Source organism: Glutamicibacter sp. HZAU, assembly GCF_004100365.1.
GTDB classification, from domain to species: Bacteria; Actinomycetota; Actinomycetes; order Actinomycetales; family Micrococcaceae; genus Glutamicibacter; species Glutamicibacter nicotianae.
The window spans coordinates 171,851-286,741 of the sequence record NZ_SCKZ01000005.1; the positions used below are offsets into that span (position 1 = coordinate 171,851).

General features: G+C 63.3%; 109 protein-coding genes, 2 tRNA genes and 1 other RNA gene (2 of these 112 only partly in view). 34 read left to right on the top strand and 78 right to left on the bottom strand.

The window, feature by feature from the left end; translation table 11 throughout:
* From EKH49_RS09185 to argS, 17 genes are all read right to left on the bottom strand, one after another.
* A protein-coding gene (locus EKH49_RS09185) for a F0F1 ATP synthase subunit gamma (protein WP_066137623.1) crosses the window boundary here: on the bottom strand, positions 1-29 show its beginning. It extends 865 nt beyond the left edge of the window; 29 of the gene's 894 nt are visible here — the first part of the coding sequence; it begins with the start codon at positions 27-29; its stop codon lies beyond the left edge, outside the window.
* Positions 30-105: 76 nt separating this feature from the next.
* The gene (gene atpA / locus EKH49_RS09190) at positions 106-1,743 is read right to left on the bottom strand and encodes a F0F1 ATP synthase subunit alpha (RefSeq protein WP_128470602.1); all 1,638 of its coding nucleotides are present in this window, start codon (positions 1,741-1,743) and stop codon (positions 106-108) included.
* Positions 1,744-1,869: 126 nt separating this feature from the next.
* The gene (locus EKH49_RS09195) at positions 1,870-2,682 is read right to left on the bottom strand and encodes a F0F1 ATP synthase subunit delta (protein WP_128470603.1); all 813 of its coding nucleotides are present in this window, start codon (positions 2,680-2,682) and stop codon (positions 1,870-1,872) included.
* Complete coding sequence (locus EKH49_RS09200) at positions 2,682-3,236, bottom strand: F0F1 ATP synthase subunit B (RefSeq protein WP_038990457.1); 555 nt, start codon at positions 3,234-3,236, stop codon at positions 2,682-2,684. Before EKH49_RS09200 ends, EKH49_RS09195 begins: the two co-directional genes overlap by 1 nt.
* A gap of 80 nt (positions 3,237-3,316) precedes the next feature.
* Positions 3,317-3,529, bottom strand: a complete 213-nt coding sequence (locus EKH49_RS09205) for an ATP synthase subunit C (RefSeq protein ID WP_038990456.1) — start codon at positions 3,527-3,529, stop codon at positions 3,317-3,319.
* Between the two features lie 106 nt (positions 3,530-3,635).
* Positions 3,636-4,427: a F0F1 ATP synthase subunit A gene (atpB, locus tag EKH49_RS09210; RefSeq protein ID WP_083515384.1), complete on the bottom strand. Its 792-nt coding sequence runs from the start codon at positions 4,425-4,427 to the stop codon at positions 3,636-3,638.
* A 284-nt stretch (positions 4,428-4,711) separates the two neighbouring features.
* Positions 4,712-5,146 (bottom strand): hypothetical protein, encoded by a 435-nt coding sequence (locus EKH49_RS09215; RefSeq protein ID WP_128470604.1) that lies wholly within the window; start codon positions 5,144-5,146, stop codon positions 4,712-4,714.
* Positions 5,147-5,316: 170 nt separating this feature from the next.
* A complete protein-coding gene (locus EKH49_RS09220) occupies positions 5,317-6,438 on the bottom strand; it encodes an MraY family glycosyltransferase (RefSeq protein WP_128470605.1) in 1,122 nt (373 codons plus the stop codon).
* Positions 6,435-7,118, bottom strand: coding sequence for an L-threonylcarbamoyladenylate synthase (locus tag EKH49_RS09225; protein WP_128470606.1), 684 nt, complete (start codon positions 7,116-7,118; stop codon positions 6,435-6,437). The genes EKH49_RS09220 and EKH49_RS09225 overlap by 4 nt, the downstream gene beginning before the upstream one ends.
* Before the next feature lie 35 nt (positions 7,119-7,153).
* Positions 7,154-8,011 (bottom strand): peptide chain release factor N(5)-glutamine methyltransferase, encoded by an 858-nt coding sequence (gene prmC / locus EKH49_RS09230; protein WP_128470607.1) that lies wholly within the window; start codon positions 8,009-8,011, stop codon positions 7,154-7,156.
* Between the two features lie 7 nt (positions 8,012-8,018).
* Entirely contained in the window at positions 8,019-9,092 is a 1,074-nt protein-coding gene (prfA, locus tag EKH49_RS09235) for a peptide chain release factor 1 (protein WP_038990452.1), read from the bottom strand.
* Positions 9,093-9,280: 188 nt separating this feature from the next.
* Complete coding sequence (rho, locus tag EKH49_RS09240) at positions 9,281-11,512, bottom strand: transcription termination factor Rho (RefSeq protein ID WP_128470608.1); 2,232 nt, start codon at positions 11,510-11,512, stop codon at positions 9,281-9,283.
* Positions 11,513-11,846: 334 nt separating this feature from the next.
* Complete coding sequence (gene thrB / locus EKH49_RS09245; protein ID WP_128470609.1) at positions 11,847-12,779, bottom strand: homoserine kinase; 933 nt, start codon at positions 12,777-12,779, stop codon at positions 11,847-11,849.
* 129 nt (positions 12,780-12,908) lie between these two features.
* The gene (gene thrC / locus EKH49_RS09250) at positions 12,909-14,009 is read right to left on the bottom strand and encodes a threonine synthase (RefSeq protein WP_128470610.1); all 1,101 of its coding nucleotides are present in this window, start codon (positions 14,007-14,009) and stop codon (positions 12,909-12,911) included.
* Position 14,010: 1 nt separating this feature from the next.
* Positions 14,011-15,297 (bottom strand): homoserine dehydrogenase, encoded by a 1,287-nt coding sequence (locus tag EKH49_RS09255; protein ID WP_128470611.1) that lies wholly within the window; start codon positions 15,295-15,297, stop codon positions 14,011-14,013.
* Positions 15,298-16,719, bottom strand: coding sequence for a diaminopimelate decarboxylase (gene lysA / locus EKH49_RS09260; protein ID WP_128470612.1), 1,422 nt, complete (start codon positions 16,717-16,719; stop codon positions 15,298-15,300).
* Between the two features lie 6 nt (positions 16,720-16,725).
* Entirely contained in the window at positions 16,726-18,369 is a 1,644-nt protein-coding gene (gene argS, locus EKH49_RS09265) for an arginine--tRNA ligase (RefSeq protein ID WP_128470613.1), read from the bottom strand.
* 166 nt (positions 18,370-18,535) lie between these two features.
* Between argS and EKH49_RS09270 the strand changes: the two genes are divergently transcribed.
* The 3 genes from EKH49_RS09270 (at position 18,536) to EKH49_RS09280 (ending at position 19,805) form a co-directional block, all read left to right on the top strand.
* A tRNA-Arg gene (locus tag EKH49_RS09270) sits at positions 18,536-18,611 on the top strand.
* A 125-nt stretch (positions 18,612-18,736) separates the two neighbouring features.
* Positions 18,737-19,459, top strand: coding sequence for a VIT1/CCC1 transporter family protein (locus tag EKH49_RS09275; RefSeq protein WP_128470614.1), 723 nt, complete (start codon positions 18,737-18,739; stop codon positions 19,457-19,459).
* Positions 19,460-19,556: 97 nt separating this feature from the next.
* A complete protein-coding gene (locus EKH49_RS09280; protein WP_128470615.1) occupies positions 19,557-19,805 on the top strand; it encodes a hypothetical protein in 249 nt (82 codons plus the stop codon).
* A 292-nt stretch (positions 19,806-20,097) separates the two neighbouring features.
* Here EKH49_RS09280 and EKH49_RS09285 read toward each other — a convergent pair whose 3' ends face one another.
* The 3 genes from EKH49_RS09285 to EKH49_RS09295 form a co-directional block, all read right to left on the bottom strand.
* A complete protein-coding gene (locus EKH49_RS09285; RefSeq protein WP_038990443.1) occupies positions 20,098-20,889 on the bottom strand; it encodes an ABC transporter ATP-binding protein in 792 nt (263 codons plus the stop codon).
* Positions 20,882-21,802 carry an ABC transporter permease gene (locus EKH49_RS09290; RefSeq protein ID WP_128470616.1) on the bottom strand — a complete coding sequence of 307 codons (921 nt, stop codon included), beginning with the start codon at positions 21,800-21,802 and terminating at the stop codon, positions 20,882-20,884. The genes EKH49_RS09285 and EKH49_RS09290 overlap by 8 nt, the downstream gene beginning before the upstream one ends.
* A 100-nt stretch (positions 21,803-21,902) precedes the next feature.
* On the bottom strand, positions 21,903-22,898 hold the full coding sequence (locus tag EKH49_RS09295; RefSeq protein WP_128470617.1) for an ABC transporter substrate-binding protein: 996 nt from the start codon (positions 22,896-22,898) through the stop codon (positions 21,903-21,905).
* 409 nt (positions 22,899-23,307) lie between these two features.
* Here EKH49_RS09295 and hrpA point away from each other — a divergent pair, with 409 nt between their 5' ends.
* Positions 23,308-27,273 carry an ATP-dependent RNA helicase HrpA gene (gene hrpA, locus EKH49_RS09300; protein WP_128470618.1) on the top strand — a complete coding sequence of 1,322 codons (3,966 nt, stop codon included), beginning with the start codon at positions 23,308-23,310 and terminating at the stop codon, positions 27,271-27,273.
* Here hrpA and EKH49_RS09305 read toward each other — a convergent pair.
* The 4 genes from EKH49_RS09305 to EKH49_RS09320 all read right to left on the bottom strand — a co-directional run bounded on the left by EKH49_RS09305 (position 27,268) and on the right by EKH49_RS09320 (position 29,711).
* Entirely contained in the window at positions 27,268-27,618 is a 351-nt protein-coding gene (locus EKH49_RS09305; protein WP_128470619.1) for a hypothetical protein, read from the bottom strand. The genes hrpA and EKH49_RS09305 overlap by 6 nt on opposite strands.
* Positions 27,619-27,716: 98 nt before the next feature.
* The gene (locus EKH49_RS09310; RefSeq protein ID WP_128470620.1) at positions 27,717-28,145 is read right to left on the bottom strand and encodes an HIT family protein; all 429 of its coding nucleotides are present in this window, start codon (positions 28,143-28,145) and stop codon (positions 27,717-27,719) included.
* A 28-nt stretch (positions 28,146-28,173) separates the two neighbouring features.
* Positions 28,174-29,010: a sulfurtransferase gene (locus EKH49_RS09315; protein WP_128470621.1), complete on the bottom strand. Its 837-nt coding sequence runs from the start codon at positions 29,008-29,010 to the stop codon at positions 28,174-28,176.
* Complete coding sequence (locus EKH49_RS09320) at positions 29,007-29,711, bottom strand: MBL fold metallo-hydrolase (RefSeq protein WP_128470622.1); 705 nt, start codon at positions 29,709-29,711, stop codon at positions 29,007-29,009. The genes EKH49_RS09315 and EKH49_RS09320 overlap by 4 nt, the downstream gene beginning before the upstream one ends.
* 152 nt (positions 29,712-29,863) lie before the next feature.
* On the opposite strand from EKH49_RS09320, the gene EKH49_RS09325 reads away from it, so the two are divergent.
* Both EKH49_RS09325 and EKH49_RS09330 read left to right on the top strand, forming a co-directional pair.
* Entirely contained in the window at positions 29,864-30,283 is a 420-nt protein-coding gene (locus EKH49_RS09325) for a Fur family transcriptional regulator (protein WP_128470687.1), read from the top strand.
* Positions 30,284-30,362: 79 nt separating this feature from the next.
* Entirely contained in the window at positions 30,363-31,823 is a 1,461-nt protein-coding gene (locus EKH49_RS09330) for an HNH endonuclease (RefSeq protein WP_128470623.1), read from the top strand.
* Positions 31,824-31,851: 28 nt separating this feature from the next.
* Here the strand turns inward: EKH49_RS09330 and EKH49_RS09335 are convergent, their stop codons facing one another.
* From EKH49_RS09335 to EKH49_RS09355, 5 genes are all read right to left on the bottom strand, one after another.
* Positions 31,852-32,481, bottom strand: coding sequence for a maleylpyruvate isomerase family mycothiol-dependent enzyme (locus EKH49_RS09335; protein ID WP_128470624.1), 630 nt, complete (start codon positions 32,479-32,481; stop codon positions 31,852-31,854).
* A 78-nt stretch (positions 32,482-32,559) separates the two neighbouring features.
* Entirely contained in the window at positions 32,560-33,417 is an 858-nt protein-coding gene (locus EKH49_RS09340) for a metal ABC transporter permease (protein WP_128470625.1), read from the bottom strand.
* Positions 33,418-33,426: 9 nt separating this feature from the next.
* Positions 33,427-34,260 carry a metal ABC transporter ATP-binding protein gene (locus EKH49_RS09345; protein WP_128470626.1) on the bottom strand — a complete coding sequence of 278 codons (834 nt, stop codon included), beginning with the start codon at positions 34,258-34,260 and terminating at the stop codon, positions 33,427-33,429.
* A 130-nt stretch (positions 34,261-34,390) separates the two neighbouring features.
* Complete coding sequence (locus tag EKH49_RS09350; RefSeq protein WP_201739590.1) at positions 34,391-35,464, bottom strand: hemolysin family protein; 1,074 nt, start codon at positions 35,462-35,464, stop codon at positions 34,391-34,393.
* Positions 35,457-36,779: a hemolysin family protein gene (locus tag EKH49_RS09355; RefSeq protein WP_128470627.1), complete on the bottom strand. Its 1,323-nt coding sequence runs from the start codon at positions 36,777-36,779 to the stop codon at positions 35,457-35,459. Before EKH49_RS09355 ends, EKH49_RS09350 begins: the two co-directional genes overlap by 8 nt.
* Positions 36,780-37,208: 429 nt before the next feature.
* On the opposite strand from EKH49_RS09355, the gene EKH49_RS09360 reads away from it, so the two are divergent.
* The 3 genes from EKH49_RS09360 to EKH49_RS17170 all read left to right on the top strand — a co-directional run bounded on the left by EKH49_RS09360 (position 37,209) and on the right by EKH49_RS17170 (position 41,954).
* Positions 37,209-40,964 (top strand): multifunctional oxoglutarate decarboxylase/oxoglutarate dehydrogenase thiamine pyrophosphate-binding subunit/dihydrolipoyllysine-residue succinyltransferase subunit, encoded by a 3,756-nt coding sequence (locus tag EKH49_RS09360; RefSeq protein WP_128470628.1) that lies wholly within the window; start codon positions 37,209-37,211, stop codon positions 40,962-40,964.
* Positions 40,965-41,175: 211 nt separating this feature from the next.
* A complete protein-coding gene (locus EKH49_RS09365) occupies positions 41,176-41,781 on the top strand; it encodes a GDSL-type esterase/lipase family protein (protein ID WP_128470629.1) in 606 nt (201 codons plus the stop codon).
* A 98-nt stretch (positions 41,782-41,879) separates the two neighbouring features.
* Positions 41,880-41,954, top strand: coding sequence for a 50S ribosomal protein bL37 (locus EKH49_RS17170; protein ID WP_369299107.1), 75 nt, complete (start codon positions 41,880-41,882; stop codon positions 41,952-41,954).
* 86 nt (positions 41,955-42,040) lie between these two features.
* Here the strand turns inward: EKH49_RS17170 and rsrA are convergent, their stop codons facing one another.
* Positions 42,041-42,301 carry a mycothiol system anti-sigma-R factor gene (rsrA, locus tag EKH49_RS09370; RefSeq protein WP_128470630.1) on the bottom strand — a complete coding sequence of 87 codons (261 nt, stop codon included), beginning with the start codon at positions 42,299-42,301 and terminating at the stop codon, positions 42,041-42,043.
* 1 nt (position 42,302) lies between these two features.
* Positions 42,303-43,091, bottom strand: a complete 789-nt coding sequence (locus EKH49_RS09375) for a sigma-70 family RNA polymerase sigma factor (protein WP_066137582.1) — start codon at positions 43,089-43,091, stop codon at positions 42,303-42,305.
* Positions 43,092-43,252: 161 nt separating this feature from the next.
* Between EKH49_RS09375 and aroA the strand changes: the two genes are divergently transcribed.
* Genes aroA through crcB form a run of 7 tightly spaced genes read left to right on the top strand, consistent with a single transcriptional unit; the run spans position 43,253 to position 48,507 of the window.
* Entirely contained in the window at positions 43,253-44,569 is a 1,317-nt protein-coding gene (gene aroA, locus EKH49_RS09380; RefSeq protein WP_128470631.1) for a 3-phosphoshikimate 1-carboxyvinyltransferase, read from the top strand.
* Complete coding sequence (rsgA, locus tag EKH49_RS09385) at positions 44,569-45,660, top strand: ribosome small subunit-dependent GTPase A (RefSeq protein ID WP_442903504.1); 1,092 nt, start codon at positions 44,569-44,571, stop codon at positions 45,658-45,660. The genes aroA and rsgA overlap by 1 nt, the downstream gene beginning before the upstream one ends.
* 13 nt (positions 45,661-45,673) lie before the next feature.
* On the top strand, positions 45,674-46,480 hold the full coding sequence (locus EKH49_RS09390) for an inositol monophosphatase family protein (protein ID WP_128470632.1): 807 nt from the start codon (positions 45,674-45,676) through the stop codon (positions 46,478-46,480).
* Between the two features lie 14 nt (positions 46,481-46,494).
* A complete protein-coding gene (locus EKH49_RS09395; RefSeq protein WP_128470633.1) occupies positions 46,495-47,124 on the top strand; it encodes a metal-dependent transcriptional regulator in 630 nt (209 codons plus the stop codon).
* A gap of 50 nt (positions 47,125-47,174) precedes the next feature.
* The gene (locus tag EKH49_RS09400) at positions 47,175-47,669 is read left to right on the top strand and encodes a universal stress protein (RefSeq protein ID WP_161567494.1); all 495 of its coding nucleotides are present in this window, start codon (positions 47,175-47,177) and stop codon (positions 47,667-47,669) included.
* Positions 47,666-48,127: a fluoride efflux transporter FluC gene (locus tag EKH49_RS09405; RefSeq protein ID WP_128470635.1), complete on the top strand. Its 462-nt coding sequence runs from the start codon at positions 47,666-47,668 to the stop codon at positions 48,125-48,127. The genes EKH49_RS09400 and EKH49_RS09405 overlap by 4 nt, the downstream gene beginning before the upstream one ends.
* Positions 48,127-48,507 (top strand): fluoride efflux transporter CrcB, encoded by a 381-nt coding sequence (gene crcB / locus EKH49_RS09410; RefSeq protein WP_128470636.1) that lies wholly within the window; start codon positions 48,127-48,129, stop codon positions 48,505-48,507. The genes EKH49_RS09405 and crcB overlap by 1 nt, the downstream gene beginning before the upstream one ends.
* A gap of 47 nt (positions 48,508-48,554) precedes the next feature.
* Here the strand turns inward: crcB and EKH49_RS09415 are convergent, their stop codons facing one another.
* From EKH49_RS09415 to EKH49_RS09480, 14 genes are all read right to left on the bottom strand, one after another.
* Positions 48,555-49,028: a DUF2568 domain-containing protein gene (locus EKH49_RS09415; RefSeq protein WP_128470637.1), complete on the bottom strand. Its 474-nt coding sequence runs from the start codon at positions 49,026-49,028 to the stop codon at positions 48,555-48,557.
* Between the two features lie 173 nt (positions 49,029-49,201).
* Positions 49,202-49,570, bottom strand: a transfer-messenger RNA (tmRNA) gene (gene ssrA, locus EKH49_RS09420).
* Between the two features lie 113 nt (positions 49,571-49,683).
* Complete coding sequence (gene smpB / locus EKH49_RS09425) at positions 49,684-50,163, bottom strand: SsrA-binding protein SmpB (protein WP_073707668.1); 480 nt, start codon at positions 50,161-50,163, stop codon at positions 49,684-49,686.
* A gap of 54 nt (positions 50,164-50,217) precedes the next feature.
* Complete coding sequence (locus EKH49_RS09430) at positions 50,218-51,627, bottom strand: M23 family metallopeptidase (protein WP_236641104.1); 1,410 nt, start codon at positions 51,625-51,627, stop codon at positions 50,218-50,220.
* Between the two features lie 107 nt (positions 51,628-51,734).
* Positions 51,735-52,649 (bottom strand): permease-like cell division protein FtsX, encoded by a 915-nt coding sequence (gene ftsX, locus EKH49_RS09435; protein ID WP_128470639.1) that lies wholly within the window; start codon positions 52,647-52,649, stop codon positions 51,735-51,737.
* Positions 52,646-53,443, bottom strand: a complete 798-nt coding sequence (gene ftsE, locus EKH49_RS09440) for a cell division ATP-binding protein FtsE (protein WP_038990409.1) — start codon at positions 53,441-53,443, stop codon at positions 52,646-52,648. Before ftsE ends, ftsX begins: the two co-directional genes overlap by 4 nt.
* 280 nt (positions 53,444-53,723) lie before the next feature.
* Positions 53,724-54,839, bottom strand: a complete 1,116-nt coding sequence (gene prfB / locus EKH49_RS09445) for a peptide chain release factor 2 (RefSeq protein ID WP_038990407.1) — start codon at positions 54,837-54,839, stop codon at positions 53,724-53,726.
* A gap of 60 nt (positions 54,840-54,899) precedes the next feature.
* Positions 54,900-55,355 carry a hypothetical protein gene (locus tag EKH49_RS09450; protein WP_128470640.1) on the bottom strand — a complete coding sequence of 152 codons (456 nt, stop codon included), beginning with the start codon at positions 55,353-55,355 and terminating at the stop codon, positions 54,900-54,902.
* On the bottom strand, positions 55,348-55,794 hold the full coding sequence (locus EKH49_RS09455) for a hypothetical protein (protein ID WP_236641105.1): 447 nt from the start codon (positions 55,792-55,794) through the stop codon (positions 55,348-55,350). Before EKH49_RS09455 ends, EKH49_RS09450 begins: the two co-directional genes overlap by 8 nt.
* Positions 55,787-56,206, bottom strand: a complete 420-nt coding sequence (locus EKH49_RS09460) for a TadE family protein (protein WP_128470641.1) — start codon at positions 56,204-56,206, stop codon at positions 55,787-55,789. Before EKH49_RS09460 ends, EKH49_RS09455 begins: the two co-directional genes overlap by 8 nt.
* A 6-nt stretch (positions 56,207-56,212) precedes the next feature.
* Positions 56,213-56,410, bottom strand: a complete 198-nt coding sequence (locus tag EKH49_RS09465) for a hypothetical protein (protein ID WP_442903506.1) — start codon at positions 56,408-56,410, stop codon at positions 56,213-56,215.
* A gap of 99 nt (positions 56,411-56,509) precedes the next feature.
* Positions 56,510-57,451, bottom strand: a complete 942-nt coding sequence (locus EKH49_RS09470) for a type II secretion system F family protein (protein ID WP_128470642.1) — start codon at positions 57,449-57,451, stop codon at positions 56,510-56,512.
* Positions 57,448-58,254, bottom strand: a complete 807-nt coding sequence (locus EKH49_RS09475; protein ID WP_236641106.1) for a type II secretion system F family protein — start codon at positions 58,252-58,254, stop codon at positions 57,448-57,450. Before EKH49_RS09475 ends, EKH49_RS09470 begins: the two co-directional genes overlap by 4 nt.
* 47 nt (positions 58,255-58,301) lie before the next feature.
* Positions 58,302-59,522 carry a CpaF family protein gene (locus EKH49_RS09480; protein ID WP_128470644.1) on the bottom strand — a complete coding sequence of 407 codons (1,221 nt, stop codon included), beginning with the start codon at positions 59,520-59,522 and terminating at the stop codon, positions 58,302-58,304.
* Positions 59,523-59,771: 249 nt separating this feature from the next.
* On the opposite strand from EKH49_RS09480, the gene EKH49_RS09485 reads away from it, so the two are divergent.
* From EKH49_RS09485 to EKH49_RS09495, 3 genes are all read left to right on the top strand, one after another.
* Positions 59,772-63,605, top strand: coding sequence for an FHA domain-containing protein (locus tag EKH49_RS09485; protein ID WP_161567495.1), 3,834 nt, complete (start codon positions 59,772-59,774; stop codon positions 63,603-63,605).
* Positions 63,606-64,219: 614 nt separating this feature from the next.
* Entirely contained in the window at positions 64,220-64,468 is a 249-nt protein-coding gene (locus EKH49_RS09490) for a WhiB family transcriptional regulator (RefSeq protein ID WP_013348560.1), read from the top strand.
* Between the two features lie 202 nt (positions 64,469-64,670).
* A complete protein-coding gene (locus EKH49_RS09495; RefSeq protein WP_128470646.1) occupies positions 64,671-66,887 on the top strand; it encodes a Stk1 family PASTA domain-containing Ser/Thr kinase in 2,217 nt (738 codons plus the stop codon).
* Between the two features lie 72 nt (positions 66,888-66,959).
* Here EKH49_RS09495 and EKH49_RS09500 read toward each other — a convergent pair whose 3' ends face one another.
* Positions 66,960-68,354 (bottom strand): class II 3-deoxy-7-phosphoheptulonate synthase, encoded by a 1,395-nt coding sequence (locus EKH49_RS09500; protein ID WP_442903505.1) that lies wholly within the window; start codon positions 68,352-68,354, stop codon positions 66,960-66,962.
* 80 nt (positions 68,355-68,434) lie between these two features.
* Positions 68,435-69,106 (bottom strand): lysophospholipid acyltransferase family protein, encoded by a 672-nt coding sequence (locus EKH49_RS09505; protein ID WP_201739591.1) that lies wholly within the window; start codon positions 69,104-69,106, stop codon positions 68,435-68,437.
* A gap of 136 nt (positions 69,107-69,242) precedes the next feature.
* Between EKH49_RS09505 and EKH49_RS09510 the strand changes: the two genes are divergently transcribed.
* From EKH49_RS09510 to EKH49_RS09520, 3 genes are all read left to right on the top strand, one after another.
* On the top strand, positions 69,243-70,016 hold the full coding sequence (locus tag EKH49_RS09510; RefSeq protein WP_161567496.1) for an alpha/beta hydrolase: 774 nt from the start codon (positions 69,243-69,245) through the stop codon (positions 70,014-70,016).
* Positions 70,013-70,447, top strand: a complete 435-nt coding sequence (locus tag EKH49_RS09515) for a hypothetical protein (RefSeq protein ID WP_128470650.1) — start codon at positions 70,013-70,015, stop codon at positions 70,445-70,447. Before EKH49_RS09510 ends, EKH49_RS09515 begins: the two co-directional genes overlap by 4 nt.
* Positions 70,448-70,560: 113 nt before the next feature.
* Positions 70,561-72,372: an AMP-dependent synthetase/ligase gene (locus EKH49_RS09520; RefSeq protein WP_128470651.1), complete on the top strand. Its 1,812-nt coding sequence runs from the start codon at positions 70,561-70,563 to the stop codon at positions 72,370-72,372.
* Here EKH49_RS09520 and EKH49_RS09525 read toward each other — a convergent pair.
* Together EKH49_RS09525 and EKH49_RS09530 are read right to left on the bottom strand one after the other, a co-directional pair.
* Positions 72,345-72,887, bottom strand: coding sequence for a hypothetical protein (locus EKH49_RS09525; protein WP_038990352.1), 543 nt, complete (start codon positions 72,885-72,887; stop codon positions 72,345-72,347). The genes EKH49_RS09520 and EKH49_RS09525 overlap by 28 nt on opposite strands.
* Positions 72,888-72,987: 100 nt before the next feature.
* Positions 72,988-76,440 carry a pyruvate carboxylase gene (locus EKH49_RS09530; protein WP_128470652.1) on the bottom strand — a complete coding sequence of 1,151 codons (3,453 nt, stop codon included), beginning with the start codon at positions 76,438-76,440 and terminating at the stop codon, positions 72,988-72,990.
* A gap of 351 nt (positions 76,441-76,791) precedes the next feature.
* On the opposite strand from EKH49_RS09530, the gene EKH49_RS09535 reads away from it, so the two are divergent.
* Positions 76,792-77,607 carry a ParA family protein gene (locus EKH49_RS09535; protein ID WP_038990475.1) on the top strand — a complete coding sequence of 272 codons (816 nt, stop codon included), beginning with the start codon at positions 76,792-76,794 and terminating at the stop codon, positions 77,605-77,607.
* Positions 77,608-77,712: 105 nt separating this feature from the next.
* Here the strand turns inward: EKH49_RS09535 and EKH49_RS09540 are convergent, their stop codons facing one another.
* The 4 genes from EKH49_RS09540 to EKH49_RS09555 form a co-directional block, all read right to left on the bottom strand.
* Positions 77,713-78,306, bottom strand: coding sequence for a MerR family transcriptional regulator (locus tag EKH49_RS09540; RefSeq protein WP_128470653.1), 594 nt, complete (start codon positions 78,304-78,306; stop codon positions 77,713-77,715).
* A gap of 242 nt (positions 78,307-78,548) precedes the next feature.
* The gene (locus EKH49_RS09545) at positions 78,549-79,031 is read right to left on the bottom strand and encodes a bifunctional nuclease family protein (protein WP_038990348.1); all 483 of its coding nucleotides are present in this window, start codon (positions 79,029-79,031) and stop codon (positions 78,549-78,551) included.
* Between the two features lie 40 nt (positions 79,032-79,071).
* Positions 79,072-79,827: a transcriptional regulator FtsR gene (gene ftsR, locus EKH49_RS09550; protein ID WP_236641107.1), complete on the bottom strand. Its 756-nt coding sequence runs from the start codon at positions 79,825-79,827 to the stop codon at positions 79,072-79,074.
* 74 nt (positions 79,828-79,901) lie between these two features.
* Positions 79,902-80,354, bottom strand: a complete 453-nt coding sequence (locus EKH49_RS09555) for an FHA domain-containing protein (protein WP_038990347.1) — start codon at positions 80,352-80,354, stop codon at positions 79,902-79,904.
* A gap of 266 nt (positions 80,355-80,620) precedes the next feature.
* Here EKH49_RS09555 and EKH49_RS09560 point away from each other — a divergent pair, with 266 nt between their 5' ends.
* Entirely contained in the window at positions 80,621-80,983 is a 363-nt protein-coding gene (locus tag EKH49_RS09560; protein ID WP_128470654.1) for a DUF488 domain-containing protein, read from the top strand.
* A gap of 243 nt (positions 80,984-81,226) precedes the next feature.
* Here EKH49_RS09560 and EKH49_RS09565 read toward each other — a convergent pair whose 3' ends face one another.
* The 11 genes from EKH49_RS09565 to EKH49_RS09615 form a co-directional block, all read right to left on the bottom strand.
* The gene (locus EKH49_RS09565; RefSeq protein ID WP_128470655.1) at positions 81,227-83,116 is read right to left on the bottom strand and encodes an FAD-binding monooxygenase; all 1,890 of its coding nucleotides are present in this window, start codon (positions 83,114-83,116) and stop codon (positions 81,227-81,229) included.
* Between the two features lie 425 nt (positions 83,117-83,541).
* Positions 83,542-85,251, bottom strand: a complete 1,710-nt coding sequence (gene abc-f / locus EKH49_RS09570; protein WP_128470656.1) for a ribosomal protection-like ABC-F family protein — start codon at positions 85,249-85,251, stop codon at positions 83,542-83,544.
* A gap of 205 nt (positions 85,252-85,456) precedes the next feature.
* Positions 85,457-86,299, bottom strand: coding sequence for a PhzF family phenazine biosynthesis protein (locus tag EKH49_RS09575; RefSeq protein WP_128470657.1), 843 nt, complete (start codon positions 86,297-86,299; stop codon positions 85,457-85,459).
* Between the two features lie 99 nt (positions 86,300-86,398).
* Positions 86,399-86,475 (bottom strand) — tRNA-Pro (locus tag EKH49_RS09580).
* Between the two features lie 101 nt (positions 86,476-86,576).
* A complete protein-coding gene (gene der, locus EKH49_RS09585) occupies positions 86,577-88,109 on the bottom strand; it encodes a ribosome biogenesis GTPase Der (protein ID WP_121866508.1) in 1,533 nt (510 codons plus the stop codon).
* 65 nt (positions 88,110-88,174) lie between these two features.
* The gene (cmk, locus tag EKH49_RS09590; protein ID WP_442903507.1) at positions 88,175-88,885 is read right to left on the bottom strand and encodes a (d)CMP kinase; all 711 of its coding nucleotides are present in this window, start codon (positions 88,883-88,885) and stop codon (positions 88,175-88,177) included.
* Positions 88,852-89,952 carry a prephenate dehydrogenase gene (locus tag EKH49_RS09595; RefSeq protein ID WP_128470659.1) on the bottom strand — a complete coding sequence of 367 codons (1,101 nt, stop codon included), beginning with the start codon at positions 89,950-89,952 and terminating at the stop codon, positions 88,852-88,854. The genes cmk and EKH49_RS09595 overlap by 34 nt, the downstream gene beginning before the upstream one ends.
* A 3-nt stretch (positions 89,953-89,955) precedes the next feature.
* Positions 89,956-91,062 (bottom strand): pseudouridine synthase, encoded by a 1,107-nt coding sequence (locus EKH49_RS09600; protein WP_128470660.1) that lies wholly within the window; start codon positions 91,060-91,062, stop codon positions 89,956-89,958.
* 102 nt (positions 91,063-91,164) lie between these two features.
* Positions 91,165-91,755 (bottom strand): SMC-Scp complex subunit ScpB, encoded by a 591-nt coding sequence (scpB, locus tag EKH49_RS09605; protein WP_128470661.1) that lies wholly within the window; start codon positions 91,753-91,755, stop codon positions 91,165-91,167.
* Positions 91,748-92,650 (bottom strand): segregation and condensation protein A, encoded by a 903-nt coding sequence (locus tag EKH49_RS09610; RefSeq protein ID WP_128470662.1) that lies wholly within the window; start codon positions 92,648-92,650, stop codon positions 91,748-91,750. Before EKH49_RS09610 ends, scpB begins: the two co-directional genes overlap by 8 nt.
* The gene (locus EKH49_RS09615; protein WP_038990337.1) at positions 92,650-93,546 is read right to left on the bottom strand and encodes a ParA family protein; all 897 of its coding nucleotides are present in this window, start codon (positions 93,544-93,546) and stop codon (positions 92,650-92,652) included. The genes EKH49_RS09610 and EKH49_RS09615 overlap by 1 nt, the downstream gene beginning before the upstream one ends.
* 186 nt (positions 93,547-93,732) lie before the next feature.
* On the opposite strand from EKH49_RS09615, the gene EKH49_RS09620 reads away from it, so the two are divergent.
* Entirely contained in the window at positions 93,733-94,113 is a 381-nt protein-coding gene (locus EKH49_RS09620) for a hypothetical protein (protein ID WP_128470663.1), read from the top strand.
* 17 nt (positions 94,114-94,130) lie between these two features.
* On the opposite strand, the gene EKH49_RS16890 is transcribed toward EKH49_RS09620, so the two are convergent.
* Positions 94,131-94,331 (bottom strand): hypothetical protein, encoded by a 201-nt coding sequence (locus EKH49_RS16890; protein ID WP_236641111.1) that lies wholly within the window; start codon positions 94,329-94,331, stop codon positions 94,131-94,133.
* Here EKH49_RS16890 and EKH49_RS09625 point away from each other — a divergent pair.
* On the top strand, positions 94,243-94,581 hold the full coding sequence (locus EKH49_RS09625; protein WP_236641110.1) for a VOC family protein: 339 nt from the start codon (positions 94,243-94,245) through the stop codon (positions 94,579-94,581). The two genes, EKH49_RS16890 and EKH49_RS09625, sit on opposite strands and share 89 nt — an antisense overlap.
* 16 nt (positions 94,582-94,597) lie before the next feature.
* On the opposite strand, the gene EKH49_RS16705 is transcribed toward EKH49_RS09625, so the two are convergent.
* From EKH49_RS16705 to EKH49_RS09635, 3 genes are all read right to left on the bottom strand, one after another.
* Positions 94,598-94,867 (bottom strand): hypothetical protein, encoded by a 270-nt coding sequence (locus tag EKH49_RS16705; RefSeq protein WP_201739592.1) that lies wholly within the window; start codon positions 94,865-94,867, stop codon positions 94,598-94,600.
* On the bottom strand, positions 94,864-95,040 hold the full coding sequence (locus tag EKH49_RS16710; RefSeq protein WP_201739593.1) for a hypothetical protein: 177 nt from the start codon (positions 95,038-95,040) through the stop codon (positions 94,864-94,866). The genes EKH49_RS16705 and EKH49_RS16710 overlap by 4 nt, the downstream gene beginning before the upstream one ends.
* A 128-nt stretch (positions 95,041-95,168) precedes the next feature.
* Positions 95,169-96,467 (bottom strand): cation:dicarboxylate symporter family transporter, encoded by a 1,299-nt coding sequence (locus tag EKH49_RS09635; protein WP_128470665.1) that lies wholly within the window; start codon positions 96,465-96,467, stop codon positions 95,169-95,171.
* Between the two features lie 168 nt (positions 96,468-96,635).
* On the opposite strand from EKH49_RS09635, the gene EKH49_RS09640 reads away from it, so the two are divergent.
* Together EKH49_RS09640 and EKH49_RS09645 are read left to right on the top strand one after the other, a co-directional pair.
* Positions 96,636-98,357, top strand: a complete 1,722-nt coding sequence (locus EKH49_RS09640; RefSeq protein WP_128470666.1) for a sensor histidine kinase — start codon at positions 96,636-96,638, stop codon at positions 98,355-98,357.
* Positions 98,358-99,107 carry a response regulator gene (locus EKH49_RS09645; protein WP_236641109.1) on the top strand — a complete coding sequence of 250 codons (750 nt, stop codon included), beginning with the start codon at positions 98,358-98,360 and terminating at the stop codon, positions 99,105-99,107.
* A 12-nt stretch (positions 99,108-99,119) separates the two neighbouring features.
* Here EKH49_RS09645 and EKH49_RS09650 read toward each other — a convergent pair whose 3' ends face one another.
* Positions 99,120-101,036 carry an AMP-binding protein gene (locus EKH49_RS09650; RefSeq protein WP_128470667.1) on the bottom strand — a complete coding sequence of 639 codons (1,917 nt, stop codon included), beginning with the start codon at positions 101,034-101,036 and terminating at the stop codon, positions 99,120-99,122.
* 187 nt (positions 101,037-101,223) lie between these two features.
* On the opposite strand from EKH49_RS09650, the gene EKH49_RS09655 reads away from it, so the two are divergent.
* The 6 genes from EKH49_RS09655 (at position 101,224) to EKH49_RS09680 (ending at position 106,437) form a co-directional block, all read left to right on the top strand.
* Positions 101,224-101,877 carry a GntR family transcriptional regulator gene (locus tag EKH49_RS09655; protein WP_038990330.1) on the top strand — a complete coding sequence of 218 codons (654 nt, stop codon included), beginning with the start codon at positions 101,224-101,226 and terminating at the stop codon, positions 101,875-101,877.
* A complete protein-coding gene (locus EKH49_RS09660) occupies positions 101,874-103,391 on the top strand; it encodes an MmgE/PrpD family protein (RefSeq protein WP_128470668.1) in 1,518 nt (505 codons plus the stop codon). Before EKH49_RS09655 ends, EKH49_RS09660 begins: the two co-directional genes overlap by 4 nt.
* A gap of 1 nt (position 103,392) precedes the next feature.
* Positions 103,393-104,322: a methylisocitrate lyase gene (prpB, locus tag EKH49_RS09665; protein WP_128470669.1), complete on the top strand. Its 930-nt coding sequence runs from the start codon at positions 103,393-103,395 to the stop codon at positions 104,320-104,322.
* Between the two features lie 95 nt (positions 104,323-104,417).
* Positions 104,418-105,557, top strand: coding sequence for a bifunctional 2-methylcitrate synthase/citrate synthase (locus tag EKH49_RS09670; protein ID WP_128470670.1), 1,140 nt, complete (start codon positions 104,418-104,420; stop codon positions 105,555-105,557).
* A gap of 152 nt (positions 105,558-105,709) precedes the next feature.
* On the top strand, positions 105,710-106,207 hold the full coding sequence (locus tag EKH49_RS09675; protein ID WP_128470671.1) for a DUF2975 domain-containing protein: 498 nt from the start codon (positions 105,710-105,712) through the stop codon (positions 106,205-106,207).
* Positions 106,207-106,437 (top strand): helix-turn-helix domain-containing protein, encoded by a 231-nt coding sequence (locus EKH49_RS09680; RefSeq protein WP_128470672.1) that lies wholly within the window; start codon positions 106,207-106,209, stop codon positions 106,435-106,437. Before EKH49_RS09675 ends, EKH49_RS09680 begins: the two co-directional genes overlap by 1 nt.
* On the opposite strand, the gene EKH49_RS09685 is transcribed toward EKH49_RS09680, so the two are convergent.
* The 9 genes from EKH49_RS09685 to EKH49_RS09720 form a co-directional block, all read right to left on the bottom strand.
* Positions 106,434-106,937 carry an 8-oxo-dGTP diphosphatase gene (locus tag EKH49_RS09685; RefSeq protein ID WP_128470673.1) on the bottom strand — a complete coding sequence of 168 codons (504 nt, stop codon included), beginning with the start codon at positions 106,935-106,937 and terminating at the stop codon, positions 106,434-106,436. The genes EKH49_RS09680 and EKH49_RS09685 overlap by 4 nt on opposite strands.
* Positions 106,937-107,860 carry a site-specific tyrosine recombinase XerD gene (gene xerD, locus EKH49_RS09690; protein WP_128470674.1) on the bottom strand — a complete coding sequence of 308 codons (924 nt, stop codon included), beginning with the start codon at positions 107,858-107,860 and terminating at the stop codon, positions 106,937-106,939. Before xerD ends, EKH49_RS09685 begins: the two co-directional genes overlap by 1 nt.
* Positions 107,857-108,501: an NUDIX domain-containing protein gene (locus EKH49_RS09695; protein ID WP_128470675.1), complete on the bottom strand. Its 645-nt coding sequence runs from the start codon at positions 108,499-108,501 to the stop codon at positions 107,857-107,859. Before EKH49_RS09695 ends, xerD begins: the two co-directional genes overlap by 4 nt.
* Positions 108,502-108,617: 116 nt before the next feature.
* The gene (locus EKH49_RS09700) at positions 108,618-110,297 is read right to left on the bottom strand and encodes a CTP synthase (protein ID WP_038990321.1); all 1,680 of its coding nucleotides are present in this window, start codon (positions 110,295-110,297) and stop codon (positions 108,618-108,620) included.
* Between the two features lie 107 nt (positions 110,298-110,404).
* On the bottom strand, positions 110,405-112,159 hold the full coding sequence (gene recN, locus EKH49_RS09705; RefSeq protein ID WP_128470676.1) for a DNA repair protein RecN: 1,755 nt from the start codon (positions 112,157-112,159) through the stop codon (positions 110,405-110,407).
* Between the two features lie 117 nt (positions 112,160-112,276).
* Positions 112,277-113,302: an NAD kinase gene (locus EKH49_RS09710; RefSeq protein ID WP_128470677.1), complete on the bottom strand. Its 1,026-nt coding sequence runs from the start codon at positions 113,300-113,302 to the stop codon at positions 112,277-112,279.
* A 74-nt stretch (positions 113,303-113,376) separates the two neighbouring features.
* Entirely contained in the window at positions 113,377-114,165 is a 789-nt protein-coding gene (locus EKH49_RS09715; protein ID WP_128470678.1) for a TlyA family RNA methyltransferase, read from the bottom strand.
* The gene (locus EKH49_RS16560) at positions 114,162-114,335 is read right to left on the bottom strand and encodes a hypothetical protein (protein ID WP_161567497.1); all 174 of its coding nucleotides are present in this window, start codon (positions 114,333-114,335) and stop codon (positions 114,162-114,164) included. Before EKH49_RS16560 ends, EKH49_RS09715 begins: the two co-directional genes overlap by 4 nt.
* A gap of 2 nt (positions 114,336-114,337) precedes the next feature.
* Positions 114,338-114,891 carry the 3' portion of an HAD-IIA family hydrolase gene (locus tag EKH49_RS09720; RefSeq protein ID WP_128470679.1) on the bottom strand. It continues 454 nt past the right edge of the window, so only the last 554 of its 1,008 coding nucleotides appear in the window; its start codon lies beyond the right edge, outside the window — the gene reads right to left on this strand; its stop codon occupies positions 114,338-114,340.

Genomic DNA, 114,891 nt, shown 5'->3' on the forward strand with positions numbered 1-114,891 from the left:
TGGCGGTAGACCCGAATCTGGGCTCCCATGTGTGTCCTTTCCTTATCCCCTGCCTTGGGAGGGCGGCGCCGTTACCGGCGCCGCTCCCCCTTGGCAAGGAAAATGTCAGCGCTTCTGCTTGACGATCTGTTCCTGGTCAACGGACTCGGAATCGAGAGCGTCATGCTCTTCGTGTCCGGCTGCGACAAGCTTGTCGTCGCCTTCGCCGAAGAAGCCGGCCTTGAAGTCCGCAACAGCGGTCTTCATGGCTTCCAGAGTCTCGTTCTCCAGCTTGCCGGTCTGGCCAATCACGGTCAGCACATCGGTGCGGTGGCGCAGGTACTCGATGAACTCGCCCTCGAAGCGGCGTACATCCTCAACCGGGACATCGTCCAGGTAGCCGTTGGTTCCGGCCCAGATCGAAACGACCTGGTCCTCAACCGGGTACGGGGTGTACTGGCCCTGCTTGAGCAGTTCCATCAGGCGTGCGCCACGGGTCAGCTGCTGCTTGGAAGCGGCATCCAGGTCCGAAGCGAACATGGCGAATGCCTGCATGTCGCGGTACTGGGCCAGTTCCAGCTTCAAGGTACCGGAAACCTTCTTCATGGCCTTGACCTGTGCCGAACCGCCAACGCGGGATACCGAGATACCCACGTCGACAGCTGGACGCTGGTTGGCGTTGAAGAGGTCCGACTGCAAGAAGATCTGGCCGTCGGTGATCGAGATGACGTTGGTCGGAATGAACGCGCCCACGTCGTTGGCCTTGGTTTCGATGATTGGCAAGCCAGTCATCGAGCCTGCACCCAAGTCGTCCGACAGCTTGGCGCAACGCTCAAGCAGGCGGGAGTGCAGGTAGAAGACGTCGCCTGGGTAGGCTTCGCGTCCTGGCGGACGGCGCAGCAGCAGGGACACGGCACGGTAGGCTTCTGCCTGCTTCGACAGATCATCGAACACGATCAGAACGTGCTTGCCGCCGTACATCCAGTGCTGGCCGATGGCCGAGCCTGCGTAAGGAGCCAAGTACTTGAAGCCAGCTGGGTCCGATGCCGGGGAGGCCACGATGGTGGTGTACTCCAGGGCGCCCTGCTCTTCGAGCGTCTGGCGGACGGCAGCGATGGTCGATGCCTTCTGGCCGATTGCCACGTAGATGCAGCGGACCTGCTTGGTCTGATCGCCGGACTCCCAGTTGGCACGCTGGTTCAGGATGGTGTCAACCGCGATGGCGGTCTTGCCGGTCTGGCGGTCGCCAATGATCAGCTGGCGCTGGCCGCGGCCGATCGGGATCATGGCGTCGATGGCCTTCAGACCGGTCTGCATTGGCTCGTGCACGCTCTTGCGCTGGGTCACGCCTGGTGCCTGGAGCTCCAGGGCGCGGCGGCCCTCGGAAGCGATTGGGCCCAGGTTGTCCAGTGGCTCGCCCAATGGGTCGACCACGCGGCCCAGGTAGCCGTCGCCGACTGGAACCGAAAGGATCTCGCCGGTGCGCTCTACCTTCTGGCCAGCTTCGATGCCGGTGAAGTCACCAAGCACAACGACACCGATTTCGCGGGTATCGAGGTTCTGGGCCAAGCCCAGGGTGCCATCTTCGAACTTCAGCAACTCGTTGGCCATGACGGAAGGAAGGCCTTCCACTCTGGCGATGCCGTCGCTCGCGGCGACGACGCGTCCCACCTCGGTGCGCTCTGCCTTACCCGGTTCGAAGGAAGATGCGAACTCGTTTAGGGCATCGCGGACGTCGTTGGCATTGATGGTCAAATCGGCCATCTGCAGTCCCTGCTCTCCTAAATTGTGATCCGGCCCGGCGGGCCGAATCGAATGTGAATGAAGTCTGTTGTGGTCCTGGCAGCCAGGAACACCGGGCGAAGGATTGCTCCTCGCGCCCAATGAGTCCTAGCTGGCCAAGGCGCGGCGCAACTCGGCCACGCGTGATGCCACGGAAGCGTCGACAACTTCGTCGCCAACCTTGACTACCAGGCCACCAACCAGCGATGGGTCGGTAGTGGTGTTGAGCTTGAGCTGACGACCGTATAGCTTGTTCAGGCCGCTCTCCAGGCGCGAAAGCTGGGCTTCGGACAGTTCGATGGAGCTGGTCACCGAAGCGATCCAGCGCTGCTGGCGCTTGGCCACGAGCTCTACGAAACGTCCAACCAAGGCTGCCGGCTTCAAACCGCGGGGGTTCGAAACTGCCTGGGAGATCAAAACCTGCGAGGTCTGCGACGCGTTAGGCACGAGCTTCAGCGCGAGTGCGCGCTTAGCCTCGACTGGGGCCTGTGCATCATCCAACGCACGCTGCAGCTCGTGATTGCCACGAACTACCTCGATGAAGGAGAACAGATCCTGCTCCAGCTTGTTCAGCCCCGAAGCGCCGTCCTGCTGTTCCGCCACCGCGGCAACCGCGGTGACAGCCAGCGTTTCGAGCGCATCGCTAATGTCACGTTCCGAGCTCCAGCGGGTAGAAGCCAGCTGCGCAACGGTGTCCTCGGCGTCAGCCGAGACCTTTCCGCGCAGCAGCTGAGCCAAAAGGCCTGCCTTGTCGGCATTCCCACGGGCTGGGTCAGTCAATGCGCGGCGGAGACCGGCATTTGCATCCAGTACTTCCAGGACCGCGAACAGTTCCTTAGGCAGCTCAATAGATGCCAGTGCCAGCTTGGGTTCCAGGAACTCCAAAGCCTTTGCTAGTGACTCGCTCGATACACTTGCCATTAGTTCGATGCACCTGCGTTCTGCTGAGCTTCCAAATCGGTCAGGAACTTGTCAACCACGCGCTGGGCACGGGCATCGTCCTGCAGAGCTTCGTCAACAACCTTGCTTGCAAGCTCGGTAGCCAATGCGCCCACGTCGGTGCGGAGCGAAGCCAGTGCGGATACGCGCTCAGCCTCGATCTGGCGGTGCGACTGCTCGGTGATGCGAGCTGCCTCATCGGTTGCCTTGGTCTTCAGATCGGCGAGGATCTGAGCACCTTCGCTACGAGCTTCCTCACGGATGCGGTTTGCTTCGGTGCGTGCTTCCAGAAGCTGGGCCTTGTACAGTGCCAAGGTCTCCTCTGCTTCCTTCTGCGCTGCTTCAGCCTTCTCAAGGCCACCTTCGATCGCGGTGACGCGATCTTCATAGGACTGCTCGAACTTCGGAGCAATCACCTTGATGACGATGAACAGAAGGACCGCGAAACCAACACCCGTAACGAGAATTTCCCACGGGTTCGGCAACAGCGGGTTGACCGATTCGCTCGCAGCGAGGATGAAATCAGTGCTGTTCATTCTCACTATTCCTTATCTACTAGTTTCCGCTTTTGTGTACGCCTCGCGATAGTGGCGAGGCCACTACAGTTGCGAAAAGACTAGGCGCCTACGACGAAGGCGAAGACCAGGCCCAGGATGGCCAGTGCTTCAGCAAGTGCGAAGCCAAGCATGGCGATTGGCTGCAGGATGCGCTGAGCCTCTGGCTGACGAGCAACACCGTTGATGTAGGCAGCGAAGATCAAGCCAACGCCGATAGCCGAACCGATAGCAGCCAGGCCGTAGCCGATCATATTCAGGGAGCCGTGCAACATGTGATTATGTTCCTTTCAAGATACCGGGCTTTTGCCGGTAGGTTGTGAGGTATTCCTTGAGCGACTCAAGGAAGATCTTTATGGGTTGGAAGAAAGAAGTGTTGGCCTAGTGGGCGTCGGCTTCAATTGCACCTTGGAGGTAGATCGCGGTCAGCAGGGCGAAAACGAACGCCTGCAGGCACATGATCAGAAGTTCCAGGAAGTACATTGCGACCGATCCGATGATGACCAGCACGCCGAGGCCGTTCATGGCCAGGGAGTCCTGGACAACGATCAGGTGACGTGCACCGGACGCTGCCAGCATCACGATCATGTGACCGGCCAGCATCGTTGCCATCAAACGCAGCGAGTGCGTCAGCGGGCGAACGATGAAGTTAGAAATGATTTCCAACGGAACCATCAGCGGCATGATCCAGCCCGGAACACCGGACGGGACGACAGCCAGCTTGAAGTAGCGGATACCATGGTTCTTCAGGCCTACGGCAATCCAGGTGCCGTAGATGATGATAGCCATCGCGTAGGCAGAACCAGCGTGTGAGAACGATGGAAGCTGCAGGAACGGAATCGCGCCGAAGAGGTTGTTCAGCAGTACGAAGAAGAAGGTCGCGAACAGCAGAGGAATCCAAGGACGGAAGTTCTTCTCGCCGATGATGTCGCGGCCAATTCCGTTACGTACGAATGCGTAACCGGTTTCAGCGATGTACTGCATCTTGCCTGGAACCAATTTAGGGTTCTTGATGGCCGCGGTGAAGAACCAAGTGATGAGCACGATCGACAAAACGATCATGAGCATCTGCTTGCCGAAACCCGTGCCGTACTCCGCCATCCAAGGGAAGATATCTGGAAGGTGGGTATCGGAAACGGATGGCGGTACGAAGCCGCCTTCTTCTGAGGCCATTGGGAGCGCAAACGCGAACAACGCGCTGTCCTCTCTGCAGTAACGGTCACGGGCAAAAGGCGGTGACTGGCGGTAACTGCCTCTCACCGTGTGAAGAAAAGATCAAACGGGGATCCCATCACGGCCCATGCCAAAGCATCAACCCTGATGAAGGTCCATCTGCGGGTCTCCCCGCGGATGCATCTTGCATAAACCGCCCGCAGTTCAGCGGACGGCCAAAAATGACCCGAAGTAAGCTTATCAAACTCACAGCACCCCACCGACACAAAGTCGGGCGGAATACTCTATTCCTCGTTGTAGATAGCCAGGCGTGCCTTCATGAAGGCACGCACCTCGCCAACCTGCCAGGCAACAAGGGAGATAGCTGCTGCAAGAACGAATCCCTGGCGGTTGACCCATTCGGGCAACCCCAGGTTCAACAGCACGAAGGCGATGCCGAAAACCTTGATGACAAAGACGCCTAGGAATGCGGGCATGGCCCACGATCGGCGGATTCGCCCGGCAGCTTCGGCGATGAGGATGCCAATTGCGAAGAAGCCGATCACGATCCCGGCAGCCAGCGTGCCAGAAAGCGCGTAGGCGAGATCAGCTACCAGCCATGAAATCAGGAAAAATATGGCGGTAGCGATCGCCGAATACACCAGTGACAAGCCAAGAATCGGCAGCCAGATGGATTTCGGGGCTGACGAAGCACTGACGCGGGCAGAACCAGAATTCACGTCCGCAACCTTTCTTCGTCAACACCGAGGGACCATCGCGCACCCATCGATGCTGATGAAACTTGAAACTCCCGCCCGTTCCCGAAAAGAACAGGAGGAAGAAGATCCACATTGAATTCTACACGAGATAGAAACAGATTGCGCATGCATTACTTGGCTAATTAACCGGACTAGGCCTTGCCCATGCGCTTGCGCAGGGCATCGACCCGCTTGATCACCAGCGGACGCCAGGTCGCCACGGCTGCCACTAGGAACAACAGCAAGGCCATCGGCACCACCAGGATGACCGGGATGAAGGCGATGGACACCACTGAGACAGCAATCACGGCAGCCCAGAGGTACAGCAGGATCACCGACTGGCGCACCGAATGGCCCTGGGCCAGCATCCTGTGGTGGATGTGCTTGGCGTCCGGTGAAAAGGGTGAGCGTTTGTTGGCCAGCCGGCGGAAGACCGAGAGCACAAGGTCCAGGACTGGTAGGAACACGATGACCATCGGCAGCAGCATCGGCATGTAGGCAGGGATGTTGCGGAAGCGCCGCGCTTCCAGTCCCTGCACATCCCCGGTCACCGCGATGGCGGCCACCGAGAGGACCATGCCGATGGCCAGCACCCCGGTCTCCCCCATGAAGATATTCGCCGGGTTGAAGTTGTGCGGCAGGAAGCCCAGGCAGGCGCCGAGCAGCAGGGCGCAGAGCAGCGCCCCGATGTTAGCGTAGTCATCCGCGCTCACATGCGTGGCCAGCACGTAGGAATACACGAAGAAGGTCGCCGCGCCAATGGCGGCCAGGCCGGCGGCCAGGCCATCGAGCCCATCGGAGAAGTTGATCGCGTTCATGGTCAGCACGATCAGGAACACCGTCACCGCAATCTGCAGCCACGGCTCATCGATCTGCCACGAACCGACCGGCAGCGACTGGATGACGATTCCGTGGGTGGCGATCAGCCAGCCGATCAGGATCTGCCCGGCGAGCTTCAGCCACCACTTCAAGTCGTACATGTCATCGGCCAGGCCCATGAGCACGATGACGCCCAGCGCGTAGGCGATGCCGCGGATGGCTTCGTCATTGCCGAAGACCCCGCGGAAGAAATGGAAATTGCTCGCGAGCCATAATCCTGCGGCGAAGGCGGCGATGATTGCCAGCCCGCCGAACTTCACGATCGGCTTTTCATGCTGGTCGCGTTCGCGCACCAGCTGGTTCCCGGTAAAGCGCTGGCCGAGCGTGCGCACGATCGGCGTGAGCAGGAACGAGACCGTAAAGCTGAACGCTATGAGCAGGACATAAGTTCTCATGCGCCGGTTTCCGGTGCGTCCTGTCCCAAATCGAGAATTCCAGGGACAACCACGCGCAATTCCTCAATGGAAATTGCGCCCGAGCGGACTACCTGCAGGTGCGCGCCGGTGCAATCGATGATGGTCGATGGCAGGACTTCTTCGCCGGCCGCGCCGCGCGGACCGCCGTCGAGGTACACGTCCACCGACTCTCCCAGCTGGGCGATGGCCTGCTCGACATCCAGCGCCGCAGCGTTGCCGGTGCGGTTCGCCGAGGACACTGCCAGCGGGCCGGTCTGGCCCAGCAGTTCCAGGGCGGTGTCGTCGTTGGGCACGCGCAGCGCCACGGTGCCGCGGGTCTCCCCCAGATCCCAGGTCAGCGACGGCTGGGCGTGCAGGATCAGGGTCAGGCCGCCTGGCCAGAAGGCTTCGGCCAGCTTGCGGGCTTCCTCTGGGATGTCCCGGGCCAGCCCGTCCATGGTGGCGGTCTGGGCAATCAGCACCGGTGGCGGCATGGTGCGGCTGCGGCCCTTGGCCGCCAGCAGCATCGCTACGCCCTGGGCGCTGAAGGCATCGGCGCCGATCCCGTAGACGGTATCTGTGGGCAAGACGATGCAGCGCTTGTCCGCCAGTGCAGCCTTGGCTGCGGCGATGCCGTCAGCATGTTCCTGCTCGTTGCTTACCGAAAATGTTGTGCTCACGGGATCATTCTTTCATGCACTGGTGTGTCGTTGGGTTATTGGGGCGCGTAGCCGGATGTGGCGCGGGCGCGCCCGGTGAGGTCCTGGTGGCCGGCCACTTGCGTGAATCCTGCTTCGCGCAGCATCGCGGCCGCGCTCTCGCGCTGCACTTCGGCGTGTTCCATCACGTACCAGCCGCCGGGGCGAAGAAGCTTCAGGGCCTGGGCAGTGACGGCACGCGGGATCTGCAGCCCGTCCTCCCCCAGCCCGTACAACGCCATCTCCGGGTCGTGCTCGCGCACCTCGACCTCGCGCGGCACCGCATTCGGCGGGATGTACGGCGGATTGGAGATCACCAGGTCCATGGTGCCGTCCAGCTGGGCGGGCAGCTGCGTGGCGTCCTGGTGAAGCACGGTGACCCCGTGGGGTTCGCAGTTGGCCCGGGTATAGCCGATGGCATCCTCCGAGAGCTCAACTGCCCAGACGCGGGCCGCCGGCACCTCGCTGGCCAGGGCCGCGGCAATGGCGCCGGAACCCGAGCACAAGTCGATGCACCGAGGGCTACCGATCCCGTGGGCCGCCAGGAAATCAAGGCCCAGCTGCACCACGGTTTCGGTTTCCGGCCGCGGGGTGAAGACCCCCGGCCCGACCTCCAGTTCCAGGTAGCGGAAGTAGGCGACGCCGGTCAGGTGCTGCAGCGGGATGCGGGTGCGCCGGGCTGCCACCAGCTCGGTGAACTGCTCCCGGTGCGCCGGCTGAAGGCCGTCGCCGCGCAGCTCGCGCAGCTTCAGCTGCGCGCGGTCGATGCCCAGCACATGGCAGAGCAGCAGATCGGCGTCGACGCCGGGGCTTGGCACCCCGGCGTCGGCCAGCGCCGCAATCGCCTGGCGGCGTACGGCAGATAGTTCTTCCAAGGCGCAGTTACTCGCCCAGCGCAGCCAGGCGCTCTTCCTCGTCCATCTGGATGCAGGAGTCCACCACCGGCTGCAGGTCGCCGTCCATCACGGCGTCCAGGTTGTAGGCCTTGTACCCGGTGCGGTGATCCGCGATGCGGTTCTCCGGGTAGTTGTAGGTGCGGATGCGCTCGGAGCGGTCCATGGTGCGGATCTGGCTGGCGCGCTGCGCCGAGTTCTCGGCGTCGATCTGCTCCTGCTGGTGGGCCAGCAGGCGCGAGCGCAGCACGCGCATCGCCGCTTCGCGGTTCTGGATCTGCGACTTCTCGTTCTGCATGGCCACCACGATGCCGGTAGGCAGGTGGGTGATGCGCACCGCGGAGTCGGTGGTGTTCACCGACTGGCCGCCGGGGCCCGAGGAACGGTAGACGTCGATCTTCAAATCATTCTGGTGGATGTCGACTTCTTCGGGCTCGTCCACCTCGGGCAGCACCAGCACGCCGGCGGCCGAGGTGTGGATGCGGCCCTGGGATTCGGTGACCGGCACGCGCTGCACGCGGTGCACGCCGCCCTCGAACTTCAGCTGGGCGTAGACGCCTTCTGCCGGGTCGTTGGAGTTGCCCTTGATGGCCACCTGGGCGTCCTTGTAGCCGCCGAGGTCGGACTCGTTGTAGGAGATCATCTCGACCTTCCAGCCCTTGTGCTCGGCGAAGCGGGTGTACATGCGCAGCAGGTCGGCCGCGAACAGCGCCGCTTCGTCGCCGCCTTCACCGCCCTTGACTTCGAGGATCACGTTGCGGCCGTCGTTCTCGTCGCGCGGGATCAGCAGGCGGCGCAGCTTCTCCTCCAGCGCCGGCAGCTCGGCGGTCAGGGTTTCGACCTCTTCGGCGAAGTCCGGATCCTCGTCGGCCATTTCCTTGGCAGCTTCCAGGTCCTCGGTGGCGGTGTTCCACTTGTTGTAGGCTTCGACGATGCCGTTCAGCTGGGCCGAACGGCGGCCGAGCTTGCGGGCCAGCGCCTGGTCGGCGTACACCGCTGGATCCGAGAGCTGCGCCTGGATGGCTGCATGCTCTTCTAGTAGCGACTTGACGGACTCGAACATGGTGGTGTGCTTCCTTGTTGGCGTTTTCCGCGCAGTGCCGGCGCTTGCTGCGTTCCTGGGCACTGCTGGAATTCAATTCTAGACGCTGCGCCGGCGGTCACCGGCGAGCGAGGTGTCTCTACGCGCCGATGGCGTCCAGCCAGCTGCCGGGGTGGCAAGCTGGCTGGACGCCATGGCGGTGGATGGTGCTAATCCTTGTTTGGAGTGGTCTTGTTGACCAGCATCAGGAATTCCGCGTTGGACTGGGTCTCGCGGATCTTCCCGGTGAGCACCTCCAGTGCCTGCTGCGGATCGATGCCCGAGAGCATGCGGCGCAGGCGCCACATGATGCGCACCTCTTCGGCACTCATCAGCTGCTCTTCGCGGCGGGTCGAGGATGCGTTGACATCCACCGCAGGGAAGATGCGCTTCTCGGCCAGCTGGCGCGAGAGGCGAAGCTCCATGTTGCCGGTGCCCTTGAATTCCTCGAAGATGACCTCGTCCATCTTGGATCCGGTCTCCACCAGGGCGGTGGCCAGGATGGTCAGCGAGCCGCCGTTCTCGATGTTGCGGGCGGCACCGAAGAAGCGCTTCGGCGGGTACAGCGCCGCCGAGTCCACGCCGCCGGAGAGGATGCGGCCCGAGGCAGGGGCGGCCAGGTTGTAGGCGCGGCCCAGGCGGGTCATCGAGTCCAGCAGGACCACGACATCCATGCCCATTTCCACCAGGCGCTTGGCGCGCTCGATGGCCAGCTCGGCCACGGTGGTGTGGTCATCTGCCGGGCGGTCGAAGGTCGAGGCGATGACCTCGCCCTTGACGGTGCGCTGCATGTCGGTGACTTCTTCGGGACGCTCGTCGACCAGCACCATCATCAGGTGCACCTCTGGGTTGTTGGTCGTGATGGCGTTCGCGATGGACTGCAGGATCAGGGTCTTGCCGGCCTTCGGAGGCGAGACGATCAGGCCGCGCTGGCCCTTGCCGATCGGGGCGACCAGGTCGATGACGCGCGGGCCGACCAGCTTCGGGTCGGTTTCCAGGCGCAGGCGCTCGGTCGGGTACAGCGGCACGAGCTTGTTGAACTCGACGCGTTCCTTGTTGTCTTCCGGCTTCTTGCCGTTGACGGAAGTCAGCTGCACCAGGGCGTTGAACTTCTGGCGCGGGTTCGGGGTCTCGCCCTCGCGCGGCTGGCGGATGGCGCCGACGATCGCGTCGCCCTTGCGCAGGTTGTACTTCTTGACCTGTCCCAGGGTGACGTAGACGTCGTTCGGGCCGGGAAGGTAGCCGGAGGTGCGGACAAACGCGTAGTTCTCCAGCACGTCCAGGATACCGGCGATCGGCAGCACGACATCGTCTTCGCTCAGCTGCGGCTCGTCGTCGTCGCGGCGGTTGCGGCGGTTGCGGTTGTTCCGGTCGTTGCGGTCGTTGTTGCGCTCACGGCGGTTGTTCCGGTCATTGCGGTCATTGTTGCGCTCGCGGCGTTCACGGCGGTCATTGCGCTCGCTGCGCTCCGAACGCTCCTCGGTGTTCTCCGAGTCGTTCGAGTCGTTGTTGCGATCATTGCGATCGTTGTTGCGATCATTGCGATCGTTGTTGCGCTCACGGCGGTTGTTCCGGTCATTGCGATCGTTGTTGCGCTCGCGGCGCTCTTCGCGGCGGTCGGTGCGCTCTTCGGCGTTCTCCGAATCGGCGGCGTCATTGCGATCGTTGTTGCGCTCACGGCGGTTGCCACGCTCACGGCGGCTGCCGCGCTCGCGGCGCTCTTCGCGTGCTTCGCCGTTGTTCTCGGTGTTCTCTGCCGGAGCCTCAGCTGGTTCGGCGCCCTGTTCTGCAGGCTGCTCAGCTGGCTTGCTGCTGCGCGAGTTGCGGCGCTGGCGCGGGGCCTTGGCTTCCTCGGCTGGGGCCTGCTTCTCGGTCGACGGCTGCTTCTCGGCTGGTGCCTCGGCGCCTGCTTCCTTGGTTTCGGCAGCAGCGGCAACCTTGCCGGAGTCGGTCACGCGGCGCGAGGTGCGGCGTGCGCGAGCAGGCTTTTCCGCCGGTGCTTCGGCAGCTGCCGCGGATTCCGGTGCGGCGGCGGTATCGGTCTCGGCCTGCTCCTTGGCTGCGGCCTTCGGGGCGCGGCGTGCGCGGGCCTTGGTTTCCTTGGCCGGCTCGGCGGCGGCTTCTGCCTTGGCTGCAGGTGCTTCGGCCTTGGCCGACTTCGCTTCCTGTGCGGCCTTGGCTTCCTGCGCGGCCTTGGCGTCCTTGGCGGCAACGGAGCCACCGCGCTGGTGGTCGCCGATGGCCTTGACCAGATCAGCCTTGCGCATGCGCGACCCGCCGGTAATTCCCAGCTGGGAAGCCAACTGCTGCAGCTGGGTCATCTTCAAAGAGGCCAGACCGGCACTCTTATTTTCGGAAGTCTTGGTGTCCACGCCTTCGGTGAGGCTCGTGGTTTCGGTCACGAAAGTTCCTTCTGACTCGTAGGATGGGCCGCTTCAGGCAGGCCCACTATGCCGTAAATGATGTTCCGTAGCCGAAGATTTCGTGGCTACTTCACTTTCTCCCCGCAAGATAGCCCAGAATTCGGAGCAAAACTGCGGTGGATTAAAGAGACTGATATCGCCTGGGCACGAAGACGTACCTGGATGCGGGATATCAAAGGTGCTGCGAACTGCAGGGAAATCCGGAGCGGCTGGAGGGATGAAATGGGGTTCAAGAACCGAATTTATCCGCATCAACACTGGCCACAAATGATTCGGACCGGGCTACTGCCCAGCGATCCGGCCTGCCATGGTGTTACAGCACTTCTACTGTAACACCGTTAGAGGCAAGCTTGGGAACTTCAGCACGCCAAGACACTGGAGAACTCGCAGAAAATTCGTTGATCACCGCTTGCACGGCAGCTACCTGGTCCTCGCTGGATACCAGGGTCATCACCGTTGGGCCGGCACCGGAAACCACTGCGGCCAATCCGGCATCGCGCAGCTTGGCAATCAGTGCGGCGCTTTGCGGCATGGCCGCAGCCCGGTAATCCTGGTGCAGGTAGTCCTTGGTGCCGCCCAGCAGTTGGCTTGGGTCATTGCTCAAAGCGTGGATCAGCAAGGCGGCACTAGCGCTGTTCGCCGCGGCCACCGCATGCTCGATGTGCGAGGGCAGTGCACCACGGGCCACTTCGGTGGACAGCCCGTTGGAAGGGATGGCCAGCACCGCACGCAGATCCGGGTGCAATGGCACCTGCACGGAGCTGAAGCTGCCATCGGGATTCGTGGCAGAAATGCTCAAACCGCCAAAGACCGCGGGGGCCACATTATCCGGGTGGCCTTCCCACGCGGCCGCGGCCTGGAAGATTGATTCGGTTCCACGACGTGCCTCTGCTGGCAGCAGCGCGTCGGCCGCAGCATAGGCGGCAACGATCGCCGCGGCGGACGAGCCCATGCCCCGAGCATGCGGAATGCGGTTATGCGCCACCAGTTCCACGCCTACCGGGGCGAAGCCGGCGTCTTTCCAGTAGCGGTGCATTTCCTTGATGATCAGATGCGACTCATCGCGTGGCAGCTCATCGGCCCCATCACCGAAAATCTCGACGCGGCTGGAGTGCGCGGTGCCCACCTCAAGGCGGTCTCGGTATTCCAGGGCCAGGCCCAGCGAATCGAAGCCGGGACCGAGGTTGGCGGAGGTGGCCGGAGGGGAAACGATCAACTTCTGGCCCAGGGCGATCTGCTGCGTCATGGTTCCTTCAAAATTTCGGTGCGAGTGGTAACGGGTGCGCAACGGCCCGCCACGTTCAGCTTCCCCGATGGGGAGAACCGAAGGCGCGGCGGGCCGTTGGGCTGCCGGATCAATGCCGGCGGCGGAATGCTAGGCCAGGCCCAGGGCGCCTGCGACCTCGACCACGTCGAAGGCCACCTTCTTCGGCGCCACATCGGAGCCGTCGGCCTGCTTCAGCGCCCAGTCAGGATCCTTCAGGCCGTGGCCGGTTACGGTGATCACGATCTTCTTGCCGGTGGGCACGTTGCCGGCGGCGTGGTGCTTGAGCAGTCCGGCGACGCCGGCTGCCGAGGCGGGTTCCACGAACACGCCTTCGCGCGAGGAGAGCCAGCGGTGCGCGGCGAGAATTTCCTCATCGGTGACCGAGTCGATCTGCCCGCCGGATTCGTCGCGGGCCGCTTCGGCCTGCTCCCAGGAAGCAGGGTTGCCGATGCGGATCGCGGTGGCGATGGTGTCCGGTTCGGTGATCGGGTGCCCGGCGACGATCGGGGCGGCCCCGGCGGCCTGGAAGCCCCACATGATCGGGGTCTTGGTCGCTACCGGTTCCAGCACCTTGCCGGCCTGGTTGGTCCACGCCGTGGAGTACTCCTTATAGCCCTTCCAGTACGCGGTGATGTTGCCCGCGTTGCCTACCGGCAGCAGGTGGTAGTCCGGGGCGTCGCCCAGGAAGTCCACGACCTCGAAGGCGCCGGTCTTCTGGCCCTGGATGCGGGCCGGATTCACCGAGTTCACCAGGAACACCGGGTAGTTCTCGCTGAGCTTGCGCGCGACTTCCAGGCAGTTGTCGAAGTTGCCGTCGATCTGGATGATGTCGGCGCCGTGCGCGATCGCCTGGGACATCTTGCCCATGGAGATCTTGCCGTCCGGCACCAGCACCGCGCACTTCAGCCCGGCCTGGGTGGCGTAGGCGGCGGCCGAGGCGGAGGTGTTGCCGGTGGAGGCGCACACCACTGCCTTGGCGCCGGCGGCCACTGCTGCGGTCATCGCCATGGTCATGCCGCGGTCCTTGAAGGAACCGGTCGGGTTCATGCCCTCGACCTTCAGGTACACCTCGTTGCCGGTTTCCGCCGACAGCGCCGGGGCGTAGACCAGCGGGGTGCCGCCCTCGCCGAGCGTGATGACCTTGGTGTTTTCGTCGACTGGCAGGCGATCGGCGTATTCGCGGATCACTCCGCGCCACTGGTGAGCCACGTTAGTTTCCTTCAACTCGCATAACGGATAGTACACAGTGCACCGCGTCCAGCGCGGTGAGCGCCTCGACGGTGCTGGCCAGGGCAGCTTCGGTGCCCTGGTGGGTCAGGATGCGCAGCTGCGCGCCGGCCTCGGCGTCGACCTGCTGGCTCATCGACTCGATGGAGACCCCGTGCTCGCCGAAGACGGTGGCGATGGCCGCCAGCACGCCCGGCTGGTCCTTGACCGACAGGCCGATCCAGTAGCGGGTGTCGATGGCTTCGAAGTCCAGCATCCTCGGGGCCTGGCTGGCCGAGCCGTTGGGCAGCGGCGCTCCAGCGGCGATCTGCCGGGCCACGGCGACGACGTCACCCATCACCGCCGAGGCGGTCGGGTTCCCGCCCGCGCCGGCGCCGTAGAACATCAGGTCCCCGGCATTCTCGGCCTCGACGAACACCGCGTTGAACGCGCCGTGCACGGTGGCCAGCGGGTGGCTGCGGCGCACCAGCGCCGGGTAGACGCGCACCGAGATCCCGGCGTCTGCGCGTTCGGCGATGGCCAGCAGCTTGATCACGTAGCCGGCGGCGGACGCGGCGGCGACATCGGCGGCGGTGACCTCGGTGATGCCCTGGGTCCAGACCTGCTCCGAGGACACAGTGGTGTGGAAGGCCAGCGAGGCCAGGATGGCCGCCTTCGCGGCGGCGTCGTGCCCGCCCACGTCGGCGGTCGGATCGGCTTCGGCGTAGCCCAGCGCCTGGGCTTCGGCCAGCACGTCGTCGAAGGCGGCACCGGTGGTGTCCATCGCGTCGAGGATGAAGTTGGTGGTGCCGTTGACGATGCCCATCACCTTGGTGATGTGGTCGCCCGCCAGCGAGTCGGCGATCGGGCGCAGGATCGGGATGGCCCCGGCCACCGCCGCCTCGTAGCGCAGCTGCGCGCCGTGCTGCGCGGCCAGAGCGTTCAGCTCCGCGCCCTTGAGCGCGATCAGCGCCTTGTTGCCGGTGATGACGCTGGCGCCCTTGGACAGCGCGGCGGCGATGTATTCGCCGGCAGGCTCCATGCCGCCGAGCAGCTCGATGACCACATCGGCCTGGGCGATCAGCCCGGGAGCGTCGGTGGTGAAAAGCTCCTGGGGCAGCGCCGCATCGCGTTTGGCATCCAGGTTGCGCACGGCAATGCCGATCAGCTGCAGGCCAGCGCCCGAGCGGGCCGCCAGTTCATTCGCATCTTCCAGCAGGATCCGGGCCACCTGGGCCCCGACCGTGCCGCAACCCAGCAGGGCTACCTTCAGGTTCTTTTCGCCGCTCAATTAAACTCCCATGTCGCGGGCCAACAAGTCTGTTTCCGTTTCCCTGCGCACGATCAGACGGGCTTGGCCATCGCGTACAGCTGCCACCGCGGGACGGGTGAGGTAGTTGTAGTTGCTCGACAGCGCCCAGCAGTAGGCGCCGGTGGCCGGAACGGCGAGCAAATCGCCGGCCGCCACGTCCTCGGGCAGGTAAACGTCCTTCACGACTATGTCACCTGACTCGCAATGTTTCCCAACTACACGAGAAATAATTGCGTCGCTTTGCGTCATACGGCTGGCCAGCACGGCGGTGTATTGCGCGTCGTAGAGCACCGGACGCGGGTTGTCGCTCATCCCGCCGTCCACCGAAATGTAGCGGCGCGGATGCAGCGCCCCGGTTTCGTCTTCCACCTGGACGTCCTTGCGCACGCCGGCCTCGTAGAGGGTGAAGGTGGACGGGCCGGCGATGGCGCGGCCCGGCTCGATGGAGATGCGCGGGCAGTCCAGTTCCAGTTCGGCGCAGGTGGCCGAGACCACCTCGGCCATCTGGCCGGCCAGCTTCGCCGGGGTGGACGGGTGGTCCTCGGAGGTGTAGGCGATGCCGTAGCCGCCGCCCAGATCCAGCTCGGGCAGGGAAACGCCGTGGATCTCGCGGATCCGGGCCAGCAGGCCGAGCATGGTGCGCGCGACCATGGCGAAGCCCTCGGCCTCGAAGATCTGCGAACCGATGTGGGCGTGCAGGCCCAGCAGGTTGATGTTCTTCGCCTCGATCGCCTGGGCGACCGCGCGCAGCGCCGGCGAGCTGCCGGAGGCGTCGTCCAGGATGGACAGGCCGAACTTCTGGTCCTCATGCGCGGTGGCGATGGCCTCGTGGGTGGAGGCATGCACGCCGGGGGTGATGCGCAGCATGACCTGGGCGGTGATGCCCAGGGCGTCGGCGATGGAGATCACCCGGTCCAGCTCGTCCAGCGAGTCGATGACCAGGCGTCCCACTCCCATCTCGATGGCACGGGTGATCTCGGCTGCCGACTTGTTGTTCCCGTGCAGCGAGAGGTTGGCGGCCGGCACCTTGGCGGCGCCGGCCACTGCCAGCTCGCCGCCGGAGCAGGTGTCAAGGCGCAGGCCCTCGTCGGTCACCCAGCGGGCCACCTCGGTGCACAAGAACGCCTTGCCGGCGTAGTAGACGTCGACTCCCCCGCACAGCTCCTTGAACGCCTCATCGAAGGCGGTCTTGAATCCGCGCGCGCGGGCACGGAAGTCGTTCTCGTCGAGCACGAACAGCGGGGTGCCGAATTCGGCTGCCAGCGCGGAGACGGGAAGGCCCTGGATGGACAGTTCGCCGCCAACCTCGCGGGAAACCCCCGAAGCCCACTCGATCTGACGAAGCGCGTTGATGTTTTCCGGGAAGTGCAGCCATTGCGGGGCTAGCGGCGATACGGCCATAGGGTCTTACATCCTCTCTGGGGCGGAAACGCCCAGCAGTTCCAATCCATTTGCCAAGACGGTGGTGGCGGCGTCGTTCAGCCACAGGCGGGTGCCGTGCACCGGTGCGACTGCTTCGTCTTCGCCCATTGGGGTGATGCGGGTGGCGGCGTACCACGAGTGGTAGGCGCCGGCGACCTGCTCCAGGTAGCGGGCGATGCGGTGCGGTTCGCGGAATTCAGCGGCGCCGGCGACTACCGACGGGAACTGGCCGAGCACTGCCAGCAGCTCGTTCTCGGTGGCGTCGGTCAGCAGGGCTGCGTCGAAGTCATCGCGGGTCACGCCCTTGGCGGCGGCATTGCGGGCCGCGGCGCAGGAGCGCGCGTGGGCGTACTGCACGTAGAACACCGGGTTGTCGTTGGTGTTCTTCTTCAGCTGCTCCGGATCCAGCGCGATCGGCGAATCGGCCGGGAAGCGGGCCAGCGAGTAGCGCAGCGCGTCGGCTCCGATCCAGTTGATCAGATCGCGCAGCTCGATGATGTTGCCGGCGCGCTTGGACAGCTTGGCACCGTTGACCGAAATCAGCTGGCCGATCAGCACCTCGATGTTCTTTTCCTTGTCATCGCCGGCGCAGGCGGCAATGGCCTTCAGGCGGTTGACGTAGCCGTGGTGGTCGGCACCCAGCAGGTAGATCTTCTCTTCGAAGCCGCGGTCCTTCTTGGACAGGTAGTAGGCGGCGTCTGCGGCGAAGTAGGTAGGCTCGCCATTGGCGCGGATCAGCACGCGGTCCTTGTCATCGCCGAAGTCAGTGGTGCGCAGCCAGACTGCGCCCTCCTCATCGAAGATGTGGCCCTGTTCGCGCAGGCGTGCCACGGCGTCGGCGACCGCGCCGCCTTCATGCAGGGTGGTTTCGGAGAAGAACACGTCGAAGCTGACGCCGAAGTCGGCAAGGGTCTGCTTGATGTCCTCGAGCTGCGCCTTGTAGGCGGCCTCGCGCAGGGCCGGGATGGCCTGCTCCTCATCCAGCGTGCCCAGCTCGGGATTCTCGGCGAGAACGATATCGCCCAGTTCCTTGATGTATTCGCCGGGGTAGCCGCCCTCGGGCACCGGCAGGCCGTGGATGCGGTTGTAGACCGAGCGGGCGAACACGTTCATCTGGTTGCCGGCGTCGTTGATGTAGTACTCGGAAGTGACCTCGGCGCCCGAGGCGCGCAGTACGCGGGCGATGGCGTCGCCCAGCGCGGCCCAGCGGGTGTGGCCGATGTGCAGCGGTCCGGTGGGGTTCGCGGAAACGAATTCCATGTTGACCACGTGGCCGGCCAGGGCCTCGTTGTTGCCGTAGGCGGAACCTGCCTCGACGATGGCGCGGGCCAGCGAACCGGCGGCGGCGGCGTCCAGGGTGATGTTCAGGAAGCCGGGACCTGCGATGTCCACGGCGCCGACTCCTGGGACCGAAGCAAGCCGGGCAGCCAGGATCTGCGCGAAGTCGCGCGGGGCCATGCCGGCCTTCTTGCCCAACTGCAACGCGATGTTGGTGGCCCAGTCGCCGTGCTCACGGCTCTTCGGGCGGTCCACGCGGACAGTCTCTGGCACCTCGACTGAGATTTCACCGGCTGCTACGGCTTCGGTGAGGCATGCGGATATTGCTGCGGAGAGTTCTTCAGGAGTCACCGTTCAAGAATACCGGTAATTGCAGTGCTTCTTCAGCATTCATGACTCCCAGCGCCTGTGAGACTGGCCCAAGCCGGTGACTTTTGCAACACATCAGCACCGGGGTGGTTGAATTGCGCAGATCAACGCACGACCTGATAGTATTTTTCCTGTTGCCCGGCAACACGCCTCTGTAGCTCAGTGGATAGAGCGTCTGCCTCCGGAGCAGAAGGCCGAAGGTTCGATTCCTTTCAGGGGCACCAACAAAATAGCAGGTCCTGGTACATCCAGGGCCTGCTATTTTCTTATCCCTGAATCCCTTTTCAGTTCCTGCCATTTTTTAACCAAACGCTGGCATTGGTCGCGCACTTGGTGATTATGTTGGGGAATGACCGATTCTTTGAATTCGCATCCAGGCGAACCGCATGATCTGAACTTCGCCGAACGTCTCAACTGGCTGCGCGCCGGGGTGCTCGGAGCCAACGACGGCATTGTTTCGGTAGCCGCGACAGTTGTTGGCGTCGCCGGCGTCACCAACCACACCGCCCCGATCATCACTGCCGGAATGGCCGCGGTCATCGGCGGGGCCATCTCGATGGCACTGGGCGAGTATGTTTCGGTCAGCAGCCAACGAGACTCGCAGCGTGCCCTGGTAGAGAAGGAACGCCAAGAGCTGCGTGAAGATCCCGAAGCTGAGCTCACTGAGCTTGCCGGGATCTACCAGGCGAAGGGGCTGAGCAAGCACACCGCGATGCAGGTGGCTACCGAACTAACCGAACATGATGCGTTGGCGGCCCACTTGTCCGCCGAGTTGAATATCGACGAAGAAGAAGTCGTCAATCCTTGGCATGCTGCGTATGCTTCGGCGGTGGCGTTTATTGTTGGGGCCATCCTGCCCATGTTGGCCATCTTGTTACCGCCAGAAGAAATTCGCATTCCGGTGACCTTCGTTGCGGTACTTGCCGCGCTTGCCCTCACCGGGACGCTCAGCGCCTACATCGGCGGAAGCTCCAAGCACATTGCCGCACTTCGACTGGTGATAGGTGGTGCGCTGGCCTTAGCTGCGACGTTCATTATTGGTTCGCTACTTGGCTCCAGCGGGATCATTTAGTGCAATCGAATTTGCCGCTGTGCTCGGTGGCCGCACAGCCACGGCGCATCTGTATAGCGACGGGTATCTTCGATGACTCGCTGTGAAGTCTGATTCCATGGCGCGCATCGAAATCGCTCCACTTGATCTCGTCGTAGCCGTGTGCCAAGGCATTGATGTGTGTTTTGCCGGGCTGAAGCTGAGCACCGTTCCTCCGCCTTGGCAGGAGTACTCGGAAGACTACGATGCGGTGGACTCTTCGGGTTTTGAGTTCAAGCTACGGATCCTAGCCAATGATGTGACCCGTGAACTGGATGCAGGATTCAATAAAAATCTTGAGATCTGGAACGCTCAGGTCAAAGAGTAGGGGCAGCAACAGCCCGGCGGGCAGACTCCTGGCATGTACAGGGATTTTCGCAGCTGCCGGTCCTGCCATGTGCTCACTGACCGACATTCTCCAGTTTCCCCGAGGCTGCGCACGACATAGCTGGCCACACGCGCCAACTATTCATCGCCGCCATTTGGCCCAAGAACATGCCAAGAACCGGTGTTCGTGTCAGTCAGCTTAAAAGCCAGCTCGAGACCGACCTCTCCTAGGCTTTAACCACCACAGGCCCCGCACCCAATTAAGGGTACGGGGCCTGCGCGGTGGGCATCAGCTACTGGAGCATGGTCTTGTCATCGAGCTGCGCGCCCTTGATCTTGCTGAACTCGTCCAGCAAGTCCTGGACGGTCATCCTGGACTTCTCTTCCTGGTTCAAATCCAGGATGATCTGCCCGTCGTGCATCATGATCAGCCGGGTGCCCAGCTGCAATGCCTGCTCCATATTGTGCGTGACCATCAACGTGGTCAGCTGGTGGCGTTCGACAATTTCCTTGGTCAAGCGCGAGACCAGCGCCGCACGCTGCGGATCCAGGGCCGCGGTGTGCTCATCGAGCAGCAGGATCTTCGGCTTGGAGAAGGTGGCCATCAGCAGGCTCAGCGCCTGGCGCTGGCCTCCGGAGAGCAGGCCCACCTTCGTCTTCAGGCGCCCTTCCAGACCGAGCTCCAGGGACTTCAGCTCCTCGACGAACAGCTCGCGGCGCTTGGAGCCCACGCCCAGGCCAAGTCCGCGGAAACGGCCGCGGGCGTAGGCCAGCGCCATGTTCTCCTCGATGGACATGGTCGGCGCGGTGCCGGCCATCGGATCCTGGAACACCCGGCCGATGTACTTGGCGCGGGAGTAGTCGGCCATCTTGGTGACATTCTTGCCCGCAATGGACACCGAGCCGGTATCCGGCTGCAGCTTGCCGGCGACCATGTTCAGCACGGTGGACTTGCCGGCGCCGTTGGAGCCGATGACCGTGACGAATTCACCGTCCGAGAGGTTCAGGTTGATGTTGCGCAGCGCCTTGCGCTCGTTGACGGTTCCTGGGAAGAAGGTGCGGGACAGGTTCTTGATCTCAAGCATTGGTGCGAACCTCTTCCTTGGATTCGGTGACGGGCGCCGGGGTGCGCTTGAAGGACTTCACGATCTTCTGGAAGCCCTTCCACTTCGGCAGCAGCAGGGCAACGACCACGAGGACCGCGGAGATCAGCTTCATGTCGTTGACCTCCAATCCGGCCGACAGGGCCAGCTGGATGACCAGGCGGTAGATCACGGCGCCGAAGACCACCGCAATGGCGGCCAGCCAGATGAAGCGCTGGGTGAAAATCGCCTGGCCGACGATGACCGAGGCCAGGCCGATCAGGATCAGGCCGATACCCATGCCGATGTCGGCGAAGCCCTGGTACTGGGCGATGACCGCGCCGGAGAGCGCCACCAGGCCGTTGGACAGCGCCAGGCCCAGGATCTTCTGGTTGTCGGTGCTCACGCCGAAGGAGCGGATCATTTCCTGGTTGTCGCCGGTGGCGCGCATGGCCATGCCCAGTTCGGTGTGCAGGAACCAGACGATTGCCGCGACGAAGACCAGGCAGACGCCGAAGAGGATGGCCACCGAAGCGGCCGAGCCGAGGATGCCGGCGGCCCGCATCGGGCTGATCAGCGTTTCCTCGCCGAGCAAGGGGGTATTGGCCTTGCCCATGATGCGCAGGTTGACCGAGTACAGCGCGATCATGGTCAGGATGCCGGCGAGCAGCCCGTCGATCTTGCCCTTGGTATGCAGCAGGCCGGTAATGACACCGGCAACCATGCCGGCGAAGAAGGCCAGCACGGTGGCCAGCCAGGGATTCATCCCGTTCACGATGCCGACCGAGGCGACGGCGGCACCGGTGGTGAAGCTGCCGTCGACGGTCAGGTCGGGAAAGTCCAGGATGCGGAAGGTCAGGTACACCCCGAGCGCCATGATGGCGTAGATCAGGCCGAGTTCAACCGCTGTGATCATGTGTGGATCCTTGAGTTGTCAGTGTTTGCGAGTTATCACGACGAAAGGCGAGGCATCAGGTTATGCGCCTCGCCTTTCGTCGATAAGTTGTTGCCGGGGTTTAGTAGACCTCGACGGCTTCCGATTTCATCTCATCGGTGAATTCGATGCCTGCCTTCTTGGCGGCATCTTCGTTCAGGTAGAGGTCGACCTCGGAGATGGTCTCCACCGGCATGGTTGCCGGCTCGGCCTCGCCCTTGAGCAGCTTCACGGCCATGGCAGCGGTCTGCTCGCCGAGCTTCTCGTAGTTGATGCCGTAGGTTGCGGTCGCGCCGCGCTTGACGGACTCGCCGTCAGCCGAAATGACCGGAACCTTGTTCTTCTCGGCGACCTGCAGCAGGCCTTCCAGGGCGGAGACCACGGCATTGTCGGTCGGGACGTAGTACGCGTCGACATCCAGCGAGCTGGCTGCCTGCTGGACTTCGCTGGAAGCCGAGACGGCGGCTTCCTCAATGGTCAGGCCCAGGCCCTTGGCGGCTTCCTTGGCCATCTTCACCTGGACTGCGGAGTTCGCTTCGCCCGAGGAGTAGACGATGCCGACCTTCTTGGCATCCGGCACCAGGTCCTTGAGCAGCTGCAGCTGCTCATCGACCGGGTTCATGTCCGAGGTGCCGGTGACGTTTGCGCCCGGGGCTTCGTTGGAAGCAACCAGCTTGGCATCCACCGGGTCGGTCACAGCCGAGAAGAGCACCGGAATGTTGGTGATCGCCTGGGCGGCGGCCTGTGCCGATGGGGTGGCTACTGCCAGCACCAGGTCGATATCCGAATCGGCGGCCAGCTTGCCGGCGATCGAGGTGTTCGTGGCCTGGTCGGTTTCGGCGTTGTTCTCGTCGTAGCTGATCTTCTCGCCGGTGTAGCCGGCTTCTTCCATGCCTGCCTTGAAGCCGGTGACCACAGCATCCAGCGACGGGTGCGAGACGAACTGGGAGATGCCGATCTTGACGGGCTCGTCGCCGCCGCCGGCGGCACCCTGCTCGCCGCTGCCGCCGCAGGCGGTCAGGGCCAATGCGCCAGCTGCTGCGATCGCAGCGAATTTCATGGCGGTGAAGCTCTTCATTGAAGTTCCTTTCAAAGTTCCCTTGCGAGTGATTCCCACCGATAGCGCGGATGCCAGGTTATGAAGCGCAACTGGTGCGCAGCATGCGGGAACCGTCCAGGCATCGCGACGATGATTACCCACGATCTTACATGTGAACGACCTCACCTTGCCTACAATCAAGGTCGTTTCCTAGACGATTGCCTCTTGATACCGATTCTGATGGACACAAACGATCCACTTCTAGCCGGAATCTGGAAGTTTTGTATTTGGCGGCCCGAAGTTGTCGACAATTGCTTGGACAATCTGAAAATTTGACTCCTGGACCCCTGCTTGCCGACCGCCTGGGCTATTGCATTTCTGCTGCCCGGCCAGGCTCCGGCCCGGCGGCCACCACGAAAATGCGGGGCGTGAATAGAATGGGAACATCATGGCGCTCAGCATTACGTATCCCGAAGCACTGCCCGTCTCGGCCCGCCGCGAGGACATCCTCGACGCGGTGCGCGAAAACCAGGTAGTGGTCATCGCCGGCGAAACCGGTTCGGGCAAGACCACCCAGCTTCCCAAGATGCTCGTCGAACTCGGCCTGGCCGAGCAGGGCATGATCGGGCACACCCAGCCGCGCCGCCTGGCCGCGCGCACCGTGGCCGAGCGCATCGCCGAGGAGATGGGCACGACCATCGGCGAGGAAGTCGGCTTCCACGTGCGCTTCACCGGCGAGGTCTCGCGCAAGACCAAGCTGAAGGTGATGACCGACGGCATCCTGCTGGCCGAGATCCAGCGCGACAAGCTGCTGAAGAAGTACTCGGCGATCATCATCGACGAAGCCCACGAGCGCAGCCTGAACATCGACTTCCTGCTCGGCTACCTCAAGCAGATCATGCCCAAGCGCCCGGATTTGAAGATCATCATCACCTCCGCCACCATCGACCCGCAGCGCTTCGCCGCGCACTTCGGGAAGCAGGATGCCGACGGCGAACTGGTCCCCGCCCCGATCCTGGAGGTCTCCGGGCGCACCTTCCCGGTGGAGCTGCGCTACCGGCCGCTGCAGGCCGATCAGCCGATGGATGCCGACGAGGCGGCGGAGAACACGCTGGAGGAAGAGCGCGACCCGCTGGATGCGGTCACCGACGCGGTCAAGGAGCTGAGCGGCGAAGCTCCGGGCGACATCCTGATCTTCTTCTCCGGCGAGCGCGAGATCCGCGACGCGGCCGATGCGCTGCGCGCGCTGGTCGCCGCCAACAAGCGCCTGCCGCGCTATGAGGTGCTGCCGCTGTTCGCCCGGCTCTCGCTCGCCGAGCAGCACCGGGTGTTCCACCCCGGCGGCGCCCCGCGCATCATCCTGGCCACCAACGTGGCCGAGACCTCGCTGACCGTGCCGGGCATCAAGTACGTGATCGATACCGGCACCGCGCGCATTTCGCGCTACTCGCACCGCACCAAGGTGCAGCGCCTGCCCATCGAGCGGGTCTCGCAGGCCAGCGCCAACCAGCGTTCGGGCCGCTGCGGCCGCGTCTCCGAGGGCATCGCCATCCGGCTGTACTCCCAGGAGGACTACAACTCCCGCCCGGAGTTCACCGACCCGGAGATCCTGCGCACCAACCTGGCCAGCGTGATCCTGCAGATGATCTCCATGGGCGTGGTGGCCTCGGCCGCCGAGGTCGCCAGCTTCCCGTTCGTCCAGCCGCCGGCGGCCAAGGCGATCACCGATGGCGTGAACCTGCTGCGCGAGCTCGGGGCGCTGGGCCAGGACAAGTCGGCCAAGCTCACCGAGGTCGGCCGGAAGCTGGCGCAGCTGCCGCTGGATGTGCGCCTGGGCCGGATGATCGTCGAATCCGCGCAGCGCTCGGTCGCCAAGGAGGTGATGGTGCTCGCCGCCGGGCTGAGCATCCAGGACCCGCGCGAGCGGCCCAGCGAGGACACCGGGCAGCGCGAGCGCGCCACCGAGCTGCACAAGCGCTTCGCCGATAGCAAGTCGGACTTCATCGCGCTGCTGAATCTGTGGGCCTACCTGCAGGAGCAGCAGAAGGAGCTGTCCTCCTCGGCCTTCCGCCGGCTGTGCAAGGCCGAGTTCATCAACTACCTGCGCGTGCGCGAGTGGCAGGATTTGTTCACCCAGCTGCGCCAGCTGGCCAAGCCGCTGGGCATCACCGTGGCGACCGCTCCGATCGAGCCGGCGGCCAACGAGGACGAGGTGCACAAGTCGCTGCTCTCCGGCCTGCTCGGGCACATCGGGCTCTACGACGAGCGCAAGCGCGACTACCAGGGCGCGCGCGGCACCCGGTTCGCGATCTTCCCCGGCTCGGGCCTGTTCAAGAAGTCCCCCACCTGGGTGATGTCCGCCGAGCTGGTGGAGACCTCGCGGCTGTGGGCGCGCACCAACGCGGCCATCGACCCCGCCTGGGTCGAGGAGCTCGCCCCGCATTTGCTCAAGCGCACGCACTCGGAGCCGCACTGGTCCAAGCGCAACGGCTCGGTCATGGGCTACGAGAAGGTCACGCTCTTCGGGCTGCCGATCGTCCCCCGCCGGCAGTTCCACTATTGGCGAGTGGACAAGGACCTGGCCCGCGAGCTGTTCATCCGCCATGCGCTGGTTCAGGGCGACTGGCGCACCCACCACAAGTTCTTCGCGAAGAACCGGGCGCTGCTCGAGGAAGTCGAGGAGCTGGAAACCCGCATGCGCCGCCACGATCTGCGCATCTCGGACGAGGACCTGTTCGCGTTCTACGATGCCCGGGTGGGTGCCGAGGTGTACTCCGAGCGGCACTTCGACCGCTGGTGGAAGAAGGCCCGCGCCGCCGACCCGGCGCTGCTGGACTTCGACCCCGAGGCGCTGCTGGCCGAATCGGACGCGGTGGACGAGACCGCGTTCCCGACCACCTGGAAGCTCGGCGAGATCCACCTGCCGCTGTCCTACGAGTACAACCCGGCCGCGGCCGCCGGCGAGGGCGATGGCGTGTCCATCACCGTGCCGGTGGTGTTCCTCAACCAGCTCGATCCTGCGCGCTTCGCCTGGCTGATCCCGGGGTTGCGCCATGAGCTGCTCACCGCGCTGATCCGCTCGATGCCCAAGGCGATCCGCAAGAACTTCGTGCCCGCCCCGGATGTTGCCGGCAAGGCGCTGGCGATGCTGGAGGCCGACTTCGATCCGGACACCGACGACCTGGCCGAGTCGCTGGCCCTGGTGCTGCGCCGGCTGCGCGGCATCGTCGTCGACCCCTCGTCGTTCGATTTCGCCGCGCTGCCCGCGCACCTGCGCTTCGGCTTCACGATTACCGACGACTCGGGCAAGGTGCTCGGGCGCGGGGACGATCTGGCCGCGCTGCAGTACAAGTTCGCCGCCGCCAACCGCGCCGCGCTGGCCAGCGGGGTCAACTCCCCCGGCGCGGCCGCGCCGGGCGCAGCCGGCAAGCCGGGAACCCCGGCAGCGCTGGCCTCCTCCTCGAAGCGGAAGCCGAAGGGCGCCAAGGCCACCGGATCGGCGGCCACCGGGGCCTGGGACCAGCGCGGGCTGGATCACTGGCCGCAGCTGGAATCCGCCGGCGAGACCCTGGGCGATACGCTGCCGCAGAAGGTGACCACCACCGTGATGGGCCAGCAGATCACCGCATACCCGGGCCTGCTGGATACCGGGGACAAGGTGGACCTGACGGTCTTCCGCACCCAGGCCGAACGCGACGCGGCGCACCGCACCGGCGTGATCCGGCTGCTGATGCTGCGCCTGCCGCCGGCGGCGAAGTTCGTGATCTCGCACCTGAAGAACGCCGAGAAGCTGGTGTTCACGCAGAACCCGCACGGCTCCATCGAGAAGCTGATCGCCGACTGCACCATGGCCGCGGTGGACCAGCTGGTGCCCGAACGGCTGCCGATGAACCGCGCCGAATTCGAGGCGCTGTTCGAAACCGTGCGCGCCGAGCAGATCGATACGGTCTTCACCATCACCGCGATCGTGGCCAAGGTGTTCGGCTCCTCCACGCGCATCGCCAAGGATCTGAAGAACACCAAGTCGCTGGCGATGTTCGCGGCGGTGAGCGATATCCGCTCGCAATTGGAGCAGCTGATCTACCCGGGCTTCATCGCCGCTACCGGCGCGCCGCACCTGATGCGCCTGCCACGCTACCTGCAGGGCATCGAACTGCGCTTGGAGAAGTTGCGCGGCGGTGCGGTCACCCGCGATGGGCAGGCTTTGGCGATCATCCAGAAGCTGGAGGACGAATACGATGCCGCGCTGGACAAGGTGCCCGAGGGCGCCCGCGTGCCGGCCGGTTTGGCCCAGGTGAAGTGGATGCTGGAGGAAATGCGCATCTCGCTGTTCGCCCAGGAGCTGGGCACCGCCTACACGGTCAGCGAGAAGCGCATCCGCAAGGCGATCAAGGATTCGCTGGCGCAGCTATAGCGGCCAGGACAGGATCCCGACATGCACGGCGGTGCCGCCGAGCACGCTGGGCACCGCGTTGGACTTCAGCAGGTGCAGCCCCACGGTGGCCGCCAGCAGGGACAGCGGAACACTGCGGTACGCCTTGAATGCTTCGATCGCCAGCACGGCGAATAGTGCGGTCACCGCGAATTCGAGCCCCTTGATGGATTCGGGGATCAGTGAGCCCAGCAGCGCCCCAGCCAGCACGCTGGTGGTCCAGCTTGCATGGAGCAGGCCCTGGATGGCCGTGATCCGCGTCGAGGAATAGCCGTTACGCTCTGCCTGCAGGGTCAGCGCGTAGGCCTCATCGGTCAGCGCGAACATGCTGTAGATCTTTGCGCCCTTGCCCCTGACGCGGTGCAGCCTCCCATATGACCATGCGCAAGGTCCGCGGCTAGGCCGTCACAAGGCTGGAGGCCGGCTCAGGCCTCGGGCACGAACTGGCCGTGGCCGTCCTCGCGCAGCCCCTCGCGCAGCGCCCGGGCGTTGTTCTCCATGGCCTGCGGATCCGGGTTGTCGGCCGCCCGGGACAAATCGAAGTCGGCCAGCGAATTGGTCGGCCAGACATGCACATGCAGGTGCGGCACCTCGAAGCCGGCGATCATCAGCCCTGCGCGCTGCGCGGAGAACACGCGCTTCTGGGTGCGCCCGATCTTGGTGGCCACCAGCGTCAGGTGCGCCATCAGCTCGTCGGGCGCGTCGGTGAACTCGTCGATTTCCGCGCGCGGAACCACCAGGGTGTGCCCGTCGGACAGCGGCCCGATGGACAGGAACGCCACGCATTGCTCGTCCTTCCAGACGAAGCGGCCGGGAATTTCCCCGTTGATGATCTTGGTGAACAGCGTGCTCATTGCTGCCTTTCTCGTTGTTTGCTGAATTCTAGTGGCGGTGCTGCTCGTCGCTCGTGGCGACGGGCGCATCCGGGTAGGAGCAGTATTCCGACCAGCTGCCCGGGAACAGCGCCAGCTCGATCCCGGCGGTGGATGCGGCCAGCACCTGGTGCGAAGCGGTGATCCCGGAACCGCAGTAGGCGGCCGAACCCGGCCGGTCGGCGCCCAGCTTCGCGAAGCTGGCCTGCAGCGCGTCGGGCGCGTGGAAACGCATCTGCGCGTCCAGATTGTCGGTGGTGGGGCGGTTGCGCGCGCCGGGGATATGCCCGGCCACCGGATCAACTGGTTCCTCGATGCCCAGGTAGCGTGCGGTGGCCCGCGAGTCGATCAGCGTGCCGGCCACCTGGCCCAGCTCGTCGTACTCCACCACCGGCATCCGGCCCCAGGACAGCGACACGCTGCCCGGCTCGGCCTGCTCGTAGCCCAGCGCCAGCTGCCCGCCGGCGTCGGTCCAGGCACCCAGTCCCCCATCGAGCACCTGCACGCGCTCGAACCCGGCATGGCGCAGCAACCACCAGGCGCGGGCGGCGGCCAGCGCGCCGGCGTCGTCGTAGACCACGACCTCGCTGCCGTCATCGATTCCCCAGCGGCGGGCGGCCGCTTCGAAATCCGCCGGCAAGGGCAGCGGGTGGCGGCCGGTGTGCTCGCCCGGGGTCCCGGAGAGCTCCTTTTCCAGGTCGACGAACACGGCGCCGGGAATATGCCCGGCCGCGTAGTTCTGCGCGCCGTCATCGCGCCCGAGCACCCACCGCACATCCAGCAGCACCGGGTTCTGGCCCGCGTCCAGGATTTCGCGCAGCCGCGCGGCGCTGATCAACGGGTTCATTCGCTGTGTCCTCCCAGCAGCTCATCGAGTTCGTGTTCGATTCCGGGTTCCGGGCGCAGGTAGCTGCATCCCGCGCGCTGGGCGATCGCGCCGAGCTGGCGGTCGAACAGGCCCAGCCCGTTGCCGTTGAGCAGCCCATCGTGGATCGGGATCCAGCACAGCGCATCCACCGCCACCGCGAAGTCGGCCGCCTCGGCCATCTTGCCCCACGGGGCCATCACCGGCAGCAGCAGCACATCGGGCTTGGCCCCGATGGGAACCTGGTAGCTGTCGCCCGGGTGGAAGATTTCCCGCTGGCCGACCGCCCGGTCCCCCAGCAGGTAGCCCACATTGGCCACCAGCGGGATCGAATGGTGGATCGTGGCGTGGGTGCCGCCGAAAGTGCGGATGCGGATGCCGCCGACGATGAAGTCGGCCCCGGCCCGCACCGTGACCACCTGGGATCCGCTGGCCGGCGGCAGCTGGCCGCGCAGCGACTGCGCGAGCGCTTCGGGCGCGTAGAGCTCTAGGACGGGGTTCGCTTCCAGCGCGGCGGCGATGGCCGGCTGGTCTGCATGATCGGCATGCTCATGGGTGATCAGCACGGCGTTGATGCCGGCGAATGCGTCGTCGAGCTGCGAGAACCCGCCCGGATCCAGCAGGACCTTGCCGTCGATCGTGCCTACTTCCACGCAGGAATGGCCCCTAAGTTTGATGCGCATATCCTTAGCGTAGGCTCAGCGCCCCGCCCATGCCAGAGCCAGACACGCATTGAGCCGCAAAGTTGGCTAAAATTGAGGGAAACCGCAGGTGATTGGCCCAGTTTGCTGGCTGGTCGCCGGTCCGCAACAACGTCAAGGAATGGTGCACGTCGATGTCCCAGCCAGAAACCCGGGTCACCAAGCAGCGCCTGGCAGTCACCGAGGCGCTGAGCGAGGTCGATGATTTCGCCACCGCACAGCAGCTGCACCGCTGGCTGCAGGATTCCGAGAAGAAGGTTTCGCTGGCCACCGTGTACCGCCTGCTGCAGTCCATGGCCGACGACGGCCTGGTCGACGTGCTGCGCAGCGGGGATGGCGAAGCCCGTTTCCGCCGGTGCGTCACCGAGGTCCACCACCATCACCTGGTCTGCCGCTCCTGCTCCAAGACCGTCGAGGTACTCGCCCCGGCCGTCGAGCGCTGGGCCGCCCGCGTCGCGGCGGAGCACGACTTCTCCGATCCCGAGCACACCGTGGAGATCTACGGCCTCTGCGCCGACTGCCGAGCCGAGACCGGCACCAGCTCCGCCAAGTAGCCGCTTCCAGACCCGGGGTTCGTTATCCCCGCAAAAAATATTCGAAGACATTTTCGAATAACGGGCGTATACTTATAGCATGTCCGAAGCAAAGGCGCACGGAAACGGCCTCGCACTCACCGCGGATCAGCCGGATCTCGAATCCCACCTGATCCAGCTGCAGAACGATCTGTCATGGCTCCAAGACCATGGCAGCAAAGCCGAATGCGCCCAGGCCATCGAATCCATCGAGGGCGTCATCTCTTCCCTGCGCTATGGCCAAGCTGGCCTGGCTCATCAGCTGGAGAAGGAAGTGCTGCGCGAGAATGAAGAGCGCGGCACCAATATCGATGACCAGGTCCGCGGAGCAGCCAGCCGGGTCGCCATCGCCCGCAAGCGGCCCCAAAACGGTTCCAGGAACTACTTGGTCAACTGCCGCATCCTCTTCGAAGACACGCCAAATATTGCCGCCGCATTTTCCCGAGGTGAATTCAACGAAGCGCAGATCCAGGCAATGCTCACTCCGCTGCAGGATGTCCGGCCGCTGCGCCGCACCGAATTCGATGAGATTTTCGGGCAGAATCCAGACATGTTCGAATCCATGGGGCCTAAGCGCATCAAGGAGACGGTCACCAACTTCACCGTCAAATACACCTCGGATCGCGAAGACAAGAAGCTCAAGGACGCCAACGCCCAGCGTTATGTCCGCTTCCGCAAGGACCGCGAAGAAGGATGCGTTTTCCTGCAAGCCCGCCTGCCCATTGTGGGCGGCACCGGTTTGCAGAAGACCCTGCGGGACCAATCGTTCAGGATCAAGTGCAAGGGCGACCCACGCACGCGCACCCAGATCGAGGCCGACCTGCTGGCCCGCTACATGTTCTTCGATGAAAACAACGAACAGACGATCAACGTCCAGCTGGGGCTGATCATGACCGACAAGGCATTGTTCATGGGCGATCGGGAACCGGCCTATTTGGAAGGCTACGGCTTCATCCCCGCCCAGACAGCCCGGGAACTGATCGGCGGCCACCAAATCCCCAATGAGCTGACCTTCGAGGAAATGGAAGCCAAGCTCACCCCGGAAAATATTGAGCGGATCGAGGTAATGACCGAGATTACCCGCCTGTACACCGCACCAGGGGACCAGGAACTGATCACGATGGATTCCAAAGCCCGGATCTTCCCGCAAAAGCTCAAGAAGTTCATCAGGATCCGAGACCGGCACTGCCGAACCCCCTTCTGCGACGGGCTGGTCGAGGAAACAGACCACGTCACCCAATTTGCCCGTGGCGGAACGACCAGCGTTTCGAACTCATCGGGCCGTTGCGCCATCTGCAATAAGGCAAAGCAAGCCACCGGCTGGTACGAATACACCGCATTCAATGATCATCATTCAATGCTGATCTGCCCGGGCTCGGCAATGTCCTATCGCTCTACCGCGCCACCGGCAACTGGGTACGTGCATAAGCCCTTCCCGCAATTGATGTGCGATTCGAAGTGGTTCACGCACTTCAAGGAACGGCTCAGCCAACCCGATGGTCCAGATTTCACGCAAACATAGATGGCAGCGCGTGCTCCGTCGCGCTATTTCAGCGCACGAAGGCCATTCCCGGGCCAGACAACCCTCTGGCATGCTTGCCGCGGCCGGAGAGCAGCATCAGCAACTCAAGACGGGTGCCTGCGATCTGCGGGCCAATGCCCCAAATAAAAGTTTCGTCCTGGCTGCATAACTGCACCTTGCGTGCCAGTTCCTTGGCACCGCCAAGGCCCTGAGGGGTGGCGGCCTGGTACTTGATTGCCAATTCCAGCGATCTTGCGGGATAGTCCCGTTTCAAGCCCACGGCACGGCGGATATCCTCGCCGTGCGCGATTTCCTCGACCAATCGGCTGGCTACCGGACCGGGCGGAGCATCGCGCAAACCAGCTACCTTCACAAGCTTCTGCAATGTGCCATCGGGAGTTGCGGATTTTTCGGCCGCCACTCCCTGATCGTTCTGGCGGTCGAAGTTGAATCCAGCCTTGGCCATCGCGATCAGCAGCCGGAAGAACGTCGCACGTGCGTTATCCACCAAATGGGCGGCCACGTCATGGACACTCCACCCGCGGCAGAGCGAAGGCGCGTCCCATTGAACTGCGTCCAGTGTTTCCAGGTCTTCGATCAGGGCAAGGCGTTCGGCATGGACCAATGGCCAGATTTCATTCGCAGGGATTTTGCTCATGCTCCAGCTTGTGAGCACTGGCGCCAGCGAGTCAAGCGAACCCGACGCTAGTCGACGAGAGCTCGCTAAATGCAATTCCTAGACTTGGTGCCGGCGCGGGGAACGCACCGCTTCGATTCCACGGCAGATCACATAGATCAGGAATGAAATCGTCGTGACATACGGGCTGATCGGCAAGGATCCAGCCAATGCCAGGAGGATGCCGCCCACGACAGCCAGTTCTGCGAACACGATGGAGAGCACGACGGTAGCAACCGGGTTGGAGGTCACGCGCATGGCGGCGGCGGCCGGGGTGATCAGCAACGCAAGCACCAGCAAAGCGCCAACCACCTGGATCGTCACCGCCACGGCCAACGCCAGAATCATCATGAAGACAATGGACAGGCCCGAGGTGCGCACGCCGCGGGCATTGGCAACCACCGGATCCACCGAAGCGAAGGTCAAGGGGCGCCAGACAAGCAGCAGCGCGATGACCACTACTGCCGAAAGGAGCAGCATTCCGTTCAGCTGCACATCATCCACGGCCACGATCTGGCCGGTCAGCAAGCCGAACTTGTTCGCGCTTCGCCCCTCATACAGCGACAGGAAAAGGATGCCCAGGCCAAGTCCGAAAGGCATCAGCACGCCGGTAATGGAGTTACGATCCCGGGCCCGGGTTCCGAGGATGCCGAGGATCAGGGCCGCGATCATGGAACCGAAGACTGAACCGGTCACCACGTCAGCGCCGATGAGCAAAGCGAACGCCGCACCGGCGAAGGACAGCTCCGCGATGCCGTGCACGGCGAAAGCCATATCGCGCATCATGATGAAAATGCCGATCAGGCCGCCGACGATGCCCAGGGCAGCGCCGGCGATCAGGGAATTGGTCACCAGGGGAAGCAGCAGCCCATAGTCCTGGAAATTGAAAGCCTTCTCCAGAAGATCCGAAAAGTTCATATCCTGCTCCTACTTTCCGGTTTTGAGATCGATGTCTTCAATATGGTCATGCCCGTCGGCGGGCAAGGCCCGTGTGCCGTCGCCGGAGACCACCACGATGCGGCCGTTGACCCGAAGCACCGCGACCGGAGCGCCGTAAAGCTCGGTGAGCACGGAGGACTGCATGACTTCGTCCACGCTGCCCAGGTGGAAGCGCCCTTCGGCCAGGTAAAGCACACGGTCCACGTACGGCAGGATCGGGTTGATCTCGTGCGTCACGAAGACGACTGCGCTGCCGCGCTCCACGGCCTGGCGGTGAATCACTTCGCTGATCGCCTGCTGGTGATTCAGGTCAAGCGACAGCAAGGGCTCATCGCACAGCAGGACCCGAGGGTCGCTGGCCAATGCCTGGGCGGCGCGCAAGCGCTGCTGTTCGCCTCCGGAGAGATCGGATACCGCGCGGTTGGCGTAGCCGCTGGCGCCAACGAGCTCCAGCAGTTCGTCGACCTTGTTGCGCACAGCCCGGCGGCCCATGCGGATCCCGGGCTTGGCGCCATCCACCCCCAGCGCCACCAGGTCGCGGGCGCGCAACGGAACGTTGTCCCCGAAGGGGCGCTGCTGCGGAATCAAGCCGACGGCAGCCGATCCCCTGCGCACCGGTTCCCCCGCGATAGAGACGCGGCCGTGATTCAGCGCGGTGGTGCCGAGCATCGTGTTGATGAAGCTGGTCTTGCCCGAGCCGTTGGGCCCCAGAACTGCAAGGAACTCCCCCGCCGCGATGGACAGGTCGAGTTGTTCCCAGAGCACACGCGAGCCGTAGGCAAGGCGCGCGTCTTCGAATCTGACGATGGGGGTGTGAGTCATTGACTGCTTTCTGGATTGCGCTGGCTGCGGGTGGGCCGGCAACGAAAAACTGCGGCACCCGCAATGGGTGCCGCAGTCAATCCTACCAGTTGCGAGTCATTCGCAATATGAGTTCAGGCGTGAGCTTGCGCTATTTCGCCTGCTTTTCGCTGCGAGGCGGGATAACGCGCTTTCGGGTGGTATCGGTGATCTCGCCAACCAGCACCTCGATGATGTCTTCCAGGAAGACCACGCCGAGGGTTGCGCCGGACTCGTCGACGACTGCAGAAAGGTGGTTGCCTTCCTGCCGCATCGCTTCGAGCGCTGCCTCGATTTCGGTGTCCTGCTCCAACCGGCCCAGCGGGTGCAATGGCAAGTCGAGCAGCGGCTGCGTGGAGTGCGCATCATCGATGAGCATCACGTCCTTGACATGCCAGTAGCCCACCGGAACGTCGTTCTTGGTGATCACCATGCGCGAGAATCCGGTCTTGCCGACCTTCTTCTCGAATTCGCGTGCGGTGGTCTGCCCGTACTCGAGGGTGAAAAGGTCATCCAGCGGAACCATGCAGCTGCGTGCGGTCACCGAGGAGAATTCCAGCGCCTTGGTCAACCGTGCGGCGTCGTCCTCATCCAGTGCGCCTTCCTCGGAGGAAGTATCGATGATCGAGCGGACTTCGGCGGCAGTGTAGGAGCTGGCCACCTCATCCTTCGGCTCGATGCCAAAGGCGTGCAGCACGAGGTTCGCCAGGCCATTGAGCGACGCGGTGATCGGCTTGAGCACCTTGGACAGGCCAACCAGCGGCATGGCCAGCAGCAGCACGGCCTTGTCGGCAATGGACACCGAAATGTTCTTCGGCACCATTTCGCCGAAGGTCACGTGCAGGAAGGTCACCAGGATCAAGGCGATCAGGAAGGCGACGGAGTCCGCGGCGGATTCGGCCATGCCGATCTTCATCAGCGGCTCGGCCAGCAGGTGGTGGATTGCCGGCTCGGAGATATTCAGGATCAGCAGCGAGCAAACGGTAATGCCCAGCTGGCATACCGCGAGCATGATCGATACATGCTCCATGGCGTACAGCGCGACCTTCGCCCGCTTGTTGCCTTCGTCGGCCAGCGGTTCGATCTGCGAACGGCGTGCGCTCATCACCGCGAATTCACCGGCGACGAAGAACGCGTTGCCGGCCAGCAGCACAACCAGCCAGATCAGGCCCATGAAGTCATTCATTGCCTTCCGCCTTCGCTGTGGTTGCTGGTTCGAATCGGACCTGGGCAATGCGGCGGCCGTCTAGCTCGGTCACGGTAAAGGTGCCATGCTCGGTCACGACCTGGTCGTTGAGCTCGGCCAAGCGGCCCAGTTCGGCGAGCATGAAACCGCCGATGGTCTCGTACGCCGATTCCTCCGGGATCACGTCGCCATCGAAGTTCTCGTTGATTTGGTCCGGGCGGTACATGCCCGGGAACAGCCAGTTGCCATCGGGCTGGGTGACTGCTTCTTCTTCGTCCTCGTCGTGCTCATCGGACACTTCGCCGACTATTTCCTCGACCAGGTCTTCAAGGGTGACCAGCCCGGCGGTTCCGCCGTACTCGTCCATCACGATTGCAACCTGATATTCGGCGGCGCGCAGCTGCTCGAGCAGCACGTCCAGGTGGATTGTTTCCGGCACGTACAGCGCATCGCGGGCGAACTCGCCGACCTGCAGCGCAGCGCGGCGTTCACGGGGCACCGAGACAATTGCCTTGACATGGCAGATGCCCTGGATTTCGTCGGTGGATCCGGTGGTGACCGGGAATCGCGAGAAGCCGGTGTCGGCGCTGACTTCGATCAGCTCGGACAGGGCCGCCTCGGAATCGATGGTGGACATCGAGGTGCGCGGGGTCATCACGTCGGCAGCGGTGCGCTCGGAGAATTCAATGGTGGATTCCACGAAGCGCGCGGTCTGCACATCCAGGGTGCCCAGCTTGGCCGAACGGCGCACCAGCGACGCCAATTCCTGCGAGGAACGGGCCGCGGAGATTTCCTCCTTGGCTTCCAGCCCGAAGAACTTGCGCAGGACCATGTTGGAAAAGCCGTTGAGCACGATGATCGCCGGCTTGAAGATGGCGGTGAAGACCAGCTGCGGGCGGGCCAGCAGCTTGCCGACCGCCATGGCCTTGGCGATCGCCATGTTCTTCGGGACCAGCTCGCCGATGAGCATCGACAGCAAGGTGGCAACGACCATCGAGACGACAACCGCGATGGCCAGCGAGCTTGCGGCGGGAATGCCCAATTTTTCCATCAACGGCTCGAGCAGCGCGCTCATCGCCGGTTCAAGCACATAGCCGGTCAGCAAAGTGGTCAGCGTGATGCCCAGCTGGCAGCTGGAGAGCTGGGTGGAGAGGGAGGTCAAGCACTGCAGCAGCGGCTTGGAGCCGCGCTCGCCATTGTTGACGGCGTTCTGGACGGTGCTTTTATCCAGTGCGACCAAGGAGAATTCCACGGCCACGAAGAAGCCGGTGCCGAGAATCAGCAGCAGGCCGATGAGTATTGAGAGCCATTCCATAGGTGCTTACCGCCGCCTATGCGCTGGCGTGCAAAGTTCAGTTTCAGTGCCGATCTGGCGGCAACTAGAAGGCTCCAAACGGGAGGCGGAACTTCCTGAACATGGACTGTTGTGGCCGGCACTGCGCCCGTGGGCGGCACACCGGCTTGGAGAGTGAGATTCCATAGTGCGCATCAGTCTATCGAACGAAGTGCCGTTGCGCACGACTTCGACACATGCTCGTTCAGCGGTGCCGCGGATACGCTGAACGGCATGTTATACGCGACACTTTCGTGACATTAGATACGTGCCGTGGCCAAGTGGGAGAAAAAGTCACTAGACTGGTGCGCAGGTCTAGAAATCTTGTGGGCCGCAGTGGTCGTATCACGTCCTCGAAAGACCACCGGCTCAAGCTAGAACAACGTAGAAATCAGGGAAGAGGCGTTGCACGTGCCAGAGCAAGCACACCACCGGCTGACTGAAGAGTTTGGTGGAAACGAGTGGCTAGTAGACGAGCTGTTCGAACAGTATCTCGTCGACAAGAACTCGGTAGATAAGAAATGGTGGGATATTTTCGAATCTCTCGCCGCCGAAAAGAAGGAACCCGCAGCACCGGCAGCGCAGCCGGCACCAGCAGCGGCAGCCGCGGCAGCACCAGCTGCCAACGGGCAGGGCGCGCCACGCGCCGCCGCCCAGGCCCGTGCCACCGAACCAGCGCCGGCTGCCAAGGCAGCACCAGCTCCGGCCGCTGAAGCCAAGAAGGCTGAGCCAGCTCCGAAGACTGCCCCGATCCCGGCACAGGCCCCGAAGGCCACGCCGTCCACCGAACTTTACGGCGAGGAGAAGCGCACCCCGCTGCGCGGGCCGATGAAGGCCATCGCAACCAACATGGATGCCTCGCTCACCGTTCCTACCGCCACCACCGTGCGTGCCGTGCCGGCCAAGGTGATGATCGACAACCGCATTGTCATCAACAACCACCTCAAGCGCGCCCGCGGCGGCAAGATCTCCTTCACCCACCTGATCGGCTTCGCCGTGATCCGTGCGCTGAAGCAGATCCCGTCGATGAACGTCACCTACGACGTGATCGACAAGAAGCCGACCGCGATCCAGCCGGCCCACGTGAACTTCGGCATCGCCATCGACATGCCGAAGCCGGATGGCACCCGCATGCTGGCCGTGCCGAACATCAAGGCCGCCGAGACCCTGAGCTTCAACGAATTCTGGGCCACCTACGAAGATCTGATCAAGCGCGCCCGCGGCAACAAGCTGACCGCTGACGACTACGCCGGCACCACCGTGTCGCTGACCAACCCAGGCGGCATCGGCACCGTTCACTCGGTACCGCGTCTGTCCAAGGGCCAGGCCGCGATCATCGGCGTCGGCGCACTGGAATACCCAGCAGAGTACCGCGGCTCCTCGGAGAAGACCGTGGCTGCCTTGGGCATCGGCAAGCACATCACCCTGACCTCCACCTACGACCACCGCGTCATCCAGGGTGCAGGTTCGGGCGAGTTCCTGAAGCTGGTCGAGTCGCTGCTGCTGGGCGAGCAGGGCTTCTACGACGAGATCTTCGAGCAGCTGCGCATCCCTTACGAGCCGGTTCGCTGGGCCGTCGACAACCAGGTCGACATCGACCTGCAGGTCAACAAGGTCGCCCGCATCCAGCACCTGATCAACTCCTACCGCGTGCGCGGCCACCTGATGGCCGACACCAACCCGCTGGAATACGTCCAGCGCAAGCACCCGGACCTGGATATCAAGTCCTACGGCCTGACCCTGTGGGACTTGGACCGCGAATGGCTGGCCGGCGGCCTGGGCGGCAAGGACCGCGCGCTGCTGCGCGACATCCTCGGCGTGCTGCGCGATGCCTACTGCCGCACCATCGGCACCGAGTACATGCACCTGCAGAACCCGGAAGAGCGCGAATGGTTCCAGGCGAAGCTGGAATCCGGCTACGCCAAGCCAAGCCGCGAAGAGCAGCTGCGCATCCTGAGCAAGCTGAACTCCGCCGAGGCCTTCGAGACCTTCCTGCAGACCAAGTTCGTCGGCCAGAAGCGCTTCTCGCTGGAAGGCGGCGAATCGCTGATTCCGCTGCTCGATGCGATCATCTCCGACGCCGCCGACGAGCAGCTGGACGAGGTTGCGATCGGCATGGCCCACCGCGGCCGCCTGAACGTGCTGACCAACATCGCCGGCAAGACCTACGCACAGGTCTTCCGCGAATTCGAAGGCACCGCCACCCCGGGCTCGGTCCAGGGCTCGGGCGATGTGAAGTACCACCTGGGCACCGAGGGCTCGTACACCTCGGATGCCGGCAACCAGACCAAGATCTACCTGGCTGCCAACCCGTCGCACCTGGAAGCGGTCGATCCGGTGCTCGAGGGCATCACCCGCGCCAAGCTGGACCGGCTGGAGCAGAAGAACACCGTGCTGCCGATCCTGGTCCACGGCGACGCCGCCTTCGCAGGCCAGGGCGTGGTTTCCGAGGTGCTGGCAATGAGCCAGCTGCCGGGCTACAAGACCGGCGGCACCGTGCACGTGATCGTGAACAACCAGATCGGCTTCACCACCGCACCGAGCTCCTCGCGCTCCTCGGTCTACGCCACCGACGTGGCCCGCACCGTGCAGGCCCCGATCTTCCACGTCAACGGGGATGACCCGGAGGCAGTGGTGCACGTGGGCCAGCTGGCCTTCGAGTACCGCCAGAAGTTCGGCAAGGACGTCGTCATCGACCTGGTGTGCTACCGCCGCCGCGGCCACAACGAGGGTGACGACCCGTCGATGACCCAGCCGATCATGTACAACCTGATCGAAGCCAAGCGCTCCACCCGCAAGCTGTACACCGAGGCCCTGGTCGGCCGCGGCGACATCACGCAGGAAGAAGCCGAGAACGTATTGGCCGAGTACAAGGAGAACCTGGAGCGCATCTTCGCCGAGACGCATGCCGCCCAGACCTCCCCGATCCCGATCATCGCCCCGGGCTCGACCATCAACGACCTGGAGAAGCCATTCGCGCAGGCCGCCGACGAGAACACCGTCGACGGCGCCCGCGGCTCGGCCATCTCCGAGCAGACCCTGGCCAAGATCGGCGCCGCCCACCTGGACATCCCAGAAGGCTTCACCATGCACACCAAGCTGAAGTCGCTGCTGGAGCGCCGCGAGAAGATGTCCCGCGAAGGCGGCATCGACTGGGGCTTCGCAGAGCTGGCAGCCCTGGGCAGCTTGACCATGGAAGGCGTGCCGGTCCGCCTGGCAGGCCAGGACTCGCGCCGCGGCACCTTCGTGCAGCGCCACGCAGTCTTCCACGACCGCGAGAACGACAACGAGTGGTACCCGCTGAAGGGCCTGTCCGAGGACCAGGCTCCGCTGTGGATCTACGACTCGCTGCTCTCCGAATACGCCGCCCTTGGCTTCGAGTACGGCTACTCGGTTGAGCGCCCGGACGCGCTGGTCATGTGGGAAGCCCAGTTCGGCGACTTCGTCAACGGCGCGCAGACCGTGATCGACGAGTTCATCTCCTCCGCCGAGCAGAAGTGGTCGCAGTCCTCCTCGCTGGTCATGCTGCTGCCGCACGGCTACGAAGGCCAGGGCCCGGACCACTCCTCGGCCCGCATCGAGCGCTTCCTGCAGCTGTGCGCGGAGAACAACATGGTCGTGGCCCAGCCGTCCACCGGCGCCAACCACTTCCACCTGCTGCGCCGCCAGGCCTACGCCCGTCCGCGCAAGCCGCTGATCGTCTTCACCCCGAAGCAGCTGCTTCGCCTGAAGGCAGCCGCCAGCGCCGTGGAGGACTTCACCACCGGCGGCTTCCGCGAGGTCATCGGCGATGCGTCGATCACCGATGCGAACGCCGTGGACAAGGTGCTGCTGTGCTCGGGCCGCGTGTACTACGACCTGCTGGCAGCCCGCACCAAGGCGAACGACAGCAAGACCGCACTGGTGCGCGTCGAGCAGCTCTACCCGGCTCCGGCCGAGCAGATCGCCGCCGAGCTGGCCAAGTACCCGAACGCCGAGGTTTCGTGGGTCCAGGACGAGCCTGCGAACCAAGGCCCATGGCCGTTCTTCGGCCTCTACGTGGTGCCGCAGCTGGATCGCAAGATCAAGCTGGTTTCGCGCCCGGCATCGGCTGCCACCTCGGCCGGTACCGCCAAGCGCCACGAAGCAGAAAACGCAGTGCTGATCCAGCAGGCTTTCGCCCGCTAACCAGCATCGGCTGAACGCTGCTGGCCAACTGTGCCGGCGAACCGACCGGGGGGTGACCCCGGAGGTTCGCCGGCACAGCGCTTTAACCCCGGCACCGGATTCTCGCAGGGAATTGTGGGGTTTAACCACTGGCCACCTCCCCCGATGCCGGCGATCCGACTGCTAAGGTGGGGATCGATTCATCTTTTTGAGCCAACGAAAGGTCGCCCAGTTGGAGTTACGCACAATCCGCATTACCGCAATCGGAGATGAGCTACTGGCCGGGCATGGCGACCCGCGAGGCCTGGGCTGGTTCGGCCGGGTCATGGCCCGCACCCAGGATCCGGCGCTGCGCCTGCAGTCCTTCGTGCTGGCCGCACCGGCCGAGGGATCCGAGTCGCTGGCCGAGCGCTGGCTGGGCGAAGCCTCCCGCCGCTTCAGCGACCAGTACGAGAACCGCCTGGTCATCGCGCTGTCCGACCGCGACGTCGACCTGGACGTCACCACCGCGCGCAGCCGGCTGAACCTGGCCAACATCCTGGATTCGGCCTCGCAGATGAACATCAAGGCACTGCTGGTCGGCCCGGCCCCCGGCTTGGACGATGCGCGCAACCAGCGGGTGGCGGAGCTGAACCGGGTGTACTCGGATGTGGCGCTGCGCCGCAATCACCACTACGTCGATACCTTCACCCCGCTGCGTGCCCATGCCCAGTGGCGTGCGGACCTGAACGCCTCCGGCGGCGTGCCCGGCCAGGCCGGGTACGGCCTGATGGCCTGGCTAGTGCTGCACCGCGGCTGGTATTCCTGGCTGGAGCTGCCCGAGCCGGGCGATAGCTGAGCCGGTCCGGTCCGTTAGGAAAATGGGCCGGAAGTGTGAAAGACTATGAGCCGGCCCGAATTTTCGGGAAGTACTATTGATCCCTCTAAGGAGTCACCATGTCGAAGCGCGCTCGTAAGCGTCGCGATCGCAAGCGTGGCGGTGCCAACCACGGCAAGCGCCCAAACAGCTAAGCGAAGCGAATATGAAAAGAACCCCGTACCCTTCGAGATCTTCTCGAAAGATGCGGGGTTTCTCTTTGCCTGCTGCGGGCGCCGGGCTAGTGCCCCGACTCCACGCGGATCTGCGAAATCCGCGCAATGATGCTGGCCTTCAGGGTCTGCGGGGCGTGCTCCTGGCAGCTGCGGCGCACCACCGAGCGGATGATGCACTCCAGATCATACTGCTCGGTGCATTCCGGGCAGCCGTCCAGGTGCGACTTGACCTCCTTGAGGTCATCGAGCGTCAGCGCGCCGTCAAGGTACTCGTAGATGCGGACGATGCGGTCATCGGCGCAATCACCCAATGAATTGCAATCCATCCTATTTCGCTCCTCGTTCGGCCTTGGCGGCGCTCTTGCTCTGGGTGCCGGTGGCGATCCCGCGATCCGCGGCGTAATCCGCCAGCAATTCCCTCAAATTCTTTCGTCCACGATGCAATCTGGACATCACGGTGCCGATCGGCACGCCCAGGATCTCGCTGGCTTCCTTGTAGCTGAAGCCCTCGACATCCACGAAGTACACGGCCATGCGGAAATCCTCGCCGATCGACTGCAGCGCGGCCTTCACATCCGAATCCGGAAGATGGTCCAGCGCTTCGGCTTCGGCCGAACGCAAGCCGGTCGGCGAATGCTCCATGGCCTGAGCCATCTGCCAATCCTCGACCGTGTCGGTGGAGGTGCGCAGCGGTTCGCGCTGGCGCTTGCGGTACAGGTTGATGTACGTATTGGTCAGGATCCGGTACAGCCACGCCTTGAGGTTGGTGCCAGGCTTGTACTGGTGGAACGCGGAATAAGCCTTGGTGTAGGCCTCCTGCACCAGATCCTCGGCATCCGACGGGTTGCGCGCCATACGCAGGGCAGCCGAATAGAGCTGGTCCACGTACTGCATCGCGTCACGCTCGAAGCGTTCGCGGCGCTGCTGTTCGGACTCAGAGGCCACATCGGGCAAATTCTCGTCCACGCTCTCGTTGTTCATCACTGCCGAGTCTACGCGTTCAACCGGCTTTATGCGCGCGCCAGCACGGGCGAAGGCCGGGCGCGGGGCCTCGGCCAGCGCGCAGGCGGTGCCGCCGGCACTTGAAGTGTCCTGTCGTATCGTCACACTAGGCATAACCAACCGGGCGCAAACCTTATTCCCGCACCGATCTCGGCTAGGATTAAGCAGTGGGCGCACAGTGCTTCAAGCGCTGCTCGCGGCCCCCGAAGTGAAGCATCGAGCCGAAGGATCTACCAATCAGCACCGCAAGCGCCCCCGGCAACCGACCCAACCAGCTGCACGAGGCAGAAGAGAACTGGTGGGCGGCGCCCTTCGCCGCCACCGGCCTGGATGCCACCGTGCAGGTGCCCGCGTCGAAGTCGCTGACCAACCGGTATCTAATCCTTGCGGCCCTGGCCTCCTCCCCCTCCACCATCCACAACACGCTGATCAGCCGCGACACCGAGCTGATGCTGCGCGCCCTGGCCGAGTTCGGGGCAGGCATCGAGCGCATCGGGCAGGCCGATGGCTCCACCACCGTGGTCATCACCCCGGGCCAGCTGGCCGCCGGCCCGCTGTCCATCGACTGCGGCCTGGCCGGCACGGTGATGCGCTTCGTGCCCCCGCTGGCCGCCGTCGCCGGCGCCACGGTGGCCTTCGACGGCGACGAGGCGGCCCGCGTGCGCCCGATGGCCCCGGTGCTCGACGCGCTAGCGGACCTCGGCGCCCGCATCGACTATGCCGGCGCCGCCGGCATGCTGCCCTTCACCATCGACGCCAGCGCCATGAAGCAGGACGCCGAAGTGGTCATCGACGCCTCAGGCAGCTCGCAGTTCATCTCCGCGCTGCTGCTGGTCGGCCAGGCCCTGCCCGGCGGGCTGGCGCTGCGCGCCGCGCCGGGGCCGATCGCCTCCCCGGACCACATCGCGATGACGGTGCAGACCCTGCGCGAGCTCGGCGTGGACGTGCAGGTCGATGCCGATGCGCGCGGCTGGCGCATCGCACCGGGGCAGCTGAAGGGCTTCACCGTCACCGTCGAGCCCGACCTGTCCAACGCCGGCCCGTTCCTGGCCGCCGCGCTGGCCACCGCCGGCACCGTGCGCGTGCCCTTCTGGCCCGCGAAGACCACCCAGGTGGGCGGCAAGTGGGTCGAGATCCTGACCGCCATGGGCGCTCAGGCCGAGCTCGGCGAGGACGGCGTGCTTTGCGTGCGCGGCACCGGAACAATCCGCGGGATCGACTACGCCGACGCCTCCGAGCTGGCCCCGACCCTGGCCGCCCTGTGCGTGCTGGCCGATGCGCCGAGCACGCTGAGCGGCATCGGGCACCTGCGCGGGCATGAAACCGATCGGCTGGCCGCGCTGGAAGCCGAATTGTCGAAGGTCGGCGCGCGTGTCACCGCGACCGCCGACGCGCTGCAGATCGTCCCAGGGCCGCTGCGGGCAGCGGATATCGAGTCCTACGAGGATCACCGCATGGCCACCGCCGGCGCCCTGCTGGGCCTGGCCATCGACGGGGTGCGCGTGCAGAACATCGCCACCACCGCGAAGACCATGCCCGACTTCCCGCAGTTGTGGAGCGCCATGGCCGCTACCGCAAAGGGCCAGGGCTGATGCGCTACTCCGACTACGACGAGTCCTCGGTGCGCGTGCGCCCGAACAAGAAGGGCAGCCGTCCGCGCACCAAGGACCGACCGGCCCACGAGCAGGCCGTGATCGGCCGCATCATCACCGTGGACCGCGGCCGCTACACCGCGATCGTCGACGAGGACACCGCCACCGAGCGCATCGTCATCGCCGCCCGCGCCCGCGAGCTGCGCCGCCAGGCGATCGTGCCAGGGGACCTGGTGGGACTGGTCGGCGACACCTCCGGCAAGCCCGACACCCTGGCCCGGCTGGTGCGCATCGAACAGCGCAGCACCCTGCTGCGCCGCAGCGCCGATGACACCGACGCCACCGAGCGCGTGGTCGTGGCCAATGTGGACAAGCTGGTCATCGTCGTCGCCGCCGCGAACCCCGAGCCGCGCACCGGCTTCGTGGACCGCGCGCTGGTCGCCGCCTACGACGCCGGCATCCAGCCGGTGCTCTGCGTGACCAAGGCCGATGTGAAGGACCCGGCCGAGTTCCTCACCCACTACGAGGGGCTGGACTTCCCCGTGGTCATCTCCCGCACCACCGCGGCCGAGGCCTCGGGCATCGACGCCCGCAGCGCCGACGGCTCCAGCGCCCGGCTGGATGCCGGTGCCCTGGCCGAACTTGAACAGATCCTCTCGGGCTGCGTCTCAGTGGTCCTGGGCCACTCCGGGGTGGGCAAGTCCACCCTGGTCAACGCCCTGACCGGGTCGACCCGCGCCACCGGGCACGTCAACGCGGTCACCGGCCGCGGACGGCACACCTCCTCGAACGCGCTGGCCCTGCGCCTGGGCGACACCCCTGGCTCCTGGCTGATCGACACCCCGGGCATCCGCTCCTTCGGGCTGGGGCTGGTGGATCCGGACAATATCCTGGCCGCCTTCGAGGACCTGGCCGAGATCGCCACCGGCTGCCCGCGCGGCTGCACCCATGCGGCCGGCGAGGCCGGCTGCGCGCTGGAAGCCTGGGCCGCCGAGTCCGAAGGCAGCCAGGCGGCCAACCGCCTGGCCTCCTACCGCCGGCTGGTCACCACCGAGGAAACCACGCACGAAAAGGAGCTCGGCGCGCAGTAGCCGCCGCATAACCATGGCTGAATACACCCTGCAGCAAGATCTCGACTTCGCCCTGGCATTGGCCGACAAGGTCGACGCCTTCACCCTGGCCCGCTACGGCTCCAACGACCTGGTGGTCGAATCCAAGCCGGACATGACTCCGGTCTCCGATGCCGATCGCGGCGCCGAGCAGCTGATCCTGGCCGAACTGGCAGCCCACCGCCCCGGCGACTCGGTGCTCGGCGAGGAGTTCGGCGTGCACGGGGACTCGGCCCGGCGCTGGGTCATCGACCCGATCGACGGGACGAAGAACTTCGTGCGCCGCGTGCCGGTGTGGGCCACGCTGATCGCGCTGCTCATCGACGACGAGCCGGTGCTCGGCGTCATCTCCGCTCCGGCGATGACCCGCCGCTGGCATGCGGCCACCGGCCTGGGCGCCTACGTCAGCGAACCGGGCACCGTCCCCGGGGCCACCGCCACCCGCCGCCTCGCCGTCTCCTCGGTCAGCGCGCTGGAAGACTCCTCGCTGTCCTACGCCTCGCTGAACGGCTGGAAGGACGCCGGCAAGCTCGACGGCCTGCTGGAGCTGCTGGGCGCCGCCTGGCGCACCCGCGGCTACGGGGATTTCCTCTCCTACGCGCTGGTGGCCGAAGGCGCGGTCGATGCCGCCTTCGAACCCGAGCTGGAACTCTACGACATGGCCGCGCTGGTGCCGGTGGTGCGCGAGGCCGGGGGCCGCTTCACCTCGGTGGCCGGGGCGGAAGGCTGCCATGGCGGCAACGCGCTGGCCAGCAACGGCAAGCTGCACGAGGCAATCCTGCCCTACCTGAACCGCAGCTAGGCGCCGGGACGATCATGGCACCTGCACGCCGCGGACCGGCCGGCCTGACCACCAGCGAAGAGGACTACCTCAAGGCGCTGTACGCGCTCACCGAATGGGAAGACGCCGAAGTCGGCACCGGTGCGCTGGCCGACCAGCTGGGCCTGTCCCCCGCCTCGGCCACCGCCATGGTGCAAAAGCTCGCCTCCAAGTCGCTGGTCCACCATGTGCCGCGCGGGGCGATTACGCTCAGCGAGACCGGGCGGCGCGAGGCGCTGCGCATGGTACGCCGCCACCGGCTGCTGGAGACCTTCCTGCGCGACGAGCTGGGCTACGGCTGGGACGAGGTCCACGACGAGGCTGAGGCCCTGGAGCACACCGTCACCGACCGGTTCATCAACGCCCTGGACGCCCGGCTGGGCCACCCGCGCCATGACCCGCACGGCGATGCGATCCCCAGCGCCGACGGGGTGCTGCCGGTTTCTGCCGCGATCCGGCTGGACCGCTTTACCGGAAGCAGAGCGGTCATCGACCGGATCAGCGACGAGGACCCGCAGTTCCTGCGCCGTGCCGCCGCCCAGGGCCTGGTGCCCGGAGCGGGGATCGAGATGCCGCATCAGCTGGATTTCATCGAGGCCTCGCTGATCTGGGTGCGCAAGGCCTAGCTGCGGGCTGTGCGAGAATGAAGAACAGCCCAAGACCCCAGGGAGGCCGGATGGAGCAGCGACCGATCATTCTCGGCGTACCCGACCGGTTCGATCCCCACGTGCTGGCCACTGCCGCGCAATTGGCTGGCGCACTGGGCACCGGGCTGCTATGCGTGCATGTCGATGCCACCGGCTACCCGCTCGAAGAACTGCCCGACGGCACCGTACGCAGCGCACCGCTGGATCCCGAATCCGGTGAGGAAGCCATCGTCCGCTTCCCGCAGGAGCTGCTGCTCCAGCTCGAGGCCCAGCTTGCGGGCACGGAAGTCCACTGGCAGGCGCACGCCACCGCTGGCGGGCCAGGGCAGCAGCTGGCGCGGCTTGCCGTGCGGCATGATGCGGCGCTGATCGTGCTCGGAGTCCGCCAGCGATCCATGGCCAACGTCATCCGCGAGCTGCTCAACGGCTCCGTGGCGTTGCATCTGACGCACCGCCAGCGCCATCCGGTGCTTCTGGTCCCGCCACTCCCCGCCCGCCGAGCAGAACAGATCCAGAGTTCATGACCCCTCCGCCATCGCGCAGCGCGCAGAACACCGTGCCGCCTTCTTCCCTGGCCCCGGGTTCCCTGCTGCTGGTGTTCCTTGGCGGCGCCGCCGGGACAGCCGTCCGGCAAGGACTGGGCCTGCTGCTGCCTTCCGCTGGCGGTTTCCCGATCGCGATTTTCGCCGCCAACATGCTGGGAGCCTTCCTACTCGGCCTGCTGCTGGAGGCGCTGTCGCACGGCGGCGGCAGCGAGGGACGGCACCGCCGGCTGCGCTTGCTGCTGGGCACCGGTTTCATGGGCGGCTTCACCACCTACAGTGCGCTGGCCACCGACAGCATGCTGCTGTTCTCATCCAGTGCGGTGCTCCCGGCGCTGGCCTATGCTCTGCCCACGGTGATCTGCGGCGCTTTGGCTACCTGGTGCGGCATTGCCCTCGCGGCGAGGCGTGCGGCCCGAACAGCGGGAGGAGCCCGGTAGTGCTCTCCCCCGGCTTGTTTTTCACGGTTGCGCTCTGCGGCGGCTTTGGCGCCTGCCTGCGTTTCGTGCTTGATGCCCTGATCAGGCGGTGGCTTCCCGCCCCTCTGCCTTGGGGGACGATCCTGGTCAACCTCTCAGGCTCCTTCGCCCTTGGCGTGCTGACCGGGCTGCTGGCCCAGCAGCTGCTGTCCGCGCAATGGCTGGCGGCCATTGGTACGGGACTGCTCGGCGGCTACACGACGTTTTCCACGGCCAGCTTCGAAACGGTCCGGCTGCTGCAGTCAGGCCGCATCGCGGCGAGCCTGGCCAACGCCCTGGGCACGCTGGTTGGAGCCGTGCTTGCCGCGTGGCTCGGCTTCCAGCTGGCTGGGCTCTTCTAGCCGGAAACGGCACATGCCAAGCCGGAAGGCTTGGCATGTGCCGTTCGCTAGCGTGCTGCGCGGCGTCCCTTGGGTGCGCCCGTCCGGGCCCGGTTGGGAAGGTCCTTCGGCGGCCGCTTGGTGCGATCGTGCGGAACTACGTACCCTCCGGTGGCGATGACCAATATGGCGCTGATACCGGTCAACGAGAGCATCGCAATCGCCCAGATCTGGGACTGGTCATAGAAGGAATGGTCGACGCTCAGCCAAAGCACGTAGGCGCCGATGAGGTAGATGATATGGATCAAGAGCAGGCGCATCCGCAGCCGCAGCTTGATGACTGCCTTCGGTGAGAAGAAGATCGACCACAGGATCAGCAGCGGAATGACCACGACGAGGATTGCTGGAATGGTCGGCCAGGGGATGAAGGCGATAGCTGCGAGTGCCGCCGCGAACAGCAGCCCGACTTCCAAGAGGAAAGCCACTGCGGCATAGGTTGCTGAGAGGAAAGGCGATACCCGCTGGGAACTTTTTTTACCCATCGACTTCAATCTCACTCCGTTTCTGCACGCGGCATTTCAAAGCCTTCGACTTTCATCTCAAGTCTATGTGCAAATTCTCCATCCCGCGAACAGGCTCGCGATGCGGCGGCTGACTTCAAGGCAAACAAAAAGCTCCGGATCCAAGCTTGTGGGCTTGGATCCGGAGCCGGAAATTGTGGAGATGGGGAGAATTGAACTCCCGTCCGATGTGGTGTTGCCAGGTCTTCTCCGGGCGCAGTTTGCTGTGGATTTTCTCTGCCCCAACCATCACGCAAACAAGTGGTTGATCCGGGCACAGTTGCCTGAATGTGTACCCAGCAGCGGCAACAACTGCTGAATACATTGGCTATCTAAATGACGTTAGGAACAGGGGCGATAGCGTCCCCTGGCTAACGGACTGTCTGGCTGCTTAGGCAGCGAGAGCGAAGTCAGTGCGCTTTGATTCGGCACTTATTGGTTTGCAAAGAGCGTTTACGAGATAACTTTGCGTCCTCGGCCCGCTTCATCTGTCGCGACTCACACCGTCGAAACCGATCATCCCCGTATTTTGTTGTCAGTCCCGGTTTCCCGGGTGCAACCACACCCTAGGGCGTGTTCATCAATCATAGCGCATCACGCCGGGTTGCCCCAATGCGAAATGCGCCACAACCTCTGCTTACGCGTTGCCGCGGTTGCGTTCGCGCATGGCACGCAATGCTTCGCGGTTATCCTGCTTTTCGCGCAGGGCCTGCCGCTTGTCGTACTCGCGCTTACCGCGGGCGACACCGATTTCCAGCTTCGCCCGACCCGATTTGAAGTACAAGCTCAGCGGTACGACAGTCAGGCCGGCTTCGCCGATCTTGCGCTCGATCTTGAGCAGTTCCTGGCGGTGCAGCAAGAGCTTTCGCCGACGACGAGCCGCATGATTGGTCCACGATCCGTTTAGGTACTCGGGAATGTAGACATTCTCGATGTACAGCTCACCGCGGTAGAACTGGCCGAAACCGTCAACGAGCGAAGCTTTGCCTTCGCGCAGCGACTTCACTTCGGTACCGGTGAGCACCATGCCAGCTTCGAAGGTGTCGAGGATTTCAAAATCGTGGCGCGCCTTGCGGTTGCTCGCGATGACTCGATCTTCTTGGTTCTTCTTAGCCACGTTACTCCTTGCATGTCGCGGGCGGATTCCCGCGCACAGACTACAAGTCTAGCGCTAGAGAAGTCCCAATGGGTTCACATGTGATCCATTGATGATCGTTTCGAAGTGCAGATGGCAGCCAGTCGAATTGCCGGTGGTGCCAACGTAGCCGATGACCTGGCCCTGCTTCACATGCTGGCCGACACTGACCGCGATGCGGGACATATGGTGGTAGTTGGTGGCCAGGGCCTTGCCCTTGATGACTCCATGCGAAATGGTGACCTTGTTGCCCGAGGATCCACCCCACCCGGCCATCCAGACTTCGCCGGATGCTGCCGCCGTGATGGGCGAGCCGCACTGGCCGCCGAAGCCCCAGTCGATACCCGCGTGCACATAGCCGCCGCGGCCACCGTAATCGATGGTTCCGGCTGGCGTTGGGCGCCATCCGAAGGTCGAGGTCAAACGGTTGCTGGTGGTCGGCTTAATCAATCCCCAGCTGCTTGGCTCGGCGTAGTCCGAAGACTTCGGCTGGGATTTCGGTGCAACGTAGGGCTTCTTCTTGTAGGTTCTTTTCTCCGCTCGGGCTTCGGCAGCCTTGCGCTCCTGCGCAGCCTCGTAGGCGGCCTTTTCCTCAGCGATGCGCTTTCGCTCGGCCGCTGCTTCGCGACGCGCCTTTTCTTCTGCCTTGCGCTTGCGCTCGGCGGCTTCCCGGATCAGGCGCTCCTGGCGTTCCTTGATCTGCTGATTGACCGCAGCGTATTCCTTCTGCTGCGATTCCAGCTTCGCCTGGATGCGTGGCTTCTGCGCTTCGAGTTCGGCGCTGAGCGCTTCGGTGCTGGCTACCAGTGCATCCAGCTCGTTCTTGGCGTTCTGCGCAGCATCTCGCGCTGCCTGCTCCTGCGCCAAAGCTTCCTCTGCCTGGGCTTTCAGCGAGGAGATTTCCTTCTCCACGGCAACCAGGCGAAGCTTGTTGCTTTCGTTATTGGCCTGTTCCTGGGCCAAATCGTTGTATGCGGCATTCTGGGATTCCATGGCACGATTGGCCATGTCCAGGCCGTCGGCCATCTTGGTTGCCGAATCCATGTTGAGGATCATGTCCAGCCCGCCCGAGACACCGCCGCGCTTATAGGCTTCCGCGGCGATCTGCGCCATCGCGTCCTCCGCTTCGGACAGCTTCGCAGCGTTTTCTTCGATCTGCTGGGCCACTTCATCACGAGTCGCCTGCGCGCTGATCAAGCGGTTATTCAGATCGGAGAGGGTGGCCTGGGCATTGGCTACGCGGCTTTGCGCGTCAGCCAATGCCTGCTGGGCAATGGGTACCTGCGCCTGCTGGTCACGCAATTTCTTGTCGGTTTCCTGGATGTCGGCATCCAGGAATTCCATGTCGGTCTCGAGGTTTTCGATGTTCTTCTCGACCTGAGCTTTCTTGTCGTCCAGCTCGTCAGCGACCACAAGGCCTGCTGGCAGAGTGAGCGCAAGAGCCATAGCTCCACCGATAGAGGCGCGTAAGAATTTACGTCGCACGGCGTTCGACAGCATAAAGCTCCTTTAAGAAATTGCGTACTTCAGTTCAAGCCTAGATAACGTTTCGGCTAAACCTTCAGGTAACGCTTCAACGTTACCACTGATGAAATTGTGGCCAAAACGATACCAATAATCAAGAGTATCGGAGCAACTAGCCATATTTCGGTGGTAGAGATGAACGCTACACCGACGTTTTCGTTGGCCAACTTGTCCTCAACGAGGAACTTCAGCAGCAACCACAGGGTGCCCGAAGCCAGCAGGCCGCCAATCAGCGACGCGATCACGCCTTCGATGATGAATGGCAATTGAATCGTTGCTTTCGAAGCGCCGACCAGCCGCATGATGGTTGTTTCGAGCCGCCGGTGCATGGCCGAGAGCTGAATGGTCGTCCCGGTAAGCAGCACCGCGCAAACAATCATCACGATTGCCACGACGGCGGCGGCAGCGGAAGCCACGCGCACCAACTGGAATACCTTTTCAAGCAGTTCGCGTTGGTCGATTACCGAGTCAACGCCTTCAACGGTGGAGAACGCTTCGTTGATCACCGGATACTTTTCCGGATCAACGAGTGCGACGCGGAAGGATTCGGGAAGTTGTTCTGCAGTGACCTGGTCGACCAACGCGGAGTTCTCGTATTGGTCAAGGAAGTTCTCGTACGCCTGTTCCTTGGATTCGTAGGCGAATTCCTTGATGTATGGGGCGAGCTGCTCGGACTTGAGCATCTCCTCGATGTTCTGCCGCTGTTCCTCGGTGACCGCACTGCCGGCACAGTTCGGCGAGGTGCTCGTGTCATCGCAGAGGTACACCGCGACTTCCATGCGGTCGTACCAGTAGCCCTTCATCTGGTTGATCTGGAGCTGAAGCAATACCGAAGCGCCAACGAAGGTCAACGATACGAAGGTCACCAGCACCACGGAAACAACCATGACGACGTTTTGCCGCAGGCCCTTCGCCGCTTCGCGGAGAATAAATCCTAGTCTCACTGGTCCTCGTCTTTCTTATCCTCGGCAACCTGCGATTCTTCGTCGTACTCCACGGCCGAATCGCCGACGAGCAGTTCACGCGAGCCGTCCTGGTTCACCACAGTGGTCATCGGCGTGTACTGGCCATCAATTTCATCGCGGATGACTCGTCCGCGTTTCAGTTCAATAACGCGGTGGCGGTATTCGCTCACCAGCTCGTGCGCGTGCGTAGCCATCAGGACGGTCGTGCCGTTCTGGTTGATGCGATTGAGCACGTTCATCACTTCGATGCTGTTCTTGCGGTCAAGGTTGCCAGTAGGCTCATCGGCCAGCAGGATCGACGGCCTGTTCACAATGGCGCGGGCAATGCCAACGCGTTGCTGCTCGCCACCGGAAAGCTCGGTTGGCTTGCGGCGTGCTTTGTCTTCGAGGCCGACCATTTTCAATGCGTCCGGCACTCGCTCGCGGATCTGGGCACGGGAGGCACCGATGACTTCCATGGCGAACGCGACGTTGTCGAAGACCGTACGCTCACGCAAGAGGCGGAAGTCCTGGAAAACGAACCCAATGTCGCGGCGCAGCTTGGGCACACGACGGCTCGGTATGCGGTTGAGGTTCTGTCCGGCTACGTAGACGGATCCGTCGGTGGAGCGCTTTTCGCGCAGCACCAAGCTGAGGAAGGTCGACTTACCCGAACCGGATTCACCAACCAGGAAGGCGAATTCGCCACGGTCTATCTCGATGCTTACCTCGTCCAAAGCCGCATTCTGCTGCTTCGGCTCGTAAACCATCGAGACGTTTTCGAATTTAATCATGTCTTCAATCGCTAGTCTTCGTCGGGGCGCGACCCACGAACACCAATCTCGAGATCAAACGTCTATTGATGCGCCAGTCTTCCAAACACTATCGGTGCAAGGTTGCGAACCAGCCGAAATATAAGGCGTGTTGCAAGATTCATGCCGTACGTCCAGCTAACGCGAAGTGCGCAGCTTCGGCATGACTAGCTGTAATTGGCGCAGCAGGATCCGCAACGGTGATGATGCTTACACCCTGCATGACAGAAGCGTCCACCGCGGTCAGTGTCAGCGAGACCGCCTACTTGCTTGGTCGGCGTTGTCCTGCACGCCAGCGGATGCCTGCATCGATGAAATCGTCGATTTCACCGTCAAGCACCGCCTGGGTGTTGCCCACTTCATGTTCGGTTCGCAGGTCCTTGACCATTTGATACGGGTTGAGCACGTAGGAGCGCATTTGGTCACCCCAAGATGCCTTCACATCGCCGGCGAGTTCCTTCTTCTGCGCGTCCTCCTGCTCCTTCTTCAAGAGCAGCAAGCGCGACTGCAGAACTCGAAGCGCGGCAGCACGGTTCTGGATCTGCGATTTCTCGTTCTGCATCGAGACGACGACGCCGGTAGGAATATGCGTCATGCGTACCGCCGAGTCGGTGGTGTTGACGCTCTGGCCGCCAGGCCCCGAGGAGCGGAACACGTCCACGCGGATTTCAGATTCCGGGATTTCGATAGTGTCGGTCTGCTCAATCAGCGGCACAACTTCCACGGCCGCAAACGATGTCTGGCGACGACCCTGATTATCGAATGGCGAGATGCGCACCAGGCGGTGGGTACCGGCTTCTACGGAGAGCGTGCCGAAGGCATACGGGGCATCAATTTCAAAGGTTGCCGATTTGAGGCCGGCTTCTTCGGCGTACGACGTGTCCATGACAGTGGCCTTGTATCCACGGCGTTCAGCCCAACGCAGGTACATGCGCAGGAGCATCTCCGCGAAGTCCGCGGCATCAACACCGCCAGCACCGGAGCGAATCGTGACAACCGCACCTCGGGCATCGAATTCGCCGTTGAGGAGGGTAACTATCTCGAGTTCAGCGAGGGCCTTCTGGATGCTGGTGAGCTCCTTGTCCGCTTCATCCAGCGTATCGTCGTCTTCTTCGAGCTCGGCAAGCTCAACCAGGACTTCCAAATCATCGATTCGCGTCTGCAGCCGAGTCAGCCGTTCCAGCTCGGACTGGCGATGGGATAGCTTGCTGGTGACGATTTGAGCAGCGGCCGGATCATCCCAGAGGTTGGGAGCGCCCGCTTCTTCCGAGAGGACTGCGATGTCAGCTTTGATCTGCTCGACATCGCTCACGTCTTCAATTGCGGAGAATGTAGAACGCAGTGAGCGGATTTCAGCGGAGAAGTCAGTTTTTGCCATGGTCTTCTAAGACTACGTCATTTGGCCACTGTTCATTGAGTCCGGCGGCCAACGTGGTGATTACCTGCTCAATACGGTTCGAGCGGATGATTCGACTGATATCGGCACTCCACCGGGAACAAGCCACCCTACTATCGGCGGTTGCACCGAACCGCTCAACTGGAGATTCGCACCTTGGCCATCGGGCATGATCTGGACCCGGCCGATTCGCAGATTCTCGACCCGGCCGGCCGCACCAACATCTGAAAGGTACTGCTGCACTGCTTGCTGCACGCGTTGCTGGTCCAGCTGGATCCTTGGGTTGCCGTTGTCCGCAAGGAACTCGAATTCGTCTACGGCAGCAACGACCGCTCCGTCGGCAATTGACAACAGCTGACGCGCTTTGAGGTTGACGGCGCTGGCTGCCAGCACCACGGAGATGGTCAGCAATGTGATGGCGCACAGGCCGATTGCCAGCACCAAGGATTGCCCATCTTCATTCCGCAGATTCCGGACAGCACGCTGCGGCCTAGCCAAATCGATCAGTCCTTTGCGACGCGGAGGAATCCACGGTGAATGCGGACGCCTCGACCCATTCGGATACGAAAGGCAGCGGGACATCCAAGGCTACGGTCACGGTGACGACACTGCCCGGGCTCAAGCATTCCATTTCGCAACGAATTGAAGTGCGGGCGTTGCGATACCCAAAATTGTGCATGGTTCTTCGCACAACAGCGTGTGCATCGTTCCTCGCCTGCACAGGGTCTTCTGCGGCGGCAAAGACCTTGGCGGCATGATCGGCAGCACCAACCACGGCATAGCTGCCTCCTTGAAGCTGGCCGGCGGCCAGTATCAAGTACACCAGGGGAATCAGCAAGACGGTTGAAGCAAAAACGAATTCCACTACCGCACTTCCACGATCTTCATCCCGAATTCTGCGATGCATGGCGGTAGCCAGATTCTTGGCCCTACCCATAACGCACCGCCTCTCCTTCCACGTGCAAGTCCCACCCATTGGGCAAGAGCCCGATCAATGGCACTCGGGTGCTGACCGATACGGTAACCAACTGGCTGTCCCCTACTGGAGTGGTGCTCACGGCAATGTCACGGGCGAATCCACCATGCAAGCTTTCGGTGATCAATGTCCGGGTTCTGCCTTGGGCATCGGCCGCTGAACGATTGGCCAGTGCACCGTAGTGGGCGCCGTTGGAAGCCGCGTCAATCAGCGTATTGCGCACATGCAGAACCAGCGCGAGTTGGACAAGCGTCATTGCGATCACCACAAGCAACGTTGTCACCATGACAAATTCCGCTACAGCAGACCCGCGCTCGCTGCGCGTGGACTCCGACGAACTCGGAGATCCAGATAACCGCGCGCCGGAGCTCATGAACGGTTATCCCAATCCGGAAACTCGATCGATGGCCTGGTTGAACAGGTCCTGCAGCCTAGGTCCTGCGATGGCCAGCAACGCGGCGACCAGCAAAGCAGACATGAGCGTGATCATGACCCACCCCGGAACGTCGCCTCTGCTATCCCTGAGTTTCGGAGAAAGCTTATGAATGAGTAGTTCACCGGCTGCGATGATCTGCATTGCCAGTTTGAGCATCATTTGTTGTACGTGGTTCATGACAGCCCTTCCAACGTGCTAAAAGAATTCAAAGTGAGAGGTTCAAGATTTTCTATGCACCGTTCAGTAGCTCATCTCCAATAACGCTAGGCCGGGGAATACGGCAAAAACGATCGTGAGCGGCAGAATGCCGAATACCACCGGGATAAGCATGGAAATTTCACGTTTTCCGGCAACTTCCATAAGTTCGCGTTTCGACGCATCGCGAACATCCTGTGCCTGGTCTCTGAGCACCTGTGCCAAGGGCGTGCCCCGCTCTGTGGCGACAACGATCGCATCGACAAAGCGCGTCATCGCCCCGACTTGCATCCGGTCAGACATATTCTGCATAGCTTGGACCATCGGCGTACCTGCGTGAATGTCGTTCAAGGTCTTCGTGAATTCCTCGCCGATCACTCCATGGCAGATTCGAGAGATTCTCTCGATTGCTCCCGTTGTGGATTCGCCCGCGCCGACAGTTAGCGCCAGCACCTCGGCCACGGTGGGGAATTGAGTCAATATTTTTCTAGACCGCCGGTGGATCTGTTCGCCAAGCCACCAACCACGCAATGCGTAGCCCGAAATTCCGAAACCCATGACAACCAGCACTGACAAGAACAAAGAAACTTGATACTGGACGGCAGCAAGAGCCATGAATGCAGAACCTGCTACCAAACCTGCCAAAGCATAAACAATTTCCTGGGACCGATAGTCAACGAGGCTCATGTCCAATCCTGCAGCGTTCAGGCGCTTTCGGAGCGTACCGGCAGAAGGACTGTGCAAGCTAGCCAGCTTCTTGATTTGCTGCAGCATGGGGGCAGCTAGCTGGCCCAAAGCCGAGTGCCCGGAGTCCGAGTGCCAGGAGTCTTCAAGCATGCGCGAGCTTCGAACGCCAACACGGACGTGCGGCGCAATACGATCAGCGAAGGCCATTCTGCGCCAGCCCGGCAGGTTCACGAAGACCAGCCATAGTCCCAGACCAAGTCCCAAACCGCAAAGCGCCGCCCATGACGTATAGCTGCTCATGCCAGCACTCGTTCTTCTACTGGCAAGGTACCGAGCCGGAGCATGATTCGATAGCAGACGAACGAAACCACCACGCCGAGGCCGAGCACGATCACTCCCCCGAATGTCATATACGCATCTTTCGCAGCTTCCTGGGTGCCCAGGACCAGCAGCAAGATCCACGGCGCCGCAACGGCCAGACGTGCTGCTGAAACAATCCAAGATTGCCTGGCCGCGAGTTCTCCTCGTGTTCTCACGTCATCTCGCAGGAATGCCGACAACGTTGTGAGCGTATGGCCCAAGTCGGTGCCTCCGACCTCACGGGTGATGCGCAGTGTCGTGAGAATTTTGTCAGCTACCGGATCTGCCAATCGTTCGCCCAGCTGGTCCAATGCCACGGAGAAGTTCGCGGTGGCTCGATAGTCCAAGGCGAAGTCCCGGAATAGAGGCCGCAATACGTCCGGTCCCACAACTGCCAACTGGCTCAAGGCTTCAGGAAGCGAGAGACCTGCCCGGATGGCGCTTCGCAAGTGGTCAACCACTTCGGGCCATTGCTCTTGCAACGCCGCGTGGCGTTTAGCCGCCTGATGGCGCAGATAGACCCATGGTGCAAATGACCCAAAGAGGCAAAACACGACGGCGAAGAGCCACGACGCGGTGAGTCCCAAGGTCACCAACGCGAAAGTCAGCCCGCAGACCACGCAAATTGCGATGAATTTTGCCGGCGCCAGATTGCTCATGCCCGCATGGAGCAATGCGTTCTTGATCGCCGAGCTGCGTTTAGGCGATTTCTCCCACGGGGCAAACAGCAACCAGTCGACCATGAGGGCAATGCCCAGCCCGCCGAGGAAAGCAAAGAAAGCAACCACCGCTACACCGCCATCAATTCGGCAATATTGATGCCAGCTACATCGAACTTTTCATGCGACCAATCAGCGCCCCTGGCCGGTTGCAGGCGATCGGCCTGGCGTTCGAAAAGCGTCGAGGACTCAATTTGCCCCTCCTCCACGCGATTGCGCACACTGAGAATTTCGTTGACGTAGCGATGGCCCTGGGGGCTTCGTACGCAATGGACAACTAGGTCAATGCATGCGGCTACCGTCTTGATGGTGAAGTCGCTGGTGATGTTCGGTCCTGCAAGCAGGGGCAAGGTGCAAATTTTCGTGATCGCGTCACGGGCAGAATTCGCATGCAAGGTGCACAGCCCCGCGATTCCCGAGTTCAACGCAATCAGCATATCCAAGGACTCTGCTTCGCGAACCTCGCCGACAATGATGCGTTCAGGGCGCATGCGCAGAGCTTCCTTGACCAATCGGCGCATGGTGATTTCGCCAGTTCCTTCAAGATTGGCGAGACGAGTTTGCATCGCAACGACATCCCGTAGCGAGAGATTGAGCTCGAAAATTTCCTCGATGGTGATGATTCGTTCCCTGCGGCCGATCGCTGATGCCAAGCAGTTGAGCATTGTGGTTTTGCCGGCCTGGGTAGGTCCAGTCACGATGACATTAAGACCTGCGCCGATGGCGGTGGAAAGGAACCTCGCCGCTTGCTCGCTCAATGATCCAAGCTCGACCAGGTCTTCAAGCTTTCCTGCGCGTGCTATGAACTTGCGAATGTTGATGGCCCAATGCTCATGGGTGATATCCGGAATCACGACGTGCAGACGAGACCCATCGGGCAACTGGCAGTCGACAAATGGTTGGGAAAGATCCAGGCGCCTGCCAGAGGACTTGAGCATCCGTTCTACCAGGGCTGCAATTTCGGCCGATTCCATGCGGATGTGGGTCAGTTCGCTTTGGCCGCCCCTGGCGCAAAAAATTTGATGCGGCGAATTGACCCAAATTTCCTCGACAGAAGGATCATCCAGCAGGGGTTGCAACGGCCCAAAACCGGACACGTTGTCGAAAACTGAACGTTGGGCGGCCTCTAGCGATCCAAGTGAAGGCACAGCTCCAAGCAATGCGCGTTCGTCGTAGTCTCTGATGACTTCGTCTATTAAGGCCCGGATCATCGCTGGCTGCTTGGCTGGGTCCAATCCGCGACGCCGGACCAGCTCCCGTACTTCGTCTTCGACAATGGACAGCGCATCCACCACTGGCTCCTTTGGCTTTCCTGTTGGAGAATCCCGAAGTCGGGGACCATCGGCGAGCGCGTCGTCGGTGCAGCATACCTATTCGTATGACAAGGGATGCTATCTGCAGCGGCGACCGCTTTCAAGAGGTTGCTGCAGTTGTGGATAGTTCTTAATTCTTTCTCCACAAAGGGATTTATATTTCCCGATGCCGACCAAATTGCTGGTTTTGATGGGAAAGGCTACTTTCCATCACCTTCTGGAGGGCTCATGGTCCGCTATGAATTGCTTCTGGTTTCCCGAAAATTCCAGCATCCGAGACAATTCGAACTTGTCATGTCCGGGCGAATCTCGGGCGAGCAGCTCGCCGCGCTCCTGCAGCGGAACTTCCCGGACCATCGATGGTTTGCGGGAGCAACGCGGATAGAAGAATTGGAGACTCTGTCTGCTGCCGATCGCCTCGTGCTCCATGAACTGCCCCAGCCCGCTCTCGTCTCAGGCGCCGCTGCTTCGCGCCTCAAGCTGCTAGTGCTTCGCGGCCCCGACGCTGGTGCCTGGATTCCGCTCACGAAGGGAGAGCATGCCATCGGCCGAACTGCCCCGCTCTGGTTGGAAGATCCGCTGGTTTCCAGGAATCATGCGAAGGTCATCGTGACAGCACAGGGCTTGCACATGCACGCGTGTGCCGAGCAAGAAATTGCCATGCCAGATGGAAGCCACCGCCAGTCCGTCGAGCTGGAGCAGGGATCACGCTTCCGGCTAGGCAACACCGAATTCGCCGTAGGCGATCCATTAGCTGCCGACTCCGGTCATCTGGTCTCCTCCGAACAGTTGGAAATCCAGGCACCTTCAAAGCCCGAACTGTCCCGATTGATTGCATTGGCCTTAGCCGCATTTGTTCCGATCATTTCCGGCGTCTTGCTTGCCGTGGTTACCGGTTCAATGCTCTTCCTGGTCTTGAGCGGCGTTTCTGCCCTGATGGGGCTGGTACCTGCGGGTCAGCTGGTGGTGGAACGGCGTCGGTGGAAAAGCGAAATGCAAGAGCAGCGGGCGTCCGCGATCGCCGCAAGAACGAGATACTCACCGGACCTTGGCGAAACGTTCGTAGCTGGACTGGATGCTTCGTCTTTGGGCCTGTCCTGTAACCGGATACCACCCTTGGTTTGGGGCGAGGGCCTGTGGTCTCCCCAAGAATTCTCTCGTCCTTCTCCCACGGGCGTGCGCAAGATATTTCGAGGCCTCAGAAAGACGAAGACGGATGCGCCCTGGTTTGGTCCGGTGTTCTTCCCAAGCACCCCGGGCGTCTGGCAATTGAAGACTGTGCAAGGGCAAAGTGCGGGATCGATTCTCGCCGCAGTTCTTGCGCGTTACCTCCCGGCTATACATGCCGGCCAGCTACGGCTGGTAATCGATCCCAGTATTCGCTGTCTTCCTGCGTCATTGCTCTTGATGAACAACGTCTGCATGTCCCATCTGTCCGATTCCGATGAATCGCGCTTCCTCAGGAAAGAGGCAGCCGGTCTGGCCACGCTGTACGTCACTGCCCAATCACCGCAGCCCATATCCGGCACACTGGTGCTGGGCATTTCACCGGTACTGTCCGAGTCTGTGGAGAATTGGATTGTTCCAAGCCCCGTCTGTGCGCATTTGCCCGACGAACGGCTAGTTCTTCAGAGCCTGGGCACGCTGAGCCTCGCTCGGTTCGACAAGATGGTTCAGCAATATGTGCAGCTGCCGAAGAAAGCAGCAACAGAGAATCCAGACTCAAGGCCGTCTGACTCCCGGTGCCTACGTGCACTTCTGGGTCTGGATGACCAGCAAGAGGACGTGTTCCTCGACCTTCACGAGGACGGTCCGCACGTACTGGTATGCGGCACGACTGGCTCGGGCAAGTCAGAAGCGCTCCGGCGAATCATCGCAGATTTTTCTTGCAACTATTCGCCGGCTCAGCTCGCTCTCGTGCTCATTGATTTCAAGGGTGGAGCTGGGCTCGGTGTTTATGCAGGCTTGCCCCACGTCCAGCTCTTCGCAAGCGACCTTGATGAAGCCGCGGCCCAGCGTACGTTAGAGCAATTGGAGCATGAAGTGCATCGGCGCGAAGAGCTTTTGGCGGATCACGGTTGCAGCGACATTGCCGAATATCAAGATCTCGCTGAACCAGGCCCAGTCCTGCCTCGCTTGGTAGTCGTCATTGACGAATTCCGCGTCTTCATCGAAACCCTGCCTCAAGCCAGCGCCAGAATTGATCGCTTGGCTGCGGTAGGCCGGGCTCTCGGTATCCACCTGATTCTCAGTACGCAACGACCGGCTGGCGCCTTGACCGGGCAAACCAAGGCGAACTTGAACACGACAATCGCCTTGAGGGTCAACGACCCAGGCGAATCGATCGAACTGGTTGGCTCCGTCCAAGCATCCAAATTCCTCTTCCCTGGCCAGGCGATCATCAAGAGTGCTTCCAAGCCAACTCGGTGCCTGCAATTCCATCTGGCCATCGAGCCACCTCTGCACGGCGAATTATTCGAGCGGAATCGCCAAGATCTCACCTTGCTTCCCCTGTGCCAATTCGAGAAGAGCGTTGCATCAGCAACCGGAGATCCATTGCGCGACCATGCCGCCGAGCTTTCTTCACGATGGTCAGGTACGGAGCTGCCGGCATCCGGTTTTGCCCCGGCGTTGCCATTGCCATCAGAACCATGGCCTTCGCCGCCGACTTGGGAGGGGAAGGAGCGCGGGGCTATCTGCTGCGGTATTGCAGATAACCTGCATCTGGCCCGGCTCGAGCCGCTGGTCCTCGACCCTGCCCGTTCACGATCAACGTTGATCTGCGGCCTGCCTGAAGCCGGTGCACGCACGCTATTTGCTTCCCTGGCCGATTCGACAAGAAAAATATTGTGCTTCGGTCCATCACCAGTTCCGGATGCCGCCAAGAACCTCAAAGTTGTCACCGGTGAAGATCCCTACGCCTTCTTCGAAGCTGTCGACTTCGTGGAATCCATGCCGAAGGATCCGGGATTGATCATTCTTGTACATTCACTCACCCAGTTGCAGTCCAACATCCACCCCCAGCATTTTCAACGCTTGGATGAAGCACTCGGTACGCTATTGCGTTTCGGCGGGCCTGAATCGCCAATGGTTCTTTGTTCAGTCGACCGGGACCAGAATGCCTTGAAGTCCACTGGTCTTTGCACCGAGCAATGGTTTTTCCCATTCAACGCCACCGAGTCGTTGAAGATGATCTGGCCCAAGATTCCGGCCTGTTCTCCGCTGCCTGGCCGCGGAGTCAAACTACGTTCCGGGCAACCGCCGCAAGTTTTCCAACTCACCCACGCACATTCGGCTGGCGTCGCCGATAGCGTCTGGCCGGTCCGGCCAACGGCCAGAGAGATCTTTGCAGGATCTGCGCTGCGCCCGGAAACTTTTCTGGGATTCTCGCCCTTTGATGGTGAAGCCGTGCCTCGACCAGCAGGGCAACTAGCCATTGTGCTCTGTCCCGATACGCTACAGCGCCGGCAGTTGAGCGATGTGCTCGCTTGGCGCTGGAAGGCCATGCATATTTGCGGCTTGTCGGACTTGGATCGGTTCGTCCGGGCTCTCGATGACGCCTCATCCGGGGACCGGCAGGAATTGCTCTGCGTGTACTTGGAAACCACCAGCGATTCGCGCCTGCCGCCGATCATTGAGGCACTGAAGTCCAGTGGGATCGGTGTCGTGCTATTCGTTCCACCGTCCAACAGGATCGCCTACGACTTGGGAATGAGCGTCAACGGGCTAGATGATCGCCAGGTGATTGTTGTCGAAGCCCATCATCCGCAGGATCTTCAACCGATGAACTGGCCGCCGATCCACCCGGAGATTGACCAAGGGTTCAAGGATTATTGGGCTGCCATCATCTCTAAACGAGGCAACCCTCGTGTGATTCACATTCCGTACGAATTATCTGGCGGGCTTTCAGCGATTCGGCCGGTCTCCGAGGAAAGTGGTCGTCTTCGGGGCGAAGAGCATCACCACAGTAGTTCCCGCGATCACAATGGACAGGACCGCCGCGGCCGTCACCATCGGGATGTCGGAGCTCAGGAACGAAACGGAGAGGATGAGCTGGAATAGTTGCCAAACGATGATCGGAGCACGAGTGAACGCTTTTCCCTTGAAGAAGTTAATGGCAACCGAGCCGTGCCAAACAGCAAGCAGCAAGCAAAGAGCCAGCATGAATAGCTGCCCGCCCATGTTGACTGTTCCATTGGCATCCAGGTTCAGCATGTAGCTGATGGCGTACGCCAGGGTGGCCAGTGCTTCAATCAGGACCAGCGCGGCAACCACGAAAACACTGGTTGGGCGGGACGAGGTTGTATTTTCGTTGCTCACATCAACAATTTTCGTTGACCTTCTACAGGAACTCAAACCGCAACAATTGACTTTCGATGTTGTTCGCGCCACACCACCGATAACTAGCGGATCCAGGTGCCAAATGCCATGTGAGAAAGCCCTCAGGCTTTCAGCAACTTTTCACTTCCGTGACTCTTGTTTACTTCCGCGTTACATGAAAACCTTATGTGGTTGGTTAAACGAAGTGCCCGAATGGACTTCACCGACCTTTCGAAACGCCAGAAGTTAACCACTAGGCAACCAGGAATTCATTTCACTCCTAGGTCGTTGTTGCCTGTGTGTTGATTGCCGTTGGCGTTTCAGACCCTCTCAGATTTCAAGGAGCATCAATAAGCATGGATTGGCGTAGCCGCGCGGCGTGTCTGGAAAAGGACCCGGAACTGTTTTTCCCAGTGGGAAACACCGGTCCGGCCCTGTTGCAGATCGAAGAGGCCAAGAGCGTCTGCCGTCGATGTGAAGTAACCGAAACCTGCCTGCAGTGGGCCATTGAGTCCGGCCAGGACGCAGGGGTATGGGGCGGCATGAGCGAAGATGAGCGCCGTGCCTTGAAGCGTCGCGCAGCACGAGCTCGCCGCGCTTCCTAATTGAGCTGCGCTCGAGGTAATTCTCGCAACCCGAGACGCTATACGAAATCCGCCAGCGGTCAACACCACTGGCGGATTTCGAGTTTAAACGGCAAATTGTCAGCTCACATAGGTACATTAAAGGTAGTATTCATGTTCGAAAGGATCCGTTAGTGACTCTGGCCCGCTTCGCGCGCACCGTTCAGGCAGGTGCGTCCGCAAAATGAGCCCGGCCCTGACCGACCCGAACCTGGGCAAGACGCTGGATGGCCGCTACCGGCTCGACCATCTGCTCGCCCTGGGTGGCATGTCGCGGATCTACCGCAGCATGGACAAGCGCCTGCACCGAGCCGTTGTCGTGAAGATCTTGAATGACAACTTCGCCAGCGAGTCCACGGTTCGTGAACGATTCGAATCTGAAGCTGTCATCGCCGCGAATATAACCCATCCGAATGTGGTCTCCATCCGAGATCACAACGTGAGCGACAATTTGGTGTACCTCGTGATGGAATATGTTCGCGGGCGCAATCTCGAACAGGTCATAGAGGAACGCGGGCGTTTTACACCGCGCCAGGCCCTCAGCGTCCTTGAGCAGATTTGCCGCGGCCTCAGCGCCGCGCACAGCGAGGGCATCATCCACCGGGACATGAAACCGGCCAACGTGCTGTTCTCCGATACCGGTGAAGTCAAAGTCACCGACTTCGGCTTGGCCCGTGCTGCGAGCGCCCATACCCAGTCGGCGACGCTCGTGGCAACGCTGTCCCATGTTTCTCCTGAACTGGTTTCAGGCGCGCCAGCCGATTCGCGCAGCGACATCTATGCCCTGGGCATCATGATCTATCAGATGCTGACTGGGCAATTGCCGTACACCGAAACCAATGCAGCCGCATTGATGAAACATCATCTGGACTCCCCCATGCCCCCGCCCTCGGACCTGGTTCCCGGGTTGGCCGAAGATCTCGATGAACTTGTTCGATGGTGCACCGAGAAGGATCCGGAAAAGCGTCCGCAGGATGCCTCCTTGCTGCTGGAGGAGATCATCCAGATCCGCTCCACGCTCAGCGATGCGCAATTGGATGTCGGTGCCGAGGACCTCGGCGGGATCGAAGATCTCGCGCCGCAAGCATTCGCCCAGATGCCTACGACGCTGCAGCAGCGCCTTGATGCGATGCAACGCGAGCGCGAGGAAGAACGTGAACAGCTGTGGCTGGAGCGGAATGCTGCACAGCAAGAGGCCGGCTACGAACTAGATGATGCTCCAGCCGATACTGATCGGACGACGGTCATAGCCGCGGCCGATGCCACCGAAGTCCTGGACCTTCGCGATGCGCAAGCCACCTTGGCCCAGCCTCGTGCGGCTGATCCCGGCTCGGATCCTGGAATTGCCGCGACGTCGGTGTACACCCGTCGCGATGAGTTGGGCGCAACCGAAGAACCTGGCGAAGCCAATGAATCACCGCTATCGGTCCGTGGCCAGAAGCGTGCGCAGAAGCAAGCGGCAAGGAAGTGGCGCAAGGAAGCCCAGGTGCCAACCCACCGTTTGCGCCAGCCGCGCACCGGAACGCAAAAGTTCGTCATTACCCTGATGTGGATCCTCGTCGTCGCTCTGGTGGCCGGCGCAGGATGGTTCTTCGGCCGCGGCCCCGGAACAATTATCCGCATCCCGTCATTGACCGGCATGCTCCAGTCGCAGGCAATCGCGCAGATGGACGGCCAAGGCGTTCCCGTTCGCATAGGCACCGCCTACGACGATGAGATTGCCATCGGCCGGGTGGTGGATTCGCAACCTGGAACCGGCGAAAACATCATGAAGTTCCAGGGAATCGACCTGATCGTTTCACAAGGCCCGGAGCTTTTTGCGGTTCCGGATGTTGCTGGGAATCCCCTTGAGCAGGCCACCACGGCCCTGGCCGAGGTCGGCTTCGAGGACGTTAAGACCACCGAAGCCTACTCGGAATCGGTCAAGGAGGGCGAAGTCATCAGTTCCTCGCCGGCCGCCGGTGAGAAATTGCCGAGGAAGAACATCATCACCCTTGCCATTTCCAAGGGACATGCTCCGGTCAGCGTTCCTTCGGTCATCGGCCTTGGCAAGGAGGCGGCCAAGGAGAAGCTTGAGGCGGTTGGCCTGGAACTTGAGGCGGGTAGAGCCGTCCATTCCTCGACGGTCGAAAAAGACCTCATCGCGCTCCAGGATCCAACTCAGGGGACCATCCCATATGGCAGCACCGTGACGGTAAATCTTTCGCAGGGACCAGAGTACGTCCAGATCCCGTCCGTGATTGGCATGGGCGTGGAAGAAGCCGTCGCGACGCTGGAATCCGCCGGTTTTACCGTCAAGACCCATGATGTTTTTGGCGGTTTCGGCCAAACCGTGCGCATGCAATCTCCGCTGCACCAGCAAGCTGTGCGCGGCAGCGAGATCAGCATCTACGCTTTCTAGGGCCGTTGGCGCTTCCAGTTCATAAAAAATAATCCGGTTCCCGCTTGGGGAACCGGATTACTTTTCTAGCTGCTAGCGATTGCGGCTGCGGCTCTGCAGTGCCGAGGAGACCAGGAAGGCCATTTCCAGGGACTGGCGGTGGTTCAGTCGCGGGTCGCACAGCGACTCATACAGCGAATCGAAGTCTTCTTCGCGGATCGGATCCGCGCCGCCGAGGCACTCAGCCACATCGTCGCCGGTCATCTCCACATGCAGACCGCCCGGGAAGGTGCCCAGCGAGTCGTGCACCTCGAAGAAGCCGCGGACTTCGTCCATGACATCATCGAAGTTGCGGGTCTTGTAGCCGTTCTGGCTGGTGACCGTGTTGCCGTGCATCGGGTCGGTAACCCACAGCACCTGTGCTCCTGATGCAGTGACCTTCTCCACCAGGTTCGGCAGCTTCTCGCGGATGTTCTTCGCACCCATGCGGGTGATGAAGGTCAGTCGGCCCGGCTCGCGGTTCGGATCGAGCTTGTCGATCAGCGCCAAGACATCTTCTGGATCCGTGGTTGGGCCCAGCTTCACCCCGATTGGGTTGCGCACGCGCGAAAGGAAATCAACGTGGGCGTGGTCCAGCTGGCGGGTGCGTTCGCCGATCCACAGGAAGTGGCCCGAGGTCGCGTACGGCAGGCCGGTGCGGGAGTCGGTACGGGTCAGCGCACGCTCGTAGTCCAGCAGCAAGGCTTCGTGGGAAGCGAAGAACTCGGTGCGCTTGAGCGCTTCGAAGTCTGCTCCGCAGGCATCCATGAAGCGGATGGCCGAGTCGATTTCCCCGGCCAGCTGCTCGTAGGCGGAGTGCGCCGGATTGGCCATGAAGCCGCTGTTCCAAGAGTGCACGCTGCGCAGGTCGGCGAATCCGCCCTGGGTGAAGGCGCGAATCAGGTTCAACGTGGCAGATGAGGTGTTGTAGGCCTGCACCATGCGCTTTGGATCGTGGGCACGGGACTCCGGCGTGAAATCGAAGCCGTTGACGATGTCGCCGCGGAATGCCGGCAAAGTTACACCATCTCGGGTTTCGTCATTCGAGGAGCGCGGCTTGGCGAACTGGCCAGCCATGCGCCCCATCTTGATGACCGGCATCGAGGCGCCATAGGTCAGCACGACGGCCATCTGCAAGATGGTGCGCACACGCGAGGAAATCTTGTCTGCGGTCGCGTCGGCAAAGGTTTCGGCGCAGTCGCCTCCCTGCAGCAAGAAGGCCTTGCCTTGGGCCGCCGCGGCCAGGCGTTCACGCAATACGTCGACTTCGCCGGCAAATACCAGTGGCGGACGCGAACCCAATTCCTTGATGGAGGACTGATAGTCCTTGTGCTCACGCCAGGTCGGCTGCTGGGCAATTGGCAGTTCACGCCACAAATCTAGTTGCGGATCGGTGGCGGGGCCGGCTACAGAAGAGCCGGGCAATGGGGTTCGGTTTTCTTCGCTCACCTTGCCCATTCTACGTGGCGTCGGCTCAAAGCACCGCGACGAATGTAACAACGAGCCGTAACACTGCCACTGATGCGCTGCTACTTCTCCGCTTTGCGCGGTGCGTAGATATCCACGTAGCTCTGGCCTGAGAGGACATTGATCGCCTTGCGGATTTCGTCGGCGCAGGCACGGAGCGTTTCGGGGTTCGATGGCTGGCCGCCCAGGTGCTCGAAGGTCAGCGGCTTGCCGATCTTGATGCCGACCTTTCCCGGATGCGGCAGGCTCTGGCCGATGGGCTGCACCTTGTCGGTACCGATCATCGCAATCGGTATCACCGGTGCGCCGGTCTCCAAGGCGAGCTTGGCGACACCGAGCTTGGCCCGGTACAACCGGCCATCCGGAGAACGCGTCCCTTCGGGATAGATGCCCAGCACCTGTCCCTGCTCCAGCGCCTTCTTGGCGCTGGCCAGCGAGGCCGCCGATTTCTGCCCGCCTGACCGGTCCATGGGCAGCTGGTTGATGTTGCGGAAGAACCACGCGGTGATCCGGCCTTTGATGCCGGTGCCATTGAAGTACTCGTCCTTGGCCAGGAAGATGACGGTGCGGTCCAGCGCAGCGGGGAGGAACACCGAGTCGCACACCGACAAGTGATTCGAAGCCAGGATTGCCGCGCCGGTTTCCGGCACATTGCCGATGCCCTGGATCTTGACGCGGAAGAAAATTCGGATAAGTGGCCGGACAGCGAAACGCTTGAGGAAGTCGTACAGCACGGCGGGAAAAGTCCTTCTTCTAGTTGACCAGCTACGCGGGAAGAGAAACCGCGACCTTGCTGGTCGAAGCGCACTCCGCACCATTCAATTGTGCACTACGCTCGGAGGTGTAGGCAGAATTCGGGAGGGTACCAAGATGAAAATTGATGAAGGCAATACTCCGCTCAATGAACCCGTGCGCTCCAACGCAGTGCTCTTGATCCATGGTTTTACCGGCTCCCCCGTCGCCATGCGGCCTTGGGCGGATTCCCTGGAGCTGGCCGGGTTCGACACTGACGTCCCGCTTTTGCCAGGCCACGGCACACAGTGGCAGGACATGGTCGGCCGAGGGTACGACCAGTGGATCCATGCCACCGAAGAAGCGTTCGACGAGCTCGCCAGGACCCACCAACAGGTATTCGTCGCCGGGCTATCGATGGGCGGCGCGCTGGCCCTGCACCTGGCGACCCGGCGCAACGTGGCTGGTGTGTCGCTGGTCAACCCGGGACTGGTCGTGGACTCCCGCTTGGCACCCTATACCCGTTGGCTCAAGCATGCCGTGCGCACTGTCGCCCCGATCAGCAATGACATTGCCAAGCGCGGCGTCGATGAAGGGGCCTACCCGCGCACCCCGGTAGCAGCAGTAGCCGAACTCCACGCGCTCTTTACCCAAACCCGCCGCCGCCTGGAATTGGTCAGCGCCCCGGTGCAGCTCTTCCGGTCCACCGTTGACAACGTGGTTTCGGAGCAATCGGTGCGCGAACTGGTCGCGGGCTTGAACCCGGGCACCTTGGCCGAGCACCATATGCTCCTGCACTCCAAGCATGTGGCCACGCTGGATTACGATGCCGAGCAGATCTTCCATGAATCGGCCCGCTTCTTCGCGCAGCTGGCCGCCAAGGAGCAGAAGCGGAAGGAGAAACACGCATGAATCAAGATGATGCCCATCCTTCGAACCAGCAAGACCCCCAATGGGATCAGCTGGTCGAGAATTTCCGCCAGCTCGATACCACGGCACCACGCGAACCCAGCGCCGAAGAGCGCAAGGCGCAGCTGGAGAAGCTGTTCAACACCGGACCTGCCGCGGTTCGCGGTCCACGCGACTACGAAAACGACGACACCGGCGAGGAGTTCGTTCCAGAAGCACCCGCCGCACTGGGTTCGGGCGATCCGATGCTGAATCTCGCCTGGGCTGGCGCGGCTGGCGGCCCGCTGGGGTTGCTGCTGTGCGTGCTGTTTTTCCGCTCGGCTCCGGCGTTCATTTATTTCGGTTTGGGAATCATTGCCCTGCTCGGAGTCGCATACTTGCTGAAACGTCTTCCCACTGAACGCGATCCGGGAGATGATGGGGCGCAAGTCTAGAAAACGGCTTTGAGCACGAACCACCGTAGGTTACTCTATAGTAATAAACATGTGATGCGGATTACCCGCAATTGCTAATGGGGTCACACGAAGTTTCAGGAGTTGAAGACCAGATGCGCGAATACAGCTCGCCAATTCGCATTCATTCGCCAGAGCAGTCGAACATTACCGATCTGCTACTGCGCCACGCGAATTCAGCGGCGAACCCGGCCTTGTTCTCCAAGCCGGGAGCCGACGGAACATGGAATGATGTCACTGCCTCGCAGTTCGCTGCCGATGCCCGGGCCATCGCGAAGGGCTTCATCGCCAACGGCATCGAGGCCGGCGACCGGATCGCCCTGATGGCCAAGACCCGATACGAGTGGACACTGGTCGACTTCGCCATCTGGTTCGCCGGTTGCATCACCGTTCCCATCTACGAAACTTCCTCCCCCAGCCAGGTTGCCTGGATCGTTTCGGATTCCGGCGCCAAGGCCGTGGTTGTCGAGGCCGCCGCCCAAGAAGCGGTCGTGCGCCGCGCCGCCCATCAGGAGCAGCTCGATTCCCTGGATCATGTCTGGCAGTTCGACGGCGGGCTGGACCAGCTCTCCGAAGATGGCAAGAACGTCGATGACCAGCTGCTCGAAACCCGCCGGGCAGGCGCATCCCTGGAAGATGTCGCCACAATCATCTACACCTCCGGCACGACCGGCCGCCCCAAGGGCTGCGAGCTGACCCACGGCAACTTCGTGGAGCTGGCAGAGAATGCGGTGGCTGCCTTGCCCGGTGCCGTCTACCCGGGCGCGTCAACCATCATGTTCCTGCCGCTGGCCCACGTATTCGCCCGTTTCATCTCTGTGGTCAACGTGGCTGCCGGCTGCCGCACCGGGCATACCCCGGACGTCAAGCACCTGCTCGAGGACCTGCAGTCCTTCAAGCCGAATTTCATCCTCGCCGTGCCGCGCGTCTTCGAGAAGGTCTACAACTCGGCCATGCTCAAGGCCGAGGACGGCGGCAAGGGCAAGATCTTCCACGCCGGCGTCAGCGTCGCGGTGGCGTATTCCAAGGCCACGCAGCAGGGCAAGGTTCCGCTGGCGCTGAATCTGAAGCACAAGCTCTTCGACGCCCTGCTCTACAAGAAGCTGCGCACCGCCATGGGCGGCAACATCCGCCATGCCGTCTCCGGAGGCGGCCCGCTGGGCGAACGCCTGGGCCATTTCTTCAACGGGATGGGCGTGACCATTCTGGAAGGCTACGGACTGACCGAAACCACCGCGCCGATTTCGGTCAATACGCTTGACCGCATCAAGATCGGCACCGTCGGCAAGCCGCTGCCGGGCAACGCCGTGCGCATTGCCGCTGACGGCGAGATCCTCGCCAAGGGCATCTGCGTGATGCGCGGCTACCGCAACCGCCCGGAACTCCAGGACGAGACCTTCACCGATGGCTGGTTCCACACCGGGGATATTGGCGAGCTCGACGCCGATGGATTCTTGAAGATCACCGGCCGCAAGAAGGAAATCATCGTGACCGCTGGCGGCAAGAACGTGGTTCCTGCCCTGCTCGAGGACCAGATCCGCGCCGACGCGCTGGTATCCCAATGCGTCGTCATCGGCGAGGGCCGGCCGTTCATTGCGGCCCTGGTGACCCTGGACCAGGAAGCCCTGCCAGGCTGGCTGGGCCGCCACCAGATGGACAAGGACCTGTCGCTGGAGGAGCTGTCGACCCACCCGAAGGTGCTCGAAACCGTGCAGGCGGTAATCGACAAGGCCAATGTTTCGGTCTCCAAGGCAGAAGCAATCAAGTCCTTCCGCATCGTGCCCGCTGACTTCACCGAGGAAACCGGCCATCTGACTCCCTCTATGAAGATCAAGCGTGCGGTAGTGCTCAAGGACTACGAAGCAGTGATCGATCAGATCTATTCGGCCCCCAAGCCCACTGCATAATCCAGCACAGCATGAGCCAGCTCCCACGATTCGCGAGCTGAAGCGGCCCAAGGCAACTTGAGGCCGCTTTGCTGTGTCCGGGCATAGTAGCTGCGCGGCAGGACCACGCGGCTGAACGCCGGGGCGGGATGGTTCTGGTGCTCGTGGCCGAGCACCGCGTAGATCAGGTTCGCGGCAAGCTCCTTGCGGCCGTTGGCCAGCAGCCATTCCACCAGTTCCATCAACCGGTCTTCGGATTCGGCGCTGGTATCCCCCACCGCCACCAGCACGTTCACACCGGTGAATTTGCCTTCCCTCACCGATTGCACGCGTTGCGGCCCGGCCGTGGCTACCGTGGCCTGGCACTCCAGCTCGCCGAATTGCTCGGCCAAGTGCTCGGCAATTTCGCAAAATGGCAGATGCGTGTCGAGGGTGAAGACCAGTACCGAGATGGGCAGGATCCTGGATCCCAGCTCGGCAACTTGTTGCTTCAGCTCCTCGGGCGCAGCCCCGGGCTTCGTCTTGTGTGCGCGCATCCCTGCTCCTTCAGCTAGTTGGTTCGCACGATCATTTGCGGCAGAGCGCAGGGGCCCGCAACCGTGGTCGCGAGCCCCTGCGCTCCGGGTACGGCGGGTGCTATTTCGGTTCGATGACCAGCAGCAGATCACCGCCCTGCACCTGGCTGGTGCCGTTCAGGGTTACCTGGCTGACCACGCCGCCGGTGTTGGCGGTGATGCCTGCCTCCATCTTCATGGCTTCGATGGTGGCTACCGACTGGCCGGCCTCGACCAAGTCGCCGACCTTGACGTTGACCGTCACGGCTCCGGCGAATGGTGCGGCGACATGGCCCTTGTCGTTAGGGTCGGCCTTCGGCGCGGACTTCACGGTGGATTCCACCGATTCATCGCGGACCCTGACCTGGCGGGACTGGCCGTTGAGGTTGACCACGACGGTGCGCAGGCCCTTCTCGTCAGCTTCCGACACCGATACCAGCCGGACGAGCAGTCGGACGCCGGTGCCCAGCGAGATGACATGCTCGATGCCTGGAACCAGGCCGTAGAGGTAGTCGCGGGTGTGCAGCACGGACAAATCGCCGTAGTTCTCCACCGACTTCTCGAAGTCGCGGGTTGGGCCTGCGAAGAGCAGCCGGTTCAGGGTGCCGCGGATCGTCTCCGAATCCGACTTCAGCGCCGCCGCGTCTTCCGCCGAGAGGTCCTCGATACGGGCCTTGACGTTGCGTCCCTGCAGCGCCTTCGTGCGGAATGGCTCTGGCCATCCGCCTGGAGGGTTGCCCAGCTCGCCCGAGAGGAACTGGATGACCGAATCCGGGATGTCGTAGTTCTGCGGGTTCGCTTCGAAGTCCGCGGCGGGCACGCCGGAGCCGACCAGCTGCAGGGCCAGGTCGCCGACGACCTTGGATGACGGGGTAACCTTCACCACGTTGCCGAGCATGTCGTTGACCGATGCGTACATCGACTCGATGGCTTCGAAACGCTCGCCCAGGCCCAGCGCGATGGCCTGCTGGCGCAGGTTCGAAAGCTGGCCACCTGGAATCTCATGCTGGTAGACACGGCCGGTCGGCGCCGGCAGTCCGGATTCGAATGGCTTGTACATCGCGCGCACTGCTTCCCAGTACGGTTCCAGCGACGCCACGGCATCCAGCGACAGGCCCGGATCGCGCTCGGAGAATTCCAGCGCCGCAACCAGTGCGGACGCCGAAGGCTGCGAGGTGGTGCCCGCCATGGCCGCGCTGGCCACGTCCACGGCGTCCACGCCGGCATCGATGGCAGCCATCAGGGTTGCCAGCTGGCCGCCGGAGGTGTCGTGGGTGTGCAGGTGCACCGGCAGGTCGAAGCGTTCGCGCAGCGCGGTCACCAGCTTGGTGGCAGCGGCCGGGCGCAGCAGGCCTGCCATGTCCTTGATCGCGATGATGTGCGCGCCGGCGTCGACGATCTGCTGGGCCAGGTCCAGGTAGTAGTCCAGGGTGTACAGCTTCTCTTCGGCATCCAGCAGGTTGCCGGTGTAGCAAAGGGCCACTTCGGCGACCGCGGTGCCGGTTTCGCGCACTGCCTTGATGGCCGGGGCCATCTGCGAGACATCGTTCAGCGCATCGAAGATGCGGAAGATGTCGATGCCGGCGGAGGCTGCTTCCTTCACGAACGCGTCGGTCACCTCGGTCGGGTACGGGGTGTAGCCCACGGTATTGCGCCCGCGCAGCAGCATCTGCAGCGGGATGTTCGGCAGCTCGGCGCGCAGCAGCTCCAGGCGCTTCCATGGATCCTCGCCCAGGAATCGCAGGGACACATCGTAGGTGGCACCGCCCCAGACCTCCATGGAGAACAGCTGCGGCACATTGTGCGCGTAGGCCGGAGCGGCGGCGAGCAGGTCGCGGGTACGCACGCGGGTGGCCAGCAGCGACTGGTGCGCGTCGCGGAAGGTGGTATCGGTGATCCCCACTGCCGTCGAGTCGCGCAGCGCCTTGGCAAAGCCCTCGGGGCCCAGCTCCAGCAGCTTCTGGCGCCAGCCATCAACCGGTGCGGCGGACTTCGATGGGCCGTCGAATGGCGAACGCTCCGGCTCGTCGGACTTGTCGCCCGGGAACGCGGGAAGCTTCTTGCGCGGGTCGATGCCCTCGACGCGGCTGCCATTGGGCTGGTTCACCGTGACATGGGCCAGGTAGTTCAGCGCCTTGGTGCCGCGGTCCTGGGACTCGTTGCCGGTGAGCAGATCCGGACGGGAATCGATGAAGTCGGTAGCGACATCACCGGCCAGGAACTGCGGGTCGCTGAGCACATTCTGGATGAACGGGATGTTGGTGGCCACGCCGCGCACGCGGAACTCGGCCAGCGCACGGCGGGCGCGGGCCACGGCGGTGGCGTAGTCGCGGCCGCGGCAGGTGAGCTTGACCAGCATCGAGTCGAAGTGCGGCGAGACCTCCGCGCCGGTGTAGATCGTGCCGCCATCCAGGCGCACGCCCGAGCCGCCGGCCGAACGGTACACCGTAATGGTTCCGACATCCGGACGGAAGCCGTTGGCCGGATCTTCGGTGGTGATGCGCGACTGCAGTGCCCAGCCACGCACCTGGACTGCGTCCTGGCTGATGCCCAGGTCCTTCAGCGATTCGCCGGAGGCGATGCGCATCTGCGACTGGACCAGGTCGATGTCGGTGACTTCTTCGGTCACCGTGTGCTCCACCTGGATGCGCGGGTTCATCTCGATGAAGACGTGCTGGCCGGCGCGCTCGCCCACGGTATCGACGAGGAATTCGACGGTACCGGCATTCTGGTAGCCCAGGGTCTGGGCAAACTTCACGGCGTCGCGGAACAGCGCCTGGCGGATCGACTCGTCCAGGTTCGGTGCCGGAGCGATCTCGACAACCTTCTGGTGGCGGCGCTGCAGCGAGCAGTCGCGCTCATGCAGGTGGACGATGTTGCCCTGCTCGTCGGCGAGGATCTGCACCTCGATGTGGCGCGGACGCAGCACTGCCTGCTCCAGGAAGACGGTTGGGTCGCCGAAGGCGGTGCCGGCTTCGCGCATGGCCGCGCCCATCAGTTCCGGCAGGTCTTCGCGCTTGTCGACGCGGCGCATGCCGCGCCCGCCGCCGCCGGCTACTGCCTTGACGAAGATCGGGAAGCCGATGCGATCGGCCTCGGCGATCAGGTAGTCGACGTCATCGCTTGGCTCGGAGGATTCCAGTACAGGAATGCCTGCTTCGCGGGCTGCTTTCAGTGCCGCGACCTTGTTGCCGGCCAGTTCAAGCACGTCCGCCTTTGGACCGATGAACTTGATGCCTTCTGCTTCGGCAGCGCGGGCGAGGTCGGGGTTCTCCGAGAGGAATCCGTAGCCCGGGTAAATTGCGTCCGCGCCGGCTTCTTTGGCAACGCGGATAATCTCGTCGATATCCAGGTAGGCGCGGACCGGATGGCCCTCTTCGCCGATCTGGTAGGCCTCTGCGGCCTTCTGGCGGTGGATCGAATTGCGATCTTCATGTGGGTAGACAGCAACGGTCTTTGCGCCCAGCTCGTAGCCGGCACGGAAGGCACGAATTGCAATCTCACCGCGGTTGGCGACCAAGATCTTTTCAAACATAGTGTCCCTACATCGAATCATTACACGCTGGCACAACGGCACCCTCGGGACTGTTTCCGTCAGGTGCTTGCCCGCCGCACCAGCGTGTCGGGTCTCGAAAAGCGGCAAGCATTTGCCACTTCTGTGAAATACCCTACACGGGGAATCTCCAGAACGTCCAAACATTTCATCTTGTGGTCAGACCACATGAAATAATTGGAGCTGTGAAGTTTTAATCACTAACTTGTGCCTAATGGCAAAAACTCACGTTGCAAAGTCGGAGAATCGCCGGTCGGCACACTATGATGATGAGAGACTAAAAATTCGGTGGGACGTTTAAACTAACGAACAGTGAAAGGCGTGGTCTGGTCCGTGCACGTAGTGAGCATCAGCAGCCTCAAGGGTGGCGTAGGAAAAACCTCCGTGACACTCGGATTGGCTTCAGCAGCACTTGCCGCCGGCATTCCGACTCTCGTCATTGACCTGGATCCCCATGCGGATGCCAGCACTGGCCTCGGAGTCCGGGCTAACGGAAAGCAGCCAATTGGGCAGATGCTCAAGAACGCTCGCCGTGCCCGCCTGCAGGATCAGGTTGTCGCCAGCGCCTGGCAGTCCAAGGCAGCAGAGAAGAAGTCCCGCACCCGAATTCCAGTGCTCGACGTTGCCGTTGGCGATGCCTTCACCGGAATCTACGATCGCCCTGATCTGCGCACCCGCGACCTGCGCCGCCTCTCCCAGCTCCTGAGCCGCACCAGCGGCTACCAGCTGGTGCTCATCGACTGCCCGCCATCGCTGAACGGCCTGACCCGCATGGCATGGAGCGCATCGGATCAGCTCCTGCTGGTCGCAGAACCGAGCCTGTTCTCCGTCGCCGGCACCGAGCGCACCCAGCGCGCATTGGAACTGTTCCGCCGCGAGTTCGCTCCGTCCCTGGGACCGGTGCACGTCGTCGCCAACCGGGTCCGCAAGGATTCTGCAGAGCACACCTTCCGCTTGGGCGAAATGCGCCAGATGTTCGGCGATTCCATGGTCAAGCCCGAAATTCCCGAGCACCCGGAGTGGCAGCAGATCCAGGGCGCCGCGTATTCGGTGCACCAGTGGCCTTCGAAAGCCACCGCTCCGATGCTGGCCCAGTTCGACGCCTTGCTCAAGGAAGTCATGTCTGCCGCAGGCCCGAACAACACCTAGGATCTCCGGACAATATTTGGACAAATTGGAACTTAAACTACTGGCCGGATCTTCCTTCGTGGAAGATCCGGCCAGTAGTTTAAGTATTGGTTTCCAGTCCCGGGCTTAGCCGGCGTTGCGAGCGGCCTTGGCGGCACGACGGGCAGCCAGCTCGTCTTCAGGCAGGGCCTGCTGCGCAGAGCTCTCAGATGGCAGCTGGGCCAGCGATCCTTCGACCTCGCGCCAGACGCGGCCCACGGCGATGCCGAACACGCCTTGGCCCTTCTGGACGAGGTCGATGACCTCATCCGCGCTCGTGCATTCGTAGACCGAAGCGCCATCGCTCATCAGGGTGATCTGGGCAAGATCCTCGACACCGCGTTCACGCAGATGCAAAACAGCCGAACGGATCTGCTGCAGTGATACTCCGGTGTCCAGCAACCGCTTGACGACCTTGAGCACGAGGATGTCCCGGAAGGAGTAAAGCCGGTGGCTGCCAGAGCCCTTGGCTCCGCGCACTGCTGGCTCCACCAAGCCGGTACGTGCCCAGTAGTCGAGCTGCCGGTAGGTGATGCCTGCCGCCTTGCACACAATCGGACCACGGTAGCCTGCATGCTCGTCCAGCTCAGGCAGGTCATCGGTGAAGAGCAACCCCTGGGTACTGGATTGCTTGGTGCCACCATCGACCCCATAGTGAGGTCCAGTCTGGCGAGACTCCATCCAATTGCTCCTTGCGTGTCAGCACGTTCCTAAACGAGTATCCAGGGACCGGATAAGAACCGCGCAGATGCGAGTGATGACCATCAAAATACAGCTCTATTTAAATGTCCCTATGCAAAGACGGTACGGCGATAATGCCTAATGGTCAAAGACCTTCAAGCTTAACTTTAAGGCGTGTCGCGCGAGCTTCGGGAATTACCCAATTCAAGGCCTGTATTCCGCTGAAACCAAACGTCCGATTTCTATGAGGAGAAATCCTCTGGATCAATGTTGTCCAAGAATTCCCGGAATTCCCGCATTTGCTCTTCAGGCGCTTCTTCGCCGTCTGACTCGTTTTCGATCGCCACTCCTGCTTCCTCCAGGACATCCTCGGCGCACATGATGGGGCACTGCGCGCGCACGGCCAGCGCCACCGCATCAGAGGAACGCGAATCCACGCGTTTGCCGTTGGAGAGGACGAGTTCGGCGACGAATACGGCGTTGTGCACCGAGACGATTTCGATCCGTTCAAGTTTCACGCCCATGCTTTCAATGACGCTGATCAACAGGTCGTGAGTCATCGGACGCGGCGGTGTGAGCCCTTGCTCGGACATGGCAATGGCCGAAGCCTCGGGCGCGCCAATCCACAGCGGCAGGTAGAGATTCCGCTCTGGATACTTGAGCAGCAGCAGCGGCTGATTCGCCGGCAGTTGAATACGGATCCCGGCAAACTCCAGTTCCAGCATGCTAGCCCCTTAGAGTTGTGGTTTCCTGTTGGAATTCAGCCTAGCGATCTAGTTGGGAAATAGCACGTTGCACTAGGGCTTCGTGTATTTCCAGGCACTGGCGGGAGATTTCCTGGGCCTCTTCCGCGGCACGGGCGCGGGCGGAAACTTCCGGCTTTTTCAGTTCGTTGCCGACAATCGATTCGATCAGCGAGAACTCGCGATCGGCCGCTGTGCGGAACTGCCGCAGATGGCGGGGCTCGACGCCATGACCGGCCAGCTGTACCGCCGACTTGGTGACCTTGATGCTGCTGGCGTCGAACAGGCCAGCCAACGGTTCGATCAAGCCGAACTTGATCAATTCGCCGATGAGATCCTCGCTGGCGCCGGTCAGCCCCTGCAGCTCAGCCATGGAGACCGAACGGGCCTTTCGCTCCACGGCCTCGGCCATGTCGTTGTTGACTGCCTTGGGAGCCACCGGGGCTCCCCCAGGCAATGCCGCCGGTGCTTCACCGCGGTCCACCGAGTCAAGGTGGTCCTTGATGACCTTCAAAGGCAGGTACTGGTCGCGTTGCACGGACAGGATGAAACGCAAGCGGCTCACGTCCGACGCGGAGTACTTCCGGTATCCGGCTGAGGTGCGTTGCGGGATGATCAAGCCCTTGTCTTCCAGGAAACGGATCTTGGAAGCGGTGACGCGCGGGAATTCATCCTTGAGTTCCGAGAGCACTTCGCCGATATTCAGCGCGGCCTGCCGGACGGTCTCGTGGCGTGGTGCCTCGAGTCGTGGGCTGCGGGCTGCGTCAAAGATCGGCAAAGGGTCTACACCTCGGATGTATGGATATGTCGGCGTGCTAGACGCCGGCGGACAAAACCTCGAACTCTACCAGTTTAAAGGTTGGGAACGCTTTGGTAGAAATTCAGGCGGAATTTGCCAATCTGAACTTGCACGCCGGTACTCAATGGAATTTCGTCGATGCGGTCCCCGTTGATGTAGGTGCCGTTGAGCGATCCGATGTCGCTGAGGGTGAAGCGCTCGCCAGTACGGGAGAACTTGGCGTGACGACGCGAAACGGTTACGTCATCCAGGAAGATATCGGCGTTCGGATGCCGGCCTGCGATACTCTCGTCGGTGTCCAGCAGGAAACGCGCCCCCTTGTTCGGTCCTGAATGGGCGATAAGCAGCGCAGAACCAGCCGGTAGGGCGTTAACTGCGTTTTTCTCATCTTCACTCAGGGTGTAGATGACCGAAGGTTCAGCACCCTTGTGCGCCCCAGGAAGAGCGATATTGGTCGTCTCAGAGGCAGACTCGTTGTGCGGGTCAACCGGCCGATGTTCCGACATTGTGGGGTCCTCCAGAAAATTCTGCTTACAGTTCGTGCGTGACGACCTTGTGTTCTACGTTGGCACAGTCAGTATTACCAAACTATTTACAGATTAGCCTACTCACTGCCCAAGTGATAACAGAAAGTACATATTTTCCGATGCGCCGGATGGCCAGTGTGGCATGATGCCATTAGAGAAGAAGATGCACTGGGATCGCCAACACTTCGATCTTTTCGCACAGATAAAATCGATGCAAGGCCATATCAGGAACTTTCAGGTGAATCATGACGAAAATACTGCTCAAGCGGGCATACGCAGCGCCCAGCGCCGAGGATGGCTACAGAATTCTGGTTGACAGGCTCTGGCCGCGCGGGCAAAGCAAGGCGGTGCTCCAGCTGGATCACTGGGCCAAGGGCATTGCGCCGAGCACCGAGCTGCGCAAAGGCTGGGATCATGACCCCGCCCGCTTTGATGAATTCGCGCAGCACTATCGCACCGAACTGAACCAGAATCCCGCAGTCGACGACTTCCTGGAATTACTCTCCCAGCATCAAGTGGTCACCTTCGTCTACGGAGCGAAGGATGAGCAGACTAATCACGCGGTGGTGTTGCGTGACTATCTGCTGGATCAGCTGTCTGCTCCGTAGGAGGCACGAAGCACACGCCGTCGGCGCACACCATGTCCGAAGCGGCAACGTGCTGAAGATCGAAGCTGAATTCCCCGCCCACTGTGGCACCTTTCGTCGAATAGCCCTGTCCACGTGGTACAACCCCACCAGCCCGGCAAATATTCCGGACTTGAAGCTGCGACCGACTCCAGCAAGATACCGATGGCACCGCGATATTCGCGGTGCCATCGGTATCTTGGATGCCGTCAGTCAGCGCACTGCTTAGCGCTGATCGAGCAGGATCGGTTCGAAGAAGCCGGCCAGCTCTTCGGTAGCGTCCAGCGGCAGGATGCTGGCTACGTACATGTCCGGACGGACAATCACGATCGCGCCATCGCGGGAGATCTGGCGCTCCTCGAAGATATCTGAGCCTTCCAGCGTGGTGTAGACCTTCTCGTAATCCATGAGTCCGAAGTCCCCGATGTTCGGACGGAACACCTTGGGCGCGTCGTTGACGTTCATCGTGGTGTAGTCCTGCTGGTAGACGACCTTGACGTCGAACATCGCATCGGTGTCGGCGCCCTTCGGAGTGAAGCGCACCAGTGGCGACCGCTCGTCCTCCAGCAGCCAGCTCGACAGGTCGGCAATCTTCTGCGACTGCCCGATTGGCAGCTGGTCTGCGAAGACGTAGATGCGGTAGCGGCCATCAGCCCGGTGGTGGTGGCCCAGGTGCTTCGGGTTGGCATCGGCCAGGCGCATGACCTGCGAGGAGCGGAAGCGCTTGCCCATAGGGAAGCCGGCAGCCAGTTCCTGGTAGTCCTTGCCGGCGGTCAGCGACGACTGCGCGTACTCGGTCATGAAGCCGGCAGGGAATTCGGCTGTGCGCACGTAGAACTCGGCAACGCCTTCCTGGCCTTCGAGCTCCTCGGGCGAGGCGGCCATGATGGAGGACCACTTCTTGTCGAAGTCGATCAGGTCTTTGGCGATCACCTTGCGTTCTTCCGAGTAGGTGCGCAGCAGGCTTTCCGGAGCCCGGCCGGAGAGCACGTAGCCGATCTTCCAGGCCAGGTTGAATCCGTCCTGCATGGAGACATTCATTCCCTGTCCGGCCTTGGCCGAGTGCGTGTGGCAGGCATCGCCGGTGATGAACACGCGCGGTTCGCGGCTGCCGATTTCTTCGACCACTACATCGTCGAAGCGGTCGGCCAGGCGGTGGCCCACTTCGTACACGCTGTGCCACGCAACGTCCTTGACCTCCAGGGTGTAGGGATTCAGGATCGCCTTGGCGCGCTCGATGATTTCTTCCAGCGGGGTCTCGCGGACCTTGCCGTTGTCATCCTCCGGGACTTCGCCGAGATCGACGTAGAGGCGGAAGAGCTGACCGCCTTCGCGCGGGATCAGCAGGATGGATCCTGCCTTGGAGTGGATGGCGCACTTGGTGCGCACGTCCGGGAAGCTGGTCAACGCCAGGGTGTCCATGACGCCCCAGGCGTGGTTGGCCTTGTCGCCGGAGAGCTTCGCGCCGATCGAGCGGCGGACATTGCTTCGGGCTCCGTCGGAACCGACCACGTACTTGGCGCGCACAACGCGCTCGACGCCGTTGTTGTCGTCCCCGCAGCCAACCAGGGTGACCCTGACCGGGTATTCCTCGCCGTCCTCGACAACCAGTTCCTTGAAGTCCCAGCCGTAGTCCGGCACGGTGCGGGCTGGCGAGTTCGCGGCGAATTCGGCGAAGTAGTCGATGACACGAGCCTGGTTGACCACGAGGTGCGGGAATTCGCTGACGCCGGTGGGGTCATCGGGGGTCCGGTCGGTGCGGATGATGTGCTCCGGGTTGGCCGGGTCAGGATTCCAGAAGGTGGTTTCCGTGATGATGTAGGCCTCGGCGGTGATGCGCTCGGCAAAGCCGAAGGCCTGGAAGGTCTCGACGGTGCGCGACTGGATTCCGTCGGCCTGGCCGATTTCCAGGCGGCCCGGGCGCCGGTCGATGATGCGGGTGTGCACATCAGGGAATTGGGACAGCTGGGCGGCGGTGATGATCCCGGCAGGACCGGCGCCGACGATCAGCACATCCATTTCATCCGGCAGCTCGGCGGGACGATTTACGCCCGCACCAGCAGCTGGCTGCACTCGTGGATCCGCCGAAATGTATCCGTTGTGGTGAAACTGCACCGTTTCATCCCCCAATTCCCTCTGATGACCTCAGTCAATAAGCTACTTGTTCGATATTAGAACGACATGATCTTTTATCGCACACTAATCATATACGATCTGTGAGCTCACACACAAGCGGACGTAAGCTGCACCCCACGCGCTCGGATCCGCTGATGCTCGTTGCTACAGATGGTCCCACTGCGCGCCAGCAGACTCCAGTACTTGTTGTCCATGGAGGTTCGAACTGCACTTGAGCGCTCTGTGCACTGCTGGCCTTTGCGCAGACCACCCGGGAGCCGGGACTGTGCAGCTGGCAGCAAGCAGCGGATGAATTGGATTGCAGCTGAGCCGTGCCCACCCCGCGGCACGTTCGTCGGCGGTTCGGGCCGCGAACCGGAGAATCGAAACGGCGGCTTGAGTGGCAGATGCTGGCTGGCAGAGGGCTACTTAACCAGCTCGACGCGTCCGGCTGAGACTGAGAGGCGATGAACTACCGCGTGCTCGCGCATTTTCTGCTGCCATCGCCGGTCATGGCTCACCGTGATCACGGTGCCCGGGTAATCCACCAGTGCGGCTTCCAGCTGCTCGACCAGGGCCGGGGAAAGATGGTTTGTCGGCTCGTCGAGAAGCAGCACCTGCGCCTTGGCGCTGACCGCAACGGCCAGCTCCAATCGGCGGCGCTGGCCCACCGACAGCGCCATGGGATGCCGCAGGAAATCCTGCGGCGCAAACAAGCCAAGCTTGGCCAAGGACGCACCAGCATCCTGGACGTACTGGCCGGTGGCCAAGGCGAAAGCTTCGATCAGGCTGTCGCCGGGAAGGATCCCGATGTCCTGGCGCAGCCAAGCGCAGTGCAGGTGAGCAGCGCGCTCGATCCGCCCCGCGGTGCATTCCAGTTCGCCGGCAAGCATCTTCAGCAACGTAGATTTGCCAGCGCCGTTGGAGCCGGTGACCAGCCAACGCTCACCGAGCCTGATTTCGAAGCTGCCGGTGGACAGTCTCGGCGCGATGCTGCGCTGCGCGTTCATCACCTTCAGCAGGGTTTCACCCCGGTGCTGACCTTCGCCGCCGCCGCTAGGCATGGCGAATGCCAATTCGGCGGCAGGCTCAGGGGCACGGTGGGTTTCGAGTTCCTCGATACGCGACTTGGCCTGGCGAATCTTCGAAGTCGAGCCGTGGCTGGAATCGCGGGCACGGAAATTGCCGTGCCCGAAACCTGCCTTCTCCTGCTTGCGCGGGATGGCGGCAACGCGCGAAGCGTACTTGTCGATGAGATTCTGCGAACGCTCATGCTCCTGGACCCACTGCTCATAGGCCACGCGGATGGCGGTTCTCTCCTGCTCCTTGGCATGCAGATAACCGTCATAGCCGTTGCCGTAGTGCGCGAGCTGGCCATCGCTGACCTCGATGATGGACCGGGCGAAGCGCTTGAGGAACATCCGGTCGTGGCTGATCAGCACCAGGGCGCCGCGGTGCTTGCCAATGGTCCGCTCCAGCCAGTTCATGGCTGTCTCGTCAAGGTCGTTCGTCGGTTCATCCAGCAGAAGCAATTGCGCACCGGAGCACAGCACGCAGGCCAGGGCGAGACGCGAGGATTGCCCGCCGGATAGCTGCGCAACGGGTCGTTGCCGGTCCATCTGCCCCAGCCCCAGCTGCTCCAGCGCGCTATCCAGGCGCTGCGCCAGCGAATAGCCGTCGGCGGCTTCGTACAGATCGGTGACTTTCTGCAGCTGCTGCAGGAGCCGTAGGGCCTGATCCTCCGGGGCATCGTCGAGCCTATGCGAGATGACGCGCATCAAGGTTTCCAGTTCGCGGAAGCGCTGGTGGTAGGAATCGATGACCTGCTGCACGCTCATCGCTTGCGCGAAGCGCGGGTTCTGCGCGGCATAGGCCACGGCGCCGGGCGCGTTCATCGTGCGCTGCCCGCGGTCGGGTGCCAGATTTCCGGCGATGACACGCATCAGCGTAGATTTGCCCGAACCATTATCGCCAAGCACGGCGATGCGACCGGTAGCGGAAATGGACAGTTCGATGCCGGCGAGGACATCTCGTTCGCCGAAGCTGACCGCGATGTCCTGCAACAAGCAGACGTAATCCGGTTCGGTGTCTTGTTCGCGCCGATCGGAGGGGCGCACATTCCGGGAGTGGGTCATGGGTCATTCCTGCCTCGCACCGGTTCCGCCCGCCGGAGCAGGCTTCGGTGCTGGTGGTTGGAGGCACTCGCAGGTGCCGAGGACTTGGCGGCAGCGAAGCAGAGCCCACTGCTGGCTGGCGCCTAGAGGAAATGGATCCCAAGAATTATCGTGCCCATCGTCCAAGGCTAATGCTCTGGGTTCGGTGCTGGCAAGGCTCGTGCGGCTAGAGGTCGATATTGCCTTCGATGAGCACATTCGTGGCGCCGCCCACCCAGAGCTGTCCGTCGGCCATCTCCAAATGCACTTCTCCATCGCGTCCCGCCTTGGCGCCCTGCCGGTTGACCAGAGGCGCGGCGGCATGCCCGGCGTCGATCAGCCATTGCGCGGCCGCGCCATTCAAGCTCCCGGTGACCGGATCCTCGCGCACTGCGCCGTTTTCAATGGTCAGCGCCCTCACTTCGAAGCCCCCGCCTGGCGTACTGGGTGGCAACGCGCCAAGGACCCCGATCTTCCAGCGGCCGGACCGTTGCGGAGCCTGCGCCGAGATCTCCAGGAGCTGCTGCGCGTCCTGCAGCAGGATGGCGGCCCAGCCCGGTCCGTTATCCACCCATTGCGCATCCACCACCTGCTCCGGGCCGATGCCCAGGATTTGCAGCATTTCCGCCAGCTCCTGCCGCCCGATCGCACCGGTGCGCGTCGCCGGCGGCGAGGCGAAGGACAGCAGCTGGCCATCGATCCTGATCGGCACCAGCCCGGCACCGCATTCGGCGATCAGCTGCTTCGGGTCGCGTGGCACTCCCCCGGCGTGCAGCCAGGCGCGGGCGGTGCCCAGGGCCGGGTGGCCGGCAAACGGGTATTCGCGGTCGCGGGCGAAGATCCGGAACCGGTAGTCGGCCTGCTCATGGCGTGCCGGGAGGATGAAGGTGGTCTCCGAGAGGTTGGACCAGAGCGAGTAGTCGCGCATCGATTCGGCATCCAGGCCTTCGCCATCGAGCACCACGCCCAAGGGGTTGCCCTTGTACGGACGGGTGCTGAAGACATCGACCTGCTGGAATCTGCGTTGCATTGGACCATCTTCCGGATGTTCGGGCGCCGGGTGCGCAATTGCGGGCGGGCACGGCAAAACCCCGCCGAGAGGTCATCTCGACGGGGTTTTGCGATCGGCTGGTCGGGCTAGCGGGATTTGAACCCACGGCCTCCTCACCCCCAGTGAGGCGCGCTACCAAGCTGCGCCATAGCCCGATGCCCTCGCAGCCGTTATCCCCAAGTCGTGAGAACCAAGGGTGCCGTCTGCGAAAAGCTCCTCTACTAGCCTACACCAAGTGAAGGGCTAAATTCGAAATTTAGCGATTGCGCCCGCGGCGTTCGCGGATTCGCATCGAAACTTCGATCGGGCTGCCCTCGAAACCGAAGGTCTCGCGCAGCCGGCGGGTGATGAAGCGGCGGTAGCCCGGATCCAGGAAGCCGGTGGTGAACAGCACGAAGCGCGGCGGGCGGGCCGAGGCCTGGGTGCCGAACAGGATGCGTGGCTGCTTGCCGCCGCGCACCGGGTGCGGGTGGGCCGCGACAAGCTCGCCCAGGAAGGCGTTCAGCTTGCCGGTCGGGATGCGCTTGTCCCAGGATTCCAGCGCGGTGTTCAACGCAGGAACCAGCTTGTCCTTGTGCCAGCCGGTCTTCGCCGAGATGTTCACGCGCGGCGCCCACTCGATATGGGCCAGGTCGCGCTCGATCTCCTGCTCCAGGTAGTAACGGCGGTCCTCGTCCACCTCATCCCACTTGTTGTAGACGATGACCATCGCGCGGCCGGCCTCGATGGCCAGCTGGATGATGCGCACGTCCTGCTCGGAAATGGTCTCGTTGGCGGCCAGCAGGATCACTGCGACCTCGGCCTTCTCCAGCGCGGTCTGGGTGCGCAGCGACGCGTAGTAGTCCGAGCCGACGGCCATGTGCTGGCGGCGGCGGATGCCTGCGGTATCCACGAAGCGCCAGACCTCGCCGCCCAGCTCGACCAGTTCGTCCACCGGGTCGCGGGTGGTGCCGGCGTAGTCGTCGACCACCACGCGCTCGGAACCGGCCACCTTGTTCAGCAGCGAGGACTTGCCCACATTCGGGCGGCCGATCAGCGCGATGCGGCGCGGACCGCCCGAGGGGATCATCCCGCCGAAGGCCGAATGCTCCGGCAGCTTCTCCATGACCGCGTCCAGCAGGTCGGCGGTGCCGCGGCCGTGCAGGGCCGAGACCGGCCACGGCTGGCCGAAGCCCAGGCCCCAGAGCACGGCGGCTTCGGCTTCCTGGTTGAAGTCGTCGACCTTGTTGGCCACCAGGAAGACCGGCTTGCCCTTCTTGCGCAGCATCTTCACCACTGCCTCGTCGGTGGCGGTGGCCCCCACATGGGAGTCGACCACGAAGAGGATGGCGTCGGCGACGTCGGCGGCGATTTCCGCCTGGTCGGCCACCGAGGCGTGGATGCCCTTGGCATCGTGCTCCCAGCCGCCGGTGTCCACGATGGTGAATGGGCGGCCCATCCACTCGGCGGAGTAGGACACGCGGTCGCGGGTGACGCCCGGGGTGTCCTCCACGACCGCTTCGCGGCGGCCGAGGATGCGGTTGACCAGGGTGGACTTGCCCACGTTGGGGCGTCCGATGACAGCCAGGACCGGTGGAATGACGACGTCTTCATCGTCGTCGTCGAAGTGGTCCAGCCCTGCCAGCAGGGCCGAGTCCTCGTCGTCCAGTTCGTAGTCTTCCAGTCCGCTGAGCAGGGCCTTGGCGCGGACGTCGGCCTCTTCCTCGCTCAGTTCGGCCAGGCGCTCGGCGATATCGTCGTCTCCAACGGGGATGTATTCCTCGTCGTGGGTGGAGTTGTTCTCGCTCATGATTTTCCCTTCACAGCGATCGTAATCTTCATCGGCTCTCGCCGAGGATGGGCACCAGCTTGAGGCTAGTTTTTCGTTGCGGTGCTGATGGCGTCAAGCACCGCGTCGATGGTCTGCTCGAAATCCAGGTCCGAGGAGTCAACGGTCATGACCCCGTCGGCGGCCTGGGTGAAGTTCACCACGGTGGAGTCCTTCGCATCGCGCGCCAGCACCTGGGTGGCCAGCTGCGCGTCGTTCTGGGTTCCGCCCAGCTGCAGGCCGCGGCGGCGCAGGCGGGCTTCCTCCGAAGCAGTCAGCAGGATACGCGCATCGGCATCCGGGGCGACCACGGTGGTGATGTCGCGGCCTTCGGCCACGATGCGGGCGTTGGCGGCGATGATCTCCTGCTGGCGGCGGACCAGTTCGGCTCGCGCGTCCAGGTTGGTGGCCACGGTGGAGACCTGCTCGGAGATGCGCGGTTCGCGGATCGCCGCGGTCACATCCACCCCGCCGATTTCGACCAGTTCGGCATCCGGGTCAACCGAGATGGACAGCTTCGCATCGCGCACTGCCTGGGCCACGGCGCCTGCGTTGGCCAGGTCGGTGCCGTCGGCGAGCACCGAGTAGGTGATCGCGCGGTACATGGCACCGGTGTCCAGGTAGGCGGCGCCCAGCTTGCGGGCGACGGCCTTGGAGACCGAGGACTTGCCGGAGCCGCTGGGGCCGTCGATGGCAATAACAAGCTTGTCGTTGTTCAAGGTGCTCACTGGGCTACTTTCCATCCGTTCTTGGTCAATACGTCGATCAGTTCATCGCGCCGGCCGGGCACGACCGAAACATCCACCATGCCGACCTGGTGGCCGGCGGAGTGCTCCATGCGCAGATCCTCGATGTTGATCTGCGCGTCGCCGATTTCGGTCAGCAGCTGCGCGATCTGCCCCGGGCGGTCGTCGATCACGACGGTCACCAGGGCGAAGGCCTGCGGCGGCGCGCCGTGCTTGCCCGGGATCCGGGCGCGCCCGGCGTTGCCTTCGGTCATCAGCTGCGAGAGGTCCAGCAGCGCGCCGGCCCCTTGCGGGTTGCGCAGCGTGCTGATCAGCCGGTCCAGGTCTTCCTTCATCCCGGTCAGGATCGGCACCAGCGCTTCGGCGTTGTGCGAGAAGATCTGGATCCAGAGCTTCTCGTCGCTGGCCGCGATGCGCGTGGTGTCGCGCAGCCCGTTGCCGGCCAGGGCCAGCTGGTGGCTTTCGGCGTTCAGCAGGCGCGAGGCGATCATCGAGCTGGCCGCCTGCGGGAAGTGGCTGATCAGCGCGACGGATTCGTCATGCTCGGTGACGCTCATCCGGTGCATGGTCGCACCCAGGTCGATGGCCAGGGATTCGGCGGCCTTGACCCGCGATGCCTGCGCCCCCTCGTGGGCGCAGATGACCCACGGCATGGAGGTGAACAGCTCGCCGCGGGCGGCGGCCGGTCCGGATTTCTCCCGGCCAGCCATCGGGTGCGTCCCCACATAGCGGGATCTCTCTGCCTCGCCCAGCCGGGCATCGGCCAGCACGCCGGCCAGGATCGAGCCCTTGACGCTGGCGATGTCCACCACCGTGGCGTTCGGGTAGGCCAGCAGCGCGTCGCCGACCAGCGCGGCGGTGACATCCGGCGGAGCGCCGATCACTACCAGCTCGGGGGCGATCTGCTGGTTATCCAGCAGCACGCCGGCGCCGATGTCCTGGGCGACCCCGGCCGCGGTCGGCGAAATATCCGACAGGTAGACGTGCACGCCCTTGGCGCGCAGTCCCAGTCCCACCGAGGTGCCCAGCAAGCCGGTGCCGATGACCAGCACCGGGCCTGCGAGGTGCGAGGCGGCCATCTGCTACATCCCCACCATGGCCATGAGGTGCCCGACTTCCTGGTTGCCCAGGGAGCGGATGGTGCCCTGCTTCTGGTCGCCCAGCTGCACCGGGCCCACGGCGACGCGCACCAGGCGCTGGACCGGGTGGCCCACGGCGTCGAACATGCGGCGCACGATGCGGTTGCGGCCCGAGTGCAGGGTCACCTCGACCATCACGTGCTTCGGGGTGGTGGCGATGATCTTCAGGTCATCGACCTTGATCCAGCCGTCTTCGAGCTTGATGCCCTCGCGCAGCTGGTTGCTCACCGCGCGCGGCAGCGGGCCGGGGATCTGCACCAGGTAGGTCTTCGGGACCTCGTACTTCGGGTGCTGCAGGCGGTTGGCCAGCTCGCCGTCGTTGGTCAGGATCAGCACGCCCTCGGTCTTGTAGTCCAGGCGGCCGACGTGGAACAGGCGCAGCGACTTGTGCTCGTTCTTGAAGTAGTCGGCGATGGTGCGACGGCCTTCCGGGTCGTCCATCGTGCACATCACGTGCTTCGGCTTGTTGAAGACGAAGTAGCGGTTGGCCTGGTTCGTCTGGATGCGCATGCCATCGACGTGGATGCGGTCCTTGTCCGGGTCCACGCGGGTGCCCAGCTCGACGACCAGATTGCCGTTGACCTCGACGCGGCCTTCGAGGATCATCTCCTCGCAGACGCGGCGCGATGCCACCCCGGCGTTGGCCATGGCCTTCTGCAGGCGGATGCCGTCCTGCTGCTCGCCGTGGATCTCGCGGGCCGCCTGGTTCTCGGCACGGGCCTGGGCGCGGGCGCGCTGGGTCGGGCGTGCGTAGTTGTTCGGCACGGAGTTGCCGAAGCGTTCCTTGGCGAAGGCCCGCTCGGAGTTCTTGCGCGCTGCCGAGGTGTTGCGCTTGGCCGGGTTCGACTTCTCGCCCGGCTTGCCCGAGGCGGACTTGCCGTACGGCTTCTCGCCGAAGGACTTGCCGCCGGTGCGGCCTGCGCCGCCTGGCTTGCCGTAGGACTTGCCCCCGGATTTGCCGCCGTTGCCGTTGCGGCCGCCTGCTGGCTTGCCGCCGAAGTTTGAATTGCCGCCGCGATCATTGCGGCCGGAGGAGGATCCCCTGCTCATGCTTGCCTGTGTCCCTTGCTGTTACGTGTTCGCTGCGCGAGCCCGCCAGTGGCATCGGCTTCACGCGTGGTTGGTCCGGTGTAGCTGCCGGCTGGCAGCTACCTAGTCGTCGTAGGTTGCCGAATCGAGCGATTCGAGATCGGCCACCCCGGGAAGATACGGGGACAGCGCAGGCAACTCATCAAGCGAGCCCAGTCCCAGTCGTTCCAGGAAGTATTCGGTGGTTTGGTACAGCGTCGCTCCGCCATCCCCAACTTCCGGATACTCCGTGATCAATCCGCGGGTGAGCAGCGTGCGCACCACTGAATCGACGTTGACACCTCGAATCGCCGAAATACGTCCACGCGAGACCGGCTGTCGGTAAGCGATGACAGCCAGGGTTTCTAGGGCGGCCTGCGACAGGCGTGCTGTCTGCCCGTCGAGCACATAACTGGAGACGAAATCGGCGTAATCGGCCCGCGAATAGAAGCGCCACCCGGAGGCGACGCGACGCAGTTCAAATCCGCGCGGGCGATCCTTACCATCATACTCGGAAGCAAGATTCTCCAAAGCGGCGGCAACCCTGGACGTGGGCACCTCGAAGATTTCGGCCAAACGCGCCGAGGATACGGGGATATCGGCGACCATCAGCACCGCTTCAAGACCCGATTCCAGGCCTCCTGGCAGCCGGTCAATGGGTGCAATCTCACTCATGATTCACCTCACCACCACTCCCCTCGTAGTCGTCTTGCACCGCCTGCGCGTCGAAGCTCGATTCCTGGACCAGCGAGACCAGCAGCGGCCCGAGCGGATCTTGTTGCGCAAAGCTGATGGCTTTCTGCCTGAACATCTCCAACAATGCCAGAAAACGCACGACCACCACCAGCTGCGCCGACGCGTCCGCGACCAGCTCGGTGAAGGCCAGCGTGCCGCGGGCTTCGAGCAGGGCGGTGATCGCCTCGGCTTCCTCGGCGATCGTGACATTCGCCCCGTGCAGGTGCCCGATCCCGACCTCGGTGGCAGGTTCGGGCTTCGGCGCCAGCGCCTTGGCAGCCATCGCGGCCAGCGCGTCGGGCCCGATGGTGAACACCAGTTCCGGCAGCAGGGCCGCGAACTGCGGTTCCAGCGAGACCTCGCGGGGATGCCGGGCGCCCTCGGCGGTGTAGCGTTCGCCCAGGAATTCGGCGGCCTGCTTAAAAGCCTTGTACTGCAGCAGGCGGGCGAACAGCAGGTCGCGGGCTTCGAGCAGCTCGAAGTCCTCCTCGTCGGCCATTTCGCCGCGAGGCAGCAGCCGGGCGGCCTTCAGATCCAGCAGCGTGGAGGCGACCACGAGGAATTCGGTGGTCTCGTCGAGCACCTTCATCCCGTCGCTGCCGCTTTCTGCGCTGGCGGCCTGCAGTTCGCGCAGGTAGGCGATGAATTCGTCGGTGACCTCGGCCAGTGCGACCTCGGTGATATCCAGCTCGCGCTTGGTGATCAGGTGCAGCAGCACATCGAAGGGCCCGTTGAAATTCCGCAGGGCAAGGCGAAAACCGCCAGCCGATTCCTGCCCAGCTTCAGCTGGCGTCGTGGATTCGGTGGCGGTTTCCTCGCTGAGCGTGGCGCTCATTACGGGGCACCACCACGCCAAATCAGTTCGCGGGCGAGGTTGCGGTACGCCTCGGCACCCGGGTGGTTGGCCGCGTAGGAAGTTATCGGTTCGGCGGCCACGTTCGCGTCGGCGAACTTGATGGTGCGCTTGATCACGGTTTCGAAGAGCTTGTCGCCGAAGGCCTCATCCAGCCGGGTGATGACCTCGCGGCTGTGCAGGGTGCGCGCGTCGTACATGGTGGCCACCACGCCGTCCAGCTCCAGCACCTGGTTCAGCCGGTCCTTGACCTTGTCGATGGTTTCCATCAGCAGGGCCACCGCACGCAGCGCGAAGAACTCTGCGGTCAGCGGGATGATCACGCCGTGGGCGGCGGTCAGCGCGTTGATGGTCAGCAGGCCGAGGGAAGGCTGGCAGTCGATGAGCACCACATCGTAGTCGTCGATGACGTGGCGCAGCGCGCGTTCGAGCACCTGCTCGCGGGCGACCTCGTTGACCAGCTGCACCTCTGCGGCAGACAGATCGATGTTGGCCGGCAGCAGATCGATGTTCTCGACGTCGGTCTTCACGATCGCATCGGTGATCTTGACCTTGCGGTCCATCAGCACGTTGTAGACGGTGATGTCCATTTCGTGCGGGTTGGTTCCGAAACCCGCGGACAGCGCGCCCTGCGGGTCGAAGTCCACCAGCAGCACCTTGCGGCCGTACTCGGCGAGCGCGGCGGCGAGGTTGATGGTGGAGGTGGTCTTGCCGACGCCGCCCTTCTGGTTCACCATGGCGATCACGCGTGCCGGGCCGTGCGACGGCAGCGGTGCTGGCACGGGGAAATCTGTCAATGGCTTGCCAGTTGGACCCACCGGGCGAGGCTCCTTGAGCATCCCCGCTCCGCGGTGCTTATTTCCCTGTTCCTCGCTCACGATGGGTAAACCACACTTCCCGTTCGATAAACCTGATTCCTCGAGCTGTAAGCTCATTCCAAGGTTATCGGCCGAAGCAAAAGATCTTGGTTTTTTGGGCTCTTTCACGGCGAGCCTTTACCTTGAACCTTAGCTCTAATGTTGTATGCGAGCTGAATGCCAACTGGCGTTAACCGAAAGGCAGCGATGAAGGCGATTGCCAAGTTCCCCAGCCTGGCCGAAGCCGAGCCGGGCAGCACCCAGGTCAGCGTCGGCGTGCTCTTCCAGGCCCAGCTGGAAGACGGGAGATGCATCGTGCTGCTCGATGACCGCGGGTTCTCCACCAGCGCGCAGTGGCAGCAGGCGAGACCGGAGGAGATCCGCGACACCGCACTGGCTATGGTGGGCCCGGATGAGCCGGCGCCGGAGCGAACGCAGGCCGAGGCGCTGCACGATTACTGGGAGTACATCGCCTCCCTGCTGGCCGCCCAGCAGATCCAGGAGCCCACCGAGGAGCTGGTGAAGCTGGAGCACGAGGTCCGTTTCGGCCCGCGCCTGCAGCGGCTGCTCGCCTCGAGCGGCCGCTGATCCGGCGCCCAGCCCGGTCATTCGCTGGCGCTCCGGCCCAGCTCTTGCACCTGCCGCCGTGCGGTGGTCGAATGGTTGAACAGGCGCTGGTATGTGGCGGCCAAAGGGGCGAGGGCGATGTTCACGGGAATGCTCGGCAATTGCACGGTGTCCGATGTGGCTCGGGCGGAGAACTGGTATGCCCGGGTCTTTGGCAGGGCGCCGGATGCGCGGCCCATGGACGGGCTGATCGAATGGCATCTGGTCCCGGGCTTCGGCGTCCAGGTCTTCGCGGACCCCGATCGCGCAGGGCACAGCACAGTAGTCCTGGAAGTCGCCGACCTGGATGCCCAGGCCGAACGCCTGCTCGAATCAGGCATCGAGCACCAGGGCCCGCAGCCCGGCGGCGGGGCACGGATCCTGCAGCTTCAGGACCCCGACGGCAACCGGGTGGTGCTCGCCTCTCCCCTGGTGGGACTTTCGCGCTGAGCCTGGCCCCAGGTGCTCAGGCCTGCCCGGCCACCCAATCGAAGGACCATGGCAGCCGTTCGCCGATGGCGGTGCTGCGCGCCCCGGCCGGGGTCTGGACGATGACCCGAAGCCGCGGATAGCTGTCGGCCATCACCTGCCGGCAGCGACCGCAGGGGTTCTTGACTCCGCGCCCCTGATTGCCCACCGCGACCACCGCCTGCGGATCCACCGCCCCGGCGGCGCGAGCGGCCCCCAGGGCCACCAGCTCTGCGCACGGGCCTCCGGTGAAATGGCAGAAATTCACTCCTGCATGCATCGTGCCATCGGCAGCAAGCACAGCGGCCCCATGGTGCGCATCCCGTCGCCGCCATCGGGCGCGTCGGCCACCGCCTCGATGGTTCGCCGGGCCAGCTCGACCAGATCTACGTCGGCTTCTGCCAGTTCACGGCAGGGCAGCTCGTGCGGTGTTGCGTCCATGGCTCCAGCCTAGCCGCATGCGTCTGGCAGTCGCGACACTTGGGCATCTGGTGCCAATAGAGCTTAAACCCAGAAATCCGCTACCCGAACATGTCGGATAACGGATTCCTGGCTAAGGGCCTGGCGGACTAGTGTCCTTCGACGCTGTTCTCGTCAAACGGACGATTGCCGGCCAGCACAGCCTGGGCCTGGTCCATGTCGATTTCCTTGGTCCACTTGCCGATCAGCAGCGTTGCCACGGCATTGCCGGTGAAGTTGGTCAGCGCGCGGGCCTCGGACATGAACTTGTCGATGCCCACGATCACGCCCATGCCGTCCAGCAGCTCCGGACGGTGCGACTGCAGGCCTGCAGCCAGGGTTGCCAGGCCGGCGCCGGTCACGCCGGCGGCGCCCTTGGAAGCGATGATCATGAAGACCAGCAGGCCGACCTGTTCGCCCAGGCTCATCGGCATGCCCATGGCGGTGGAGACGAACAGGGCAGCCATGGTCAGGTAGATGGCGGTGCCATCGAGGTTGAAGGAGTAGCCGGTCGGCACAGTGATGCCGACAACCGGCTTGGACACGCCAGCGTGCTCCATCTTGGCGATCAGGCGCGGCAGCGCCGATTCGGAGGAAGAGGTGGAGAAGATCAGCAGGTATTCGCGAGCCAGGTACTTCAGCAGCAGGAAGATGTTCAGGCCGGTGACCAGGCGCAGCAGGCTGCCCAGGACGACGACAATGAACAGCGCGCAGGTGACGTAGAAGGCGCCCATGAGGATCGCCATCGAGCCGATGGCTGCCCAGCCGGTGGCACCGACCACTGCGGCGATGGCACCGAAGGCGCCGATCGGGGCAGCCCACATGATCATCATCATCAAGCGGAAGACCACGGCCTGGATGTGCTTGATGCCGTTGAGCACCGGTTCGCCACTCTTGCCCATGGACTGCAGCGCGAAGCCGACCAGCAGCGCCAGCACCAGGGTAGGCAGCACGGGGATGTCGCCCGGAATCATGTCCAGCAGGAAGGCCACGGTGGAGTTCTCTTCGCCCTTGGCGCCAGACTCGTACGGTTCGAGCTGCAGCCCCGAACCCGGGTGGATGATGTTGCCCACGACCAGGCCGATGGCCAGCGCGAAGGTGGACATGGTGATGAAGTACAGCAGCGCCAGGCCGCCAACCTTGCCGACGGTCGCCGCCTTGGCGATCGAACCGACACCCAGCACGATGGTGCAGAAGATGACCGGAGCGATCAGCATCTTGATCAGCGCGACGAATCCGGTGCCCAGCGGCTTGAGCGCCTTGCCGAGATCCGGGGCCATCAGGCCGACCGCTGCGCCGAGCACCACGGCGGCAATCACCATGATGTACAGCCAGTGGGTCTTGTCCTTCTTCTTCGTTCCGGCCTGCGGCGAATTGCCTGCCGGCGTCATCTGATCTGTGACAGCCATTGCATGGTCCTACCCTCGTGTGCGTGTGGAACCGGACGGCGCACCCTTGCGCGGCCGGCATTACGTAGAATCGTTCTGTATCCATGGTGCGGCGCAAAGTGATCCGCATCTCCATTGCGTTCATATTGGTCACGCGGTGGGCATGCCAGGAGCAACCAGCACGAGGAGATGAGCGCAGTGACCGATCATTTCACCGACCTGTCGCTGGCCCGCCCCGCCGGCAACACCGCTTCCCCCGCCCCGCTGAGCCGCGACGGCTGGTCCCTGGCGGTCGTCATCTTCGCGGCGCAGATGCTGGTGGTCATCCTCGTCGTCGCGGGCCTGGCCGTCGCCACCTACCAGCACCAGGCGCAGGTGATCCAGGACGACAAGCAGGCCACGGTGGCCACGATTTCCATCACCCTGGCCAACGACCCCTTCGTGGCCGAAGCCCTGGCCGGCGAGCACCCCACCGAGCTGCTGCAGCCCTACACCAACAAGATCCTGGACCGCGGGCAGGGCGTGGATTTCATCACGATCATGACCCCCGAAGCCCTGCGCGTCACCCACCCCAATCCCGCGCAGCTGGGCAAGCCGTATTCCGGAAGCATCCGCCAGGCGCAGGCCGGCCAGACCTACAACGAGGTGGCCCTGGGCACCCTGGGGCTTTCGGTGCGCACGATCGCCCCGGTGTACCACGACGGGAAGCTGGTGGGCATGGTTGCCACGGGGATCACGCTGGAGAGCCTGCAGTCGATCTACCGCAGCGAGCTGCCGCAGATCCTGGCCGTGTCGGCGCTGGCCTTGCTGCTGGCCGGCTTCAGCTCATGGTCTTTCTCCCGCTACGTCAACCAGGCCACGCTGGGCTTCGGCCCGCACGGGTTGCGCCGGCTCTACGCCTTCTATTTCTCCGCGCTGCATTCGGTGCGCGAAGGCCTGGTGCTGCTGGATCGGCGGCACCGCATCGTGCTCTATAACCAGGAAGCGGCCCGATTGCTCGGCTTCCCCGAAGAAGTCCCTCCCGGCGGGTTGGCTCTCGACCAGGTGCAGATCCCCGAAACCCTGCGCACCCTGATGGCGACCGGGCGCAGCTGCAAGGACGAGATCCATTTGGGCGCCCGCACGGTGCTGTCCATCTCCCAGGGGCCGGCCCGCCTGACCAACGCGCGCCTGCCCCGGCGCGGCGGGCTGCCGGTGCGCTGGTTCCGTTCCCAGCCGCTGACCGGCCAGGTCATGACGCTGCGCGATCTGACGGAAGTGCAGGAGCTGGCCGGCGAGGTGCAGTCGCTGAAGACCTTCTCCACCGCCCTGCGAGCGCAGACCCATGAGCATGCCAACCGCCTGCACACCATTGCCACGCTGATCGAAAATGGGCAGAGCGGCAAGGCGCTGGCTTTCGCGGTCGATGACCGCCAGCACTCGCAGAAGCTCACCGATGCGATTGTGCATTCCATCGACGACGTCTACCTCTCCAGCCTGCTGGTGGCCAAGGCCGCCCAGGCGAACGAGCGCGGCGTGCAGCTCGATATCAACACGCAGGGACAGATCCCGAGCGACGCGTTCGCCGCCACCGATATCGTCACGATCGTCGGCAACCTGCTGGATAACGCGCTGGACGCCTCGGCCGGCACCGAGGACGCGACGGTGTGGGTGGAAGTCGCAGCGGCCGATGACGAGCTGATCATCTCGGTGGCCGATTCGGGTCCGGGCATCGAGCCGGAATTCCTCGATCAGCTGCTGCGCTTCGGGGTCAGCACGAAGGCCGGCGGCCAACCGCGCGGCCTCGGCCTTGCGCTGGTGCAGCAGGCGGTGCTCCGGCTAGGTGGCACAATGAATGTTGACAACGATGCCGGAGCAATCTTCACCGTCACCCTGCCCCTGAAAAACAGCGACCAGACCGGGAGGTTTTGAGTGCACGACTCCGCTGCAGCCACGCCCGCGCCGGGCTTGCCCGCGCACACCTTCAAGGTCCTCGTTGTCGACGACGAACCGGAAACCGCAGCTTCCCACGCGAAGTACGTCAACCGCGTGCCCGGATTCGCCACCGGAGCCATTGCAGCCAATGGCCAGCAGGCGCTCGCGCTGCTGTCCGAGGCGCGCGCAGCGCACGAACCGTTCGACCTGGTCCTGCTGGATATGACCTTGCCCGACCTGCATGGCATCGATGTCGCCAAGCGCATGCGCGGCCACGGGCTGACCACCGACATCATCGCGATCACCGCGGTGCGCGACCTGGCGGTGGTGCGTTCGGCGGTCGCCACAGGCATCACCCAGTACCTGATCAAGCCCTTCACCTTCGCGGCGTTCACCGAGAAATTGGAGAACCACCGGCGTTTCATTTCCGAGATCAGCTCCAGCGGCCCGGATACCAGCCAGGCTGCGCTGGATAATGCGTTCTCCGCACTGCGCACCACCACTGCCTCGGCGTCGCTGCCCAAGGGCCTGATCCCTGAAACGCTGGCGCAGATCACCGGCCTGCTGCGCAGCAAGCCCGAATCCTGCTTGTCCGCCACCGAGCTCGGCGAAGAGCTGGGCATCTCCCGGGTCACCGCACGGCGCTATCTGGAGCATCTGGCCGAGGCCAAGGCCGTGGTCAAGCAGCCCCGGCATGGCACGAGAGGCCGCCCGGAATATGAATACCGGGCGGCCTCCCATGGCTAGCACTGCCGAGATCTAGGCCTCTGGACGCAGCAGCGGCACCAGTTCGTCGAGCACGCTCGTGTCCTCGATGGTCGACGGGACCGAGTATTCCTTGCCATCGGCAATCTGCCGCATGGTCTTGCGCAGGATCTTGCCCGAACGGGTCTTGGGCAGCGCGGCGACGACGGTGACTTCGCGGAAGTCGGCGACCGCACCGATGTGCTGGCGCACCAGCGCGACGATTTCCTTCTTCAGCGCCTCCTCCTCGACGTCGATCCCTGACTTGAGCACCACGTAGCCGCTGGCCCGCTGGCCCTTGAGCGCATCGGCCAGTCCGATCACGGCGCATTCGGCCACGGCCGGATGGCTGGCCAGCACCTGTTCCATGGCGCCGGTGGACAGCCGGTGCCCTGACACGTTGATCACGTCATCGGTGCGCCCCATGACGAACAGGTAGCCGTCGTCGTCAAGATAGCCGGAATCGCCGGTCAGGTAGAACCCGTCGATCTGCGACAGGTAGGTATCGATGAAGCGCTGGTCGTTGCCCCACAGGGTGGTCAGGGCACCGGGCGGCAAGGGCAGCCGGACCACGATGTTGCCTTCCTGGTTCGCTTCGAGCCGCTCGCCCAGCGCGTCGCGGATCTGCACGTCGAAGCCAGGCACCGGGGTGGTGGGCGAACCGGCCTTGGCCGGCAGCTCCTCCAGACCCAGCGGGTTCGAGGCGATCGGCCAGCCGGTTTCGGTCTGCCACCAGTTGTCCACCACCGGAATGCCCAGCAGCTTCGAGGCGAAGTGGTAGGTGTCCGGGTCCAGCCGCTCGCCGGCGACGAACAGCGCGCGCAGGCTGGACAGGTCGTGGCTGGCGATCAGCGCACCTTCCGGATCGGCCTTGCGCACCGCGCGCAAGGCCGTCGGCGCGGTGAACATCGTGGTGACCTTGTGGTCGGCAATGATGCGGCCGAAGACCCCGGCGTCCGGGGTGCCGATGGGCTTGCCCTCGTAGAGCACCGTGGTGGCGCCGGCGATCAGCGGCGCGTAGACGATGTAGGAGTGGCCGACCACCCAGCCCACATCGGAGGCGGTGAACATGGTATCGCCCGGATGCACGTCGTAGATCGCGTTCATGGAGAACTGCAGCGCGGTGGCGTAGCCGCCGGTATCGCGCACCACGCCCTTCGGCGCCCCGGTGGTGCCCGAGGTGTAGAGCACGTAGAGCGGGTGGGTGGATGGCACGGATACCGGCCCGGCCGGCGACGCGGTCTTCGCCTGCTCATCCCAGTCCAGCCAACTGATCTGCTGCCCGTTGACCGGTTTGCCCTGGTATTCATCCAGCGAGTGCTCGAAGCCTTCGCGGCGGGCGACGATCACGTCCCTGACCGCAGGCTCCGCCAGGCTCAGCGCCTCGGCCACCGCCGGCAGGTATTCGATGCGGCGGCTCGGCTCGATGCCGCCCGAGGCGGTGACGATCGCCACCGGGGCGCAGTCGGTGATGCGTGCCGCCAGTTCCTTGGGCGCGAACCCGCCGAAGACCACCGAATGGATCGCACCCAGGCGTGCGCAGGCGAGCATCGCGATAGCCGCCTGCGGGATCATCGGCAGGTAGATCAGCACGCGGTCCCCGGTCTTCACGCCGCGTTCGGCCAGCACGCCGGCGAAGATTTCCACTTCGCGCAGCAGCTCGGAGTAGGTGTATTTGGTGACGGTGCCCAGCATGGCCGAATCGTAGATCAGCGCGGTGCTCTCCCCGCGGCCGGCTTCGACGTGGCGGTCCAGTGCGTTGGCCGAAAGGTTCAGCGTGCCATCCGGGAACCAGCCGTACAACGGCTTGCGCGAATCATCCAGCGCCGTCTGCGGTGCCGTATCCCAGCGGATATCCTGGGCGGCTTGCAGCCAGAATGCTGCTGGGTCAGTGGTGGCTTGCTCAAAGGCCTGGCGGTATTCCTGCACCATGGTTCTCTCCTCCTGGCCCCGGGCGTCATTACCCGGCACCTGCGTGGTGATTGAGGTCGTCCTCTTGGCATTAACTGTATGAGTACGATCACATGATCGCAACTACGTTGTATACAGATTTTGAAAAAATTCCAAATAAATTGGATCCAGCTCACACATTTCCCGCTTCTATGTATACACTGGAGCCATGAGAGCAAGCGATAAGGTCTACGAGAGCCTCCGCGCCGACATCGTCGAATGGCGGCTGGCTCCCGGCACCGTTCTTGCAGAAGTAGAGCAGTCCGAACGCCTGGGCGTTTCCCGCACTCCGGTGCGCGAGGCCCTGGGCCGATTGGTCGCCGACGGCTTGGCGGTGCAGCAACGCGGACGCGGCGCCGTCGTGTCCGAGGTCAGCGAAGACCACGTAGAGGACCTGTTCGTTCTGCGCGTGGCGCTGGAATGCGCCAGCGCACGCGAAGCTGCCAAGTCGACGGGGCGATCGGCCTTCAACGAGTTAGCCAGCCGCTTCGAAGCAGCCGTCAAGGAAGTGGAGCTTCCCGGATCCCGGGAGTCCTACTATCAGCTGGTGCAGCTGCTGGACGAGTCGATCGACGAAGCGGCCAGCAACAAGTACCTGTCCAACGCGCTGCGCACCTTGCGGGTGAACCTGCAACGGGTGCGGCGCCTGGCCAAGGACAACCCCGAAAGGCTCAAGGCTTCCGCTTCCGAGCATGCGGCCATCGCACGAGCGATTGCCAGCGGTAACCCAGAGGTCGCAGCCGCGGCCACCACAGTCCACCTGCACGAATCCTTCACCCACATCATGACCCACGCGGTCGGATCAGAAAGGCAGTTAGCATGATCAACCACCCAGTACGCGTATACCGCTCCGAGGAAAACCTGGCTCGCGAAGACCAGCTGGCACATAAGATCGCCAAGGTTGCCGCCGATCCGGTAGAGGTCACCAGCGAAGTGACCGAAATGATCATCAACCGCATCATCGACAACGCTTCGGTTGCCATCGCGTCGCTGAACCGCGGCCCGATCGTCGCTGCCCGCGCCCAGGCGCTGGCCCACGCCCCTTCCACCGGCGGCAAGGGTGCCTCGGTGTTCGGCATTTCCGAGAAGGTGTCCCCCGAATGGGCCGCCTGGGCCAACGGCGTGGCCGTGCGCGAACTGGACTACCACGACACCTTCCTGGCCGCCGAGTACTCCCACCCGGGCGATAACATTCCGCCGATCCTGGCCGTTGCCCAGCACACCGGCGCTTCGGGCAAGGACCTGATCCGCGGCATCGCCACCGGCTACGAAATCCAGGTGGACCTGGTCAAGGCCATCTGCCTGCACAAGCACAAGATCGATCACGTAGCGCACCTGGGCCCATCGGCCGCCGCCGGCATCGGCACCCTGCTCGGACTCGATGTCGAGACCATCTTCCAGGCCGTGGGCCAGGGCCTGCACACCACCACCGCCACCCGCCAGTCGCGCAAGGGCGAAATCTCCACCTGGAAGGCCCACGCCCCGGCCTTCGCCGGCAAGATGGCAGTCGAGGCTGCCGACCGCGCCATGCGCGGCCAGACCTCCCCAGTGCCGATCTACGAAGGCGAAGACGGCGTCATCGCCTGGATGCTCGATGGCAAGGATGCCGCCTACGAGGTGCCGTTGCCAGAGGCCGGCGAAGCCAAGCGCGCCATCCTGGACACCTACACCAAGGAGCACTCGGCCGAGTACCAGGCGCAGGCCTGGATCGACCTGGCCCGCAAGCTGCACGGCGAGCACCCGGAAGCCACCGACCCGAAGAACGTGAAGTCGGTGCTGATCAAGACCAGCCACCACACCCACTACGTCATCGGCTCCGGCGCCAACGACCCGCAGAAGTACGATCCGACCGCATCGCGCGAGACCCTGGACCACTCGATCCCGTACATCTTCACCGTCGCCCTGCAGGACGGCGCCTGGCACCACGTGGATTCCTACTCGCCGGAGCGCGCCGGCCGTGCCGATACCGTTGAGCTGTGGAACAAGGTCACCACCGAGGAAGACGCCGAGTGGACCCGCCGCTACCACTCGCTGGACATCTCGGAGAAGGCCTTCGGCGGTTCGGTGGAAATCACCCTGAACGACGGCACCGTGATCACCGATGAGATCGCCGTGGCCGACGCGCACCCGCTGGGCGCACGCCCGTTCGCCCGCGAGCAGTACATCAACAAGTTCCGCACCCTGGCTAAGGGCCTGGTCGATGAGGCGGAGATCAACCGCTTCATCGCCGCCGCCGAGAACCTGGAAAACCTGGCCGCCGGCGAACTGGACCAGCTGAACATCCAGGCCGCAGCAGGCGTCATCGACACCGCGGCCACACCGAAGGGCCTGTTCTAAGATGCTGTACTCAACCAAGACCCCCGCTGCAAAGCGCGTTGCGCTGCGCGAGATGCTCACCCCGGGTGCTGCCCGCCAGTTCCCCGGAGCCTTCAACCCGCTCTCGGCCAAGCTGATCAGCGAGAAGAATTTCGACGGCGTCTACATCTCCGGTGCGGTGCTGGCCAACGATCTGGGCCTGCCGGATATCGGCCTGACCTCGTTGACCGAGGTGGCCACCCGTGCCGGGCAGATCGCCCGCATGACCGATCTGCCGTCGATCGTGGATGCCGACACGGGCTTCGGCGAGCCGATGAACGTGGCCCGCACCATCCAGGAGCTGGAATACGCCGGCCTGGCCGGCTGCCACATCGAGGACCAGTTCAACCCGAAGCGCTGCGGCCACCTGGATGGCAAGAACGTAGTGGATACCGAAACCATGCTCAAGCGCATCGCGGCCGCCGCCGACGCGCGCATCGATGAGAACTTCCTGATCATGGCCCGCACCGACATCCGTGCGGTCGAGGGCCTGGATTCGGCCGTCGATCGCGCCAAGGCAATGGTGGACGCCGGAGCGGACGCGATCTTCCCGGAAGCGATGAAGAACGTCGCCGAGTTCGAGGCGATCTGCAACGCGGTCGACGTGCCGGTGCTGGCCAACATGACCGAGTTCGGCAAGTCCGAATTGTTCAAGCGCCAGGAACTGGCAGATGCAGGCGTCGCGCTGATCATCTACCCGGTCACCCTGCTGCGCAGCGCCATGGGCGCCGCTGAACGCGTACTGGATGCCATCAGCGAGGATGGCACCCAGCAGCGCGAAGTGGATAACATGTTGACCAGGTCACGTTTGTACGAGCTCGTGGACTACGAGGCCTACAACCGCTTCGATACCGGAATCTTCAACTTCCAGGTCCCGACCCTGGACATTGATTCCAACAGCGCGAACCTCTAGGCTCGCAAGCATTTAGCACCATCTGCGCCGGCCGGCACCCGCTGGCCGGCGCAACCCAAAGCATTATTATTCTCCGGCAATGAAGAGGAGCAAGAATGACTGCCACCGAGGAAATCAAGAAGGGCCTGGCAGGCGTCGTCGTTGACTACACCGCCGTCTCCAAGGTCAATCCAGAAACCAACTCGCTGCTCTACCGCGGCTACCCCGTCCAGGATCTGGCCGCGAACAAGTCGTTCGAAGAGGTGGCCCTGCTGCTCTGGACCGGCGAGCTGCCAACCCAAAGCGAACTGACCGAGTTCTGCGCTTTCGAGCGGGCCAACCGCGCCCTGGACCCACGCGTCAAGGCGGCCATCGACCTGCTGCCAACCGACTGCCACCCGATGGACGTGGGCCGCACCGCGGTCTCGGTGATCGGCGCCAACCACCCCGAGGCCGAGAACTCCTCCCCCGAGGCTGAGCTGCTCAAGGCCAAGGAACTGTTCGCCGCCTTCCCTGCAGTGGTTGCCTACGACCAGCGTCGCCGCCGCGGCCAGGATGCCGTCGCTCCACGCGAGGATCTCGACTACTCCTCGAACTTCCTGTGGATGACCTTCGGCGAAGAAGCGGCCCCAGAGGTCGTCGACGCCTTCCGCGTGTCGATGGTGCTCTACGCGGAGCACTCCTTCAACGCCTCGACCTTCACCGCCCGCGTAATCACCTCGACCCTCTCCGACCTGCACTCGGCAGTCACCGGGGCGATCGGCGCACTGAAGGGCCCGCTGCACGGCGGCGCAAACGAAGCAGTCATGCACACCTTCAACGAGATCGGCATCAACAAGGAGGAATCCCGCGAGGATGCCGCCAAGCGCGCCAAGGCCTGGATGGAAGAAGCACTGGCCGCCAAGAAGAAGGTCATGGGCTTCGGCCACCGCGTCTACAAGCACGGCGACTCCCGCGTGCCGACCATGAAGGCCGCACTGGATCGCATGATCGAGCACTATGGCCGCCATGAAATGCTGGGCCTGTACGACGGGCTGGAGGCCGCCATGGACGAGGCGAAGGCCATCAAGCCGAACCTCGACTACCCTGCCGGCCCGACCTATCACCTGATGGGCTTCGACACCGAGATGTTCACCCCGATCTTCATCGCGGCGCGCATCACCGGCTGGACCAGCCACATCTTCGAACAGCGCGCAGCGAACGCGCTGATCCGCCCGCTCTCGGCCTACAACGGCGTGGAGCAGCGCTCGCTGTAAGCACTTCGCTTCCTGGCATTGGCCACGGGAATGGCGCAACCGCGTCAGCCCGTGGCCATTTGCGTGCCCAAGCTACCCGGAGTTGCCGTCGCAGACCACTTGTCTTATCGTTTAACGATGGAAATATTTCGAAGAACGATAAGATCTTAGCCATGGGAAAATACAGCATTATCGGCTTGAAGGTAGTTCTCGCCGTCATCCTGGCCGGCACGCTCTTTGTGCAGCTGTTCATGATACCGATGATCCTCATCCATGAATCGCCAAGCAACGGTACCGACAAGTTCTTCCAAGCCGCGTTCCTCGGCTACCTGATTCTCGCCGGGCTGGTGATTGAAACTTGTGTCTACAGCGTGTGGAAACTGGCCACGAGGGTCAAGCGCGGCACCGTCTTCGATCCCGCGTCCCTGGGCTATGTCACACCCATCATCGTCGCCTTCGCGGTTGGAGCGCTTGCCACTTTCGCCCTCGGCGCCATCTTTGCCGCAAGCACCGAGATCGCCCCTGGGGTCGTCCTCCTCGTTGGCGGAGCCGGGCTGCTGATGATCGGGATCAGCATCATCGTGCTCGTGCTGCGCCAGCTGCTCGAGCAAGCCGCGATGACCGAGGCCCAGGCAGCTGAGCTGCGGACCGAGCTGGGCGGCGTCATCTGATGGGAATCCGCGTGGATATCGACGTGATGCTGGCCCGCCGCAAAATGGCCGTCGGCGAGTTGGCCGAACGCATCGGCATTACCCCTGCCAACCTCGCGGTGCTCAAGAACGGGCGCGCCAAGGCGGTACGCTTCAGCACCCTTGAAGCGCTTTGCCGGGAGCTGGATTGCCAGCCTGGCGACCTGCTGGTCTTCGAACCCGATGAAGACGGGCAACTGGCCGATGGCTAGTCCCAGTTCTCGAAGCTGATCTCCTGCACCGAAATGTTGTCCGCCGCCAGCACGATCTCAACGGTGAAATTCCCGCCGACTACGAGCTGCGGCAGCCACAACGGGGAATCCTGCCACATCTGCTCGACGGGCAAGGCGGCCGGATCTGCCCACAGCGGCTCCAGCTCCTCGGAGATTTCCGGCTGGCCCGTTGCTTGCCGGGCAATGAAGGTTGCGCATTCCATGTCGGCCGCCGGCTGAGCCGGGAATCGGAAATTGATGTGCGCCGCCAGCTCCAGTTCCTGCGGTGCGAGCACCAGACCGGTTTCCTCGCGGAATTCCCGGATGGCTGCTTGCACAGCACTCTCCCCGGGCTCGATCTTCCCGCCGGGCAAGACGATATTTCCCTTGCCGAACCCGCGGCGCTTGCGCCCGAGCAGCACGTGCAGGCGCCCGGCGCGCTCCTGCAGCAGGGCAACGAGGGCTACCTGCTTGGCGCCGGGCATCCGGCGGCCCGCCACTAGTTCACCCTCGGGTGGGCCAATTGGTAGGCCTCGCGCAGCGAATCCACGGTGACCTTGGTGTAGATCTGCGTGGTGGTGACCGATGCATGACCCAGCAGTTCCTGGACCACCCTGACATCTGCTCCGCCCTCCAGCAAATGGGTGGCGAAAGAATGCCGCAGCGTATGCGGAGAGACCTCGGTCGTTATCCCGGCCCGTTCGGCCGCCTTGGCCAGCAGCAGCCATACCGATTGGCGCGAAAGCCGTCCCCCGCGCTGGTTCAGGAACAATGCCGGGGTGCCCTTGCCTTTGGCAGCCAGCCCTGGACGAGCACGCACCAGATAATCGCTGACCGCACGCTGGGCGTACCTGCCGACCGGAACCACCCGCTCCTTGGATCCCTTGCCGAACAGGCGTACCACGGCATCGTCGGCAAAGTGCAGATCGTCAACGTCCAAGTCCACGACTTCGGATATGCGTGCGCCGGTGGAGTACAAGAATTCCAGGATCGCCCGGTCCCGCAGTCCGGCAGGGGTTTCGATGCTCACCGATTCGAGGATCCGGGTGACCTGGTCGATGGATATTGCCTTGGGCAGGGATTGGCCGATGGCCGGGGGCTGGATCTCGCGGGCAGGATTCGGCGCGCAGATCCCTTCGAGCTCCCAGTACTTGTGCAGCTGGCGGATGGCGACCGAATGGCGTGCGACGGAGCGGGCGCTCAACGGCTGATGCTCATCGTCTCCACGCGACAAGTCCTGCAGGTAGCTGCTGATGGCTGCCTCGGTAATCTGCTGCGGCTGCGCGATGCCTGCCGCTTGCAGCGCATCCATGTATCGGGTCAGATCCCTGCGGTAGGACGACAAGGTGTTCTCGGCCAGACCCCGCTCGATCGCCAGATGCTGCAGGTAGCGCTTGAGCGGGGTTTCGAACTGGTTGCTCATCCTTCGCGCAGATACGGGTGCACGTCGAATGGCTCGTTCGCATCGCGCAGGTCGAGGTACTTGTTGGCGCGGGCGGCATGAGCGGCCAGGATAGCGATGGTCGCGGTGGGGTTATGGATCTTTCCTGCCAGCACTGCTGCGACAGCTTCTTCCAGGGGAACCCAGGTGCTGACCATTTCGGCTTCCTCTTCGGTCCGCTGATGGCGCTGGTCTGCTGCGACCAGCTTCGCATCGCGTGCCAGGTAGATCCGCACGGCCTCCGCCGACGAGCCCGGGCTCAAGAAGACATCGGTGAGGATCGACCAGTGATCGGCGGTGCGGTCCGCTTCCTCCCACAATTCGCGCTTGGCGGCTTCCAACGGCGGCTCGCCAGCCACGTCGAGCAAGCCGGCGGGGATTTCCCACAGGCGCATGCCGACCGGGTGGCGGTACTGGTTGACCATCAAGATGCGTTCCTCGGCATCCATGACCAGCACGCTGACCGCACCGGGGTGGTTGATGTAGTCGCGTTCGATCGCCGCCCCTGATTCAGAGAGCTTCACGGTGTCATGGACAACGTCCCAGATGCGGCCCTCGTACACGGTTTCACGGTTCAGCAATGCACGCGGCGAGAATTCATCGGCTATCGGATGCAGCGGCACGAGGATCGTCCTTCGGTAGAAAATGCTGGTCGTTACTCTCCAGCTTAAACAGCAACGCGCCGGTCAGTAATGACCGGCGCGCATTGCCTTCAGAGTTTTACCCCTGGCAAGCTGTATTACTTGCGCAGCTCCAGGGCTGCCTCGACCAGACCTGCGAACAGCGGGTGCGGACGAGTTGGGCGGCTGGAGAGCTCTGGGTGTGCCTGCGTGGAGACGTAGTACGGGTGCACGTCCTTCGGCAGTTCAACGAACTCGACCAAGCTGCCGTCTGGCGAGGTGCCAGCGAAGACCAGACCAGCTTCTTCAAGCTGGGCACGGTATGCGTTGTTGACCTCGTAGCGGTGGCGGTGGCGTTCTGCGACCTCGGTCTTGCCGTAGGTTTCAGCCAGAACCGAACCTTCAAGCAGCTTTGCGTCGTACAGGCCCAGGCGCATGGTGCCGCCCAGATCGCCCTTGCCGTCGACGATCTCCAGCTGCTCTTCCATGGTCGCGATGACCGGGGTCGAGGTTTCTGGATCGAATTCGGTGGACGAGGCATCGGTGAGGCCAGCCATGTTGCGGGCGTATTCGATGACCATCGACTGCAGCCCCAGGCACAGGCCCAAGGTTGGCAGCTTGTTTTCGCGAGCGAAGCGCAGTGCGCCCAGCTTGCCTTCCAGGCCGCGGATGCCGAAGCCGCCAGGGACGCAGATTGCCTCTGCGCCTTCAAGCGCCTTGGCGGCCCCTGCTTCGGTAGCGCAGTCATCAGCTGGCACCCAGCGGATGTTGACCTTCGCGTTGTTGGCGAAACCGCCGGCACGCAGCGCTTCGGTGACCGACAGGTAGGCATCCGGCAGATCGATGTACTTGCCCACCAAAGCGACGGTCAGCTCAGTTGCCGGGTTATGCACAACTTCGAGCAGGCGGTCCCACGACTCCCAGTCGACATCGCGGAACTTCATCTCCAAGGTCTGGACGATGTAGGCGTCCAGGCCCTGGGAGTGGATGACCTTGGGGATGTCGTAGATGCTTGGAGCGTCGGCGCAGTTGATGACTGCTTCGGTGTCCACATCGCAGGTGCGGCCGAGCTTGGCGCGCATCTCTGCAGGAATTGGACGGTCCGAGCGGATCACCAGTGCGTCTGGCTGGATGCCGATCGAGCGCAACGCCGCAACGGAGTGCTGCGTAGGCTTGGTCTTCAGTTCATGGCTCGGGCCGATGAACGGAACCAGGGAAACGTGCACGAAGAATGCGTTCTTGCGGCCGATGTCCTGGCGGACCTGGCGCGCTGCTTCGAGGAATGGCTGGGATTCGATATCGCCGACGGTGCCACCGATTTCCGTGATGATCACGTCGGGAGCCGACTTGCCGGCACCAGGATCGGTAGCCGCCAAGCGCATGCGGCGCTTGATCTCATCGGTGATGTGCGGGATGACCTGGACGGTATCGCCGAGGTATTCACCGCGGCGTTCACGTTCCAGGACGGTCGAGTAGACCTGCCCGGTGGTCACGTTGGCGGTACCTGGCAGGTTCTCATCCAGGAAACGCTCGTAGTGGCCGATATCCAGGTCGGTTTCTGCGCCATCGTCGGTAACGAAGACTTCACCGTGCTGGAAAGGGTTCATGGTACCTGGATCGACGTTCAGGTACGGGTCGAGCTTCTGCATGGTCACTGAGAGACCACGAGCTCGAAGTAGATGTCCGAGGCTGGATGCCGTCAATCCCTTGCCCAGGGAAGAGGCCACACCGCCGGTGACGAAGATATGCTTTGTCGTTTCAGACGACCGAGAATCACGAGTTGAATTACGCTGCACCACGGGATTTCATCCTATCACCATTCCAATATTTCGCATCCTCATAAGACTCTAGTGCACCACTGGCCAATGCCATAGCATCCGCGTAATTCAGGGGTTCACCAAGACTTTTAGGCCTTCGCCAATTTCCTGGAGGTGAGCGATGACACTAGCTTCTGGGCATCGTCGAGCAGCTCCTCGGCATGCGCCTGCGCGGTGCCGGATTCCTCTTGGCCGGCGAGCATGCGCGCAAGTTCCTTGACGCGGGCTTCCTGATCCAGGCTGATGACATCGCTGGCAGTGTAGCCAGCTCCGGCCTTCGACTTGGCATCTGAATTCTTGATCACACGGATATGCCGATCCGCATAGGCGGCCACTTGGGGCAGGTGGGTCACCACAATGACCTGCACATGCTTGGCCAGCATGGCCAGGCGCTCGCCAATGGCCACCGCAGCCTTGCCGCCCACGCCCTGGTCCACTTCGTCGAAAACGAAGGTCGGCACCGGGTCGACCGCTGCCAGGACCACTTCTATGGCCAGCATGACACGGGAGAGCTCGCCGCCGCTGGCTCCCTTGCCCAGCGGTCGCGGCGAGGCGCCAGCATGCGGGGCAAGCAGCATGGAGATTGCGTCTTGCCCGAAACCGCCGGGCTCTTCCAATTCAGTCACCTCGATGACGAGCTTGGCATCGGGCATCGCAAGCGCCTTCAGTTCGGCCGAAACCTGCGCGGAGAGCTTCTTGGCTGCCTTGCGGCGCGCATCGGAGAGGTCCGAGGCCAACGAGGAGACCTTGTGCTCCAAGTCGACGACTTCCACTTCCAGTTCCTCGATGCGCGAGTCGTCCCCGCCAAGTTCTTCAAGCCGGGAACGGGATTCGGCCGCCCAGGCCAGCACCTCATCGATGCTCGGTGCGTACTTGCGCATGAGCTTGTTCAGGTCGGCGCGGCGGGCTTCAATCTGCGCCAAGCGCTCCGGTCCTTCTTCGTCGAGGTCGGCAACGTAGGTGGCAAGATCGGTGGAGAGCTCGGAGGCGAGAATGCCCAATTCAGCAGCCCGCTCCGCGAAAGCCGCCAGCATGGTGTCATCGCCGCTGGCCTGGCCCAGCACGCCGCGGGCGGTCTCGGCCAAGGTCGTCACGCCCGGGTTTTCGAAATCCTCGGAGTCGATGATGGCCTGGGCCTGCTGGCAGGCGTTCCGCAGGGATTCGATATTGCCCAGCTTCATGGATTGCTCTCGCAGCGACTCGTCCTCGCCGGGCTGCGGATCCAACGAATCGATCTCGTCCAGCGCCAGGCGCAAGTTTTCCGCTTCGCGTACGCGGTTTCGCGAATCGGTTTTGAGGCCAGCCAGCTCCTTGGATGCCGCCCGCCACTGGCGGTAGGCTCGCTGGTAGCTGCTGAGCGTGCGCGACAACGAGCTGCCGGCAAAGCGGTCCAGCGCGTCGCGTTGGGCAACAGGTTCTTTCAGGCGGATCTGGTCCGACTGGCCATGGACAGCAACCAGGTCATGTCCCAGCTCGGCCAGCAACCCGACCGGGGCGCTGCGTCCGCCAATGGTGGCCCGGGAACGGCCTTGGGCAGAGAGCGAGCGGGACAGCAGCAGCTCGCTGCTCTCCCCTGCCGGCTCGATGAAGGCACCGGCCTGGCCCGCCGCATCGAGCACGTGGTGATCCGGGGGCAGGTGCACCACGGCTTCGGCCAGGGCATGCTTGGCACCGTTTCGGACCGCACCGGCATCGGCCCGGCGTCCGAGCAGCAGGGACAGGGCGGTGATCACCATGGTCTTGCCAGCTCCGGTTTCACCGGTGACTACCGTGAGCCCGGGGCCAAGCGGCAGCGTGGCCTCGGTAATCACTCCGAGGTTGGAGATCTGGATTTCCTGAATCATTGCCTGCTCCCGAATGTCGAGTTCAAGTCGTACCGTGCGTTTTTAGTATATGTGTTCTAATCCTGTTTTTCGCAACTATGTTCGAGCGTGTGGAGAATTTTTCGCTGGTGCGGGCGGTTAGCCCTGGTCCTCGGGCCGTCCCACCATGGGAATGCCCGGTTCATCGCGGTAGTGCGGATCCACGCTTTGCAGCCCCGGCCCGATCACCGGCAATGCCGTGGTTGCCGGACGGCGCGCCTCTTCCTTTGCCGGACCGCGCCAGCCGGTAATCGGCAGTTCGAACTTGTTGACCAGGCGCTCGGAGAATGGAGTGGTGTTCAGCCGGGCCATGTATACCGGCCGATCGCTGCGCGTCACTTCCACGCGGGCTCCCGGCGGCAACTCGATGGTGCGCCGACCATCGCACCAGAGCACCGCGCCGGCATCGGTGCGGGTGAGCATTTCCACGGCCATGATCGAATCCGGGGAAATGACCAGGGGCTTGGCGAACAGGGCGTGCGCGGAGATCGGCACCATGATCAGCGCCGCGACATCCGGCCACACCACCGGTCCGCCGGCGGAGAAGGAATATGCAGTGGAGCCGGTCGGCGTGGCCATCACTACGCCGTCGCATCCGAAGGTGGAGATCGGACGCCCGTCGACCTCGATCACTACCTCGACCATGCGCTCGCGGTTGGCTTTTTCCACGGCGGCCTCGTTCAAGGCCCATGTTTCGGCAAGGCAGACGTTATCCAGCCACACCTTGACCTCGATGGTCATGCGCTCTTCCACTGTATAGGTCTCATTGACCAGCGCCTGGACGGTGGAGGCCAGTTCGCTGCGTTCAGCTTCGGCAAGGAAACCCACATGCCCGAGGTTCACGCCCACCAGCGGCATCGGGGATTCGCGCACCAGTTCCGCGGCGCGCAGCACCGAGCCGTCGCCGCCGAGCACCACGCCCAAGTCGACGTCTTCGATCTGGCAATCCTCGTCGAGCACCTGCACCGAGGGCACAGCCGCGCCGATCGCTTCGGTCATCGCCAGCTGGTCCTTGCGGCGCATCACCGGGATGGCGCCTGCTTCATTGAGCAGGGCGCAGGTTTCGATGGCCGCGGTGATCGCTTCTTGGCGGCCGGTATGGGTGAAAATCAGGATTCGGCGCAAGGCGGTCGGCCCCTCTCAGCTTCGCGAGGTGCAAAATGACCGTGGTTATCGACCACGGCTAAAACACGTCACTTCTAAGAATAGTCAACGTCCTGCCCGATGAGCGGCACATCGGCAGGCTGTGGATTCCCGCCGGCGGCCAGCCAGAGGAAGAATTCGACGTTGCCGTCCTGTCCCGGCAGGGGGCTGCGGGCCAGCCCGCGCAGCTGCAGGCCCGCGGCCTGCGCGCTGGCCACGACCGCTTCCACCGCGCTGCGGCGCAGCTGCGGATCGGTGACCACGCCGGTGCGGTTCAGGTATTCGCGCCCGACCTCGAACTGCGGCTTGACCATCAGCAGCAGTCCGCCGCCGTCCTTGGTGGCCGAAGCCAACGCGTCGATCACCAGGCGCAGTGAAATAAAGGACAAGTCGGCTACTACGAGGTCGACTGGTCCACCAATATCTTCGGGGACCAGATAGCGCACGTTCAGCCCTTCGCGGACCGTGACGCGCGGATTTTCGCGGATCTCGTCGACCAGCTGGCCATGTCCGACATCGGCTGCGACCACGGCCTTTGCCCCGCGGCGCAGCAGCACGTCGGTGAAACCGCCGGTGGAGGCGCCGGCATCCAGGCAACGCAGGCCGGCAGGATCAATAGTCGCAAAGACATCTAGTGCGCCGGCGAGCTTGTGCCCGGCGCGGGAGACGTACTCCTCGCCCTCGCTGGGCACCAGGGCCAGCTCGTCGGCGGCGGCCACCTTCTTGGAGGCCTTGGCGGTTGCCTGCCCGTTCAGCAGCACCCGACCGGCATCGATCAGCTTGGCAGCTTCGGTGCGCGAGCGCGCCAGCGCCCGGGTGACGAGTTCTTGATCCAGACGATTCACGCGCCGTGCTCCGTACGGTTCAGTTCATGCTGCAGGCCGGCCAGCAGCTGCTCGTAGATTCCGGCGTGCTCGGTAATGTCGTGGTCGGCCAGCGAGGACAGCGCCTGCTCCACGGCCGCGTCATCCAGCCCGCGGGGGCCGGGGCTTGGTACAGGATTCTGTGGCTGCATGGCTAGCCCCGCACCTTCCGCAGGGCATCCAGCCCGCGTTCGGTGAACCGGATCTCCGGTTCTTCATGCCGCGACTGGCGCGGGTGGGCCAGCCACCAGGCATGGCAGGCGGCACGCCAGGCGTTCAGGTCCTGGTCGCTGCCCGTCACTTCGATCGCGCCGTGATCGACCTTGGCGACCGCGTCGCCGACCTGCACCCCGTAGCCGAGCACCTTGATGGTCGGGTACGGGCGGTAGAGGTCGGCCAGGGAGTTGATGAGGTAGTTGGGACGCTGCTCGACCGGCGCGCCCAGCGCGGTGCGCGGGGTATCGACGCCGGTGAGCACCAGTACGGTGGAGAATCCGGCACGGAAACCGCCGAGGATGTCGGTGTCCAGGCGGTCGCCGACGACCAGCGGGCGCTGGGAATCCAGCCGGTCGGCGGCCCGCGCGAACAGGTAGGATTCGGGCTTGCCGGCCACGCGCGGTTCCACGCTGGTGGCCAGCTTCACCGCGTTGACCAGCGACCCGTTGCCCGGGGCCAGGCCCTCGGCGCGCGGGATCGTCAGGTCGGTGT

Bases quoted from the DNA above. Each gene is read 5' to 3' on its own strand.
- EKH49_RS09320 (WP_128470622.1), bottom strand. From the start codon at position 29,711: ATGCGCATCAAACTTAGGGGCCATTCCTGCGTGGAAGTAGGCACGATC.
- EKH49_RS09510 (WP_161567496.1), top strand. From the start codon at position 69,243: ATGAAAATTGATGAAGGCAATACTCCGCTCAATGAACCCGTGCGCTCC.
- EKH49_RS09575 (WP_128470657.1), bottom strand. From the start codon at position 86,299: ATGCAACGCAGATTCCAGCAGGTCGATGTCTTCAGCACCCGTCCGTAC.
- EKH49_RS09355 (WP_128470627.1), bottom strand. From the start codon at position 36,779: ATGGAATGGCTCTCAATACTCATCGGCCTGCTGCTGATTCTCGGCACC.
- EKH49_RS09205 (WP_038990456.1), bottom strand. From the start codon at position 3,529: ATGTTGCACGGCTCCCTGAATATGATCGGCTACGGCCTGGCTGCTATC.
- EKH49_RS09485 (WP_161567495.1), top strand. From the start codon at position 59,772: ATGGTCCGCTATGAATTGCTTCTGGTTTCCCGAAAATTCCAGCATCCG.
- EKH49_RS09375 (WP_066137582.1), bottom strand. From the start codon at position 43,091: ATGCCTAGTGTGACGATACGACAGGACACTTCAAGTGCCGGCGGCACC.
- EKH49_RS09525 (WP_038990352.1), bottom strand. From the start codon at position 72,887: ATGCGCGCACACAAGACGAAGCCCGGGGCTGCGCCCGAGGAGCTGAAG.
- EKH49_RS09520 (WP_128470651.1), top strand. From the start codon at position 70,561: ATGCGCGAATACAGCTCGCCAATTCGCATTCATTCGCCAGAGCAGTCG.
- EKH49_RS09415 (WP_128470637.1), bottom strand. From the start codon at position 49,028: ATGGGTAAAAAAAGTTCCCAGCGGGTATCGCCTTTCCTCTCAGCAACC.
- EKH49_RS09455 (WP_236641105.1), bottom strand. From the start codon at position 55,794: ATGGGTAGGGCCAAGAATCTGGCTACCGCCATGCATCGCAGAATTCGG.
- EKH49_RS09390 (WP_128470632.1), top strand. From the start codon at position 45,674: ATGGCTGAATACACCCTGCAGCAAGATCTCGACTTCGCCCTGGCATTG.
- EKH49_RS09540 (WP_128470653.1), bottom strand. From the start codon at position 78,306: ATGGAGTCTCGCCAGACTGGACCTCACTATGGGGTCGATGGTGGCACC.
- EKH49_RS09670 (WP_128470670.1), top strand. From the start codon at position 104,418: ATGACTGCCACCGAGGAAATCAAGAAGGGCCTGGCAGGCGTCGTCGTT.
- recN (WP_128470676.1), bottom strand. From the start codon at position 112,159: ATGATTCAGGAAATCCAGATCTCCAACCTCGGAGTGATTACCGAGGCC.
- EKH49_RS09655 (WP_038990330.1), top strand. From the start codon at position 101,224: ATGAGAGCAAGCGATAAGGTCTACGAGAGCCTCCGCGCCGACATCGTC.
- EKH49_RS09530 (WP_128470652.1), bottom strand. From the start codon at position 76,440: ATGTTTGAAAAGATCTTGGTCGCCAACCGCGGTGAGATTGCAATTCGT.
- abc-f (WP_128470656.1), bottom strand. From the start codon at position 85,251: ATGACCCACTCCCGGAATGTGCGCCCCTCCGATCGGCGCGAACAAGAC.
- EKH49_RS09315 (WP_128470621.1), bottom strand. From the start codon at position 29,010: ATGAACCCGTTGATCAGCGCCGCGCGGCTGCGCGAAATCCTGGACGCG.
- rsrA (WP_128470630.1), bottom strand. From the start codon at position 42,301: ATGGATTGCAATTCATTGGGTGATTGCGCCGATGACCGCATCGTCCGC.
- EKH49_RS09330 (WP_128470623.1), top strand. From the start codon at position 30,363: ATGTCCGAAGCAAAGGCGCACGGAAACGGCCTCGCACTCACCGCGGAT.
- EKH49_RS09555 (WP_038990347.1), bottom strand. From the start codon at position 80,354: ATGTCGGAACATCGGCCGGTTGACCCGCACAACGAGTCTGCCTCTGAG.
- EKH49_RS16890 (WP_236641111.1), bottom strand. From the start codon at position 94,331: ATGGGCCGCGCATCCGGCGCCCTGCCAAAGACCCGGGCATACCAGTTC.
- EKH49_RS09430 (WP_236641104.1), bottom strand. From the start codon at position 51,627: ATGGCTCTTGCGCTCACTCTGCCAGCAGGCCTTGTGGTCGCTGACGAG.
- EKH49_RS16560 (WP_161567497.1), bottom strand. From the start codon at position 114,335: ATGCAGCCACAGAATCCTGTACCAAGCCCCGGCCCCCGCGGGCTGGAT.
- EKH49_RS09620 (WP_128470663.1), top strand. From the start codon at position 93,733: ATGAAGGCGATTGCCAAGTTCCCCAGCCTGGCCGAAGCCGAGCCGGGC.
- EKH49_RS09220 (WP_128470605.1), bottom strand. From the start codon at position 6,438: ATGAGAACTTATGTCCTGCTCATAGCGTTCAGCTTTACGGTCTCGTTC.
- EKH49_RS09395 (WP_128470633.1), top strand. From the start codon at position 46,495: ATGGCACCTGCACGCCGCGGACCGGCCGGCCTGACCACCAGCGAAGAG.
- EKH49_RS09560 (WP_128470654.1), top strand. From the start codon at position 80,621: ATGACGAAAATACTGCTCAAGCGGGCATACGCAGCGCCCAGCGCCGAG.
- EKH49_RS09335 (WP_128470624.1), bottom strand. From the start codon at position 32,481: ATGAGCAAAATCCCTGCGAATGAAATCTGGCCATTGGTCCATGCCGAA.
- EKH49_RS09515 (WP_128470650.1), top strand. From the start codon at position 70,013: ATGAATCAAGATGATGCCCATCCTTCGAACCAGCAAGACCCCCAATGG.
- scpB (WP_128470661.1), bottom strand. From the start codon at position 91,755: ATGAGTGAGATTGCACCCATTGACCGGCTGCCAGGAGGCCTGGAATCG.
- atpA (WP_128470602.1), bottom strand. From the start codon at position 1,743: ATGGCCGATTTGACCATCAATGCCAACGACGTCCGCGATGCCCTAAAC.
- EKH49_RS09495 (WP_128470646.1), top strand. From the start codon at position 64,671: ATGAGCCCGGCCCTGACCGACCCGAACCTGGGCAAGACGCTGGATGGC.
- EKH49_RS09465 (WP_442903506.1), bottom strand. From the start codon at position 56,410: ATGCAGATCATCGCAGCCGGTGAACTACTCATTCATAAGCTTTCTCCG.
- prfB (WP_038990407.1), bottom strand. From the start codon at position 54,839: ATGGCAAAAACTGACTTCTCCGCTGAAATCCGCTCACTGCGTTCTACA.
- EKH49_RS09275 (WP_128470614.1), top strand. From the start codon at position 18,737: ATGACCGATTCTTTGAATTCGCATCCAGGCGAACCGCATGATCTGAAC.
- prpB (WP_128470669.1), top strand. From the start codon at position 103,393: ATGCTGTACTCAACCAAGACCCCCGCTGCAAAGCGCGTTGCGCTGCGC.
- EKH49_RS09280 (WP_128470615.1), top strand. From the start codon at position 19,557: ATGGCGCGCATCGAAATCGCTCCACTTGATCTCGTCGTAGCCGTGTGC.
- rsgA (WP_442903504.1), top strand. From the start codon at position 44,569: ATGCGCTACTCCGACTACGACGAGTCCTCGGTGCGCGTGCGCCCGAAC.
- EKH49_RS09460 (WP_128470641.1), bottom strand. From the start codon at position 56,206: ATGAGCTCCGGCGCGCGGTTATCTGGATCTCCGAGTTCGTCGGAGTCC.
- EKH49_RS09285 (WP_038990443.1), bottom strand. From the start codon at position 20,889: ATGCTTGAGATCAAGAACCTGTCCCGCACCTTCTTCCCAGGAACCGTC.
- ftsE (WP_038990409.1), bottom strand. From the start codon at position 53,443: ATGATTAAATTCGAAAACGTCTCGATGGTTTACGAGCCGAAGCAGCAG.
- EKH49_RS09200 (WP_038990457.1), bottom strand. From the start codon at position 3,236: ATGAACAGCACTGATTTCATCCTCGCTGCGAGCGAATCGGTCAACCCG.
- lysA (WP_128470612.1), bottom strand. From the start codon at position 16,719: ATGGCCGTATCGCCGCTAGCCCCGCAATGGCTGCACTTCCCGGAAAAC.
- EKH49_RS09290 (WP_128470616.1), bottom strand. From the start codon at position 21,802: ATGATCACAGCGGTTGAACTCGGCCTGATCTACGCCATCATGGCGCTC.
- EKH49_RS09470 (WP_128470642.1), bottom strand. From the start codon at position 57,451: ATGAGCAGCTATACGTCATGGGCGGCGCTTTGCGGTTTGGGACTTGGT.
- thrB (WP_128470609.1), bottom strand. From the start codon at position 12,779: ATGACGCAGCAGATCGCCCTGGGCCAGAAGTTGATCGTTTCCCCTCCG.
- EKH49_RS09600 (WP_128470660.1), bottom strand. From the start codon at position 91,062: ATGAGCAGGGGATCCTCCTCCGGCCGCAATGATCGCGGCGGCAATTCA.
- EKH49_RS09475 (WP_236641106.1), bottom strand. From the start codon at position 58,254: ATGGTCGACTGGTTGCTGTTTGCCCCGTGGGAGAAATCGCCTAAACGC.
- hrpA (WP_128470618.1), top strand. From the start codon at position 23,308: ATGGCGCTCAGCATTACGTATCCCGAAGCACTGCCCGTCTCGGCCCGC.
- EKH49_RS09635 (WP_128470665.1), bottom strand. From the start codon at position 96,467: ATGGCTGTCACAGATCAGATGACGCCGGCAGGCAATTCGCCGCAGGCC.
- der (WP_121866508.1), bottom strand. From the start codon at position 88,109: ATGAGCGAGAACAACTCCACCCACGACGAGGAATACATCCCCGTTGGA.
- EKH49_RS09595 (WP_128470659.1), bottom strand. From the start codon at position 89,952: ATGGCCGCCTCGCACCTCGCAGGCCCGGTGCTGGTCATCGGCACCGGC.
- EKH49_RS09680 (WP_128470672.1), top strand. From the start codon at position 106,207: ATGGGAATCCGCGTGGATATCGACGTGATGCTGGCCCGCCGCAAAATG.
- EKH49_RS09675 (WP_128470671.1), top strand. From the start codon at position 105,710: ATGGGAAAATACAGCATTATCGGCTTGAAGGTAGTTCTCGCCGTCATC.
- EKH49_RS09405 (WP_128470635.1), top strand. From the start codon at position 47,666: ATGACCCCTCCGCCATCGCGCAGCGCGCAGAACACCGTGCCGCCTTCT.
- EKH49_RS09345 (WP_128470626.1), bottom strand. From the start codon at position 34,260: ATGACTCACACCCCCATCGTCAGATTCGAAGACGCGCGCCTTGCCTAC.
- EKH49_RS09650 (WP_128470667.1), bottom strand. From the start codon at position 101,036: ATGGTGCAGGAATACCGCCAGGCCTTTGAGCAAGCCACCACTGACCCA.
- EKH49_RS09660 (WP_128470668.1), top strand. From the start codon at position 101,874: ATGATCAACCACCCAGTACGCGTATACCGCTCCGAGGAAAACCTGGCT.
- EKH49_RS09610 (WP_128470662.1), bottom strand. From the start codon at position 92,650: ATGAGCGCCACGCTCAGCGAGGAAACCGCCACCGAATCCACGACGCCA.
- EKH49_RS09350 (WP_201739590.1), bottom strand. From the start codon at position 35,464: ATGAATGACTTCATGGGCCTGATCTGGCTGGTTGTGCTGCTGGCCGGC.
- xerD (WP_128470674.1), bottom strand. From the start codon at position 107,860: ATGAGCAACCAGTTCGAAACCCCGCTCAAGCGCTACCTGCAGCATCTG.
- EKH49_RS09490 (WP_013348560.1), top strand. From the start codon at position 64,220: ATGGATTGGCGTAGCCGCGCGGCGTGTCTGGAAAAGGACCCGGAACTG.
- atpB (WP_083515384.1), bottom strand. From the start codon at position 4,427: ATGGCCTCAGAAGAAGGCGGCTTCGTACCGCCATCCGTTTCCGATACC.
- prfA (WP_038990452.1), bottom strand. From the start codon at position 9,092: ATGTTCGAGTCCGTCAAGTCGCTACTAGAAGAGCATGCAGCCATCCAG.
- EKH49_RS09305 (WP_128470619.1), bottom strand. From the start codon at position 27,618: ATGTTCGCGCTGACCGATGAGGCCTACGCGCTGACCCTGCAGGCAGAG.
- EKH49_RS09325 (WP_128470687.1), top strand. From the start codon at position 29,864: ATGTCCCAGCCAGAAACCCGGGTCACCAAGCAGCGCCTGGCAGTCACC.
- EKH49_RS09640 (WP_128470666.1), top strand. From the start codon at position 96,636: ATGAGCGCAGTGACCGATCATTTCACCGACCTGTCGCTGGCCCGCCCC.
- EKH49_RS09310 (WP_128470620.1), bottom strand. From the start codon at position 28,145: ATGAGCACGCTGTTCACCAAGATCATCAACGGGGAAATTCCCGGCCGC.
- EKH49_RS09340 (WP_128470625.1), bottom strand. From the start codon at position 33,417: ATGAACTTTTCGGATCTTCTGGAGAAGGCTTTCAATTTCCAGGACTAT.
- EKH49_RS16710 (WP_201739593.1), bottom strand. From the start codon at position 95,040: ATGGACGCAACACCGCACGAGCTGCCCTGCCGTGAACTGGCAGAAGCC.
- EKH49_RS09295 (WP_128470617.1), bottom strand. From the start codon at position 22,898: ATGAAGAGCTTCACCGCCATGAAATTCGCTGCGATCGCAGCAGCTGGC.
- EKH49_RS09625 (WP_236641110.1), top strand. From the start codon at position 94,243: ATGCTCGGCAATTGCACGGTGTCCGATGTGGCTCGGGCGGAGAACTGG.
- EKH49_RS09545 (WP_038990348.1), bottom strand. From the start codon at position 79,031: ATGCTGGAACTGGAGTTTGCCGGGATCCGTATTCAACTGCCGGCGAAT.
- EKH49_RS09400 (WP_161567494.1), top strand. From the start codon at position 47,175: ATGGAGCAGCGACCGATCATTCTCGGCGTACCCGACCGGTTCGATCCC.
- EKH49_RS09195 (WP_128470603.1), bottom strand. From the start codon at position 2,682: ATGGCAAGTGTATCGAGCGAGTCACTAGCAAAGGCTTTGGAGTTCCTG.